Below are 112943 nucleotides of genomic sequence, written 5' to 3'. Positions count from 1 at the left end.
GGGAAACCTCGCCCGGAGAAAAGCATCAAACTCTTACGGTTCTCCGCGACGATGCTGCCCATGGGCTCGTCCGCTCCCGTGTCATCGAGGGGGTGTGTCACCTGAAGTATTACCCGCGCCCGGCTCCCAGCCATATGCCGGATGCCTCTCGTGGGATGCCTCACCTCAGCTTGCGCCCGTGACGCTCGGTTGACCTCAGTTACGGGCCGGCCGCCGGAGACGGCCGGACCCCATCGACGACAGTGGCTACTCCGCCGCGCCGGCCGCCTTCTCGGCCGCCTCCGCTGACACCGTGCCGGGCCGCTTGCGGGCCACCCAGCCATCGACATTGCGCTGCTGAGCACGTACGACACCCAGGCTGCCGGCCGGCACATCCCGGCTGACCGCACTGCCCGCGGCGACGTACGCGCCCGGACCGATCTCCACCGGCGCGATCAGCACGGAGTCACTGCCGACGAACGCCGCCTCACCGACCGTAGTGTGACTCTTGTTGACCCCGTCGTAGTTCGCGAAGATCGTGCCCGCGCCGACATTCGCCTTCGGCCCGATCGTGGCATCCCCCACGTACGACAGGTGCGGTACCTTGGCCCCCGCGCCCAGCTCGGCGTTCTTGGTCTCCACGAAACCCCCGACCTTCGCCTTACGGCCCAGACGGGTGCCGGGACGAAGATACGAGTACGGGCCGACGGTCGCCTCCGGGCCGATCTCCGCACCGATCGAGTGCGCCCGCAGCACGGTCGCACCCTCCTCGACAACGGTGTCGACCAGCGTGGTGTCCGGCCCGACCACGGCCCGCGCGGCCACCGACGTGGTGCCCAGCAGCTGGGAATTCTGGTCCACCACACTGTCCGGCTCGAGCGTCACCGTGACATCGATCCATGTGGTCGCCGGGTCCATGATCGCCACCCCGGACTTCAACCAGCCGGTGTTCACCCGATCGCGCAGCAGCGACCGCAGCCGGGCCAGCTCGGCCCGGTCGTTGCAGCCCAGCGTCTCGTGCGCGTCCCCGGCCAGGTGCACCCCGACCGCGTGCCCCCCGGTGGCGAGCAGCCCGAAGACGTCCGTGAGGTATTCCTCGCCCTGGTCGTTGTCGGTGGTCAGCTTCCCGAGCGCGGCCCGCAGCAGCACGGCGTCGAACACGTAGATCCCGGCGTTGATCTCCCGGACCGCCCGGATCTCGGCGGAGGCGTCCCGCTCCTCGACGATCCGCTCCAGGTTGCCGGCGGCGTCGCGCACGATGCGCCCCAGCCCGGTCGGGTCGGGCACCTCGGCGGCCAGCACCGTGGCACCCCGCTCCCCCGCCTCGTGCGCGGAGACGAGCGCCTCGACCGTCTCCGGGCGCAGCAGCGGCACATCGGCGTTCAGCACGACGACCGTGCCGACCGCCTCGGGAATCGCGTCCAGGGCGATCCGGACGGCGTGCCCGGTGCCGTTCTGCTGAGCCTGCAACACCGGCGTCGCGCCGGGCGAGATCTCGGAGAGATGCGCACGCACCTGATCGGCCTTGTGCCCCACGACCACGACGGTGCGCGAGGCCTGAGCGGCCTCGGCGGCATGCAGCACATGACCGAGCAGCGTGCGCCCGAGCAGCGGGTGCAACATCTTGGGGGTCGCGGACCGCATCCGCTTTCCTTCACCAGCGGCGAGAACGACGACGGTACGACTCGGGGCCTGGCTCACGCGGGACTCCATTGTTCGCAGTGTTGCGGTGCAGGATGCGGCGCCAACTCAGCCGCGGATGGAAGCTCCCTGGAGAGGATTCGAACCCCTATAAACCGCACCAAAAGCGGTGGTCCTGCCATTAGACGACCAGGGAGTGCAAAGCGGACATAGGTGCTTGAGCCATGTTCGCGCGTCACATAATAGCGTCTCCCCCGCCATCAGTCGCAGACCCAATGCCTCGCATCACGCCCTCGATCGTCCAGTAGAGCCGCCGACCAGCCGGTACTCCCACAGTCAGGCAGCCCCTGTAAGCATCCCCGACGTTGCGGCGGACGGTGGACGGATTGTGCGTCTTGAGAGTAGGACGCCGGAAAACCTCCACCGGCACTCCCACCACTTCGGCCCACCACCGGCACGCGGCCTCCACATCGGCCGACTCGTGAATGCTGACCCGGTAGGTGAGCTTCGCCCGGTCCTCACCCTGACCTTCCAGAAAACGAACGAAGAGCAGGATCAGCACCGGGTCGCTGTTGATGAACACAACTTTGAACTCAGTGGGGCGCCACGGCTCGGCCTTCGCACCCTCACACCAATAAGCCACCGCGCCCAGCAACTGAACTTCTCGATCGGACAGTGAGCCGACCCACGACGCCGCAACCTCGTTGGCCGCCGCATGATCCGCGTCACGCTTCTTTCGGTGAGGTGCCCAGCGCGCCTCATTGATACGGCGGCCATGCTCCCTGCGGCGCTCCCGGGCGCTCTCGGCGTCCCCGTCGAGAGGCAGGTGGCGAACCCAGGGGTAAGCAGTGGATTTGGACACGTCGAGGTCGGTGGCGATCTCAGGGACGGCAGAACCTGCCTGCCGCATCTCGATCGCCTTCGCCCGCAGGTCGTCCTTGGCGTTGGGGCGACGGGTCCATGCGGGCGCAGGTTCGCCCCAGAGCCAGGCCGCCATGGTGTTACGGCTGACTCCGAAGTGTTCTCCGAGCTGAGTCAAGGACATCCGGGTCTCCGCGCGCATGCGCCGTGCCTCGGCTGCGCGGGGATCCCCCTGAAGGGGCTTCTGCATGCAGGGATGTTACGTCTGACAACGTGTCACACGTCAACTCCTTGAGTGTGCCAGGAAGAAGTCCCAGATGACGGCGGTCGCGTTGAGGGATGTTGATGGCGGGTCGAGGTCGAGGCGGCGTTCGCCGGCAGGTGCTCGGCTGCTTCCGGGCCATTGGTGGCCGGCTCCGGCGATGGTGACGAGTTCGACGGTGCGGGCGTCCGGGCAGGGGGCGACCGCGGTGGTGACCTTGCCTCTGACGGTCCGGGTGGGGGCATCGCAGCGGTCGGTGACCCGCCACATTCTCATGAGGTCGGGGATGGCCGGGCCGTCGATGGTGGACGGTGAACGGCCGGGCCCACCCCCGTACGGGATGACCGCGTCCTTGATGCCGTGGATGTGGATGATCGACGTGGGGCGCGGGCTCGCACACTTGTCGACCATGGTGCCGGCGACCGGGGCGATGGCGCGGAAGATGCTGGTTTCGCAGGCCAGGCGATAGGCGAGTACGGCACCGTCGGAGATGCCGGTGGCGAACGTGTTGCTGGGGTCGGTGCCGGGGACGGCCTTCGCCAGCGCGGTGATGAAGCCGATGTCGTCGACGTCGTCGCGGGCGGCCACACCGCAGCAGGCCGGGCCGGCGTTCCAGGTGCCGCCGATGCCGTCGGGGTAGGCGACCACGAATCCGGACCGGTCGGCCTCGTGGTCCCAGCCGTAGGACTGCTGGGCCTGGCCTCCGGTGCCGGCCGGCCCGTGCAACATGATCACCAGCGGGGCGTTCTCGGCGGGGACGGTGACCGGGCGGTAGATCCGGTAGGTGCGTTCGGTGCCGTCGACGGTGAGGGTCGCGGTGGTGGTGCCGGCCGGTGGTGCGGGCGGGCGCACCGGGGCGCGGCCGGTGCAGCCCGCGAGCAGGAGGACGGCGGTCCCGAGCAGGAGCACGTGACGGTTCATGGTTCCACCGTCCACCGTGCCGGATGCGGGCGCCACATTGGGTCAGTGCTCGGCGCGGTCGCTTTCGACCTGGCCGTACAGAGCGGCGGTGAGGACCACGACGCCGAGGGCAGCGAGCACGATGACATTGACCATCGAGACGTTGACGACGTTCGCGTCGGTCTGGATCAGCGCCATGACCACCATCGCGGCGGCCATGAGGGTCCAGCCGAGGACAAGGTTGAGCCGGTGGTGCAGGTTGCCGCCGATCGCGGCGGCGGCGAGGACCGCCAGGCCGAGCAGCGCGGTCAGCCAGGCGCCGGCCGGGTTGAACCGTAGGCCCAGCGCCCAGTCGGCACCGCGGTGGAAGAACGGGTCACCCAGCGTCGTGGCGATACCGATGATCCCCGCGAGCGCCAGGTAGAACCCGGCGGCGCCGGCGAGGACACGGTACGGCTGGCGCAGGTGGTGATTGAGGGGGTAGTGCGCCATCAGGCGTTCTGAGCCTCGCGCGCCTGCCGCGGCGCGCCGGTCTCGGAGGCCGGGGCGACCTTGCTGTACAGCCCGACCGTGATGAGCACGGTGCCCACGATGTAGGTGACGATCACCGTGGCGATGTTGAAGTCGAGGAAGTTGGCGTCGGTGTGGCTGACCGCGAGGCCGTAGCTGCCGACGACCAGCAGACCCCAGCCGAAGTACTTGTCGACCTCGACGTCGGTGTTCTTGCCGACGACGGCGCCGAGCACCACGATCGCGCCGATCAGCAGCGAGACGATCGACCAGAACAGGTTGGTGTCCTGGCCGAGGACCCGGTCGCCACCGTTGCCGAACAGGCCGTCACCGGACGTGACGATCAGGCCGATCACACCGAAGACGACCAGGTACACCCCGCTCAGCGCGCCGAGGGCACGGTAGATAGGCCGCAGCGGGTGATTGACCGGGGTGTGCGCCATGGTGTGTCTCCAAGCTCGGTTTGTGTCGTTGAAGATTCTCGCGCATCCCGCGAACGGGCGCAGGAGCACCCCCGGATCAGGCGTCCCCGACCTGCTCGGCGAGCTCCAGCCAGGCTTCCTCGACCTGACCGCGTTCTTCCTGTACGGCCTTCAGCTCGGCGTCCAGCTCGACGATCCGCCCGTAGTCGCTGCCGTTCGCGGCCAGCTTCTCGTTGATCTTCACGACCCGGTCGTCGAGCTTGACGAGCTGGCGTTCCAGCCGGGTGAGGTCCTTCTTCGCGGTGCGCAGATCGGCCGCGGACAACGCGCTGGAGGGTTTGCTCCCCGCCGGAGCATTCTGCGTGCCGGTCGTCGACACCTGCGCGCCGCCGAAGATCGAGGCCGCTTTCGACAGGTATTCGTCGATGCCACCGGGCAGGTGCACCATCCGGCCGTCACCGAACATGCCGTACGCCGTGTCGGTCACCCGTTCGACCAGGTATCGGTCGTGGCTGGCGACCACCATCGTGCCGGGCCACGAGTCGAGCAGGTCCTCCAGCGATGCCAGCGTGTCGGTGTCGAGGTCGTTCGTCGGTTCGTCGAGCAGCAGCACGTTGGGCTCGGTGGCCAGCAGGCGCAGCAGCTGCAGGCGGCGGCGCTCGCCACCGGACAGGTCGCTGACCGGGGTCCAGATGCGCTTGTCGGTGAAGCCGAACACCTCGGCGAGCTGACCGGCGGAGAGCTCCCGGTCGCCGAGCTTGACCCGCCGGGCCACGTCCTCGACCGCCTCGAGCAGCCGCATGTGTCCCGGCAGCTCCTTGAGCTCCTGGGACAGGAACGCGGCCCGCACCGTCGAGCCGGTGACCAGGCGGCCGCCGTCCGGCTTGGTGATGCCGGCGAGCAGGCGCAGCAGGGTGGTCTTGCCGGCGCCGTTCGCACCGAGGATCGCGATCCGGTCACCCGGGCCGACCTGCCAGGTCGTGTTGCCGAGGATCGGCTTGGTGCCGGCCTTGAGCGTCACGTCCTCCAGGTCGTAGACCTGCTTGCCGAGCCGGGTGGTGGCCATCCGCTGCAGACTGATCTTGTCGCGCACCGGCGGCACGTCGGCGATGAGCTCGTTGGCCGCGTCGATCCGGAACTGCGGCTTCGAGGTACGGGCCGGGGGCCCCCGCCGCAGCCAGGCGATCTCCTTGCGGAGCAGGTTCTGCCGGCGGGCCTCGACGGTCGCGGCGACCCGCAGCCGCTCGGCCCGCGACAGCGTCCAGGCCGCGTAACCGCCCTCGTACATGTGGACCGTCTCGTCGACGACCTCCCAGGTGGAGGTGCAGACGGCGTCCAGGAACCAGCGGTCGTGCGTCACGACCACCAGGGATCCGCGCCGGCCCAGCAGGTAACGGGCGAGCCAGTCGACGCCGGCCACGTCCAGATGGTTGGTGGGCTCGTCGAGGATGAGCAGGTCGGACTCGCGCACCAGCAGCGCGGCGAGGGCGACCCGGCGGCGTTCGCCACCGGACATCGGCCCGACCGGCGTCTCGAGACCCAGGTGCCCCATGCCGAGGCCGTCCAGGATCTCGCGTACGCCGGAGTCACCGGCCCACTCGTGTTCGGCGCCCATGCCCTCGGCGAGCCAGGCGGTGCCCAGCACGACGTCACGCACGGTTGCCTCGCCGGCGAGCACGAGGTTCTGCGGGAGTGCGGCGACCCGCAGGTCCCGCCGGTGGGTGACCCGGCCGGAGTCGGGCTCCTCGAACTTGGCGAGCATGCGCAGCAGCGTCGACTTGCCGGCGCCGTTGAGGCCGACGATGCCGACCCGTGCATCGTCGTCGAGTCCTAGAGAAACGTCGGTGAGCAGCTGACCGGCAGCGCCGTATCCCTTGCCCACCCGGTCGAGATTAACGATATTGGCCACGATGGGACCAAGGGTAACCGGAGCCCGGGTCAGACGGCCCGGGCGCCCGGCATCGGCCCGCGTGCCGGGACGGCGACGCGGCACACACCGGCCGTGGACAGCTCGGCGGCGAGCTTCTCGGCATGGTTGCTGTCGGCGGCCAGGAAGACACAGGTCGGCCCCGATCCGGACACGATGCCGGCCAGCGCGCCCGCGTCGTACCCGGCCCGGAGCACGTCGGCCAGCGCCGGTCGCAGCGACAACGCGGCCGGTTGCAGGTCGTTGGCCAGGGCCGCGCCGAGCGCCTCGGGCCGGCGCTGCCGCAGGGCGGCCATCAGCTCACTGGGGCTCTCCAGCGGCTCCGGTGACCAGGTGCTCTCCCGCAGCCGGTCCAGCTCGCGGTAGACCGCCGGGGTGGACAGCCCGCCGTCGGCGATCGCGACCACCCAGTGCCACTGGGTCGGCCGGGCCAGGATCGGGCTCACCGCCTCGCCGTGCCCGGTGCCCAGCGCGGTGCCCCCCTGGAGCAGGAACGGCACGTCCGAACCGAGCTCGGCACCGATCTCGGCCAGCTCGTCCTTGCCGTATCCGGTGCCCCACAGCAGGTCGCAGGCGAGCAGCGTCGCGGCGGCGTCGGCGCTGCCCCCGGCCAGCCCACCGGCGAGCGGGATCGACTTGCGTAGGTGCAGCCGGGCATGGGCGGGCACCCGGGCCTTCTGCGCCAGCGCCCGCGCGGCCCGGATGATCAGGTTGCTGTCGTCCAGCGCCAGCTCCCCGGTGCCCTCACCCTCCATGGTCAGCGTGAGGGTGTCCCCGGGCCGGGCGGTCAGCTCATCGAACAGGCTGATCGCGTGGTAGACCGTGTTGAGCTCATGGAACCCGTCCGGCCGCAGCGGCCCGACCCCGAGATGAAGATTGATCTTGGCGGGTACCCGCACCTTGACCGGCCCGGAGAACCGGCGGGGCTTGTCGTCGTCCGGCCCCCACGCCTCGGTCACGGGGCGATGTCCCGGATCGGCAGCTTGATCTCGAACGGCGCGCTCAGCACCAGCTCGGCCCCGGCTTCCCCGGCCGCCTCGTAGCGCCCGTCCACCAGGTCGTACGCGAAGACCCGCAGCGGATCCTGCTCGATCCGCCAGAAATGCGGAATCCCGGCAGCGGCATACAAAGCAGGCTTCTCCAGCCGGTCGCGACGGCGGGTGCCGGGAGAGACGATCTCGACGGCGATGACCACCTGGGAGGGAAGGACATAATGATTGCCCGAGGCCACCGGCTGACGCAGCAGCAGAACGTCCGGCTCGAGGCTGTCCCGCATCCCCACCGCCACACCGACGGCCGTCACCGCGAGGAACGTGTCCGGCGCATGCTGCCGCAACCAGGCCCAGAGCAGATTGCCGATGTTCTGATGGCCGATCGTCGGCGAGGGGACCACGATCATGACTCCGTCGAGAAGTTCGACGCGCGGGGCGTCATCGGGCAGGTTGAGGACGTCCTCGAGGAAGTGGCCGGCCGTCCGCTGCCGCACCGGGTCCGGCGTCCACATGACGGGCGTGGTCGGTTCCGCGGTCATGAGTCCACCTCCTCGTGCTGCCTTCCGGATGCGCTGAGCCTACCGCCGTACCCCAGTTCGATGGCGGCCCCCGCGATGGCGGCGAACTGGGCGACGGACAGCGCCTCACCCCTCGCCTGAGGGCTGACCCCGGCCGCCACCAGGACCTTCTCGGCGTGGTCGGCGCCGCCGGCCCAGCCGGACAGCGCCGCGCGAAGTGTTTTGCGGCGTTGGGCGAACGCCGCGTCGATCACCTGGAAAACCGTCGCGCGGGGCACGCCGGCCAGCGGACCCGCCGCAGCCTCCGCCGGATCGCGGCGGGTGAAGGCCACCAGACCGGAGTCGACGTTGGGGACCGGCCAGAACACCGCGGGGGGTACGCGTCCAGCCGCCCGGGCGTCGCCGTACCAGGCGAGTTTGACCGACGGGACGCCGTACACCTTGGTCCCGGGGCCGGCGACGAGCCGGTCGGCGACCTCCTTCTGGACCATCACCAGGCCGCCGCGCAGCGTGGGCAGCACGCTGAGCAGGTGCAGCACCACCGGGACGGCCACGTTGTAGGGCAGGTTGGCGACGAGCATGGTCGGCGGCGGGGTGAACAGGCCCGCGCGCACCTTGAGCGCGTCGGCGGGGTGCACGGTGAGTTTCGTGGCGTCGGCGCGTTCCGCGACGGTGGCCGGCAGCGCGGCGGCCAGCACCGGATCGATCTCGACCGCGTGTACGTGCGCCGCGGCCCCGACCAGCCCGAGGGTGAGCGAGCCGAGCCCGGGTCCGACCTCGAGCACCACGTCGTCGGCGGTGAGCCCGGCGGCGGCCACGATGCGGCGCACGGTGTTGGGATCGTGCACGAAGTTCTGGCCGAGTTTCTTCGTCGGCGCCACCCCGAGCCGACCCGCGAGTTCCCGGATCTCCGCCGGGCCGAGCAGTCCGTCAGCCATGACGCCACAGCCTACGGCGCCCCGGGTGACGACCCGGAGGGCCACCCGGGCACGGGTACGCCGACAGCGGCGGTCGATCCGGGGTTGTACAACAGGGGCATGACGGAGCTGGTACAGCTGCGAGGCGTGGTCGAGGCGACTCCCGACGAGGTCGCGGCGGTGCTGCTGGACGCGCGGCCGGGTGGGCGTTCCCCGCTCGCCGCGACCGGGTCGGCCCGGCCCGCCGCGGGTGACGAGTTCACCGTCACCCGGGACGGCGGCACCCTCACGGTGTCCGTCGACCGCGCCCACCGCACCATCTCCCAGCAGGGCGAATGGTGGTATTGCGGGGTCACCAGCGTCGAGTCCGAACAGCGTGGCGCGCTGGTCGTGCACCGCATCCTCAACGTCGCCCCGGGGCACCGGTGGGCGGTCCGGTTCGTCTCGCGCGGGCCGGTGCTCGCCGCGCCGACGAGCTTCGCCAAGCTCCTCGGCGGGCTCGGCGAGCAGCTCGACTGCGCCGCGTACCCCCTCCCTTAGGACCAGGGGCCGAAGACCCGGTCGCCGTTGGCGGAGACCGCGGCGCAGAGGGTGTCGAGGTCCTGGCCGGTCGTCTCGGCAAGAGCCCGCATGGTGACCGGGATCAGGTACGACGCGTTGGGCCGGCCGCGGTACGGCACCGGTGTCAGGTACGGCGCGTCGGTCTCGACCAGCATCTGCGCCGGCGGTGTCACGGCGGCGGCCGCGCGCAGGTTGGCGGCGTTGGTGAACGTCACCGTGCCGGCGAAGCTGAGCAGGTAGCCCCGGCGCACGCATTCGGCCGCGAACTCCTCGTCGCCCGAGAAGCAGTGCAGCACCACGGTGTCCGGGGCGCCCTCCTCGTCGAGCACGCGCAGCACGTCCTGGTGGGCTTCCCGGTCGTGGATGATCAGCGGTTTCGCATACCGCTTGGCGATGGCGATGTGGGCGCGGAAGCTGTGCTCCTGCGCGGCCCGGCCCTCGTCACCGGTGCGGAACGTGTCCAGTCCGGTCTCGCCCAGCCCGCGGACCCGGGGCTCGGCGGCCAGCGCCTCGATCTCACGCAGGGCCTCGTCGAGCTCGCCGGCGGACAGTCGCGGGGCCTCGTTGGGGTGCAGGGCCACCGCGGCGAGGACGGCCGGGTGCCGGGCCGCCAGTTCCGCGCCCCACCGCGAGGACGCCAGGTCGACGCCGACCTGGACCAGCCGGTCGACGCCGGACGTGGCCGCCGCCGCGATGAGCGCCTCGACCGGATCCCCCGCCCCGGCGCCGGGGACGGCACCGGCTTCGAGGACGGTGATGTCGAGGTGGGTGTGGCTGTCGAAGACGGGTACGGCCAGGGGCTCCGGGGCTGGTGGGAACTCCCCTGACCGGCGAGCTGAGCGCTGTTTGCTGTTCATCGCGGACCAGCATCACACATCGCAGACATGAGTCACCTTCCGTTTACCCGGTGTCCATCTGCGACATCTACGTTGCACCGCGTGACCGTGACCGGTGAGGACGTGGCCATCGACCCTCTGGAGCCGCCGCTGATGGCTCCGCTGCGACGGGATCTCACCTGGACGCAGGTTCAGGAGATGAGCCAGTCGTTCGGGCATCATCAGGATGCGCTGCTGCAGAACATCCGCGCGACCGCGGCGGTCCGCCGGGGCACCCGAATGATCAAGGTGCTCTCCCCCGCGCAGCTCGCCGGTCATCTCGCCGGCTGGCTGCCGTACGGCTTCTGCTACCGCGCCTGCGACATCGCCCACCTGCGCACCCCGGCCGAGCTCGCGCTGCTGCGCACCGACGGGGTGGCCGACGACGGGGTCGTGTACGCGTTGCGCTGGCGGGCCACCGACCCGGTCGACTTCGAGATCCCGATGGGCGGGGTGCAGGGCGGGCTCACCGCGGTGCCGGCCCACTCCCGGATCGGCTCGATGGTGCTCGGCACCGGCTTCACGCCCAGCACCGACGATCTGATCCCGGAGTTCGTCACCGCCGGGTTCGCTGACCTGCCGGTACCCGCGAACGCCCAGCTCCTGGCGTACCCGGGGACCGGCGACGAAGTCGTGCTGTATTCGTACCAACCGGAGCAGCACGGCTGGCTGCGGCTCGCCGGCCCGCGCTGGCGGCACCTGCTCGAGGGCATTCCCGGGGTCAGCCCGGACCGCGAGTACGTGCCCTGCACGGATGCCGGCTCGGCCCGGCTGGTGGGCCGCATAGGCGAGCAGGAGTACCAGGCCGTCGCCGACCCGCCGGAGGAGTTCCGGGTGCGGGCGCTCACCCGTGCCGCCCGTTACGCCGTGCAGACCCTGGCCCGCCGGGCCGAGCAGGCCCGGTGGCGCGACGTGCCGGTCTGGGTGCTGCAGCGCGACGACACCTGGGCCCGGCTGCGGCTGCTGCGCCCGGACGCCGACGCCATCGCGGCGGTCGGCGCCCGGTGTTACGAACGCGGCGTGTACGAGGTCTGGGCCCCCGTCCGGGAGCTGGCCGACCATCACATCGCCGAGCAGCCGTACGACATCTGACCGGAAAAGCTGATGCCCCGGCTCGCAACCGCGGGCCGGGGCATCAGCAGGTGTTCGTGATCAGCTACGCGTGAGCTTCGACTTGACCGACGCCCACTTGCTCTGCTTGTCGGCCCAGTCGAACGCGAGCGCGTCGACGTAGATGGTGCTCTTCTTGAGCCCGTTGACCTTCACGGACCACTTGCCCTTCGAGGGCTTGACCGCGACCGGCTCGCAGTTGTTGTACTGCGCCTCGGTGTAGACCTGCTTCCACTTCTTCTGCGGGGTGTAGCAGTACACCTTGCTGCCCGCGATCCGGCTGACCCAGACGTAGACGACCGGCACGCCGGAGCCCTTGTCGGTGACCGTGCCGGACACGGTCTTCCAGGAGCTGATCCGGTTCGCGTTCTTCGGCTTGTTGACCTTGACGACCGGCTTCCAGGAGTCGGCCTTGACCTGGATCTTGCCGAGGAAGATCGCCGACGACGCGCCGTACTTGTTGTAGTACGTCGCCCGCAGGACGGTCGCGCCCTTGACCAGGCCGCCGTTCAGGCGGTGGTAGTAGATGAAGTTGTACGACTGGTTACGCGGCTTGATCTCTTCGACGTAGCCGTCGCCCATGTCGAACCGGATCCGGGTGGTGCCGGCCGGGACGCCGCTGAACGTGGCGGTGATCCGCTGGCCGAGCCACGCGCTGGAGCGGGAGAACTTCACCTTGGCCGGCGTGGTCACGGTGACGGCCGCGGTCTTCTTGGCGGTGTTGCCCGCCTTGTCCTTGACCGTGAACGTGATCGTGAACTTGCCGTTCCTGGTGTACTGCTTGTTAATCGCCTGGCCCGGCTTCAGCGTCGACGAGGAGCCGTCACCCCAGTTCACCACGCGCGCGATGTTCGCGGCGGAGCTCACGTTGTCGGTGACCGTCTTCTGCGTGAAGGTGACCCGCTGGCCGACCCACAGGGAGCCGGTGTTCAGCGCGAACGTGCCCGTGGGCGCGGTCTTGTCCGGCGCCGGCGCCGGCGTCGTCGTGGACGGCTCCGGAGAAGCCGGCGTCGACGGCTCGGGCGACGTCGAATCCGACGGCTCCGGGGAGGTCGGGTCCGACGGCTCGGGAGAGGCCGGGTCCGACGGCTCCGGGGAGGTCGGGTCCGACGGCTCGGGAGAAGCCGGGTCCGAGGCCTCCGGGGAGGTCGGCGCGGAGGGCTCCGGGGTCACCGGCGGCGGGGTGGTGGTGGGAGTGGGGCTCGGCTCGTCGTCCAGCAGCACGCTGGCGTCGGCGACCGACTCACGCCCGGAGTCGGTGGCGAAAGCGGCGGTGGGAGCGAGAGCCCCACCGGCCAGCAGCGCACCACTGACAGCGACGGCCAGCAGTGGCCGCTTAAGGCGTCGTACGTTCAAGGAAACTCCTCTGAGGGGGGTGACCCTGACGAAGGAGACATGACGACACGGCACGGCTGGTAACGATGGAACGCAGCCGTACCGATGAAACGCTAGCGTTTCCCCCGTGGTCGGCGCTGAACGTACCCGATCCGAGCTACGCCGATCAATCCGATTCACAGCCAAAATTGAGCAAGCCCGCCGGCGCCTTTCGGCACCAGCGGGCTGACGTGCACAAATGTCTCAGGAGCCGAGACGCTCCAGCTCCTCTTCGATGACCGACGGATCAAGTTTCTTGAAGACCGGCTTCGGTGCGGCCAGCGAAATGCCGGTTTTGATGGGTACGGACTCCCACGTCGCGCCCACGGTGTAGTCACCGGTGAGCACCGGGTAGGCCGGGCCGCCGTCGAGGTCCTCGACCTCCACGATGGACGGCATCGGGGCGTGCACCCCGGTGCCACCGAGCAGCTCGTGCACCTTTTGCGCGGAATGCGGCAGGAACGGCGTCAGCAATGTGTTGCAGTCGCTGATGACCTGCAACGCGACGTGCAGGATCGTGCCCATCCGGGGCTTGGACGCCTCGTCCTTGAGCTTCCACGGCGCCTGGTCGGAGAGGTACTTGTTGGCCTCGGCGACCACCCGCATCGCCTCACCGATCGCCGCCTTCTGCCGGTGCTTGCCGAGCAGGGCGCCCACGCTCGCGAAGCCCGCCCGCGCGGTGTCGAGCACGGCCCGGTCCTCGTCGGTCAGCTCGCCCGGCTCGGGGATCGCGCCGAAGTTCTTGGCCGCCATCGAGACGCACCGGTTGACCAGGTTGCCCCAGCCGGCCACCAGCTCGTCGTTGTTGCGCCGGACGAACTCGGCCCAGGTGAAGTCGGTGTCGTTGGACTCCGGCCCGGCCGCGGCGATGAAGTAGCGCAGGGCGTCGGCGTCGTAGCGCTCCAGGAAGTCGCGGACGTAGATGACGACCTTGCGCGACGAGGAGAACTTGCGGCCCTCCATGGTCAGATACTCGCTCGACACCACCTCGGTGGGCAGGTTGAGCGCGCCGAGCGAGCCCGGCTTGCCACCCTTGTCGCCCTCGCCGGAGTACCCGAGCAGCAGCCCCGGCCAGATCACCGAGTGAAAGACGATGTTGTCCTTGCCCATGAAGTAGTAACCGAGGGCGTCGCTGTCCTGCCACCACTTGCGCCAGGCGTCGGGCTCACCTGAGCGGCGGGCCCACTCGATCGACGCGGAGAGGTAACCGATGACCGCGTCGAACCAGACGTAGATGCGCTTGTCGTTGCGGTCGCGCCAGTCGTCGAGCGGGATCGGCACCCCCCACTCGAGGTCCCGGGTGATCGCCCGGGGCTGCAGGTCCTCCAGCAGGTTGCGGGAGAACTTGAGGACGTTGGGCCGCCAGTCGTCGCGGGTGTCGAGCCACTTGCCCAGCGCCTCGGCGAACGCCGGCAGGTCGAGGAAGAAGTGCTCGGTCTCGACGAACTCGGGGGTCTCCCCGTTGATCTTCGACCGCGGGTCGATCAGCTGCTCCGGGTCGAGCTGGTTGCCGCAGTTGTCGCACTGGTCGCCCCGCGCGCCGGTGTAACCGCAGATCGGGCAGGTGCCCTCGATGTAACGGTCGGGCAGGGTGCGGCCGGTCGACGGCGACTTCGCCCCGAGCGTGGTCTTGGCGATGATGTAGCCGTTCTCGTGCAGGCCCGTGAAGAGCTCCTGCACGACGGCGTAGTGATTGCGGGTGGTGGTGCGGGTGAACAGGTCGTAGGACAGGCCGAGCCCGTGCAGGTCCTCGACGATCACCCGGTTGTAGCGGTCGGCCAGCTCACGCGGCGTGACACCCTCGGCGTCGGCCTGGACCTGGATCGGCGTGCCGTGCTCGTCGGTGCCCGAGACCATGAGCACGTCGTGGCCGGACATCCGCATGAACCGGCTGAAAACGTCGGAGGGCACCCCGAAGCCGGAGACATGACCGATGTGGCGCGGGCCGTTGGCGTAGGGCCAGGCGACCGCGGCTAGAACGTGACTCATACGGCAAGCGTAGTGACCCGGCCCCCGAACCCGCGAACGGATAGCTGCCCGCCCTTTTTGCCCGACACGCCGGGTATCTCCCGGACTGATGATCAACCCCGTAGTCCAATGGGAGCCATGACCGGAGACGCGCCGCAGCCTGGGCAGACGCCGCGCAACCAGGGCAACCCCTGGACCAGGACCGAGGCCGTGACACCGGTTCTCGAACCGCCGGAACCCGCCCGGCACACCGGCGCGGCCGCGATCGCGCATCAGGCCGGCACGGCCGACGCGACCGCCGCGCTCACCGGCACGACCAGCCCGGCGCTGCCTCCGGCGCCGGAGTCCGTCGCCGAGACCTCGCGCGCCATCTTCGAGGCGCCACCCGGTCCGGACGCCACGGCCACGCCGCCGGCCCCGGTCCGGAAACGCCGCAAGCCCCGGCCGGTGGCCGACAAGAGCCCCGGCGCCGAGAACGCCCATGACACGGTGGACGACGAACGGTTCAACACCGAGGGCAGCACCATCGCGTACGCGGCCCGGGCCACCCCGGAACCCCCGGTGACCGACCCGGAGCACGAACCCACCATCGTCGACCTGCTGGCCGCGCTCCCCATGGAGGACCCGCGACCGGCCCGGGCCCCCGGCAAGCCCACCGGGCACCTGGAGGGCGAGGCCGTCGAAACGACGGGAGACGCGCGAACGGGTGCTGACGACGTACGGGCCGGTGCTGACGACGTACGGGAAGGCGGCCGTGACCGGCCGACGGTGGTCCTGCCGCGATTCCCCGGCCGGGGCCGGCTCAGCCGGGCGAAGGACGACCGGGCGCGCGCGGACCGGGCACTGCAGGACCGGGTCCGAGCTGAGCGCACCGCGGCCCTGCTGGAGACGTCACCGTTCTGGCGGACCGAGGAGGACAGGGCGCGGGACGCCGCGTGGCCCCCGCAGGCGACCCGGGACAAGCTGGCCGCGGGTCAGCCCCCCAGGCGGAAACCCCGCGACCCCAGGCGTCCAGTGAGCGGGCTCCTCGCACTGCTGACCCTCGCCCTCGTCGCCGCGTTCTTCTCCTGGGTCAGCGCGGAGCCGTTCTGGCTCGCGGTCGGGCACGGCCGCGACGGCACCGCCGTGGTCTCGCACTGCAGCGGATCCGGCGTCACCAAGCGGTGCCTCGGCACCTTCGCCGCCACCGACGGGTCGTACAGCGTCCAGGACGTCGCCCTGCTCGGCGTGGACGCCGAGCAACGGGCCACCGGATCCACCGCGAGCGCGCGGATGGTGAGCATGACCAGCCGGCAGGCGTACGTCGGGGACACCGGCCCGCTCGTGCACCTGCGCTGGGTCCTCGGCTTCGTGCTGGTGCTGCTCTGCGGCCTCGGCATCGCCGGGCTGACCGGGGCGGGCCGGCTGGAGACCATCAAGGCGCGGCGCGGCGCCCTGGCGGTCAGTGTGGCCGGCCCGCTGATCCTGCTCGCCGGCTTCCTGTTCGCCGCCTACTGAGTCGTGTGCACGAGCGCGTAGACATCACGTTTGCGCAGGCCGTACACGTCGGCGACGGCTTGGATCGCGTCCCGGCGGGTGGTGCCGGCGGCTTCCCGCCCGGCCACCTCCGCACGCAGTTCGTCGTCGGCCGGGCGCTCCGCGGGACCGGCCGGCGCGCCCGCCACCACCACGGTGATCTCGCCGCGCGGGCCGCTCTCGGCCGCCCACGCCGCCAGCTCACCGAGCGGACCCCGGCGGATCTCCTCGTACGTCTTGGTCAGCTCCCGGCACACCGCGGCCTCACGCCGGTCGCCGAACACGGTGACGAAGTCCTGCAACGCGCTGGTGATCCGATGCGGCGCCTCGAAGAACACCAGCGTGCGCGGCTCGGCGGCCAGCTCCCGCAGCCGGGAACGGCGGCCCGAGCCGGTCCGCGGCAGGAACCCCTCGAAACAGAACCGGTCGCTGGGCAGGCCGGACAACGCCAGCGCGGTCGTCACGGCGCTCGGGCCGGGCGCGGCACTCACCGGGAAACCGGCGTCGAGCGCGGCCCGGACCAGGCGGTAACCCGGATCGGAGACGCTCGGCATGCCACCGTCGGTGACCACGGCGACCACCGCGCCGCCCCGCAGGGCCTCGACCAGATCGGGGGTCCGCCGCTCCTCATTGCCCTCGAAGTACGACACGATCCGCCCGCTGATCGTGACGTCCAGGTCCTTCGCCAGCCGGTGCAGGCGCCGGGTGTCCTCGGCCGCGATGACGTCCGCGGCGGCGAGCACCTCCCGCAGCCGGGTGGAGGCGTCCCCGATGTTGCCCAGCGGCGCGCCGACCAGCACCACCCGGCCCGTACCGCTGTCCAGCGCTGCGTCAGTCACCCGCCGAGTCCATCACACGCCGCGTGGTTTCTCGCTACGGGCCGGGGCAGCCTACGATCGCCTGGTGACTTCGGCGACAGCTGAGACTGACACCCCGAGCCCGCTGCCCGCTGCCGAGCCCCCGGTCGCGGTGGTGCCCCCGGGGGTGCGTGGCGTGCCCGACGCCGTCCGGCGCCGGCTGGCCACGCTCGACAACTGGCTGAACCCGTACTCCTGGGTGGTCACGGGCGTGATCGTGGCGATGGCCGCGATCCTGCGGCTGGTCGGCATCACCCACCCCAAGGGCTACATCTTCGACGAGGTGTATTACCCGACCGACGCCTGGGACATGCTGACCCACGGCGTCGAGTGGGACGAGAAGAACAACGGCCCCGCGTACGTCGTGCACCCGCCGCTCGGCAAGTGGCTGATCGCGCTCGGTGAGAAGGCGTTCGGCAACAACGAGCTCGGCTGGCGCTTCCCGGCCGCGATCGCCGGCATCCTCATGATCCTGATCCTGATCCGGGTCGCCTACCGGATGTTCCACTCGATCGTGCTGGCCGGCGCGGCGGGCCTGCTGATGACGCTCGACGGCTTCCAGCTCGTGCTGTCGCGCACCTCGCTGCTCGACATCTTCCTCGGCCTGTTCATCCTGATGACGTTCGCCGCCCTGCTCCTCGACCGCGACCATTACCGGCGGCGCTGGCTGCGCGGGCTCGAGGGCGGTTACGACCCGGCGGTCGAGCACCAGCTCCCCCGGATCGTCCCGTGGTGGCTGCTCGCGGCGGGCGTGACGTTCGGCCTCGCCTGCGGTGTCAAATGGAGCGCGCTGTTCTTCGCCCCGTTCTTCGCCGCCCTCGTCATCGCCTGGCGGGTGCAGGCCCGCCGCTCCGCCGGGGTCCGCCGCCCGATCGTCAACGGCCTGCTCGGCGACCTCGGCTACCTGATCCTGAGCTTCGTGCTCAGCGTGCTGTTCTACCTCGCCACCTGGACCGGCTGGTTCGTCACCGACACCGGCTACTTCCGGCACTACCGCGAGGCCAACGGCATGGGCGAGCCCCCGATCCTCGGCGCCCTGCTCAACCTCATGCACTACCACCAACAGGCCTACACGTTCCACAGCGGCCTGACCGACCGGCACGTCTACCAGTCCTGGCCGTGGCAGTGGCTGCTGCTCGGCCGCCCGGTCGCGTTCTCCTGGAGCGGCAGCGGCAACTGCGGGGCCCCCAGCTGCGCCGCCGAGGTGCTGCTGCTCGGCACCCCGCTGCTCTGGTGGTCGTTCCTCCCGGCGCTCGCGGCCCTGGTCTGGTTCGGCATCGCCCGCCGCGACTGGCGCGCCCTGGCCATCGGCACCGGCGTGGTGGCCGGCCTGCTGCCCTGGTTCTACTTCGCCATCGCCGACGGCCGCACGATGTTCTCCTTCTACGTGCTCCCGGCCCTGCCGTTCCTCATCCTCGCCGTCGTGTACGCCCTGGGCGCGATCATGACGCCGCCAGGGGGCACGGCCGAGGGCGCGGCGAGAACGGACAGACAGCTGATCGGCACCATCGTCGCGGGCGTCTACCTGCTGCTGGTCGCCCTCTGCTTCGCCTACTTCTACCCGATCTTCGTGGGCCACCTGATGCCGTACGACGACTGGTCCGCCCGCATGTGGCTGGGCGGCCGCTGGATCTAGGTGGGACTGCAATTCCTAGGTTGAAGCGGGCCTGCTCGGCGGGCCTGCGGGGGCTCCTCGCGCCGCACGCTGGAGACACATCCAGCAGAGGAGACCCCCATGTCGTACCCCACCACCGGCCCGGCCACCTGGTTCGTCACCGGCACCTCCCGCGGCCTCGGCCTCGAGCTGGTCAGACAGCTCCTGGACCGGGGTGACAACGTCGCGGCGACCACCCGCTCGGCGCACCGCCTCGACGAGGCCCTGGGCACGGCCGACCGCTCCCGGCTACTGCCGCTGCAGCTCGATCTCACCGACGGCGACGCCGTCACGGCCGCGATCCGCACGGCCACCGAACGGTTCGGCGCCATCGACGTGGTCGTCAACAACGCCGGATACGGTTTCCTCGGCGCGGTCGAGGAGATCACCGACGCCGAGGCCCGGCAGATGTTCGACGTCCAGATCTTCGGCGTCTGGAACGTCCTGCGCGCGGTCCTGCCGGACCTCCGCGCCGCCGGCAGCGGTCACATCGTCAACATCTCGTCGATCCTCGGACTCACCGCGTTCCCCGGATGGGGCCTCTACAGCGCCGGAAAATACGCCCTCGAGGGCCTGTCGGAGTCACTCGCGACGGAGGTCGCCGGGCTCGGCATCAAGGTCACCATCATCGAACCCGGCTATACGCGTACGGACTTCCTGCGCACCAGCTCGCTCGGCCTCCCGGAGCGGGTGGCCGAGGGCTACGACGCGATCCGCGAGATGACCGAGGCCCACCTCGCGATGCCCGGCACCCAGCTCGGCGACCCGGTCAAGGTGGTGGCCGCGATCATCGAGGTCGCCGTCGGCGGCAAGGCACCGCTGCACCAGCTGCTCGGCTCGGATTCCTACGGCCTGGCGAAGGGCCGGGTGGCGGCCCTGACCGACGACATCGAGGCCGGCCGCGAACTGGCTCTCAGCACCGACATCTGACCCGGTGGACAGTGCCTGAATAGGCAACGCCCCGATCGCCTGCCACGGGGGAAGCGGGCGATAGGGGCGTGCAAAAAGCAGCTTAACGAGCGTCGTTGACGGACACAATGGGTGGACTTCCCAAATTGTCGCCGAATCTTGCTGCACAATGACTTCCTCCAGTGACGAGGCAGACACTCCCAGCCAGGGGCACGATCCAGGGAGGACGAAACGGACAATCTGCTACATTGGCTTCTTAAGCCACATATGTGTTCGTGAAAGCGACTCGGAAAAGCGTGGTCCGAAAGTCGCTGATACGACAGCAACTTTTTTTGAATAATTGCGTAACCTTCGCTGGGAAAATAATTCATCGCTGGTCAGGCGTATTTCCCACAATGCCGATCACACGTCGTTGATCAGGTCAAACGCTCACGCTCACCGTTTCGGTTGATTCAGCCTCCCCCTACGGTCGACCACCGATCAGGTGAAGCAAAATCATGATCTTAGTAGATCTTCTTAAGCTCGCCGCGTGACATTGCAGGAGCCCCAAAACCCGATTTCCGCCGCCGCCGACACCTCGGACACCGAGGTGATCGTCATCGCGCATCCCTCTCCGGTGTTCGTGGACTCGACCGGACGCCGGAGGCGCGTGCTGCAACGCGTCGCATACGGCTTCGGTGCCCTCTGCATGGCCTACGGGGGACTCATCAGCGTCAGCCTGGCCGGCGGCCCGGTCAACTCGAACGCGGTACTGCCACTGCCCGACCTCGCGAAGGGCGACGACGCCGATCCCGTCACGGCCCGCCCCAGCCCGATCCCACCGCCACCCGCGGCCAAGAGCACCACCCGGCCGCTGCTCGAGTCCTTCCCCAACCGAGGAGCCCCAGCGGTACGCCCGACGGTCACCACCCGGCAGCCGTCCCGCAGCGCGACCCCGGTCGTACGCCGCACCACGTCACCGACCCCCACCGCGAAGCCGACCACGACAACCCCGCTCCCCACCGCGACGACCACCCGCCCCCTGGAGTCGGCGACCACGAAGCCGGCAGCCTCCCCGACTCCCTCCACCCCGGTGAGCACAACCACGCCGCCCCCGCCCACGGTCGCCCCAGCACCCCCAAAAACCAGCACCGGAGGCTCCGGCGGAGGCTCGGGCGGAACCGACGACGGAACCACCGACGGCACCCCGGACGACAGCGACCCCAGCAGCGGCGGCACCGGAACCGGTGGTGAGGGCGGCGGCGGCATGACCCCGGACCCCACGACTTCCCCAGACCCCATCTCGTCCCCGGCCCACACCGCCGCCCCAACCCACACCGGCTCCCCAGCCCACACCACTGTTCCGACCCACACCGGCTCCCCGGCCCACACCGGCTCCCCGGCCCACACCGGCTCCCCGGCCCACACCGGCTCCCCGGCCCACACCACTGTTCCGGCCCACACCACCTCTCCGGCCGCGACGGCTTCTCCGGACCCCGCCACCTCGTCGCCGGACGAGAACGGATCCGGCAACGACGGATCCGGCAACGACGGCGACGGCGGCGACGGCGACGGCGACGGCCCTGGCAACGACGGCCCTGGCAACGACGACACCGCGCCAGCCACCTCCCCCAAGCCGGATAAATCGGAAATGCCGGAGAAGGAATGCGAGCCGACCAGCCCGACCAAGCCGACTAGCCCGACCAGCCCGACCAGCCCGACCAAGCCGGCCACCTCAAGCAAGCCGGCTGCTCAGCGCAAGCAGCCCGGGCCTGAGCCCGAGCCCAAGTCGGCGGTGGAGCCGGAGCCGGCCGTCGAGGGCCGGTCCTCGTCGGAAGCCGAACCGGATGCCAGTGCCGAGGTCGGCGGATGACAGCCCGGCGCAACCGCAACCGCAGCCGGTACCGCAGGCGGATCCTGCCTCAACCTCGGGTGATGCTCGGCGTGCTGCTCATCGCCGTCTTCGTCGGGGTGCTCGTGGCCCAGGCGTACGTGAATGCCGAGTTCACCGCCGACCACAAGGATTCCGAGGTCGGTGACCAGGCCGGCGTGCCGCTGTCGATCCGGCGGGGTGGGCCGATCATCAACACCACCGGGGGGCAGGAGAGTTCCAGCCGCCTGCCGGAGCGGACCATCGCCCTCACGTTCGACGACGGGCCGGACCCGGTGTGGACGCCGAAGGTGCTGGAGGTGCTGGCGGAGAACGACGCGCACGGCACGTTCTTCGTGGTCGGTTCCGAGGTGGCGCGGAACCCGGACCTGACGAAGCGGATCACCGATCACGGCAACGAGCTGGGCCTGCACACGTTCACCCACCCTAATCTGCAGCGGATCGCCCCGTGGCGGCGCAGCCTGGAGCTGTCGCAGACGCAGGTCGCCATCGCCCGGGCCGCGGACGTGCGGACCAATCTGGCCCGCTTCCCGTACTCGTCCAAGGCGGAGGCCATCGACGAGACGAACTGGAAGATCGTCAAAGCTGCCGGGCGGGACGGCTATCTGGTCGTGGTGAACGACCGGGACAGTGAGGACTGGCGGCGGCCGGGGGTCGGATCGATCATCCAGAACGCGACCCCGCCGGGCGACGAGGGCGCGGTGATCCTGTTCCATGATGCCGGTGGTGACCGGGCGCAGACCGTCGCCGCGTTGCGCCTGTTCATCCCGATGATGAAGGAGCGTGGTTACCGTTTCACCACGGTGACCGAGGGCATGAACCTCGCCATCGAGGAGCGCCAGCAGGACGCGGCGACGCTTCCGCTGCTGCCGGTCAACCCCCACGCGGAGGGTACGGACAGATGGCGCGGTTCCGCCCTGATCTGGACCGTGCACGTCGCTGACGGACTGGTGTGGCTGATCGCCGGACTGTTCGTGGTCGTCGGGGCGCTCACCATCGCTCGTACCGCGCTCATGCTCGTGCTCGCGACCCGGCACGCCCGGCACCGCCGCATGAAGGATTTCAGCTGGGGTCCGCCGGTGACCGAACCGGTGTCGGTGATCGTGCCCGCCTACAACGAGAAGGAGGGCATCGAGGCGGCGGTACGCTCGCTCGCCGGTGGCGACTATCCGGCCATCGAGGTGGTGGTCGTCGACGACGGTTCGACCGATGGCACCGCGGCGATCGTGGAACGGCTGGGCCTGCCCAACGTGCGGGTGGTGCGGGTGCCGAACGGCGGGAAGTCGAACGCGTTGAACACCGGTATCGCGCTGGCCCGCAGCGAGCTGATCGTGACCGTCGACGGCGACACGATCTTCGAGCCGGACTCGATCCGGATGCTGGTGCAGCCGTTCGCCGATCCGTCGGTCGGCGCGGTGGCCGGCAACGTGAAGGTCGGCAACCGGTCGAGCCTGGTGGCCAGCTGGCAGCACATCGAGTACGTGATCGGCTTCAACCTGGACCGGCGGTTGTACGAGGTGCTGAACTGCATGCCGACCGTGCCCGGGGCGATCGGGGCGTTCCGGCGGGCCGCCCTGGCCCGGGTCGGCGGGATCAGCGACGAGACGCTGGCCGAGGACACCGACGTGACGATGGCGATGTGCCGCGACGGCTGGCGGGTCGTGTACGAGGAGCGCGCCCGGGCCTGGACCGAGGCGCCCGCCACGATGGAGCAGCTGTACCGCCAGCGGTACCGGTGGAGTTACGGGACCATGCAGGCGATGTGGAAGCACCGCAAGGCGCTGACCGATTCGGGTCCGTCGGGGCGGTTCGGCCGGGTCGGGCTGCCGTTCCTGGCGCTGTTCGGGCTGGCGCTGCCGATGCTGGCCCCGGTCGTCGACATCATGCTGCTGTACGGCCTGGTCTTCTGGGAGCTCGGCGCGACGGCCACGGCCTGGTTGCTGATGCTGGCCCTGCAGCTGTTCACCGCCGCGGTCGCGTTCCGCTTCGACCGCGAGTCGATGGTCCCGCTGCTCCGGCTGCCGTTGCAACAGTTCGCGTACCGGCAGCTCATGTATCTGGTTCTGATCCAGTCGGTGGTGACCGCGATGACCGGGGGCCGGCTGCGCTGGCACAAGTTGCACCGGGCCGGGCTGTCCGGGGCGAACGCGGTGCCGTCGGCCGACCGTCCGCTGGTGCTGCCGAAGCAGGTCGCCCCGCAGGTGGACACGTGGCCGCCGAGCCGGGCCCAGGTGCCGGTCGCGGCGCATCCGGCGGCGGGGCGGGCCACCGCGCCTCCCCCGGCGCACGAGACCTGATCCGGCCGGCGGTCGTCGGATGACCGTCCGGCACCCGGGGAGACCACCCCGCCCGAACTGCAGCCGGGCGGGGTGGTCTCTCAGGCGAACGCGAGTTCCGGTTCGGCGAACGGGAACACGACGTGCAGCGAGGTGCCGTCCCCGGGCCGGTCGGACAGCGCGACGGTCGCGTGGTGGGCGTCCAGGACCCGTTTCGCCACGGCCAGGCCCCGGTCCGGTCCGGGCACCCCGGCCGGGTTGGCGATCGTGCCGTAGTACAGGTGCGGGAACAGGTCCGGGCGCATCCCGTCGGGCATGTCCATGTCGTCCAGGAAGACCGTCGGACCGGACTCGACCTCGGTGCCGACCCGGACCCGGCCGCCGTCCGGCGTGTACTTCACCGCCGCGAACAACAGGTGCATGATCACCTGCTCGAGTCGTACGGGATCGGCGATGATCGGCAGTGCCGGCCCGTCGGACCGGTTGAGGATCCAGATGTGTTTCGTGGCCGCGATGGGCCGCACCGCCTCGACCGCCCGCCGGGTCAACCGGGTCAGGTCGATCTGGCGCATGTGCAGGCTGTCGCCGCCGGTCCCGGCGTCGGACATCGACGTGAGGTGCCCGAGCAGGTCGGTGAAGCCGCGCACGTGGGCGGCGGTGGCCCGGCCGACGAGGTCGGCGAGCCCGGCGTCGTGGGTGCCCTTGTCCCCCAGCTCGGCGAGGTAGGACTGGATCAGCCGCAGGGGCGCACGCAGCTCGCCGCCGATGAGGCCGGCCAGGTCGTCCTTGCGGCGTTCCAGCTCCTGCAGCCGGGCGGTCGTGTTGGCCAGCGCGGTGGCGTACCGGCGCAGTTCGAGCTGGGACGTCACCTGCCGGGACAGCGCCCGCAACGCCTGCATCTGCTCGACGTCGAGATTGCGCGGTTCGGAGTCGACGACGCAGAGCGTGCCGAGCGCGAACCCGTCGGTGGTGATCAGCGGGGCGCCGGCGTAAAAGCGGATCCCGCCTTGTTCCTCGACCATCGGATGGCCGGCGAACCGGGGGTCGCGGGTCGCGTCCGGCACCACCATCAGATCCTTACCGAGGATCGCGTGAGCACAGAACGAGAGCTCCCGGGACGTCTCGGTCAGGTCGGTGCCGATCCGCGCCTTGAACCACTGCCGGTCGGTGTCGACCATCGTGACCAGGGACATGGGTACGCCGCACACGGCCGAGGCCAGGGCGACGATGTCATCGAAGTCCTTCTCCGGTTCGGAGTCGAGGATGTCGAGTTCGTACAGCGCGGCGAGCCGGTCTACTTCGTTGAAGGGCAGGGATGCGGGCATGGCGGTCACCTCCGAGGCTGCCTCAAGAGATACCACCCAAAAGTTGCGAGACTCACAAATCGGCGGGCCGCTGGCAGACCGCCTCGATGTTGTTCCCGTCCGCGTCGAACGCGTACGCGGCGTAGTAGTTCTCGTGCTTGCCGGGCCGCGGCCCGGGCCGGCCGTTGTCCACCCCACCGGAGTGCAGCGCGGCGGCGTGGAACGCGTCCACCGCGGCCCGGTCGGTCGCGGTGAACGCGACATGGACCCGGTGGGTGGGCTCCCGCACCGCGAGCCAGAAGAACGGGCGCCCGCTGTCGTCGCCGAAACCCACCAGTTCGGGCTCCTCGGCCACCACTTTGATGCCCAGCGGGCGCAACGCGTTCTCGTAGAAGTGCCGGCTCTCGTCCAGGTGATGCACCCCGAGGACGACATGATCGATCATCGGACTCCCCTTCCCGCTTGGCCTCTGACCGTATAGCGGGTCCGGAACCGCGCAATGATCTATGCGCCGAGCGGCGGTCAGTATGCGCCGAGCAGTGCCGCAGCGTGACTGACCTGCACGGTGTGGGTCACGCAGTCGGGCCCGTCGACCAGGTGCAGCAGGAAACCGGTGGGCTCGGCGACATACCCGGGTGGGGCGTCCGAGCCGAGCAGCAGACCGGACTGGCGCCAGGTGCTGGGCGCGACCGTCACGACCGTACCCCCGAAAGCCGCGGTGATCGGCCGGTGCACATGCCCGGCCATGATCCGGGTGACGTTGCGGTGCGCGGCCACGACCTCGCGCAACTCCTCGCCGTCGAGCAACCGCATCGCGTCGAGGAACGGTATGCCGACCGCCATCGGCGGATGGTGCAACCCGATGAGCGCGGGCACGTCCGGGCGCGCGGACAGGGCATGGTCCAGCCACGCCAGCTGCTCGCCACCGAGCCGCCCCGCGGGCGACCCGGGAATCAGCGAGTCCAGGGCGATGACGGTGAAACCCGGATAATCGACGGAATAGTACGGATCCCCGCCGAAAGCCTTCACCATGGCGTCCCGGTCGTCATGGTTGCCGGTGGTCAGGTGCAGGGGCAGCGGAAAGTCCCCGATCACCTCCTGGAGGGCGGCATACTCCTCCTCCAGGCCATGATCGGTGAGATCACCGGTGACCACGACACAGTCGGGTCGCGGATCGAGGGCCATGACCCGGGCGAGGGCGAGCTGGAGCCCGGCGGCGGGTCCTCCGCCCAACGGCCCGGTCGTCAGGTGCGAGTCGCTGAGCTGAGCGATGAAGGAGGTCATTCCGTCATGATCCGACTCCGGACCGGGGAATCAATCAAACGGTCGTAACCCCTACTGTCCTGATGTTGCCTCTCACTCGGCAAGGATCAGCTTGCGACGCTCGATGACCTGCTGAAGCTCGGAAACCAGCCGCCGCGGCGACAACGGTTTCGGCAGATACCCGTCAGCCCCGGAACTCAGCCCGGCGTTGATGTCATGCAGGTGCGCGTTCGCCGACACCATCAGTACGGCGGCGTTGCTCACCTCCGGGTTGCTGCGCACCAACTGGCACAGCTCCATCCCGTTGAGCGCCGGCATCCGTACATCGGTGACGATCCCGACCGGCCGCGCCACCTGCAGGATCCGGGCCGCGGTGTTGCCGTCCTTGGCCCCCACGGCGGTGTACCCGGCCCGCTCCAGCGCGTACGTCAGCATGTCCCGCAGGTCAGCGTCATCCTCGGCCACGAGGATCAGTTTCTCGTTCATGAGCGCGAACATCGGCCCGCTCCGCCGATCCCCCAGCAAGATCCCGGTTGCATCCCGGTAGCGGACCCGCCTTCACCCCCGCGGCCGCGCCGACGAGGCCCGGCGAGGCGGCGCCGGCCAACCCGGTTCGGCCCGAGCCGACGACCACGGCGTCAATCACGACGGCCGCCGGCCGGGTGCGGCGGTGCGTGCACGGTCCGGCCGCGGTACCAGCCGCCGGAGATCTCAGCGAACCGTAGGTCGAGCCCGAGGCCGTCACGGGCGGCCTGCAGGTGCAAGTGCGGCACGGTGCTGTTGCCGGAGTTGCCGACCGCGCCCAGGAACTGGCCGGCCAGGACCTCGTCGCCGGTCTCGACCGCCACGGTGGCGGGGCGCAGATGGGCCAGGGTGACGACCTCGGAGCCGGTGTCGATGCTGACGTGGTTGCCGTAGGGCGGCGCGAACCGGACGGTGCCGGGCTCCTGATCCTCGATGCCGTCCACCGCGGCCACCACTCGTCCGGCGCAGGGCGCGACAACCGGTTCGCCGTAGCCGGGATTGCCGCGGATCCCGACGATGTCGATGGCGCCGCGTTGTTCCGGAACCACGGCGTGATGGTTGCTCAGCCGGCCACCGCCCTGCACCACATACCACTGCCCGGAGACGGGGAAGACGGGCAACGGATCGGCGGTGGCCGCATGCCAGCGGTGCCGCCGGGTCAGGACGAGCGCGCCCACCGCGGCGATCAGCACAAGCACCCCGGTGACCAGGGCGACCGTGCCGCCGGTGGGTGCGAGCGAGCTCCAGCGCAGCGCCGAGGCGAGCCCGGCGGCGGCGAGCAGCTCGACCGGTCGGCGGATCCACCACGGCCGGGCGGCCAGTGCGCCGAAACCCTCGATCAGCACGACGACGCCGGCCAGCCCCAGCACGGCGCCCGCCCAGCCCTGGACGGTGCCGGCCGTCCAGCACACCACCACGGCCCAGGCCATGGGCAGGACGGGCGCGAGATGAGAGATCAGCACGGGCACGACCGGCGACCGGGGTCGGTACGGAGCGCCGGACACCCACAGACCGATGAGCCGGCCCTGCTCGTCCACCCGGCCCCAGGCCGGCACCTGCCCGGCCGGGCCGCCGATGGCCAGGCCGGCGGCGGTGTCGGTGACGCTCTCGATCCCGCCGACGTGTTCGCGGGTGGCGTCGATCACCGCGCCGAGCCGGTCGGCGCCGATCCGGTTCACCAGCTCGGGCGCCAGCCGCAGCCGGTCGGCCGGGGCGGCCCGCAGGAAGGTCTCCATCGCGCGCGCCACGGCGGTGCGGTCAGGCTGAGACACTCGTCTCCTCCTCGATGGCCATCGTCTCGACCGGCACGCTGTCCGCCCCGAGCATGATCAAGCCAAAGCAGACGAGACCCATGAAGACGATGATGCCAGCGTGCATGCCCTCGATCGCGGGGGTGTTGAGCTTGCGGAGCGAGGCCGCCCCGGCAAGGCCGGTCATTGGTCACGGCGACGACGAGGACAGACAGACTTAAGGCCCTGACCTGCATTTCTGCCGGTCAAGGCCTTAATTGGTGGAGCTGTGGGGATTTGAACCCCAGACCCCCTCGATGCGAACGAGGTGCGCTACCAGACTGCGCCACAGCCCCCCAGACCTGGAGGCCCAAGACCCGTAGGTCTCGACCCCGTAGGACCGCACAAAGGCTAACAGGTCCCCCGCGCGTCCCGCGAATCGCCCCTCCGTCAGCGGATCAAGCCGGGTGGGCGGAGCCCCGGCCGCCGGCTTCGTAGGCCCGGCCGCGCAGGCCGCCGCCGCGGCGGTAGGAGACCGAGGCCCCGTTGACCGCCGCCGGCAGGTCGTTGGGGTCGCGGTCCAGGCCCATCGCCGTACGGCGGACCGCCTCCTTCTGCGCGGCGAGCCGGCGCTGTGCCTCCCGGCGGGCAGCGGCGCGGCGGGCCTGGGCCCGGCGCACCTCCGCCTGGCGGGCCGCGAGCCAGGCGGCTTCCCGGGCCTCGAAGCGCAGCCGCTTGCGGTCGGCGATGGCCCGGTTGCGCAGGTGCACGAGGTACACGCCGAGCAGGCCACCGGTGACCGCGAAACTGACCCAGAAGCCGGGGCTGACCGCGAGCACCCCGACCAGCTCGATCACGTTCAGCAGGAGCAGGGCGGCGAACACCCGGCGGCGGCGGACCACGGCCGGGGTCTGCCGGCGTACGGGCGCCCGGCGCCGGGCCGGCCGGGAACCGACCACCCGCAGGCGGCGGACCGGCGGGGCGGAGACCGGGGCGTTTTCCGGGGTGGGGTCGGCGGTGGCACCCGCAGGATCACCCGTTAGGGTCCGCGACGTAACCACGTACTGACGACCGGGGTTGACAGGCTGACGTCCGGGCACAGTTCGTAGCCGACGGCGGCGCTGCAGCACCCGTGCCGTCGACGACGCCCGCTCCGCGGCCAGGCGCTCGGTGGCGTCGTACCGGCGGACGAGGGCCGGTGCGAGGGCGAGCAGACCGGCCGCGGCGAGGACGGCGAGGAGCACCGAGGTCGGCACCCTCACCCCTCCCGTCAGCCTTGGAGCGTGCCCGGGCAGTGGGCGCCCGGCACGAAAGTCGCAATCTCCCCGAGATTACGGGCGCGAGCTGCATATCTCGCCGCGCCGCGCCGGACGGTGACTAGCCGATGATCATTTTGTTGTGGTACGCACTCGCCGCCAGCGGGCCAGCAGCCCACCCTCGGCGGACACCTCTTCGCTGGTCATCGCGTATCCGAGGTGGTCTCGCCACGCTCCGTCGATGTGCATGTAACGCGGGTGGTACGCCTCTTCGCGGAAACCCAGTTTTTCCACGACCCGCCGACTGGGCATGTTCTCCGGCCGGATGTTGACCTCCACCCGGTGCAACCCACCCGGACCGAAAGCATGATCCACTGCCAGGGCCAGCGCCGTCGGCACCACACCCCGGCCGGCGACCCGGGAATCAACCCAGTACCCGGCGTACGCGGAACCGAACGCACGCCGCACGATGCTCCCCAGGTTGAGGTGCCCGACCAGCCGTTCCCGGCCGTCGTCGTGCCGCAGGCAGACGGCGAACGGCATGCTGTCGCCGCGGCGGGCGGCCCGTTTCATGTCCCGGTACACGTACAGGAACGAACTGGCCGAGTTCATCTCCGCCCACGGCCCCGGCGGCGCCGACTCCCACGGGCCGAGCCACGCCTGATTCGCGACGCGGACCTCGGACCAGGCCCGGGCGTCACTACGCCGATAGGGCCTGAGCAGGACGGCTCCGTCCGCCAGGACGGCAGGCCATCCGGGCGTGGAGCCCAGCATCATCGCCTCCGGTCGAGCAACAGGACATCAACGGTCGACCCGGCGGAAGCCGCGGTGACCCGCTCGCCGAGGACCAGCAGACCGTTGGCTTCGGCAAGGCCGGAAAGAGTGTACGGCCCACCGGCGAGCGGCTGCACTGTGTAGCCACCGCCACGGCGTTCAGCGACATGTGCGGGCCGGAACTCCCGCAGCCCGCCCGGTGACGAGACCGTCTCCAGCAGGTGGGCCTTCACGCCGGGCCGGAACACCGGTTCCGCGCCGGCGAGCAGCTGGATGACCGGCCGGGCCAGCACCTCGAACCCGATCAGCGCGGCACCCGGCTCCCCCGGCAGGCACACCACCGGGACCTCCTCGCCGCCGACGGTGCCGAACCCCAGGGTCGCACCCGGGCACAGCGCGACGTCGGTGAACTCGACAACGCCCCGCCCGTGGTCACGTCGCGAGAGCACCCGGCGCAGCATGTCACCGGGCCCGGTACCCGTACCCCCGGTGGTGATGATCAGATCGGCCCGCAGCGTCTGGTCCTCGAGCAACCCCCGCAGCCCTTCCGGGTCGTCGTCGCAGATCCCGATCCGGTACGCCAGCGCGCCCGCCTCGACGGCGGCCGCGGTCAGAGCATGCGAGTTGGCGTCCACGATCTGCCCGGGCTGGCTGGGCCGGCCCACGTCGACCAGCTCGTCGCCGGTCGCCACGACCACCACCCGCGGGCTGGGCCGGACCACGACGTGCCCGATGCCGGAAGCAGCGAAGACAGCGACCATCGCGGGCGTCACGTATGACCCGGCGGTGGCCAGCACCCGGCCGACGGGCAGTTCGTCGCCGGCCCGCCGAACCCCCGAGCCCCGTTTCGGGGCGTGCATGATCTCCACCGCGGCCATGCCCTGGTCGGTCCAGTGCACCGGGACGACGACGTCGGCACCGATCGGCAGCGGAGCCCCGGCGGCGACCGAGAAGCAGGTCCCGGGCGTCAGCCGCACCGGGCGCCAGCTCGCGGCGCCGAGGTCACCGACGACGTTGAGCCGGACCGGGCGCAACCCGGCCTCGAACGCCCCGAAGGACGGATGAGACCCGATCCGCCCGGCCGAGGCGAGATCCTCCCAGCGCGCCGCGTACCCGTCGATGGCCGACTGGTCGAACGCCGGGTACGGGTTCGGTGCGAGCACGTCGTGCGCGAGCACGTTGCCGTGCGCCTGGGTGAGGTCGAGGTCGAGCGGAGGCAGAGCCCGCAACCGGCGCAGCACGCTGCCCAGGTATTCGGCGAGAGGCATCAGCTCGTTGGCGGCCGCCTCGGCATCGGCCGTGGCGGTCATCCCCGGGCACCGCCGGCTTCCGTGTCCCGCTCAGCCGGCACCACGGCGCCCACCGGGCCGGCCGGCAGGAAACCGGCCCGCCCGGCCTGCGCTATGGCGCGTCTGTCGGAGCTCATCCCTGCGCACCGCCGGCGTTCTTGGCCTGCTTCGCCACGAACTCGCTCAGCCACTGACCGAACTCGGCGCCCAGGTCAGGCCGCTTCACCGCGATCTCCACGACCGCCTGCAGGTAGCCGAGGGGCATACCGGTGTCGTAGCGGTGCCCGCGGTAGACGATCCCGTGCACCGGCGTCCCGTCGGCGAGCAGCTGGGCCATCGCATCGGTCAGCTGGATCTCACCGCCGCTGCCCGGCTTGGTGTTGTTGATCGCCTCGAAGATCGTCGCCGGCAGGATGTACCGCCCGACCACGGCCAGGTTGCTGGGGGCCTCGGCCGCCGACGGCTTCTCGACCAGGCCGGTGACCTCGACGATGTCCTCGCCGAACTCGGACGGCTTGACCGACGCGATGCCGTACCGGCCGGTCTCCTCGGGAGCGACCTCGATGAACGCGAGCACGATGCCACCGGTGCGCGCCTGCAGCTCGAGCATCGCCGGCAGCAGCGGCTGCTCCTCGTCGACGAACTCGTCACCGAGCAGCACGGCGAACGCGTTGTCACCGATGTGCGAGGCGGCCACGCCGACGGCGTGGCCGAGGCCGAGGGGCTCACCCTGGCGGCAGGTGTAGATGTCGGCCAGCTCGCTGGTCCGGCGGACAGCCGCGAGCCGCGCCTTGTCGCCCTTCTCCTCCAGCCGGGCCTCGACATCGGGCCGCCGGTCGAAGTGGTCGACCATCGAGGTCTTGCCACGGCCGGTGACCAGCAGGACATCGGTGATGCCCGCTGCGGCCGCCTCCTCGACGATGTATTGCAGAACCGGACGGTCGACGACCGGCAACAGTTCTTTGGGTACGGCCTTCGTGGCGGGAAGGAATCGGGTGGCGAGCCCGGCGGCCGGAATGACGGCCTTAACGGCTCGACGGCCGGTCGCGTGCGCCTGCGTGGTCATCTGGGAGGGTCACCGCACCTTCGCTTGTTCATGCCCGGACATGCCGCGAGACTATCGGCCACGGGACTGCCGCGGAGGTTGCGGCCCACCGGACGCGCCCGTCACGGGTCCCGGATGATCGAAATTCCCCTCTTCCACCCCACCCGAAACTGACGGGTCGGTCACACTGACGGCCTGCTCAGACTGCCCGGAGCCCGCTTCCGCCCGGCCCGCCACGGGATCGACCGGTTTCGACGCGGTGCCGGCCAGGCCGACGGTGGGATTGATGAGCCCGGCCATGGGATCGACCGGACCGGCGCTGGGCAACGGGACGACCTCGGCGATCCGATAGGTGTCCCGCCCCCCGTTCTTCGCCGCGTAGAGCGCGTCGTCAGCGGCGTCGAGCACCTGCTGAGCGGTAGCCCCGTGTTCCGGGTACACGGCGATCCCGATCGAGACGCTGACCGAGACCCGGTCGACGAAGACCCCGGTGGCCGCCCCCACCCGCCGCGGATCGATAGGGACCGGACTCCCCCGGACCGCCGCACCCAGCCGCTCGGCCACCACGATCCCCCCGTACGCGTCGGTCTCCGGAAGAAGCACGACGAACTCCTCGCCGCCCTGCCGGAAAGCCACGTCGACCTCCCGCAGCCCGATCCGGATCCGCCGGGCGAACTCCTCCAGCACGGTGTCCCCGGCGGCATGCCCGTACGTGTCGTTCACGTCCTTGAAGTGATCCAGATCGAGCACCAGCACGGTGAGCATCCGGCCGAAACGGTTGGCCCGCTCCACCTCACGCCGCAGCGACTCCCGCAGGTACCGGTAGTTCCACAACCCGGTCAGCGGGTCGGTGAGCGACAACCGCTGCGCCTCCTCGTGGATCCGCACGTTGTGCACCGCGATACCGGCCTGCCCGGCGAAGGTCCGCAGGGTCAGCAGGTCGGAATCGTCGAACTCGTCAGCACCGAGCCGGTCGTACAGCGCGAGAACTCCCAGAATCGCGGGCCGCCCACCCTCTGCTGCCCGCCCACCCTCTGTTGCCCGCCCACCTGGCACGAGCGGATCGCCGACGGTCGCCGGGGCACAGATCGGCACCGCCACATACGTACGGCACGCCGGCTCGTCGACCGGTCCCCCGCTCAGCCCACAGAGCCCTCGGCGCGCTTCGCCCCCGGCGGCGATGGTCCCGAGGATCCCGCCGCCGACCGGAACCGACAACGACGGCAGGTCGCACTCCGGCACATCCCACCGGCCGGTCAGCCCCTCGGCACAACGCGCCACCAGACGCCCCGCGGCCGGCTCGGTGAGCAGGACGATCCCGGCCCTGGCCCCGGTGGCGGACAGTGCGGTCTGCAGGATGACCTGAAGGATCCGGTGCACGTCATGGGTGCTGGAGAGGGTGTCCCCCAGGATCGCGAGATGCCCCCGCAACTGATCCCGGCTGGCGGTCAGCGCCTGCACGTACGCCTGCAACTCCCGGGTCATCCGGTTGAAGGCCCCGGCGAGCTGCCCGATCTCGTCACCGCGCCCCACCGGCACCCGCACCCCGAGCTCCCCGTCGGCGACCTTGCCGGCCGCCCAGGCGAGCTCCTGCAGCGGCCGGGTGGTCGAGCGGGCAAGCCCACGAGCGGCCAGGATCGCCAGCCCGGCGACAGCCCCCACTCCCAGGGCGAGAGAAATGTAGAAGGCCGCAGGCTCCTTGGAGCGCACTTCGACGGTCAAAGGCAACGGTTGACCAGGCCCGACGGGAACCGTACGGGTGTAGGAGCCCCCCTCCGCCGCGGCGCCGACCCCGGGAATCTCCACCGCGGCTCCGCTGGTTTCCGCCAGCCGCCGGACAAGCGCCGCATCAACCCGCTCGACGGCCAGGACAGTGACATCCCCCTGCAGCGCACGCGCCACCACAGCGGTGCCCCCCGCACTCTGTTCCCCCTGGGTGAGTGCGACCGTGCCTACGCAGTCTCGCTCGCCCTCACGCAGGGGCGTTTCTTCTCCCGTCCCGAGAATGCGCACCTCGACGGCGAGCCCACGACTCACCATCTGGTCCGCGGCCGGACGTCGCTGGTCCGCGGGCAGCACCGCCACCGCGTCCGCGACCGCCTGGAGCTGGCGGCACATGGCGCCGATCGCCGTGCGAACCGTCGTTGCGGCATGATCGAGCCGCTCGACCGTCCGGTCCCGGCTCACCGTGGCCACGGTCATCCCGACGAAGAAGGATCCGAGCAGAACCGGGCCGAGCACGACCACGAGGAACGCGGTGGTGAGTCGGCCACGAAGAGTCACGCATCCTCCTGGAAGTGGCCTTCTTTGGAGCGATGCTGACATAGTGCGCACCGTTTGCCGGTTTCCCCAAGGGGGTGTCGCATGTCCGATTTCGCCCGTGATGCGGAAAAATCTCGATCCGCGAAGGTAGCGCTCCGCACACGCCTCCTCGCAGCGCGCAGATCAAAATCGCCCGAAATCCTGCACTCAGCCGCCCTGACCATCCGATCCACCCTTCTCGCCACGATTCGCACGTATTCACCGTCAGTGATCGCTGCTTATGTCCCCATCGGGCCGGAACCCGGTGGCCCCGACCTCCCCGAGTCACTACGCAGCGTTCACCCCCTCTTGCTCCCGGTCCTGCTCCCGGTTCTGCTCCCGGTTCTGCTCCCCGACGGGGACCTGGACTGGGTTCTCTACGAGGGCCCGTCCTCCCTGAACCCCGGCCCCCGCGGGCTTCTCGAACCCGTGGGACGACGCCTCGGCGTGTCCGCCATCGCGGAAGCCTCATTCATCGTCGTCCCCGCGCTGGCCGTCGACCGTCGAGGTGTCCGCATGGGCAGGGGCGGCGGATCCTACGACCGAGCCCTGGCCCGGACGTCCCCCTCGGCGTTCACGGTGGCCCTGCTCCACGACGGCGAACGGGTCGACGAGGTCCCCGCCGAACCGCACGACCGCCGCGTACGGGCGACGATCACCCCGTCGGAGGGCCTCAGTGAGGCACCCGACTGGACGAAATAAACTCCGATGACGGAGCATTGGCACTCCCAGACGACGAGTGCCAAGCCATCGAGTAACGACGCGGAGGACCAGTGCCCACCTACCAGTACGCCTGCACCGAGTGTGGAGAGCAGATCGAACGGGTGCAGTCTTTCTCGGACCCGGCTCTCACCGAGTGCCCCGCCTGCAACGGCAAGCTCCGCAAGGTCTTCAACTCGGTCGGTATCGTCTTCAAGGGCTCCGGCTTCTACCGCAACGACTCCCGCTCCGGCAACGTGAGCGCCGAGAAGGCGGCGAGCTCGACCCCGGAAACCAAGTCGTCCGACACGGCCTCGACGTCGTCGAGCTCATCGTCGTCGACACCTGCTTCCACCTCCGCTCCCTCGTCCTCGACGCCCTCGTCGACGTCGTCCTCATCCTCGGCGTCGTCCTCGACGACCTCGTCCTCCTGACATCCGGTCGGCGCCCTTGCCGGGTCGCCGGCCGAATCTCGTTCTCAGCACCGCCGGTCGATGCCCGACCATCGCCTCGACCGGCGTAGCTTCTCGGCGCCCGGACAGCTGACGCCCGCGCCTGCTCCAGTTCGAACCTGGTCGTCGCCCGGTGTCACCCGGCCGCGACGCCATTGCCTCGGATCGATCGGGCCGACCGGGCGATCCGTCATTTCTACCGCCCGGCGACCCGCGTCCCGGAGTTATCCACAATGCGCGGCTGTCCACAGGCCCCCGCACGACGAAGCGCGATTTTCCTTACCTTCGTCGCGTGCGATCGAATCAACGAACGTCATCGGAGCCCTCACTCGACCCGGTCCGCCGGCGTGGACCACGCCGCGGCACCCTTCTCCGGCTGTCCACGGTGGCAGTCCTGCTGACCCTGGCCGCGGCCTTGGCCTGGACCGGTCCGGCGCCGTGCGGCCTGCCTATGGACGTCCCCGGGCCGGGCGCTCGACCGCCCACGCAGAAGGCGGTCACGGATGCTCTCCCCGGCGACACGAGCGGGGCCGCCGGCACCGTCAGCACAGCTCACAGCACGAACCCGCCGGAACCGGTCGACCGGCCACCGGTCCGCGACAGTCCGCCACCGTTCGGCACAGCCCCGGGCAGTGCCGCCGACACGCTCCCGCCGCCACCGGGCACGGTCGGCGTACCCGTCCGGTTGTCGGAGCCCGCAGCGCTGCTCCTGCTACGCGTCCGTGATCGGGTCGACCTCTTCCGCCCGAGCGACAGCGGCCACCCGATCGCGTCAGCGGTGCTGGTCCTGGGCATCACGAACACCGACGATCCCCTGGTCGGCGGGCTGCTCCTGGCCCTGCCTCCGGACGCCGCGAGGACAGCGATCGAACAGAGCCCGGACGGCTACGCCGTGACGATCCGCCCGAGCGGGTGAGAGCACGCTGCGGCGGCATAGGGGGCTGGTGGTCCGCGGCGGATACAAAGCCGGCCAACCACGAAGGGTTGGCCGGAGTCACCGGATGAGGTCAGCCCCAGTGCGGAGGGCGGTCTTGGAGAAGGCGATCGTCGTTCGAGTCCTCGGTGCTGTTGTAGCCCCAGCCACGCTCGGTGTCGTCGCTGGTCTGGTCGGGGAGAACCGGGGTTTCGTCCGATTCGAAGTCGACGGTGCGCTCGGCGTCCGCGTCGCGGTCGGGTTCGTCAAGGATGTCCACGGTAAGAGGGTAGGCCGCGTCGGTGCGCGGTCGGTACCCGATGGATGTAGCGTCGATGAACGTGAGCGCCCCGAACGGATCTGACGACGACGCGTACTGGAAGCGACCGGATTCCGCTGCGGATGAGTTCGGGGCCGATCGTCCGGCGCCGAAGGCTGATCCGCAGCCCACATACGAGGGGCCGCCCCGCCCGGCGCCCGCCTCCCCGCACTGGCGGCCACCGGTGGTGTCCCACCCTCCGCCCCCACGCGCCATGCCCGCGCAGAACATGGACGTCCTGGACGAGTCCGAGGGCGCCGCCCGCACCATGACCTACGGGGTGGGCCTGGTGGCAGGCGCGATCGCGCTGGTCCTGATGTGCCTGCTCTGCGCCCGCGTCATCTTCTGACGATCCCGCCCAGCCCGTCAACGACAGGCGGACCGGCCTTGGACGAAGGCCGGCCCGTCCCGCTGGGCGAGCCACAAGACCTGCCCGCGCGTGATGATCACCGTCTCGGCCGCCACCCCACATGGCGGCCGAGACGGCAGGTTGTCAGGACGAGGTGCCCCAGACCGCCTGGGCTCCCGAGTCACCGGTCTTGAAGACGTAGTAGCCGGAGATTGCCGCCAGCGCCACCATGACCACGGCCAGTCCGACGTCCGCGAGCAGCGGCAGGCGATGGGTCGGGGTGCGGAGCGACAGGATCACCATGATCAGGGTCACGATGGCGAGTCCGAGCGTGAAGTAGAAGGTCAACGTGCCGAAACCCATGTGGTCGTCGATCTTCTCGAGCGGCGGGCCGCTCATGCCCTGCTGGACGAGGCGGTTACGCAGCTCGGTGCCCGAGGCCATCGCCACGTAGGTGGACGCCGGTGCCGCGATGGCCAGCAGGATCGCCGCCCACCCGATTTTTGATCGCCAGCGGGGCAGGACCGCGTAGGCGATCGCTGCCAGCGCCAGGAGTGGCACGAAGACGACGGCGGCGTGCAGCACCAGGATGTGCACTGGCAGGCCGTTTATCTGGTCGAACACGGTCAACCTCCTTGAACGTTAAAGGATTCGGGCGCCAGCCGGAACTGTCTGACGACGCAAACATCCCCTTGTTGCGGTTACGCGCGCGGAGCCGATCCGGTTCACCGGTACGGCGTTCGTTGGCCAAAGCGTGCCCCAACCGTCGATCGAGCGAGCCGGAACGGGACCCCGTGCCCGGCCTGCCTAAAGATTCACCACGTCGGCCAAGCCGTTGGAGCACCTTCGAGGGAGAAAGTGTCAGCCTTCGCCCAACCAGCCCATCCCGACAAAAATGACCGAAAGTAATCGAACCGGGACCCTCAAGCTCACGAAGAACGAGCATCCCGGAGAGTCCAGCAGGCGGTTGGGACGGCAGCCACGTGAAGGCAGGGGCCGGTCACGCTCAGCGCGTGGCACGCTGGAGAGATGAGCAGCTCAGGTGATGTCGGCCTTTTTGGGCCCGGTTCGGTCACATGGAAGGTTCATCGGGAGCCGATTGTCACGCTCGGAGGGCTGCGGTCGCTCTATCTGCAGGCGTTGCATCCGCGGGCGGTCGCCGGGGTCGCGCAGAATTCCGGGTACAAGGCAGATCCCTGGGGCCGGTTCATGCGGACCTCGGAATATGTCGGCACGATCTTGTACGGGACGACGGCCGAGGTCGAGCGGATCTCCGGCCGGATCCGGCGGATGCATTCGTTGATGCGGGCGACCGATCCGCGTACCGGGGAGGTGTTCCGGATCGACGAGCCGGACCTGCTCCGCTGGGTGCATGTGACGGAGGTGGAGTCGTTCCTCACCACGGCCCGTCGTGCCGGGCTGGAGCTCACCGACACCGAGGTGGACGACTACTACACCGAGCAGCTGCGGGCGGCCGAGGCGATCGGGCTCGATCCGGCCTCGGTGCCGGCCACCGCGGCGCAGATGGCCGACTATTACGCGGCGATGCAGCCTGAGCTCGGCCTGACCCGCGACGGTGCCGAGACCGCGCTGTTCCTGACCGTGCCGCCGGTGCCGGGTGACTGGGGCAGCCTGCCGTTCCGCCTCGGTCTGACCCTCGGTCCGGCCCGGCTGGCATACCTGGGGATCGCCGGGACGTCCATCGCGCTGCTGCCGGGCTGGGCCCGCAAGATGTACGGCGGCCTGGGCTGGCCCACCACGGACCGGTCAGCCGACCTGTCCGTACGCGGCATCCGTCTGCTCCTGAAGGCCGCCGCCGTCGCGCTCCCGCCGGAATACAGCGTCCCGCCGATGCGGCAGGCGGCCCTGGAGCGGGCCGGCCTAGCCTGACGCACGCTCCAGGTGCTCGACCGCCGCCCACGGGTCCTTGCCCGGCACGTCGGCACCGGCCGGGCAGGTGCGGCGGAAGTCGCACCATCCGCACAACGAGCTGGGGTTGGTCGGGAACTCGTCGTCCGGGTCGGCGCCCGCGGCCACGGCTTTCTCGGCCGCCATGATGTCGCGGGCGGTGTCCTCGGCGCGGGTGACCTGCCGGGCCAGGGATTCCTCGGTGTGTTCGTGGGTAGCGACGGTGCCGGTCGGCAGGTGGTGCAGCTCGACCTTGTGGCAAGGGCGCCGGAAGACGCGCTGGGCCGCGTACGCGTACAGGGCCAGCGCGTGGGAGCCGCGGGCGTCGTCGGCGTCGAGGCCGGTCCTGCCGGTCTTGTAGTCGACGATCACCGCCTCGCCGTCACGGGCGTCGATCCGGTCGGTGCGGCCGTTGAAGGCGAGCACCGCGGTCTTCGTCGCCACGGTGCGCTCGACGCCCAGCGGCTCCTCGAGCGGGTCGAGGCCCGCCACGTAGGTGTCGAGCCAGCTCAGCGCCTTGCGGTAGGCGACCCGCTCCAGCTCGACGTCGCGGTAGCCCTCACGAACCCAGGTCGCCTTGAGCAGGGTGGGCACGGACGCGGTGGCGCGGCGGTCGGCCGGCACGGCATACCAGTTCTTGAGCGCGGTGTGCACGCTCGCCCCGAGGGAGTTGTGCGCCCAGGGCGGGCCCTTCTGCGGGCTCGGGCGATCGATGTAGGTGTACCGGTAGCGCCGGGGACAGTCCATGTAGGCGCCGAGCTTGCTGGGCGTGCAGACGAAGAGACGTTCGGGCATGCCGTCGAAGCCCAACTGCTGGGGGACGGCGGCCGTTCGCGGGGAGGTCCTGGGCACGGGTTCAATCCTGCCAGGGCCCTACGACAGAAATGAGGACCAGGGGTCCGGCTCAGTGGGCCGCGGCGGCGTACAGCTCGACGAACGCGGCCGCCGCATCCGCGATGAGCTGGACCGCGATGGCCGCGAGCAGCAGGCCGGCGATGCGGGTCAGCACCTCGATGCCGGCCGGGCGCAGCAGCTTGACGATGACGCCGGAGAACCGCAGCACCAGCCAGACGGTGAACATGACCGCGACGATCCCCAGGGCGATCACCGAATAGTCCGAGATACCGTCCGCACGCTGCACGAACAACATGGTGGCCACGATCGCGCCGGGGCCGGCCAGCAGCGGCGTGCCGATCGGGACAAGCGCGACATTGCTGGTCAGGCCGCCCTGTTCCGAGGGCTCGTCGGTCTTGCCGGTGAGCAGCTGCAACGCGACCAGGACGAGCAGCAGGCCACCCGCACCCTGCAGGGCCGGCAGCTGGACGTGCAGGTAGTCGAGCAGCGTCTGGCCGGCCACCGCGAAGATCACGATGACGCCGAGCGCGAGCAGCACCGCCTGGGTGCCGGCGCGGGCCCGGTCACGGGTCGACATGGTGCCGGTCAGGGCCAGGAAGACAGGGACCATGCCCGGCGGATCGACGATCACCAGGAGGGTCACGAAGAATTCACCGAACAACTTCAGATCCACGTGATCAACTTAGGTGGCGCGCGGATCTGATGCCCTGAACTGCGAGGACCGTCACCCCAGGACGGGTGCTCCGGTCGCGGCGGCCACAATTTTCTCGTACGCGACGAGGTCGGTCGTGAAAGCGCCGAGCTGGACGGTCTTGTGCGTGCCGTGGAAGTCCGATGATCCCGTCGCGACAAGACCGAGGTCATCGGCGAGCGCCCGGACGTGCGCACGCTCCGCCGGGGAGTGGTCCTCGTGGTCGGCTTCGAGCCCGAAGAGCCCGGCCGCGGCGAGGTCGGCGATGAGCTTGTCCGGGACGACCCGGCCGCGGACGGTGGCGTTCGGGTGGGCGAAAACGGCCACCCCACCCGCGGCCCGCACCGAGGCGACCGCCGCGAAGACATCAAGATCCGATTTGGGTACGAAATACCGGGCGCCCAGCCACCGCGAAGCGAACGCCTCGCTGGTGGTGCGCACGAGCCCCGCCCTGATCAGGGCCTGGGCGATGTGCGGCCGCCCCACCGAACCGCCGGCGGCATAGCCGTGGACCTCGGGCCAGCTGATGTCGACGCCGTCCGCGCGCAGCAGCTCGACGATCTTCTCGGCCCGGTGCGCGCGATCGTGCTGGAGCCGGACGAGGTCGGCGGCCAGCTGAGGCTCCGTGGGATCGAACAGGTACGCGAGCAGGTGCAGGGAGATGGCCGGCTCGGCTCCGTGCCAGCGACAGGACAGCTCGGCACCGCGTACCAGAGCAAGGTTTTCGGGCCGTGCGGCAGCGGCCTCAGCCCAGCCGTTGGTGGTGTCGTGGTCCGTGATGGCCATCACGTCGAGACCCGCCGCGCCGCCCGCCCGGACCAGCTCGGACGGCGTCAGCGTGCCGTCGCTGGCCGTCGAGTGGCAGTGCAGGTCGATTCTGGTCACTCGAAAACGTTACCGGGTGCTCTCAAGCGTCGTCGCCCCCGTCGTCCTTGCCGAGCCGGGCCTCGACCGCCTGGGGTTCGTACATCTCCTCGACAACCCGCAGGTACAGCTCGTTGGGGTTGGGGAGATGCTTGACCTCGCGCAGTGCCTGGTCCTGGCCGGCGGATTCGAGGACGAACGTGCCGTAACTCAGCATGCGGCCGAGCGCGGACTGTTCGTACTTCATGTCGGTGACCCGCAGCAGCGGCATCATGGCGACCTTGCGGGTGACGATGCCGTTGACCACCATGACCCGCTTGTTGGTCAGGATGAAACGGTCGAAATACCAGTCGCCGACCTTCCACGCGACCCAGCCCATGACGCCGAGCCAGATGAGCACGGCGACGGTGACCATGCCGCCGATGTCCTGTTTGGTGAGGAATCCGGCAAGGTAGCCGAGCGCCAGCGTCGCCCCGATGCCGATCAGCAGCGGCGTGGACAGATGGATCCAGTGGCGCTTCCACTCCCCGCGGTAACGCTCGGTCGGGAACAGATAGCGCGAGACCAGTGTGGTCGGTTCGTCCTCGAGCGGCAGCACGCGGCGGGATCCACCCGGGACACCCGAGCCACCACCACCGAGGCCCTTGAGCTCGTCCTCGGTGAAGACCGGCTGCTCGAACTCCTCCGGCTCGCGATACGGCGGCTGTTCCCGCGTCTCGTAGTCGTCGGCATAACCGGCGCTCGGCGAGTATGCGGGACCGTCCGAATAGGCAGGACCACCAGCCGGAGCGGTGCCCCTCACGTACTCCGGACCGTCGTCCCTCACCACGGGATCGTTGTGGCCGAAATATTCGTCGTCGTCCTGAGGGCGACGCGCACCCTCAGCCTCAGATTGCCGCGGCTCACCAGGACCCATGCGCCGATGTTAAGCGACGAGGTTGGTGAAGAAGGTTCCGAAACCGCGGGCAATGTCCCCGATGGTGTCACCCAGCGACTCGAACACAGCTGCTGCCGAGTTGGGGTTGAACGCAATGAAGAAGATCAAGAATGCGATGCCAAGCCAGGTGAGTACCTTCTTGATCATGGCGGGCCTGCTCCTCCGTTGCGGGTACGGTCGACGCCGCGGCAACACTCACGGTATCAGCTTCACTGCGGTGTGTGAACGTAGTGTCCGAAAAGCTGACACTGCCCCCACCGGCCCCGGCACTCGACTTCAGGCCCGGCCCTGCAGGTACGGTGACGGCGCTCCGTACACAAGCTCCGGAACCACCCCGTCGCACAGATCGTGCAGAACGACGTGTTCGGCGAGGAAGTACCCGGCGCTTGCGGGCCACGCTACCGCATAGAGCCACATTCCTTTGGCTTCACTCACATAGGCGCTTCGGTCCTCCGGGGACTTGACACACCACAGTGGAGTCGGATGCCCGCCCGCCTTGATCTTGGCATGCGGGCCGGCATGCTGGTTGACGTCGCCCAGCGCCTCCGCGATCAGGTAACCGGGATCGATGCCGGGGATGCCGGCGAACCGGGTGCCGAGACCCACCCCGGGCTGCTCAGCGATGAGCACGAGGTCGGCGGGGCCGCCACCCAGCGGATCCGGGCCGCTGCACGACAGGGCGGTGGCGCGCACTCCCGAACGGTCGTCGCCCGCCCAGCCGACACCGGTGACCATCCACCCCGGCGGCAACGGCCAGGGGCACCAGAGAGGCACCCGTTCGGCGGACGGCACCGCCTGCCGGATGACGCTGTCGATGATCTCCGGACTTATGTGCTCGGCGACGTGGAACGGGTGCACCCCGCCACAGTTATCGCAACGCCAATCGCTGTGCATCAGGTCCGGCGGCCGGACCTGTGCGGCACAACGGGGGCAACCCACCGTGACAGACACCCCTTCACGGTGGGGGTCACCGGGGCGCGCGTCAAGCGAATCGGCAGAACACGGGCACTTCACGCTGATCGGACATGCTCGGCCGCATCGATCCAGGTCGGAACGCCGTCATTTTTCCGGGAGCAGACGCAATGAGCGGCGGGGCCCTCCCCGGCACCCGCCGCCCACGCTCTGTTGGGTGAGATTTTGCCTCACCCTGCGTAGGCATGTGAAGGGTTCTCGGAAGTGACCCGACTCACAGCAAACATTGTTACCTATTGCTGGCTCTCCGTTATCGAGCTGCGGCAGGCGGCGTTCACGGCGGCATATTGGACACTCACCATCTCGTGACATGCGAGGGCATCGCGCTTACATTCGGTTACGATGAGCCACTGACAGGTGCTGGGCGAGTCTCGAAAAGGTGCCGCAGGCCACGCATCATGAGGCCGATCAGCGGGAATCATCGAGACGAACCCGAGGTTTACATGCTCGTAAGCCAATTCCCGTGGACGGAGAGATCATGGCGACCGTTGCGCTGACCGCTGAGAATTTCGATGACGTGACCGGCAAGGACGGCATCGTTCTGGTCGACTTCTGGGCCAGCTGGTGCGGGCCGTGCGTGCGCTTCGCTCCCACGTACGAGCGCTCCTCGGAGAAGCACACCGAGATCACCTTCGGCAAGGTCGACACCGAGGCCGAGCAGGAGCTCGCCGCCAAGTTCGGCATCAGCTCGATCCCGACCATCATGGCCGTACGCGATGGTGTGCTCGTCTTCTCGCAGCCCGGCGCCCTCCCGGAGTCGGCACTCGAGTCGCTGATCGAGCAGGTCGAGAAGCTCGACATGGACGAGGTCAAGCAGAAGATCGCCGAGCAGTCCGAGGCGGAGCACGCCAACCACTGACCTTCAGCACCACTCGCGCCGCGAACCCAGCCGGGTCCGCGGCGCGATTTTTTTGCCCACACCCGTTCGTGAGATCAGGTGGACAGCGAGATCGAACATGTGTTCGAATCTTCGTCATGCGATGGTCTCACCTGTCGGCATCGCCCGACGACGCCTCGCTCCTGGACGCAGCGCCGGTGGCCTCACCCCTGCCGCTGGCGCTGCCCGGAGCGACCGTCCGCACGTTCGACACACCCGGCTTCGCCGGCATGACGTTCTACGAGATCCGGTCGAAATCGATCATCAACCGGGTCCCCGGCGCCTCCCGGGTCCCGTTCCAGTGGACGATCAACCCCTATCGAGGCTGCTCGCACGCCTGCTCCTACTGCCTCGGCGGCGACACCCCGATCCTGCTCGCCGACGGATCGACGCGACCCCTGTCGCAGCTCCAGGTCGGTGACGCGGTGCTCGGCACGGTCGGGGCCGGCCCCCTCCGGAGGTACGCGGCCACGACGGTCCTCGACCACTGGACCACGTCGAAGCCGGCGTTCCGGGTGACCCTGGCCGACGGCACCCGTCTCGTGGCCAGCGGCGACCATCGTTTCCTGACCGACCGGGGCTGGCGGCACGTCAGTCCCGCGGAGCCGCACCTGCCCGCCCTCGCGGTCGGAGACCGCATGTCCGGCGTCGGGCACTTCGCGGACCCGCCCAAGGAGTCACCGGACTACCGGGCCGGGTTCCTCTGCGGACTCATCCGCGGTGACGCCGGCGCGCCGCCCACCGCGACTCCCCGCGAGGGTGACGCCTGGATCCGGGCCGACGGTTACCTCGACGAGATCCCCATGCACGAGGCCCTGCGCTGGCCCGAGGTGCCCACCGGCGAGTGGCGGCGCGGGTTCCTGGCCGGCGCCTTCGGAGCCACCGGGACAGCCGACGGGCTCGCGGTGATCTTCACCAGTCGCGACCAGGGGTTCCTCGACCGGGTCACCGAGGCGCTGACCCACCTCGGCCTGCCCAGCCGGCGACCACCGCACCCCCAGCTCGGCGGCACCCACTGCGCCGAGGTCGGGCGGGACCTCTGGGCCGCACTGCGCTTCCGGCACCTCACCGGCATCCCCGGTGCCCCGCTCGACGCGTCCGGGGTCGAGGTCGGCAGCGACGCCCAGCTGACCGTGGCCGACATCGAGGAGCTCGGGCTGACGCTGCCGCTCTACGACATCACCACGGGCACCGGCGACTTCATCGCCGACGGGGTGGTGAGCCACAACTGCTTCGCCCGCAACACTCACACCTACCTCGACCTCGATGCCGGCCGCGACTTCGACTCCAAGGTCATCGTCAAGGTCAACGCCGGCGAGCTGGTCCGCCGCGAGCTCGCCGCACCCCGGTGGAAACGCGAACCGATCGCCATGGGCACCAACGTGGACGTCTACCAGCGCGCCGAGGGTCGTTACCGCCTGATGCCGGAGATCCTGACCGCGCTGCGTGACCACGCCAACCCGTTCTCCATCCTGACCAAGGGCACGCTCATCCTGCGCGACCTCGAGCTGCTCCGGCAGGCGGCGACGGTGACCGACGTCAGCCTCGCCTTCTCGATCGGCTTCGTGGACGAAACGGTGTGGCGCGAGGTCGAACCCGGCACCCCGAGCCCCCGCCGCCGGCTCGACGCGGTCCGCCGTCTCACCGACGCGGGCTTCGCGGTGAACGTCCTCATGGCCCCGATCCTGCCGGGCCTGACCGACACCGACGAGTCCATCGAGGAGACCGTCGCCGCGATCGCCGCCTCCGGAGCCGTCGCCGCGACCCCGATACCGCTGCACCTGCGCCCGGGCGCCCGCGAGTGGTATGCGGCCTGGCTGACCCGCGAACACCCGGCCCTGGCCCCGCGCTACCGCGACCTGTACCGCGGCGGCTCCTACCTCACCCAGCCGTTCCAGAACGAGATCGGCGCCCGCGTCCGCCTCGCCGCCCGCCGCCACGGCCTGCACCGCCCCACCCCCGGCGAGGCCCGCGGTGCCACGTACTCCAACGACGACGAGGACGCCACCAGCACCACGGCATCCGAGCAGCTCACACTGCTTTGAGGTTATCCACAGGCACCAGGAAACCAGCCCGCCCCATCGATAGAATCACCCCATGAGAACCGCACCACAGCTCCTCGCGGAATCCACCGTCATCGCAGTCGTCGGCGCCTCCCGCGACCCCGCCAAGCCCTCCCACACCGTCCCGCTCCAGATGCTCCGGCACGGCTGGCAAATCATCCCGGTCAACCCCTATGTCGACGAGATCTTCGGCATCAAGACCGTCCCCACCCTGGCCGACCTCCCCCACCCGGTCGACCTGGTCACCATCTTCCGCCCCTCCGCCGACGCCACCGAGGTCGTCCGCCAAGCAGCAGCGATCAAGGCCCCAGCGGTCTGGCTCCAGAGCGGCATCACCTCCCCCGAAGGCCGCCGCATAGCCACCGAGGCCGGCATGGACTACGTCGAGGACCGCTGCCTGGCCGTCGAACGAGCGGTCGCCAACCTCAGCAAACTCCCCTGACCCCCAGTCCTCACGAGCTCAGATACCCCCGGGCATCCGGCATCCGCATCCGTTCCGCTGCTCGCGTCGGCATCCGCTCCCCAGCTCGCGGCCAGGCCGAGGTGGGCGCGGTGGTGGCACCGAACGGGCCGCCATCCCCGTATCTGCGTCCCTTTGCGGACTGCCACCGCCACCGCTCGCCGACGTGTGGTCCGCGAGCTGCGGGGCATCGTGTCGAGCTTGGCCGAGGCGATGGGCAGCACGATCGGGGTCGAGGCCCTCGGTCATCTCGGTATCCGACCCGACCCGATTCCGTCGCGCTGGTCAGTCACCCCACCCAGGGCGTGGCTGCTCGCCCCTCTGTCCGGGTGCGGCGAGCTCTGCGGCGGGCAGAACGACCGTTCTTTCTGGACATCGCCGCGGACCCGAACGGCGCGGGCCGACCGCCCGTCCGCCCGAGCCAGCGAGACCGGCCAGCGGGGCCAGCCAGCAAGACCGGCCGACGGGACCGGCCGACGGGACCGGCCGACGGGACCGGCCGACGGGACCGGCCAGCAAGACCGGCCAGCAAGACCGGCCGGCGGGACCGAGCCAGCGGGACCAGTTCGCGTTTACGGACCCTTCGGGTACTGCGGCGACAGGTCCGGTGGACGGTGTGGCCGGGCTGACCTCTGGGAGGCAGCGCTCGGGCCTGACGGCGGCCGCTCTGGTGTGCGGGCCGGGCAACTCAAGACACCCGCGTGCGAGTTCTTCCGGGGGAATTGCGCGTTTCCGCTGAGCCCGGTGGTTCGGTGGGTGGGGTGTTCTGGGTGATGTGCGGATGGATGAGCTGTTCGGACACCCTGGTTCGGGTCATCCGGCCGTGGTTGCGGCTAGTACGGTGCCGGGTGAACTAGGAGGACCTGAGATGACTTACCCGCCGCCGGGTGGAACGCCGGATCCGTATCAGCCCCAGCAGCCGTATGGGGAGCAGCCTTCATATGACCCGACCTCGCCGTACTCGGCGGGGGGAGCGCCCTCCAGTGGCCAGCCGTACGGGCAGCCGCCGCCCTATGGTGCGCCGGCCAGTGGTGCTCCGGCCAGCGACCCGTACGGGCAGCCTCCGTACGGTGCGCCGTCCAGCGGGCAGCCCTACGCGCAGCCGGGCTACGGGCAGCCCGGTCCGGGACAGCCCGGGTACGGCCAGCCTGGGTACGGGCAACCGGGTTACGGTCAGCCCGGATACGGGCAACCGGGCTACGGTACGCCGTACTCGCCCTACCCCACGTCCCAGCCGACCAACACGATGGCGATTCTCGCGTTCGTGTTCGCGTTCATCTTCTCGCCGGTCGCGATCGTGCTGGGCCACATCGCCCGTAAGCAGATCCGGCAGACCGGTGAGGGCGGCGGCGGACTGGCCACGGCGGCGCTGTGGCTGGGCTACATCATCACCGTCGGGTATCTGCTGTTCTGCGGTCTGGCCGTGTTCGGGGCGATCCTCGACAGCAACACGTCCTCCACGTACTGACGCCTGGTCCCGCGGCAGGGAGGCGGCGTGCGACGCCCGGCGAACGAGACCGTTCGCCGGGCACCAGCACGGAGCCGGCGCCAGAGCCGAGCCGTCAGCGGAATTCTGCCTCGCGGACGCTGTTGCCGCCGTCGACTACCAGCATCTGGCCGGTGATGTACGAGGCCGCCGGGGAGCACAGGAACGCGATCGCCGCGGCGACCTCGTCGGGGGTGCCGGGGCGGCCGATGGGGGTGCCGAGACCCTGCTTGATCTCCGTCACCGTGGTGGACGCCGTGTAGATCGTGCCGGGGGCCACGCAGTTAACGTTGATGCCGTCCGCGACGAGTTCCATGGCCAGGGCCCGGGTCAGGCCGACCACGCCGGACTTGGCCGCCGCGTAGGCCGCCTCGGTGGGCAGGGCGTTGATCGGGCCGGCGGTCGCGGCGAGGTTGACGATGCGGCCCCAGCCTGACTCGGACATGCTCCCGACGAAGGCCCGGCTGCACAGGAAGGCCGTGCTCAGGTTGCGGTCGATCTCAGCCCGCCACTCGTCGTACGTGAGCTGGGCGACCGGGCGGAGGACCTCCGGGCTGGTCCGGCTGGCCAGGCCCGCGTTGTTGACCAGGACCTGGACGTCGCCGAGCTGGTCGGTGATCGCGTCCGCGAGCGCGCCCACCTCCGCCTCGTCGGTCAGGTCGGCGACGAAACCGGTCACACCGAGTTCGGTGGCGCGGTCGTGGATGCGGCGGGTCGTGGAGACGATCGCCACCCGGGCGCCGAGCGCGCGCAGGCGGCGTGCCGTCGCGTACCCGATGCCGTCCGGACTGCCCGCGCCGGTGACCAGCGCGACCTTTCCGTCCAGGCGCAACGTCACAATGGCTTCCTCCGGGTCCGGCGTGCCGGCTCCGGTGGTCGCGGCGAGTTCCGAGTGCACCGCCTCGGAGATGGCGGACTGCTCGGGCTGGGCGTCGTAGACCATGCGGCGATCCTGCCCGCTCGTTCGCACGGGGGCAAACATCAGTCCGATCGTGGCGGATTCGTCAGCCCTTTTCCGATCCGCCGGGAGCCGTCCGCCGCAATACCACGACGGGCAGGCCTCAGAGCCGTAACGGGGCTACGCGGCAGTGACATGGCCTTCTACTCTTGGCGGCACACGATCGCGCCGGATGGAGGCAGGACGTTGACCTACCCACCGCCGGACGACCCGCCGGTCCAGGCCTACCAACCACCGGTCTACCCGGTTCAGAACGGCTATCCGGTTCAGCCGCAGAATCCGTACGCGTCTCAGCAGCCCTACGACTACGGCTATGCGGGCAGTCCGTACGCCCATTCGCCGTACCCCGGGGTCCGCAGACCGACCGAAGGCCTGGCGATCGCCTCGCTCGTGGTCTCCTGCGTCTCGGTCCTCGGGTTGTGTGCCTGGTCGATCGGCGGTCTGCTCGGTGTCGTGGGCGCCGTGCTGGGTCATGTGGCCCGCCGGCGGATCCGGACCACCGGCGCGCAGGGCGAGGGCATGGCGCTGGCGGGCATCATCGTCGGCTGGATCATCGCGGGCCTCGGCCTGCTCGGCGCGATCTTCTTCGCCGTGGTCCTCTTCGCCGACGTCGGCAGCTCCAGCCGATACTGACCGCCGCCGGCCCAGGCCGCCTCGGGAAACCCAGCCGAGGTGGGCCCAGCCGAAGTGGGCCCAGCCGAAGTGGGCCCAGCCGCCGACTCGGATCGTCGCGGGAGACCCGGTCGAGGTGGCGCTCAGCCGCCGGGTGGGGGGACGGTGGGAATGCCGGTGCCGGGGAGCGGGTGCACCGGGCCTTCCTCGATGACGATCAGCGGTGCCCGGCGGCCGTACTGCCGGGGCAGGGCGTCGCGGGCCCGGTCGACGTCGGGGGTGCCGATCTCGACGCCCGCGCCGTCGTGCCGGGCCGAGATGGTCGCGATGAGGACCCCGCGGGCCTTCCAGGCGGCCAGGTCGGCCAGGACCCGGTCGTGCCAGCCGGTCAGCTCGGTCAGGCCGTACGGCGCGTCGCGGACGAAGACGCAGGTGTCCTGGGCGGCGTTGCGGATGAATTCGTCGAACGGGGCGGACGGGACGCGGAACACGACGGCACGGACCCGCTGCTGGTCGACCTCGATCCCCGCGTAGCTGGCCGGATGCTCGGTGCGACCGCCCTTGTCGATGCGCCCGATGGCCGCTTCCAGAGCCGTGGGGGTGACCGGCCACGTGCGGCCGCCGATGACCTCGGTCTCCGGGGTGCGCGAGAATTCGCAGCCCGCCGTGGTCCAGCCGCCGATGATCCCGGGCACCGTCACCTCGGGTTCCCCGCACGAACCGGTCACGAGCACCATCCCGAGCGCGAGGCAGCCCAGCCGGCACCGAGAAGGCAGGCATCGAAAGAAGCGCATCTCATGCCTCCTCTCTACCCTGCTCATCGAACGTTTGCCAACGTTCAACGAAGCGGCGGGTCAGACAGGCGCATCCGATCGGGTACGCGCGCCGGCGAGGATCACGACCGCGACACCGGCGACGAGTACGGCCAGTCCGGGCAATGCCGCCGCCCGGACGGTCTGGCCGAGCCACAGCCACGCCAGCAGAGCGGCGCCGGGCACCTCCAGCAGGATCAGGACGCTGACGGTGGTGGCCGGGACCCGTTCGAGCGCGTAGTTGAACATCGAGTGCCCGAGCAGCTGCGCCCCCACCACGATCGCCAGGATGGCCGCCCAGGTCTGCCCGTCGAACCCGGTCAGCGGCACACCGGCGACCAGGCAGACGATCAGGAGCAGGACCGCACAGGTGCCATAACAGACCCAGGTGTACGTGGTGGTGCTGATCCGCACGCGCGCCCGCTCCCCGAACGCCGTGTACACCGCCGCCGCCACCGCCCCGATCAGGGCCAGCGCGTCGGCCAGCACGGCCTGCGCGGAGACCCCGGCGTCGGCACCGGTCGCCCACGCCACCCCGGCCACCGCGAGCGCGATGCCGGCCCAGCCCAGCCGGGACGGGCCCGGGGCGGCCAGCGGATTGCGGAGCCGGATCATCGCGGCCAGCAGCCCCTGCCACACCGGCTGGGTCGCGACCAGCGCGGTCGCGGTGGCCACGGAGCCGAGCTGCACGGCCGGCATCCAGGTGGCGAAGTGCACGGCGAGCGCTACGCCGGCGAGGACGCAGAACAGGCCGCCCGTACCCGGCAGAGCCTTGACCTCGGCCCGCCGCGGCCCGGCGCTGATCGGGGTGAGCGCCGCGAACGCGAGCCCGTTGCGCCAGAACGCCACCGCGAGAGCCGGGGCCGCGGCGAACGCGATCAGCGGTGCTGACGAGGAGACCGCCAGGACGGCGACCACCAGGGCGGCCGTAGTGAGAGGTATGCGCACAGTTTGCCGACCTAAGTTGAGCGGAAAGTGAGGGTGTCGCTACGCTCGGGACGAATACTCATAGGTCAATGCCCCTGGAGGGTGATCCGCTGATGCCCGCGTACCAAGCGGTGCTGTTCGACTTCTTCGGCACGCTGACCCGTTCGGTCCAGCGCGGCCCGCAGCATGCCGACATCGCCCGAGCCCTCGGCTGTGACCCGGACGCGGTCCTCAACGTCCTCGACCGCACGTTCCAGGTCCGGGCCCGGGGCCAGCTCGGCTCGGCCGAGGCCACCCTACGATGGGTCACCGAGCAGGCCGGCGGCAGCCCACGCCAGGCCCAGCTGCGGGCCGCGGTGCCGGCCCGGGTCGACGCCCTGCGGGCCGACACCGAGCTGCGCCCGGACGCGGAGCCCGTGCTACGCGCCCTCAAGCACCGCGGGCTGCGGACGGCGCTGATCAGCGACTGCACCCACGAGCTCCCGGCCTTCCTGCCCAGCATGCCGATCGCCGACCTGCTCGACGTCAGCGTCTTCTCGGTCGAGGTGGGCCGCTGCAAACCGGATCCGATGATCTACCTCGAGGCCTGCTGGCGGCTCCGGGTGGCACCGGAGGACTGCCTCTACATCGGCGACGGCGGCAGCCGCGAACTGACCGGGGCGGCCGCGGTGGGCATGACCGCGGTCCGCCTCGACGCCCCCGACCTGGCCGACCACCTGGTCTTCAACCGCGACGACGACTTCGCCGGGCGCAGCATCCGCTCGCTCACCGCGGTCCTCGACCTCGTCGACCCGGCGCCCGCCCTGACGGGAACGGTCCGTGCTGACGGGAGCGGCCCGGGCTGACAGGATGGTCCGGTGACGACGGAGCTGGTGGCCGAGGCGATCAAGAAGGCAGGCATCGCGTGGGTCAGCGCCGACGGCGGGCCGGCCCAGGGATTGTGGGTCCTGCCGCTCGGCGGTGCGTTGATCGTGCTGTCCGGGCCCGGGGAACAGGCCGCTCCCGGGCTGGCCGGGGCCGCGACGGCCCAGGTCCGGCTGCGGGGCGACACCGGCGGGCTGATCCTGGCCCTGGACATGGCGGTGGAGCGGATCACCCCGGGCGGCGAGGTCTGGAGCGAGGTCGCGCCGCAGCTCGCGGCCAAGCGGCTCAACGCGTCCGGCACCGTCGAGGAGCAGGTGGCGCGCTGGGCGAGGACCGACTGCGCGGTGGTGCGGCTGACCCCGGCCGACACCGAGCCGGTGGCCGCGCCGCACCTGCCGGACGACGCCGGGGCGGCCCCGGTCCGCGAGACGCCGGCCCGGGTCGAGGTCCGCCGCCCCTTCCGCCTGCACCGGGTCCGCAAACGCCGCTGAAGCCGGGCGGCGGTCAGCCGATGAACGGCGGAACGGTGATCTCTCCCTTGGCGATCGGCACCACGTGACCCGCGACGGTGGCCGTGGTGGCGACGCCGGAGCGGGCGGTGACCGTGCAGGTCAGCACCGAGGGACGATGCATCTCGAGGCCCTGGTGGACGGTGTAGTCCGCGGTGCCGTCGGGTGGGAGCCAGCCGTTGGCGACCAGCCAGACGCCCAGCCCGAGCGCCGCCGAGCCGGTGGCCGGGTCCTCCGGGACGGCCAGGCCGGGACAGAAGACCCGGGCATATGCCGTACGCGTGCCCGGGTCCCAGGCGAAGACGTCGATCTGGTCGACGCCCGCGGCGGCGGAGCGGGCCGGATCCGCCCAGGCGCGGTCCAGGGCGCGGCGCTCGACCGGGAGGAACACGAACTCCAGGCCGCAGCCGGCCCTCGACGGGGTGGCGGTCAGCCCCGCGTAGTCATCGCCGGCCAGCCCGGTCACGTCCAGCAGGACGGCCGGGTCGAGGGGCTCACCGAGGGTCGGGGTGCCGCCGGTCAGGGTCGCCGATCCGGTCTCCGAGACCACGATCGGGAGCAGGCCGGCGCCGCATTCCTGGATGACCTTGCCGGCGGCGGCCAGCCCACGGCGTACCGAGGTCACCGCCGCGCCGACGCTGGGGTGACCGGCGAACGGCAGCTCGGACTCCGGGGTGAAGATCCGGGCCCGGTAGGTGGCCTGGATGTCGGACGGCGGCAGCACGAACACCGTCTCCGAGAGGTTGAACTCCCGCGCCAGCGCCTGCATCTGGTCCCCGGCCAGGGCCTCGGCCCCGAACACGACCGCCAGCGGGTTGCCCGCGAACGGCCGGTCGGTGAAGACATCCACGATCTCGTACGCCAGCGTCGACATGCCCCGACGCTAACCCAGGTCTCGTCACCCGGGCGGCACCGGCGGGGCAGGGCCTAGGCTTACTTCGTGACCATGGGGACGAGGGTTTATCTGGCGCGGCTCGCCGCGCTGCCCGTTTTCGACCCCAACGGCGACCGGGTGGGCCGGGTTCGCGACGGGGTTGTCAGGCTGCGCACCACGAACCGGCCGCCACAGGTGGTCGGGCTGGTCGCCGAGATGGCGTTACGCCGGCGGATCTTCCTGCCGATCGGGCGGGTGACCCAGATGGACGCCGAGGCGGTCGTGCTCGGCACCGGCATGCTCAACCTGCGCCGGTTCGAGAAGCGGCCCAACGAGCTGCTGGTGCTGGAGGACCTGCTGGACCGGCGGGTGACCGTCGAGCCGGAGGACGGGCAGGGGCCGGGCAAGGCCGCCATCGTCGTCGACCTGGGGATGGAGCTCAACCGCAACAACGAGTACCTGGTCACCCGGGTAGCCGTGCGGCAGCACACCGGCCGGCTGACCCGCCGGGGGCACACCTACCAGGTCGACTACGAGCGGGTGAAGGGCCTGGTCGGGCCGACCGACACCCAGGGCAACGCCAATCTGGTCGCGCTGCTGGAGCAGATGCGCCCGGCCGACATGGCGAACGCCCTGCAGGACCTGCCGGACGCGCGGCGCAACGAGGTGGCCGCGGCGCTGAGCGACCGTACGCTGGCCGACGTGCTCGAGGAGCTGCCCGAGCACGACCAGGTGGAGATCCTGATCCAGCTGGACCGCGAGCGTGCCGCGGACGTGCTGGAGCGAATGGACCCGGACGACGCCGCCGACCTGCTCGCCGAGCTGCCCAAGGCGGAACAGGCGATCCTGCTGGACCTCATGGAGCCCGAGGAGGCGGCGCCGATCCGGCAGCTGATGAGCTACACACCCGGGACGGCCGGCTCGGTCATGACCTCGGAACCGGTGATCCTCACCCCGGACACCACGGTGGCCGAGGCGCTGGCCCGGATCCGCGAGCCCGATCTCTCGCCGGTCGTCGCGGCGCAGGTTTTCGTGGCCCGGGCGCCTTCCGCGACACCGAGTGGGAAATACCTCGGCATGGTGCACTTCCAGCGACTGTTGCGTGAGCCGCCCGCCGCGATCCTCGGCGGGCTGCTCGAGACCGACCTCGACCCGTTGCGCCCGCAGACCGGGCTGACCGAGATCACCAGGCGGATGGCGACGTACGACATGGTGGCGATGCCGGTGGTGGACAGCTCCAACCGGCTGGTCGGGGCGGTGACGGTCGACGACGTGCTGGACCATTCGCTGCCGCGGGACTGGCGGGACCGTGATGTGGCCGGCGACGACGACGGGGAACCGGCCGAGATCCTCCCGGGGGCCGAGCGATGACCGAGCTGCGCAGGGAGCGCCTGGAACGGCTGGACCGCCTGGACCAGCCGGTGGAGCCGGGCCGGGTCCGGCTGCCCCGCTTCGACCCGGAGGCGTTCGGCCAGTGGTCGGAGAACATCGCCCGCTACATGGGTACGGCCAAGTTCATCGTGTACATGACGATCGTCATCGCGGCGTGGTTCCTGTGGAACACGCTGGTGCCGAAGGACCTGCGCTTCGACCCGTACACATTCACGTTCCTGACGTTGATCCTGTCCCTGCAGGCGTCGTACGCGGCGCCGCTGATCCTGCTCGCGCAGAACAGGCAGACCGACCGGGACCGGCTGGCGATGGACGAGGACCGGCGCCGGGCCGCGCTGCAGAAGGCCGACACGGAGTATCTGGCCCGGGAGATCGCCTCGTTGCGGATCGCCCTGGGCGAGGTCGCGACCCGCGATTTCCTGCGCTCCGAGCTGGCCCGGCTGGCCGACGAACTGGACGAAGCGGCCGCTCGCAGGCAGAAGCTGGACCGCAAGGAGTGGGAGGAGGACCACTCCTGACAGCGACGTAGTCTGTTAGGCATGTCCGCTCCCGCCACCACCATCGAGGACGCGATTCAGGCTGCCCTCGCCACGGTCGACGACCCCGAGATCCGCAAGCCGATCACCGAACTCGGGATGGTCAAGGGCTTCACCGTCACCGCCGGGAAGGTCACCGTCGAGCTGCTGCTCACCGTGGCCGGCTGCCCGCTGCGCGACAAGCTCACCACCGACATCACCGCCGCGCTGACCCGCATCCCGGGCATCGACGCGGTCGACATCGACTTCGGCGTGATGACCGAGGAGCAACGCAAGGCCCTGCAGGTCCAGCTGCGCGGCGGCGGCGAGAGCTCCGAGCCGGTCATCCCGTTCGCCCAGCCCGGTTCCAAGACCCGGGTGTACGCGGTGGCCAGCGGCAAGGGCGGCGTCGGCAAGTCCAGCGTCACGGTCAACCTGGCCGCCTCGCTGGCCAAGCGCGGCCTCTCCGTCGGCGTGGTCGACGCGGACATCTACGGCCACTCGGTGCCCCGCATGCTCGGCGTCGACGGCCGCCCCACCCGGGTCGAAGAAATGATCATGCCGCCGCAGTCGCATGGCGTGAAGGTCATCTCGATCGGCATGTTCACCTCGGGCAACGCGGCGGTCGTTTGGCGTGGCCCGATGCTGCACCGCGCGCTGCAGCAGTTCCTGGCCGACGTCTTCTGGGGCGACCTGGACGTGCTGCTGCTCGACCTCCCGCCGGGCACCGGCGACGTGGCCATCTCGCTGGCCCAGCTCCTGCCCAACGCCGAGATCCTGGTGGTCACCACGCCCCAGGCCGCGGCCGCCGAGGTGGCCGAGCGGGCCGGGGCGATCGCCCTGCAGACCCACCAGCGCCTGGTCGGCGTCGTGGAGAACATGAGCTGGCTCGAGATGCCCGACGGCTCCCGCATGGAGGTCTTCGGCTCGGGCGGCGGCCAGCAGGTCGCCGACTCGCTGACCAAGACGGTCGGCGCCTCGGTGCCCCTGCTGGGTCAGATCCCGCTCGACACCCGGGTCCGCGAGGCCGGCGACGCCGGGACACCGATCGTGCTCGCCGACCCGTCGGCCCCGGCCGCGCTCGCTCTCGACGCGGTCGCCGACCGGCTCGCCGTCCGCCGGGAGTCCCTGGTCGGCAAGCCGCTGGGCCTCATGGTCACCACCAAGCGCTGATCAGGTCGCATCCGCGTCGAAGGCCGCGATGGCCGGCTTCTCCGGTGCCGGGGCGGCCGGCCGGGCCTTCGGCGCGGTCGCCTCGCTCAGGTTGGTCTTGACGCTGCTGAGGTCGTTCTTGACCCCGTTCAGGTCGGTCTTGACGTCGTTGAACAGGCTCTGCAGCGGCTGACGCAGCGCGGCCTCGTCGTCCTCCGACAGCAGATGCTTGCGGATGAACGCCTTCGGGTGCAGATCCTGCAGCTGGATGTCGGTGCCCAGCTCGCGGCTCAGGTCCGTGGTGGCGTTCTGGGCCATGTTGCGCAGGCCACGCAGCATGCGCAGGCCGTCACCGATGACCTTGGGCAGCCGCTCGCCGAAGATCAACAGGGCGAGCATCAGCAGCGCCCCGATCTCCCACCAGTTCAGATTCTCGAACATGGCGGCTGCCTCCCCTGCCCGTACGGGCTTCTCAGTTCGCGTCGGCTGCCAAGGTTACTGACGCTGTCTGTGTGTTCGTGCCCCGGCGGTATTCCACCGAGATGGTCGAGCCCGGTGCGTACTTGCGGACGAGCGCGACCAGGTCGATGCCGTCCTCGAGCGGATGCCCGTCCAGCTTCGTCACCACGTCGCCGGACTTCAACCCCGCGACCGCGGCCGGACCGGCCGGCTCGACCGCGCGCAGCCGGGCACCGGAACCACCGCTGGAGCCCGTGGAGCCGTTCATGGAGACCTCGGCACCGATCACGGTACGCCGGGCCTTACCGGTGTCGATGATGTCCTCGGCGATCCGCCGGGCCTGGTTGAACGGGATGGCGAACGCGAGGCCGATGTTGCCCGCGCCCGCCTCGCTGCCACCGATCGACCGGATCACCGAGTTGACCCCGATGACCCGGCCCGCGGCGTCGACCAGCGGGCCGCCGGAGTTGCCCTGGTTGACCGCCGCGTCGGTCTGGATGGCCGCGTAGTAGCGGGTGGTGCCGCCGGCCTCGCCGGACTCCATCGTCCGGTCGAGGGCGCTGACGATGCCCTGTGTCACGGTGTTCACCAGGGCCAGCGGGGAACCGAAAGCGAGCACCGGATCACCGACCGCGATCGCGTCGGAGTCGCCGAACTGCATCGGTGTGAGGTTGGTCTTGGAGACTTTGATCACGGCGATATCGGACTCCGGGGCCCGTCCGACGAGCTTCGCGGGGGCCGAGGAACCGTCACTGAAAGACACCGACATGGTGTCGTCGGCCCCCTCGACGACGTGATCGTTGGTGATCACGTAACCCTGCGGGCTGACCACGAACCCGGAACCGATGGCTCCCGAGACCCGCACGGTGACCACGCTGGGCGCCACCTGGGCGGCCACGGCGGCGAACGAATCCGGGGCCCGCTGCGCCAGGCTGGGGGCCGCGAGCGGGGTGCCACCGAGCGGGCTACCGCCACCGGCACCGCTGCGGGTCGCGAACAGATAGCCCAGCGTGCCACCCAGAGCACCCGCCAGTAACGCCGTGACCAGGCAGATCGCCAGGATCGGAGCGTACGGGCGACGGGGCGCGTCCGGGTCCGTGACCGGCTCGGGAGCCGGGCCGGTGCTCGCCGGGGCGCTCGGCACGACCACCGCGGAGGGCGCGTACGGATCGCGCCACGGGTCGGACAGGGCATCGGACCACCAGGGCGAACCTTGCGACGCCGGGGGCGGCGCGGCCGGCGGCGTCTGGGGCTGGCGCCAGTTCCAGCCGTCGGTCACGTCGGGGCCTCCACTCGTCGTCAGCTCTCACCGGGGCTGCATCGGGTTTTCCGCCGCGGGCCGGATCAGCCTCCAGGATGACACGGATCGGTGGCGGTCATCCGCTCAGTGGGCGCCTCGACGGTCCGCCCGTCGCTTTCCGGGTGCCAAGTCCCGATGCGCGAAGGGTGAGCATCGCTCTACGCTCATACCCGATGTGCACCGGTTCTGGTCCGCGCGTCCCTTGAGCACGGAGGTCGTCATCGTCACCGCAGCCCGCCAGCTCGGCAACCCCACCACACAGTCGATCCAGTTCACCGAGGCGTACGCGGCCGAGGACGTCGTGCTCCAGACCGCCCGCAGCCTGGCCCAGGAGGTCGGCCTGACCGCCGTCACCCCCGGCGCGGGATCCGTGCTGAGCCTGCTGGCCGCCGCGGGCAGCGCCAAGGCCGTGGTCGAGATCGGCACCGGCACCGGCGTCAGCGGCGTCTGGCTGCTGCGCGGCATGCGCCCCGACGGTGTGCTCACCACGATCGATGTCGAGAACGAGCACCAGCGCATCGCCCGGCGGATCTTCCAGGAGGCGGGTTTCGTCCCGTCCCGGACCCGGATCATCACCGGTCGCGCGCTGGACGTGCTCCCCCGGCTCGCCGACGGCGTCTACGACCTGGTCTTCGTCGACGCGGACGCCACCGAGTTCGGGGCGTGCGCCGAGGCCGCGCTGCGCCTGCTGCGCCGCGGCGGGGTGCTGATCGTCAACGGCGCGCTCGCGGGCGGCCGGATCAGCGACCCGGCGGCCCGCGACGTCGACACCATCACGATCCGCGAGACGGTCAAGGCGGTCCGGGAGTCCGACGAGTGGATCCCCGCGCTCATCCCGGCCGGCTCCGGCCTGCTCGCGGCGGTCAAGCGCTGAGGTAACGGACCAGGGTCCGCACGCCCCAGCCGGTGGCGCCCTTGACCAGGTCCGACTCGTGCTTCTCGGCCCAGCTCGGCGCGGACATGTCCAGGTGGGCCCAGCTCTCGACCCGATCGCCCAGGAACTCGCCGAGGAACAGCGCCGCGACGACCGAGCCCGCGCCCATCGCCGGCGAGCTGTGCCGGTCGGCGATGTCGCTGTGCAGGTATTCGACGTAGTCCTCGGGCAGCGGCAGCCGCCACATCCGCTCGCCGGCCGCCGCACCGGCCTGCTCCAGGGCTTGCGCCAGCGCGTCGTCGTGGGTGTACAACGCCGCGGTGCGCTTGCCCAGGGCGACCGCGTTGGCCCCGGTGAGGGTGGCCAGGTCGATCACCACGTCGGGCTCCAGCCGGGCCACCGCGAACGCCAGGACGTCGGCGAGGACCAGCCGCCCCTCGGCGTCGGAGTTCGTGGTCTCGGTGGTCGTGCCGTCCCACTGGGTGATCACGTCACCGGGCCGGTAGGCCGAGCCGCTGACCATGTTCTCGGCGAGCGGCGTGAGCGCGGTGATGCGTACCGGAAGATTCAGGTCGGCCGCGGCCAGCGTGGCCGCGATGATCGCCGCCGCGCCGCCCATGTCCTTCTTCATCAGCGCCATGCCGGTCCGGCCCTTGATCGACAGGCCGCCGGTGTCGAACGTGATGCCTTTGCCGACCAGCACGATGTGCCGGGTGGCGCGCTCCGGCCGCCAGCTCAGCTCGACCAGCCGCGGCGGGCTCGCGGAGCCGCCACCGACGGCCAGGAGCCCGCCGAAGCCCTCCGCACGGAGTTGTTCCGGCTCGCGCACCAGCACGGACACGCCCGGGCGTGTCGCGGCCTCGGCGACGACCTGATCGGCGAACCAGACCGGGTTCTTCACCGAGGCGGGCATGTTGGTGAGGTCGCGGGCCAGCCAGGTCGCGGCGGCGGTCACCCGTGCGGCGGCGAGGCTCGCGTGGTACGTCCCGGGGGTGGAGGTCTGCAGCGTGACCTCGACGGACCGGGGGCCTTCGACGGCGTCGCGGAACCGGTAGGCCGCGAGCCAGACGCCCTCGGCGAGGCCGCGGACGGCGTCCGGCGCGACCCCGTCGGGCAGCAGGATGTTCAGGGGTTCGGTGACCGGCACGGCCCGCACCGCGGCGGCACCGGCGGAGCGCCAGCCGGCCTCGTCGGCGGCACCGACCCCGGCGATCACGATCCGCGCGGGGATCCGCAGCGGGCGCGGCAGGACCTGCACCGCACCGGCGCGACCCGGCTCGTCAGCGCCGCGGAACAGCTCCGCGGTCTCGTCGTCGCCGCCGGCCAGCACGCCGGAACTGTCAGCCGGGAGCACGTGCGTCCCAGCTCCTGGCGCTTCTACCAGGCGAATCGCGAACACTGGAGGATGACCTTTCCCAGAGCAATGGAAAGCCCGCCGGTGCGGCAGGTACCGTACCGGCGGGCCACGTGAAACGTCAGCCGGCGATCGCCTTCAACGCGTCACCCAGCGCGTTGGCCTCGTCCGGAGTCATCTCAACGACGAGACGGCCACCACCCTCCAGCGGGACGCGCATGACGATGCCGCGCCCTTCCTTGGTGACCTCCAGCGGACCATCGCCCGTCCGCGGCTTCATCGCCGCCATCTTGTCTCCCCTCAGACCTACATCAGGGTCGGTGGGTTACCCCACAGCCACTTGCACTTCGAACAGCACGCAACTTGTTACAGCTCGGTGTCAACGCCCCCGTGCTCAGCCCCACGGCGACGCCGGCACGTCGTTCCGTTGCGAGCCTCGCCCAAGGTCACGCGGCGTGGCCCACCGTGCCGATCAAACATTTTCCCTGATGAACACCGGCGAACCCAAACTCAGCCCGGGCTGATGTGACAGCGTCTAGCATATCCTCTTTCCGGCTGTCACAATGTGCGGTCATGCAGGCGCGGTCGGCACTCTTCGACCTCTACGGTGACCACCTCCGTCCCCGAGGGGGCCGCGCACCGGTCTCGGCGCTGGTAAAACTGCTGGCCCCATTGGGAATCGCGGCGCCGGCGGTGCGCACCGCGGTCTCCCGGATGGTCCGCCAGGGATGGCTGCACCCGCTGCGCCTGATGTCCGGACCCGGCTATCTTTTGACCCCGAAAGCCGCCCGCCAACTCGACGAAGCTTCGGCCCGGCTCCATCGCACCGGGCGCGTCAGCTGGGACGGACGATTCGACCTGATCACCCTCAGGCTCCCACTCTCCCGGCAAGACGGACAAAAGCTGACCTTCCTGGGGTACGGGATGCTGGGCGAGCACACCTGGGTAGCCGCCCGCCCCGGCGACGGGATCGACGCGGTGCTGACCGAGGCGGGCGTGCCCTTCGAACGCTTCAGTGCCGGTCACGCGGCCGGCTCGAAGGGCGCCGCCGACGTGGTCGCCCAGGCGTGGGATCTCCCCGCGATCGCGACGGCCTACGAGCGGTTCGTCGCCGAGCAGCGCCCGGCCGTGGCCATGATCAACGCGCGCAGCTCGGACGAGGAGGCGTACACCGCCCGCTTCCAGCTCGTGCACGCCTGGCGCTCGTTCCTGTTCCGCGATCCGCTGCTGCCGTCGTCGCTATTGCCACCGCGCTGGCCGGGCGTGACGGCCGCGACCTTCTTCGACAAGCAGTCGACCCGGCTGCGCCCTCAGGCCGACCGGTTCGTCGAGCGGTGCCTCGTGGCCGCGTCCCGCGGCGCGCGTGTGGGATTCTCGGAGTCATGACCGACTCGCTGCTCGTCGACCGCACCGACGCCGTCGTCACGCTGACCCTCAACCGCCCCGAAGCCATGAACGCCCTCGACGTGGACCTCAAGGAGGCACTGCGCGACACCCTGGCGCAGATCGAGAGCGACCGGTCGGTCCGGGCGGTGGTGCTGGCGGGCGCGGGAAAGGCCTTCTGCGTGGGCCAGGACCTCCGGGAGCACGAGAAGGTACTCGCGGGTGGATCGACCGAGCTGGACACCGTACGGGCGCACTACAACCCGATCGCGCAGCGCCTGGCGAGCCTGCCGAAGCCGGTCGTCGCCGCGGTCCGGGGCACCGCGGCCGGCGCCGGGGCCTCGCTGGCCCTGCTGGCCGACTTCCGGATCGGCGGCCCGCGGACCACGTTCCTGATGGCGTTCGCGAACGTCGCCCTGGCCGGGGACAGCGGCATCTCCTGGTCGCTGCCGCACATCGTCGGCCGGGCCCGCGCCCTGGAGCTGTTGCTGCTCGCCCAGCCGGTGCGCGCCCGCGAGTGCTTCGACTACGGGCTGCTGACCCAGCTCCTGGACGACGACGAGCAGGTCCTGCCGACCGCCCAGGAGTTCGCCGCCCGGCTCGCCGCCGGGCCGACGGTGGCCTACGCCGCGATCAAACGCGAACTCTCCATCGGTACGGCCGGATCACTCTCGGACGCGCTCGCGGCGGAAGCCCAGGCCCAGGCGATCTGTGGCGCGACGGCCGACCACCACAACGCGGTCGCGGCGTTCGTCGCCAAGCAGAAGCCGGTCTACGAAGGCCGCTGAGCCCGCGGACGTCACCCGGCGGTATGAGCCGTTCGGGATAGTTGAATTTACCGTCCTCGATGTTTGACTCTCCCCAACGGTTCACGCTGGGGAGGTCTGGATGGTCAGGTTGCGTAAGGTTCTGGGCGCGGTGGCGGCGGCACTCACGGTCGCCGCCATGGGCACCGTCTGGCAGGGGTCGCCCGCGGCGGCCGCGCCGGCGGGTCCCGACAAGGTCGTCGGCGGCACCACCGCCACGCTGGGCGAGTTCCCGTTCATGGTCCGGCTCTCGATGGGCTGCGGAGGCGCGCTGTACAGCCCGAACCTGGTGCTGACCGCCGCACACTGCGTCGGTGCCACCGGCACCAACACGTCGATCACGGCCACCTTGGGTGTGGTGGACCTGCAGTCCACCAGCAAGATCACCCGCAAGTCGAACTACGTCTACCGGGCCCCGGGCTACAACGGCTCGGGCCGGGACTGGGCGTTCATCCGCCTGGCCAGCCCGGTGACCGGTCTGGCCACCCTGCCGATCGCGTCGACGACGGCCAACGACACCGGCACGTTCACCATCGCCGGCTGGGGTGCGGCCACCGAGGGCGGCGCCCAGCAGCGCTACCTGCGCAAGGCCACGGTGCCGTTCGTCAGCGACACGACCTGCAACTCGTCCGCGATGTACGGCGGTGAGGTCATCGCCGCGCAGGAGATCTGCGCCGGTTACACCGCCGGTGGCGTGGACACCTGCCAGGGCGACTCCGGCGGCCCGATGTTCCGCCGCGACGCCGCCAACGCCTGGGTCCAGGTCGGCATCGTGAGCTGGGGCGACGGCTGTGCCCGCCCGAACAAGCCGGGTGTGTACACCCAGGTCAGCTACTTCGCCTCGACGATCGCCGCGGCGGCGACCAGCCTCGGCGGCTGACAGCTCCCCACGAGAACGGGCCCCGGGATCCCCGGGGCCCGTTTTTCAGTCTTCCTCGTCCTCTTCGGGATCGAGATTGGCTTCCTCGCCCAGCACGAACGCCTGCATCGCCAGCTCGTCACCGGACGGCGAGACGAACGTGGGCAGCTCGGCCGGGCCGAGCTCCAGCACGTACGACCAGAACTGGCGCACCGCCTCGGCCGGGGTCGCCGCCTCGATCGGCAGGTCCAGGCTGACCAGCCAGGTCTGCTTGTCGCCGTCGCCGCCCAGCTTCGCCGCCAGGGTGCGGAACAGCTCCGCGTCGACCTCCGCGACCGCGTCGTCGAACGTCAACCCGTCGGCCGGCACCGGGGCGTCGAACGACCGCCGGGTGTACGCCACGTCGACCTCGGGGATCCCGTGCGCCCCCCGCCGCGAGGCCTCCTGGGCCGCCACGATGCCGAGCCCCACCAGCAGCGGCGTGTCCTCGCCGGCGAGCAACAGCACCTCGTCGCCGGGCGCGGGTTTGACCCCGGCCAGCCCCGCCACCGTCAAGGTGTCGTGATGGAACAACCGCTCGGTCGCCCACCGATCCGCCGGGATGATCACCGCCCACTGAGCCATGCGCACTATGACATCACGGCCGCCGCGCCCGGCTCACGCCGGGAGGACGAAGCACCCGGCCACGTGGTCGTCGACCATGCCGGTGGCCTGCATGAGCGCGTAAGCCGTCGTGGGGCCCACGAACTTGAAACCGCGCTTCTTCAGATTCTTGGCCAGCGCCGTCGACTCCGGAGTGATCGCCGGGACATCCGCCCGGGTCGCCGGACGGGGCCGGGAAGCGGGCGCAAACGACCACAGAAGCTCGGAAAGGCCGACGGGTAGGTCCGCTGCCACCCTCGCGTTGTGGAGAGCCGCATCGACCTTCATACGGTTGCGGACGATGCCGGCGTCGGCCATCAGCCGGTCGGCGTCGGCCGCGCCGAACGCGGCGACCTTCGCGATCTCGAAACCGGCGAACGCCGCCCGGAACGCGGGACGCTTGCGCAGGATCGTGATCCACGACAGACCCGACTGGAACGCCTCGAGACACAACCGCTCGAACAACGCGTCGTCGCCCCGGACCGGACGACCCCACTCGTCGTCGTGATAGGCGCGGTAATCGGGCGAACCGCCACCCCAGAAGCAGCGGGCCCGGCCGTCGTCACCGACCACCAGGTCCGGGTCGGGGGTCACGGCAGCTTGCCCTCTTCGACCAGGCGGGCGAACTTCTTGAGCGCACCCTTGAGGCTCAGCTTCGAACCGGGCCACAACACCGGCCACGCCAGCTTGCCGGCCGCGCCACCGGGCAGGTGGAACCACTCGTGCATGACCACCTGGGTCCGGTCGCCGCCCATCGCGGTGCAGCGCATCGAGCCCGGGCCACGCAGGACCTTGCCACAGTGCATCACCCGGATCTCGTACGGCGCGTCCACCCGCACCACCCGGAACTCGTCGCGCAGCGCGGCCGGACCGAGCCCGGTGACCGCCTCGATCACGCTGCCCTCGCCGCCGTCGCCCTCGACCACCCGGACCCGGGTCAGCGGGATCCAGTCGCCCTGCCGCTCCCACGCCATGAACGCCGCGAACACCCGGGGCGCGGGCGCGTTGACGATCACGGTCGCGGTGACCTCACCGACACCGGGCTGAGCGGCATCCCCGACGCCGCCGGCCGGCCCGGGCTGATTCATCGACGTTCCACCGGCTCGCTGTCCCCGGCACCCTCGGCCGCGTCACCCTTCGCGGTCGCGTCCTTCTCCGGCGCCTCGGCCGGGACGGTCCCGGGTGCGCCCGGCACGGGCTCCGCAAACTTGTCATCCACCGGCTTGTCCTCCGCCGGCTCGTCCTCCGCCGGAGGAATCACCGGCAGGCCGGACGGACCGGACGTGGAAGACGAGTCGGGATCCGAGGCCGGAGCTGCCGCCGCGGTCACCGGAGCCGCCGCCGCGCTCGCCGAGGCGTCGGTCGCTGTTTTGGTCGCTGGTGCGGGAGCCGCGGCGGCCTCAGCCGGCGGGAGGTCGGCCGGGGAGAGCTCGGCCGGCGGGAGCTCAGCCGGCTGGACGACGGCCGGGGGTGCGACCGCTGCCTCGCGGGCCCGGCGCAGGACGTCCGCGTCGGCGGTGCGGCCCTCGCGCAGGGCGGCGACCTCGGCCTCCAGGACGCCGATCAGTTCGCCCTTGTAGCCGACGTCGTAGGCCGCCCGCTGCAGGGCCTGGTCCACCTGGGCCATCCGGTAGCCGCGGAACGCCGTGTCGAAGCGGGTGCGGAAGATGTCGTCCTCGCCGAGGGGACGGTCGCTGGGCAGCGGCAACGCCCTGCCGTCGGGCTCGACCGGCGTCAGGCCGGTGTCTCCTCCGCTCACCATCACGGTCACGCCGAAGACGATCGCCGCGACCACGAGTGCTACGACAACGAAGAGGAGAAGCTGACCCATGGGCACGATCGTGGCACGTGCCCTGCGACGTGGCGACCCCGCCACCCCGCCTCGGTGAAAACGCTCAGGTCACGTCCACGTCAGGATCTTCTTGCGCCAGGCGTACACGATGCCGAGCGCGAGGACGGCGACGAAGATGCCCATCTCGGCGATGGTCACCGCGCCGTATCCGGGACGGTCGAAGACGACGGCCCAGGGGAACAGGAAGACCGACTCCACCGCGAAAAGCACATAAAGGTACGCGTAAACGTAATACCGGATCTGCGCCTGCGCCCAGTCCCCGCCGACCGGGTCGATGCCGCTCTCGTACGCGATCCGTTTGCCCGCGGGCTCCGCCGGGTGGGCGGGCCTCAGCAGCTTGTTGGCGCCGAACGCGAGGACGAAGACGAGCGCCCCGGCCGCGATGACGAGGCCGAGCATGGCGTACGAACCGAGATACCCGTCCACGGCCGCAGCCTAGCGAACTCAAAGTGTGGAAGTCCCTTGGCTCAGGCGAGCACATCCTGGCTAATGTGGTTTCGGTCAGTGATCGGACGGTCGCTCCGGAGCGAGATGTAAGGAGTGCCGACGTAGGCTGGAACTGACGAATGCGGGTCGGCTCAGCGACTTTGCGCACCCGCCGACCTGCACCTTCAGGAGGTTGGAAACGTGACGGCTCCCGCAAAGCCCGTCGAGCGGCTCGATCGTGTTGTCATCAGGTTCGCCGGGGACTCCGGCGACGGCATGCAGTTGACCGGTGACCGGTTCACGTCGGAAACCGCGCAGCTGGGCAACGACATCTCCACCCTGCCCAACTTCCCGGCGGAGATCCGCGCCCCAGCGGGCACCCTGCCGGGCGTATCGAGTTTCCAGGTCCACTTCGCCGACTACGACATCCTCACGCCCGGCGACTCGCCCGATGTGCTGGTGGCGATGAACCCGGCCGCGCTCAAAGCCAACCTCGCCGACCTGCCACCCGGCGCCGGCATCATCGTCAACACCGACGAGTTCACCAAGCGCAACCTGGTCAAGGTCGGGTATGCGGTCAGCCCGATCGAGGACGGCTCGCTCGACGGGTGGGTGGTCCACCCGGTCGCACTGACCTCGATGACCGTCGCCGCACTGGCCGGCTCCGGGCTGTCGAAGAAGGACGCCGAACGGGCCAAGAACATGTTCGCGCTCGGCCTGCTCAGCTGGATGTATTCGCGGCCGTACGCGTCGACCCTGCGGTTCCTGGAACGCAAGTTCGCCAAGCGTCCCGACCTGGTCGCGGCCAACAAGACGGCGTTCACCGCGGGCTGGAACTTCGGCGAGACGACCGAGGACTTCGCGGTCCGGTACGAGGTCAAGCCGGCCAAGATGGCTCCGGGCACCTACCGCAACATCACCGGGAACGCCGCGCTCGCGCTGGGGCTCGTCGCCGCGGGGGTGCGCGCCAAGCTGCCGGTGTTCCTCGGCGCCTACCCGATCACCCCGGCCTCCGACATCCTGCACGAGCTGTCGAAACACAAGCGGTTCGGCGTCACGACGGTGCAGGCCGAGGACGAGATCGCCGCGATCGGGGCGGCGCTCGGCGCCTCGTACGGCGGGGCCCTGGGTGTCACCACCACCTCGGGTCCGGGGGTGGCGCTCAAGGGCGAGACGATCTCGCTGGCCATCGCCCTGGAGCTGCCGCTGGTGATCGTGGACGTGCAGCGGGCCGGACCGTCCACCGGCATGCCGACCAAGACCGAACAGGCCGACCTCAACATGGCGCTGTACGGACGGCACGGTGAGGCGCCGCTGGCGGTGATCGCGCCGAGATCGCCGTCGGATTGTTTCCACGCGGCGATCGAGGCGGCCCGGATCGCGTTGACATATCGCACTCCGGTGATCCTGCTGTCGGACAACTATGTGGCCAACGGTTCGGAGCCGTGGCTGCTGCCCGAGGTCGCCGATCTGCCTGATTTGCAGGTTTCTTTCGCCACTTCACCCAATGGTGAGGATGGCCGGTTCTTGCCTTATCTGCGGGACCCGGAAACCATGGCCCGGCCGTGGGCGATCCCGGGCACCGCGGGACTCGAGCACCGCATCGGCGGCCTGGAGAAGGCCGACAAGACCGGGGACATCTCGTACGACCCGGCCAACCACGAACACATGGTCCGGACCCGGGCGGCACGCATCGAGAACATCCCGGTCCCCGATGTCGAGATCGAGGATCCCGACGAGAACGCGCGTGTTCTGGTGCTCGGCTGGGGCTCCACCTACGGGCCGATCGGGGCCGCCTGCCGCGCGCTGCGTCAGCGGGGCCTGCCGATCGCCCAGGCACACCTGCGGCACCTCGCGCCGCTGCCGGCGAACCTGGGCGAGGTGCTGGCGGAATACGACAAGGTGGTCATCCCGGAGATGAACCTTGGTCAGCTCGCCCACGTCCTCCGGGCCCGGTACCTCGTCGACGCCATCCCGTTCAACCAGGTCAGCGGCCTGCCGTTCACCGCGGCGACGCTGGAGAACATGCTCGAGGACGTGGTCAAGAATGGTTAGCGCCAACATTCCCCTCACGCCGGTCAAGCTGACGACGAAGGACTTCAAGTCCGATCAGGAAGTGCGCTGGTGCCCGGGCTGCGGCGACTACGCGATCCTCGCCGCCGTGCAGAGCTTCATGCCGGAGCTGGGCATCGCCCGGGAGAACACCGTCTTCGTCTCCGGCATCGGGTGCTCGTCACGCTTCCCGTACTACATGAACACGTACGGGATGCACTCGATCCACGGTCGTGCCCCGGCGATCGCGACCGGGCTGTCCACCTCGCGCCCCGACCTGTCGGTGTGGGTCGTCACCGGGGACGGTGACGCGCTGTCGATCGGCGGCAACCACCTGATCCACGCGCTGCGCCGCAACGTCAACCTGAAGATCTTGCTCTTCAACAACCGGATCTACGGCCTGACCAAGGGGCAGTACAGCCCCACCTCGGAGCTCGGCAAGGTCACCAAGTCCACGCCGGTCGGCTCCGCGGACTCGCCGTTCAACCCGCTGTCGCTGGCCCTGGGGGCCGAGGCCACGTTCGTCGCCCGCACCATCGACTCCGACCGCAAGCATCTGCAGTCGGTGCTGCGGGCGGCCGCCGAGCACGAGGGTTCCGCGTTCGTGGAGATCTACCAGAACTGCAACATCTTCAACGACAACGCGTTCGAGGTGCTCAAGGACCCGGGCGAGCGCGACGAGCATCTCATCCGGCTCGAGCACGGGCAGCCGATCACGTTCGGGGCGGACCAGCGGTTCTCAGTCGTCCATCCCGAGGGCAGCTTCGGGTTGAGGGTGCAGGAGGGCGGCACCCCGATCGTGCACGACAGCACGGTCGACGATCCGGCGTACGCGTTCGCACTGAGCAGGCTGTCGGGTTCGGACCTCAGCACGACCCCGATCGGCATCTTCCGCGACGTGGCCCGGCCGTCCTACGACGAGCTGATCCAGAAGCAGCTGCTGGACGCGAAGGCCCAGGCCACCGGCACGCCCGACGAGATGCTCGGCGAGCTGCTGAGCGCCGGCGACACGTGGACGATCCTCTGATCGTCCCCATTCACGCAGGCCGAGGGCCTGGGAACCCCGTTCAGGCGCCGTCAGGGCGCCTGGGGTTTCCGGGCCCGACCTCGGCGGGAGCAGCGATCTGTACCCCCCACCGAGCTACGACATCGGTTCTCACATGCTGACGACGGCGCTGTTCTCCTCGTCGCGGATGTAGATCAGCATGTCGCCGGTCTCGATCGTCACGATCTGTTCACCGCCGAGCGGCACCACCTTGCCGCGACGGATCAGGGCGACCACAAGGGTCTGCAGCTCACGGGGGTTGCGGCCGACCTCGCTGCGTTCCGAGGAGCGCATCGCGAGCGCCATACCCTGACCCGGTGTGAGCAGATCCTCGACGACGTCGATCAGCGGCGGCGTGGTCGTGGTCAGACCGAGCAGCCGGCCCGCGGTCGACGAACTCACGATGACGTGGTGCGCGCCGCTCTGCTTGAGCAGCGCGGCGTTCTCCTGCTCACGCACCGCGGCGATGATCCGGACCTGGCCCGCGGTCAACTGCCGGACGGTCAGCGAGATGAGTACGGACGCCTCGTCGCTGTCGGTCGCGATGATCACCGACTTGGCGTTCTTGACGTCGGCCTCCAGCAGCACCGCCGACCGGGTCGCGTTGCCCTCGACCGCGACCAGGCCGTTCGCCGCGGCCTGCCGCAACGCCTCGTCCCGGCTCTCCACGATGATGATGCGCGACTTGTCGTAGCCGCTCTCGAGCAGGGCGCCGACCGCGGCCCGGCCCTTGGTGCCGTAGCCGCAGACGATGATGTGGTCCTTCAACTTTCGCCTCCACCGGTTCACCCGGAGGCTGTTCCGATACTGGTCGGTCAGCACCTCGAGAGTCGTGCCGACCAGGATGATCAGGAAGAGCACCCGCGCGGGGGTGATGAACAGGATGTTGACCAGGCGGGCGTGCGACGTCACCGGGGTGATGTCGCCGTAACCGGTGGTCGAGAGCGTCACGACCGCGTAATAGAAGCAGTCGAGCAGGGTCATGCCGTCTTCGTTGATGTCCCGGTAGCCGTCCCGGTCCACGTAGATCATCAAGACGGTGACAAGGACAAGAGCCATCGCGGCAATGACCCGGACGGCCAGTGCCCGTAACGGTCCCTGCCGGACCAGCGGTAATCGGATCACTGAACGTCCGCATGCACGATCACACCATAGCCGCCCGATCCCACAGCGCTTTTCATGACATCACGGATCGCGGCCACGATGAAATAGGCCGCCGGGTGTTGAGGCGTCGTCCAGGAAAACTTCATTGATGTGCTTGTATGCCGAAACCCGCGGATCGAACACTGACAGCTCGACTCGCTGGAGGTTTCGATGCACCGGTCACCCCGCCGCATTCTCGTCGTCACCATCACCGCACTGGCTCTGCTCGTCTCCCCCACCGCCGCCCGGGCCGCCACACCCACCAAGGCCGAGGTTCTGCTCAGCTGGACTCAGACGTCGGCGACCAGCAGCGCCGCCTGGAACGCGGCCCGGCTCGACCAGGGACAGTGGTCCGGCTACGGCTTCGACTGGTCCACGGACTACTGCTCGTCGAGCCCGGACGAACCGCTCGGCTTCGATTTCACGCTGTCCTGCTGGCATCACGACTTCGGCTACCGCAACTACAAGGACCAGGGCACCTTCGACGCCAACAAGTCCCGCCTCGACAGCATGTTTTACGCCGACCTGAAGCGAAAATGCGCGACGTACGCGAGCGCGATCCGGCCGGCCTGCAACTCGCTGGCGTGGACCTATTACCAGGCGGTCAGCATCTTCGGGTCGATCGAAGCGGTCAACCCGTCGGACGTGGACCGCGCCCGGGCTTTGTCACCCCAGCTCAGCTCATAGTCTGGGCGAACCGGGCGGACCCCTGCTCCAGGTCGGGGTGCTCGACCGCGAGCGCGGTGGCGACCGCACTGGCGAAACCGTTGTCGGCGCCTTCCGCGTAGGCCGCGTCGAACGCCGCATCGCCCAGTGTCCGCCGCAACGCCGCCTGCTGCGCGGCCCAGAAACTGCCGAACTGGGTCGCGCGGCGGGCGCCACGCACGGACTCGGCCCCACCGAACAGGACGGTCGCGGTCGCGGGATCATCCCCCAGGGCACAGCGAACCGCGATCGCGGCGACCGCATCGGCCGCCGCACCCCGGAAGCCGTGCCGCAGCCGGGACCGCAGCGCGACGACCAGGTGGTCGTGCGCGGCGACCAGGTCACCGCGCCGAAGGGCAACCATTCCCAGAAGCCAGTCGACGGTACGACGTCCGCGGTCCTCAGGACGCCCGGCCTCCAGCACCCGCGCCCCACCCAGCATCTCCGCGGCCTCGTCCAGAGCATCACGCCGCCAGAGCAACTCGGCCAGCGTGACGACGACCGGCAGCGCGGCCGAGGCCACCCCGGCCTGCTCCGCCTCGGCGATGACGTCCCGGCAGAGCCGCTCGGCGTCGTCGACCTGGCCCGCTTCGACCAGGTTCAGCCGATGCCCGGCCCGGGCCCTCACCAGCAGGGCCGGGTCGGCGGCCTGACGAGCGGCAACCTCGGCCCGCACCAGGAAACGCGCCCGCTCCTCCCTGTCGGAGGCGAGACCGGCATGAACGAGGTACGCGGAGGCCAGCTCGTGCGCAGTGGCACCTTCCACCAGCTCGGAATACGGCTGACCCGGCTCCCCCCGGGTCTCGTCGGCCGGACGGCTTTCCGCGCCGCGGCGGCTTTCCCCGGCGTCGGCTGGGCGGTTTTCTCCGGTCAGGCGGCCGTACAGGCGATAGAGCAGGGCGCGGCCGCTCCGGGTACCGCCGTGCTCACGCCACCATGGGTCGAGGGCGCCGGCGAGCCGGAGCCCGGCCCGGATGTCGCCCTCGGTCGCCGACCAGCGCAGCGCCTCTTCCCACTCCTTCACGTACGGCGACAGCTCACTCAGCGACACCGTGCGCGGCTGCCCGTCGGTGTCGACGGCGACGCCCTCCAGGACGTGCAGCGACCAGTCGACATGCCGCTCCCGCGCGACCCGCTCCTCCCCCGCGTCCGACAGCCGCCGGGCCGCATAGGAACGCACCTGGTCGGAGAGCCGGTACCGTGGCCCGTTGACCACGTCGACGAACGACCGGTCCGCCAGCTCGGACAACGCCCCGAACGCATCGGCACCGGACCATTCGACGGCCGAAAGCTCGACCGGGGTGGCGAACACGGCCAGCCGTCGAAGCAGAGCGGCGGCCGGGTCGGACAGCGCCCAGTACGACCAGTCCAGGTTCTGGGTCAGGCTGCCATGACGCTCGCGAGCAGCGGCGACGTCACCGCGCGCTGTCCCGCGACCGGCGTCGAGGGCTGCGATCGGGTCGTCCAGCCGGGCCGCGAGCTGGGCCGCCGAGAGCAACCGCAGCCGGTCGGCGGCCAACTCGATCGCCAGCGGGTGCCCGTCCAGCTTCGCCGCCACGTGCGCCAGGTCGTCCGGCTCCGCGTAGGCGCCGGGCCGCCCCCCACGCGCGGTCTCGACCCGGCTGGCCAACAGGGCATAGGCGTCGGCCGGCACCAGTGGCGGCAGCCGCCAGACGAGTTCGCCGGGAACCCCGAGCGGGGCCCGCGACGTAGCCAGCACGTCAAGCCCCGGGCAGGCCGCGAGCAACCGCCGGGCCACCTGCCGCGATTCCCTCAGTCGCAGGTCACAGGTATCAAGGACCACGAGCATCCGCCGATCCCGGCCCCGCTCGACAATCGACTCGATCAACGGCCGGGCGGGCTCGGACCGCACACCCATCGCCGCGGCCAGCGTCCGTTCGATGTCGCCATCAACAAGATCGACGACCCAGACGCCATCCGGGTACGCGGTCAGCGCCTCCCGGGCGGCGACCATCGCCACCCGCGACTTGCCGGATCCCCCGCTCCCCACCACGGTGACGATCCGATGCCGGCCGATGACCTCACGAAGCTCGGCGACCTCGGGCTGACGCCCCACGAACGGGGTGACCTCGGCGGGAATGTTGTGCACCGGAGCCCCGGGGGTGCGGGGCCGGGGGAACGACCGCTCAAGCCCGGGCGCCACGACCTGGAACAACCGCTCGGAGTCGTCGAACCCGCGAAGAACGTGCGGACCAAGATCCAGCAGATCAAGCGCGCGGAGCACATCCTCCCGCCGCGGCACGGCGTCGCTGTCCCCGGGCACAGGCTCCGCGGCCGCTTCCGTGCGTCGGGCCGACAGGAGGTCCGCCGACCACGTGGTCACGGCGAGGGCAGCGGGCTCGGAGCAGAGGATCTGGCCGCCGTGCGCCGCCGACGCCACCCGGGCGGCACGGTGTACCTCGGTGCTGGTGTACTCCCCGGCGCGCGGTGTGGCCCATCCCGTATGGATGCCCATCCGCACTCTCGGGGCCGCATCCGGACTCGGCCAGGGGTGCTCGGCGAGTGCACGTTGTGACGCTACGCATGCGGCGACCGCGTCGGCAGCATCGCGGAAGGCTACGAAAAAGGAGTCACCCTCCGTGAAAAGCTCCACGCCAAAGTGATTACGCAGAGCGGCTCTGACAACGTCTCGATGAGCATTGAGCACGCTGCCGTAGCCCTCGCCGAGCATCCGGGCCAACCGCGTCGAGCCCTCGATGTCGGTGAACACGAAGGTCACCAGCCCACTCGGCAGCTCGGTCCGTCCCGACACGGTAGGAACCTCCGCCCCCTTGGGAAGTCGCGCTTCATGGTGCCGTAGCGCGAACTTTGGACACATCGTAAGAACGGTCGGTAACCATCCACCCACCACGGCCGACCCCGGAAGGGCGACTCGTTGACGAGTCATCGACGCTCACGCACGGCACTACGAGTGACGTAACGACGCGGTTCATATTCGAGTCACGCGGCGGTCGGTCAATTCCGTCGAGCCGAACGTACGGCCCCGCACGGGTCGCTCAGGCGATCTTCTGTGCGACTCCGAAAGGTCACCGGACGATCACCAATAGAGATCGCTCACTGTGGACGGCCGCTGCGTGCCCCAGCCGTTCGCACAACAAGGCACCGGACGCCCGCGCAGACATGCCCCGGACCCGCCGTCGAGTCGACCGCCACCACCAGCACGTCGCGCCCCGACCTCCCGCCGATGGCCAGTCCCAGCCCAGCCCAGCCCGACCCAGCCCACCCCGACCCAGCCCAGCTCGGCCCAGCCCAGCCCAGCTCGACCCAGGCCAGCCCAGCCCAGGCTTGCCCGAACCAGTCCAGCCCAGCCCAGCCCAGCTCGGGTCGGTCCAGCCCAGCCCGACCCAGCCCGGCCCAGCCCAGCCCGGCCCAGCTCGGGTCGGCCCAGCTCGGGTCGGCCCAGCTCGGGTCGGCCCAGCTCGGGTCGGCCCAGCTCGGGTCGGCCCAGCCCAGGCTTGCCCTGCTCGGGTCGACATGGCCCGGCGCGGATCGGCGTGACCCGACCCGGGCCAGTGTGACCCAGTCTGGGCGGCGCGGATCGGCGTGGTCCGACCCGGCGCTCTCCTGCGTGGCCCGACCTGGCACGGCCCGGCGCGAACCGCGCATCGAAAGCGCGCTGCTCCGCGCGGCGGAGGACGACCCGTCTCGATCAGCAGACGGTCATGCGTCCTGTACGGCACCGGGGTGGTCAGCAGCCGCAGGCACCACCGCAGCAGCCACCGCCGCCGGCTCCCGAGGCCCGGGGCGGAGCCGTAGTGCCGCCACCGCTCATGACGGCGACAGTGGAGAGCAGCTTGACCGTGTCGGCATGTCCCTGCGGACATGGCGCCGGAGCGGCGGACTCTGCCATGGGGCGGTTGATTTCGAAGGTGTCGCCGCAGGCGCGGCACCGGAAGTCGTATCGCGGCATCCGCACAGGGTAGGGGCTCGACCCGATGATCCGCTGCAACGCAGTTGCGGGGTTGTTGACCACTGCCATCGAGCGGGATCCATAGTCTGCGGCCGAGCGCACGCCCGGTAGTCTCTTGCGAGTGGTTGACGGGCAGAAAAATCCTTCGCATCTTCCGGCGGCACCGCACCTCGGAGGCCCCCTCGGCAGCTCCGGCGCAGCGCCTGAAGAAGGCGCGGATCCTCGGCCCGGATCGGAGCCGGATCCCAGCGGCATGCCCGAACCCGACCCGCAGCCCGAACCCGACCCGCAGCCCGGAGCCGTGACCCCACCCGCCGCCGACCCCGCCGCCGCCGACCCCGGCCCGGCGAAGAACGGGTCCGGGAAGAACGGGCCCGCGGAGAAAAGGCCCGCGGAAAGCGAATCCAAGGAGAGCCGCACTCCCCAGGTCAAGAACGCCGCGAAGGCCGAAGCAGCGCCAACGGCCGCGGAGTCGAGGCCGGAGCCCGGCGCCAAAGTAGAGACCGGACCACAGCAGGAGACCGGGCCGGAGCAAGAGACCAGGCCACAGCAAGAGACCGGGCCGGGGCAAGAAGCCGGGTCCAAGAAAAAAGCCGGGTCCGAGCAAGAGGACGCGGCGAACCCGACCGCCGAGAGCAAAGCCGGCTCGGTGAAGGACAGCGACCCCGACGGCAAGAAGGCCGCGACACCCGCGTCCGAAAAGCCGGTGCCGAACAAGTACGACGATGGCATGGCCGCTCCTTCGGTCACCGCCCTCGCTCTCAACGCCCGGCGGCCGAAATCGCGGAGCTCCCGAGCGGACGGCCCGGCCTCCCAGGGCGGCGCGGGTCGCGTACTCCGTAAGGCCAGCCCGGTGCGGATCGCGCGGGGGACCGCCGCGTGGGCGAAACGTCCGACCGGCCGATTCGTGCTCCCCGCGGTGGTCGCCGTGCTGTTGCTGGGCGCTGCCGGGACCGCCGGCGCCTACCTGGTGCCCCAGGCCCTGGAAGCCGCACCGGAGCCGAGTGTCACCCCCGGCTTCGGCCAGGACGCTCAGGCACCGCCGGCATCGGCGTCGGCGGGACCGGGGCTCTCCGCTGGCCCGCTGCCCAGCCTGGTCTTGCCGAGCGTCCCGCCGGCACCGACCGCTACCGGTGGGGTTCCCACCACCGGTCCGACGGCGGGTGGGCCTGTCGCCGGCTCGGTCCCCACCACCGCGGTCGTCCCCGGTGCACGGCCGGCGGATGCTTTGGCCGCGTGGGCCCAGCAGGCCGGCACCCTGGCCGGCATCCCGGTCGTCGCGGCCCAGGCATACGGGTACGCGGAGGCGGTACTCCTGCGCACCCAGCCGAACTGCCACCTGACGTGGACCACCATCGCCGCCATCGGGGAGGTCGAGTCGGCGCACGGCAGCACCGGCCAGTCCGTCCTCAACGCGGACGGCAGCATCTCGCCGCCGATCCTCGGTCTGCCGCTCGACGGCAAGGGCGGCCGCCAGCTCATCAGGGACACCGATCAGGGTGTGCTCGACAAGGACACCACGTACGACCGGGCGATCGGACCGATGCAGTTCATCCCACAGACCTGGAACGAGATGGCTGTGGGTAACGCTGTGGACGCGGACAACAACGGCGTCTCGGATCCCAACGACATCGACGACGCGGCCCTCGCGGCGGGTGTCTACCTGTGCAAGGGCGGGCGGGATCTGTCCAGGCCGGACGCCTGGTGGGAGGCGATTCTGTCCTACAACGCGGTCCGCCCGTACGCCCAGAGCGTGTACGACCACGCGAACCGTTATGGCCAGCTGACCGGCGGCTGATCGGCGACCTACAGTGACGGGTCGCGTACATTTGACCGGCTGGCACTTCCCTGAAGGTCGAGATACCGGCAAGCTGTACGGGTGAGGGTGCGTGAATGGGATCCCAGGTCCGCGTCGGACCAGGAGATCCGATCGCTCGTGGAGACGCTGAACGGGGTGCTGGAAGTCGACCTCCCCGACGATCCACCATGGCTCGAGGTCCAGGTCAGGGAATATCTGGCGGAGACGATGCCGGGTGAGCGCCGGATCAGCTGGGTCGCCGAGGACGACCGGCTCCCCGAGGGCGAGAGCAAGGTGTTCGGGCATGTGACGCTGCTGCTGCTCGGCGACGCCGGTGTACTCGAAGTGCTCGTGCACCCCGGGCTGCGCCGCCGGGGCCTCGGTCAGCAGCTGGTCGCGGTCGCCGCACGACGTGCCTATCTCGAAGGTTTCTCCTCGATCAGCGTCGAGGCGATCGGCGGGACCTCGGCGATCGCTTTCTACGAGTCCCTGGGGTTCACGAAAGATTACGTCGAGACCCGCAGCGTGCTGAACCTGTCCAGCGTGGACTGGAGTTCGCTGAGCACCATGGCGGGCGGGATCAGTTCGGGTTACAAGGTGGAATATCACCCGGGTGGCCCGCCGCGCGCGTTGCTCGAGGCATACGCGCAGGCCAAGCTCGAGGCCCAGGACGGCGACGAGAACGATCCGGACAGCCGCCCGAGCTCGCCGGACCCGCAGAGACTGCAGGACAGCCTCGACACGCTGCACCGGCGGGGTCTGAAGCCTTACGTCGTGCTGGCCATCCACGAGGAGACCGGTGAGGTCGCCGGCCTGACCGAGCTGGTCGTTCCGGCCCAGCATCCGGAACGGGCCGATCAGTACGACACCATCGTCGTGCGCAAGCACCGCGGTTACGGCATCGACCGGGCGATCAAGGCCCGCATGCTGTTCGAGCTGCGGACCGCGGAACCCGACCTGCGTCAGGTCCAGACCTGGAACGCCCAGCACAACGAGTCGATGCTGAAGGTGAACGCGGAGCTGGGGTTCCAGTCCGACCGCGACTGGTACGAATACGCCGCCGACGTGGCGCAGCTGGTCCACCGGCTCGAACCGACGAACTGACGCCGGCGCCACGGGGCCGGCGGTTACTTGTTCCGGTTCGACTCTGAGCACCGGCCCAGGATGACCGAAACAGGGGTCCGCCCGCTGCGACCCTGTGGACAGCCGCACATTGTGGATAACCCGATTCGGGGCTCGGCGCCCGGATAGGTTCCATCGCATGACACACGACGTGATGGACACAGCCGGGCCGGCGGCTCAATCCCGCGGTCCCACCTCCGCCGCGGACACGAGGACGGATGACGGTGCGGCAGGCGAGGCGGGGGCGGTTTCGTCCGCCCGTACCGCTGCGATGCCACCGAGGATGAGTGCTCCTCCGACGAGTTGCAGCAGTGTCAGGCCCTCTCCCAGCAGGACCCATGCGAGGAGCGAGGCGAAGACCACCTCCAGCAGCCCGACGAAGGACGCGAGCCGCGAGCCGAGCAACCCCGAACCGGTGATCCCGGCGGCGTATGCGAGCGCCGTGCCGATCAGCCCGACGATGACACCGGGGCGAAGCATCGGATCAGTAGCGGGCGCGGAGCAGCTGGGCCGCTTCCGTGGCCCAGTAGGTGAGCATGATCTGGGCACCCGCGCGCTTGATCGACGTCAGGGTTTCCAGCATGACGCCCTCGCGGTCGATCCAGCCGTTGGCGGCCGCGGCCTCGACCATCGCGTACTCGCCGGAGACCTGGTAGGCGGCGACCGGGACGTCGACCCGTTCGCGGACCGCGGCGACGACGTCGAGGTAGGGCAGCGCCGGCTTGACCATGACCATGTCCGCACCCTCGGCCACGTCGAGGTCGACCTCGCGCAGGGCCTCGCGGATGTTACCGGGGCTCTGCTGGTAGGTGCGGCGGTCGCCCTGCAGGGTGGACTCGACGGCCTCGCGGAACGGGCCGTAGAAGGCGCCCGCGTACTTCACCGCGTAGGCGAGGACAGCGGTGTCCTGGTGACCGGCCGCGTCGAGGGCCCGGCGGATCACGCCGACCTGGCCGTCCATCATGCCCGAGGGGCCCACGACATGGGCGCCCGCCTCGGACTGTGCGACGCCCATCTTGGCGTACAGCTCCAGTGTGGCGTCGTTGTCGACCGAACCGTCGGCGGCGAGCACACCGCAGTGGCCGTGGGAGGTGAACTCGTCGAGGCAGAGATCGCTCATGACGACCGTGGCGTCGCCCACCTCGGCCACCACGTCGCGGATCGCCACGTTCAGGATGCCGTCCGGGTCGATGCCGCCCGAGCCGGTTTCGTCCTTGTTCTCGTTGCTCGGCACGCCGAACAGCATCAACCCGCCGACACCGGCCCGGACCGCCTCGTGGGCGGCCTTGCGCAGCGACTCGCGCGAGTGCTGGACCACGCCCGGCAGGGACGAGATCGGCCGGGGATCGGTGAGGCCCTCCTTGACGAAGAGCGGAAGCACCAGCTCGGCGGGCGAGACGCGGGTCTCCGCCACCAGGCGGCGGATGGCGGACGTGCGCCGGAGCCGGCGCGGGCGAATGTCGGGGTACGACATGCTCACTCCCTCAGCCAGGTCGGCCGCACGGGCCGGCGAAGCACCAGAACCGGCCCGCACAGGGCCGGCGGAACAGTAGAAACAGCAACACCGGCCAACAGGAGAGTGGCCGGTGTTGATCCCGGGCCGCCGGTGAGGGCGGCCCGGGTCAGCGGATCAGCGGAAGCGCAGGGCGGTGGGGCCCTGGACCTTGGAACCGCGGCGCTGCTTGGCCGGCATCGCCGCGAGCTTCTCGCGGAGCTCGACCGCGTAGCCGGCCAGAGCCTCGACGAGGTCGGGGACCGAGGCGTGCTGCGGCTGGACGTCGACGCGGAGGCCGAACTCGGTGGCTGTCTCCGCCGTCTTCGGGCCGATGACCGCTACGACCGTGCGGGCGTGCGGCTTGCCCGCGATGCCGACGAGGTTGCGGACCGTGGAGGACGACGTGAACAGGACCGCGTCGAAACCGCCCGACTTGATGGCGTCGCGGATGTCGGCCGGCGGCGGGGCGGCCCGGACGGTGCGGTAGGCCGTGACGTCGTCGACCTCCCAGCCTCGCTCGATGAGGCCCGCGGCCAGGGTTTCCGTGGCGATGTCGGCGCGGGGCAGCAGGACCCGGCCGACCGGGTCGAGGATCTCGTCGTGCGGGGAGAACTCCGCGAGCAGGCCCTCGCTGGACTGGTCGTCCGCGGGGATCAGCTCGGGCTGGATGCCGAACGCGCGGACCGCGTCGGCGGTGGCCTCACCGATGCAGGCGATCTTGACACCGCCGAAGTGGCGGGCGTCGAGGCCGTGCTCGGCGAACTTCTCCCAGACCGCGCGGACCGCGTTGACCGAGGTGAAGACCACCCAGGCGTAGCGGCCGTCGACGAGGCCCTTGACCGCCCGTTCCATCTGGGCGGGGGTGCGCGGGGGCTCCACGGCGATGGTGGGGACCTCGCACGGGATCGCACCGTAGGCGCGCAGGCGGGCACTCATCGCGCCGGCCTGCTCCTTGGTGCGGGGGACGAGGACCTTCCAGCCGTACAGCGGGCGGTTCTCCCACCAGCTGAGCTTGTCGCGCTCGGCCACGTCCGCGCCGACCGTGAGGACTACGCGGCCGGTGAAGCCGAGGGCAGCCGCCACGAAGCTGTCGACCGTCGAGGTGGTCGTGTACTGGGTCTCGCCGGTGCCGTCGCCGGTCACGCCGACCGGGGTGCCCGGCTCGACGCCGGAGGCGAGGAGGCCGTCGCGGACCGCGGCGAGGTCACCCGCGTCGACCGCCACCGCGAAGGAGCCCTTGAGGGCGGCCGCGGCGAGGGCGTCGAAGTCGAGGGAGGAGACGTCGTCGACGTCCGCGGTCGTGCGGACGGCCGGCAGCGGGACGCCCGCGTACGTGGCGACACCCTCCGCCTGGCCGAGGCCGGGGACGACCTCGAAGTGCACGGCGGTGCGGGCCACGGCCTGCACCTCGTGGACCACGGACTCGTGTCCGAAGGGGTCGCCGGCGACGAGGTGGACGGCGGACAGGCCCGACTTCGCAGCCGAGAGCAGCACCTTGGCCACGTCGCCGGGTGCGCCCTCGGCCGGGCTGAACTGGGTGTCGTCCTTGGCCTCCGCGCGGATCGCCGTGAGCAGCGATTCGGGGACGCCCCGGTCGTACACGACCTGGTCAGCTTCGGCGAGGGTGTCGTGGGCCCGGCGCGTCAGCAGCCCCGGGTCGCCGGGTCCGGCGCCGACGAACGCGATGCGTCCGGCGCGGTTGCGGGCGGTACGGGTGGTCATTCTGTGCTCCCCATCAGGGTGTCGGCGCCGGCCTCGAGGAGATCGGCGGCGAGCGCCTTGCCGATCTCCGCCGCGCCGGCGGGCGTACCGGTGCGCGACAGCCGGACAGCTCGGGCCCCATCCGGGCTGATCACCGCACCGCGCAGGTAGATCTCGTCGCCGTGCTCGCCTTCGGCGAGCTCGGCATGTGCCGCGACCGGGGCGGAGCATCCGGCCTCGAGCGTGGCGAGCATCGCCCGTTCCGCCGTAACGGTGGAACGGGACGGTGCATGGTCGAGTGCCCCCAGCAGCTCGACCAGGTCTGCGTCGCCGGACCGGCACTCGACCGCCAGCGCACCCTGGGCAGGGGCGGGCAGCATGAGCATCGGATCCAGCGTCTCCGTGATCTCGGCGGTCCTGCCGAGACGCACCAAGCCGGCCCGCGCCAGGACAACCGCGTCGAGGTCGGCCTCGGGGCCGAGAACCCTCGCGATACGGCTGTCGATATTGCCGCGGATCGGCGTGACCTGCAACTGTAGGCCCAAAGCGTGCAGTTGCGCGATTCGGCGCACCGCGCCCGTACCGATGACCGACCGGGGAGCGAGCTCCGCGAGGGTCTGGCCGTCCCGGGCGATCAACGCGTCGCGTGGATCTTCCCGCTGGGGCACTGCGGCGATGTGCAGACTGGGGTGCTGCGCGGTGGGCAGGTCTTTGTACGAGTGGACCGCGAAGTCGATCTCGTTGTTGATCAGGGCGTCGCGCAGCGCGGAGACGAACACGCCGACGCCGAGCGTGGCCACCGGGGCAGCCGAGCGGTCACCGGCGGTGACGATCCGGACCAGCTCGACCGGGACGCCGGTGCGGGCGGTCACGTCGTCGGCGACCATCTGGCTCTGGGCCAGGGCGAGTTTGCTGCCACGGGTGCCGAGGCGCAGCGGGGTGGTCACGCTTTCCCTCCGATCTGGGGCACGGCGTCGGCCTGGGTGGCGTGCGGGACGTCGAGGTCGAACAACTCCCGCAACAGGGCCGCATACTGGTCGCCGCCGGGCTCCGCCGCAAGTTGCCGGACCCGGACGGTCGGCGAGTGCAGCAGTTGCTGGACGACCCGGTGCAGGGTGCGGGCGACGTCGGAGCGTTGCTCGTCGGTGAACTCCGGCCGGCGCGACGAGAGCTTGCGCAGCTCGGCGGTGACGACGTCCTCGGCGCGGGTGCGCAGGGCGGCGACGGTGGGGGCGATCTCGGTCCCGCGCAGCCACCCGAGGAAGTGGTCCACCTCGGAAGACACGATCTGCTCGACCGCCGCGGTCTCGGCTGCGGCGGGCAGTGCGCGGCGGCTCGCGGCGAGCCCGTCGATGTCGATGACGGTCACGTTCGGCAGCTCGGCGACGCCCGGCGCGACGTCGCGCGGCATGGCCAGGTCGAGCACGACAAGCGGCCGGGAACGGCCGGCGAGGCGTTCCGCGGTGAGCACCGGCACGGTCGACGCTGTGGCGCAAACCACGAGGTCGGCGTCGGCCAGTGCCTCGTCGAGGGAGTCGAACGACACCGCCGTGGCGCCGTAGGCCTCGGCGAGGCGGGCGGCCCGGTCGGCGCCGCGGTTGGTGATCCGCAGGGGTCCGACGCCGGAGCGGGTGAGGGTCGCGACGGACAGCGCGCCCATGGCGCCGGCGCCGATCACGAGGCCCTTGCGCCCGGTCAGGTCGCCGCCGAACGCGTCGGCGGCGACGTCCAGGGCGGCGGTGACCACGCTCTGCCCGGCCCGGTCGATGCCGGTCTCGGAGTGGGCCCGCTTGCCGACCCGCAGCGTCTGCTGCATCAGCTCGTGCAGGAGGCGGCCGGCGGCGTCGGACTCGGTCGCCACGTGGTAGGCGTCACGCAGCTGGCCGAGGATCTGGGACTCGCCGACGACCATCGAGTCGAGCCCGGAGGAGACCCGGAACGAGTGCTGGACGGCCGCCTCGTCGTAGTGCACGTAGAGGTGGGCGGCGAGCTCGTTGGCCCCGATGCCGGATTCCTCGGCGAGCACGTTGCAGATGTCGCCGAGGCCGCCGTGGAAGCCGGTGACGGCCGCGTAGACCTCGACCCGGTTGCAGGTCGACAGGACCACGGCCTCGCCGACGTACGGCTGGGCGACGAGCTTGCGCAGGAGTGCGGGGATGTCCGGTGCGGCGATGGTGAGGCGTTCGAGGGTGCCGACCCCGGCGGTCTTGTACGACGCGCCGACGCTGAGCAGATTCACGACCCGACCGCCTCCTGGTTACCGTCCTCGCCGTGCACACGCCCGCCGGGAAGAGCGGTCAGCGAGGCTTTGCGGTGCTCGTGGAACGAAAGAATCTGCAGCTCGATGGCGAGGTCCACCTTGCGGACGTCGACACCGGGCGGCACCGACAACACGCAGGGGGCGAAGTTAAGGATGCTGGTGACCCCCGCGGCCACCAGATCGTCCGCGACGCCCTGAGCGGCGTTGGGCGGGGTCGAGATGACCCCGATGGTGATGCCCTCGTCGACGACCGCGCGGCGCAGCTCACCGACGTGCCGCACGGTCAGCCCGTTGATCGCCTTGCCGACCTGCTCGAGATCGGCGTCGAAGAGAGCGACTATGCGGAAGCCGCGGCTCGCGAAGCCCGCGTAGCCGGCCAGGGCGTGCCCGAGGTTGCCGACGCCGACGAGCGCGACGGCCCGGCGCTGGTCGAGGCCGAGGATGTACTCGATCTGGTCGATCAGCAGGGTGACGTCGTAGCCGACGCCACGGGTGCCGTACGACCCGAGGTGCGAGAGGTCTTTGCGGAGTTTGGCCGAGTTGACGCCCGCCGCGGCCGCGAGGCCTTCGCTGGAGATCGTGTCGGAACCGGCCTCGGCGAGGTTGTGCAGGGCGCGCAGGTATTCCGGCAGTCGCGCGATCGTCGCTTCGGGAAGGTCCGGGAAGGCGGGGTCAGCCCCGGCCGACCCAGCGCCGGCTTTGCCGGGCGTGTTTCCATGACGCTGCTGACTCATCTGACTCCGTGCCGACAAGGTTGTGAACCTGCGGTGAGCCCTCTGTGGCCTTGATTGACCGGCTGTGGTAGCGGGGCTCGTCGGAGTCACAGAGTAGGCGCTTGTGAAGGCGTGCACAAATCGCGATCTTGATAGCGGAACTGGACAAAGATCGACTACGCGTGCTACCCGCGCGCCGATCACCGTCCGAGTATTACCGCTTCCGGGTCATTGCCGCCAACAACGTCGCCATCCCGACGACGAGTATCACAGCGCCTTGGCGAGGGACACCGCTTCCACGAGACTGTCGGCCACCGGGATGCCCGAGGCCCGCAACCGGACCGGGTCGGTGAATCCGCCGGTGTACAACACGGCACCCGCGCCGACCGACGCCGCGGCATCAGCGTCGTCGATGGAGTCGCCGATCAGCACGCACTGGTCGCCGGGGATCCCCAGCTGCGCCAGGTGCCGCTCGAGATGGGCGGCCTTGAACCCGCCGTCGACCTCGGTGGGGCGCCCGTCGATGCGGGCGAAGACGCCGGACAGCCCCCGGGACGCGACCGCCGGGATCAGCTCGTCGTGGAACCACATGGACAGCAGCGACTGGGTGCCGGACCACGCCTTGATCGCGGCTTCCGCGTCGGCGACCAGCGGAATCGTGGTCAGCCCCAGCCGGTAGGCCTCGTGGAAGATCCGGTCGAGGCGCTCGAACTCCTCCTCGGAGATCGCCCGCTCGAGGATCTCGGCGTAGAACTCGGCGACCGGGCGCCGGAACCGCGATCGATGCTCGTCGGCGTCCACGAGCCGGCCACCGACCGCCGTGAACGTCTGATTGGTCGATGCGACGACGAGCGAGAGGTCGTCGAGCAGGGTGCCGTTCCAGTCCCAGACAAGATGATTGCGAGCCACCGCGAGAGATTACAGCCGCGGGGCACCCGGCGGCCGGGCAATATCGCGAAGAAGGCGTTCCTCCTCGACGCGCCAGTAGCCGTGCTCCTTGCCGTCGAGGATCACCACCGGCACCCGGTCGCCGTAGTCACGCTCCAACTCGACCGATCCGGCCACCTCGACCCGGGTCCAGTCCCCGGGCGCGATCCGGTCGAGCACCCCCTCGGCCACCTCGCAGAGATGGCAGCCGTCCCGGCTGATCAGAGTCAGACGAGTCACCGCAGTGCTCCCTTCCGTACCTTGCCGATGGCGGAGTGCGGCAGTTCGCCGACCAGTTCGATGCCTTTCGGCAACTTGAAGCGGGCCAGCCGCGATTCCAGGAAAACCTGCAGCTCAGCCAGGGTGGGGGCGGGATCGGCGGCGGGCACCACATACGCGTACGGCGCCTGTCCCGTCCGGTCGTCGGCGACCGCGATCACCGCCGCCTCGGCCACCCCGGGATGGGCGTCGAGAACGCGCTCCACCTCGGCCGGATAGACGTTGAAGCCGTTGACCAGGATCAGCTCGCCGATCCGGTCGACCAGCACGAGGTCGCCGCCCGCGTCCGCGTACGCGATGTCACCGGTGGCCCACCAACCGTCGGCGTCCGGGCCCTCGGCGCCGTCGGGCCAGTAACCGGAGAAGAGATTGTCGCCACGCACCACGATCTCGCCCGGGTCGGTGCCGGCCGAGCCGAGGTCGAACTCCAGGTCGTCGTCGTCCGGGCCGGGTGCCGCCGCCCCGTCCCGCCACAGGTCCACCCCGTTCGCCGAGCGCAGCAGCAGGGACACCCCGGGTAACGGACGGCCGATCGACCCCACCTTCGCGCGGTCGCTGACGGCGGTGGTGGTCAGCACCGGTGCCGCTTCGGTCAGGCCGTACCCGATCATGACGCTCTTGCCGGTCGCGGCGGTGAAGCGCGCCGCGACGGCCGGGTCCAACGGCGCCGCGCCGCACACCGCGGTGCGCACACCGCTCAGATCGATATCGGGCACGAGGGACCACGCCGCATACATGGACGGGACACCGATCACGGCTGTGACCTGGTGTTCAACGACAAGGGCGGCCGACGCCACCGGTTCGAAACGATCGACCAGCACCCCGCACGCGCCGTGGTGGGCCACCTCGCCGAGGCCGGTGTTGAGCCCGTAGGCGTGGAAGAACGGAATGGCGAGCAGCACCACGTCGTCGGCGCCGAGCACCGGTGGGTCGATGCGGGCCAGTTGCTCGTTGTTGGCGGTCAACGCACGGTGGGTCAACATGGCACCCTTCGGCCGCCCGCTCGTCCCCGACGTGTAGAGCAGGACCGCGAGGTCGGTGGCGGCCGGGCCGGGCGTCGCGAGCGGCGGTCCGCCTTCCGCGAGAGAAGCCGCCGGTACGGACGAGAGCCCGGTCGCACGTGCCGCGTCACCGGTCGACACGAGGCACGCCGCACCGCTGTCGGCCAGCGCGAAATCGAGCTCGTCGGACACGTACCCGGGATTGAGCGGCACCGACACCCGCCCGGCGCGGAGCGTGCCGTAGTGGGCGGCGACGAAGTCGACGGTGTTGCCCAGCACGATCGCCACCCGGTCACCGGGCTCGGTGCGCGCGGCAAGGAACCGGGCCGCGCGTTCGACCAGGTCGTCCACCTCGGCCCAGGTGAGCACCGTGTCACCGGCGACGAGGGCGGGACTGTCCGGGCGGCGGAGGGCGGCGGCGCGTACCGGATCGGGCGCCGGCCCGGAGGTGAGGTCTCCCACGAGGCCCGAGTCTGGCACACGGTGGATCAGACACAAGGGCGGGCGCAGAGTGTCCAGCATCGTGACATAAGCACCACCTGTGGCGTCTGAGCCACTTCATACCAATTTGGGGCGACGCACACACTGTGCGACTTGTTGTGTACAGATTCCGCAATACTTCGCGACTGTGTAACGGATTCCACTTCCGTGGGTGAGGTCGGCCTGCCAGTCAGGACCGCTTCACCCCTTTTTGTGAACCGGACTTTGTGAACTGGACCGCCTTTTTCGGTCACCCCTCAGCAACGGCCCGCCGGGTCAAGGAGGCGCAGTGAGTCATGTGTACGCCGGCGATCCGTTCAGCCGTGAGCTCTTCGCGGCGCAACCGAACGTCCCGGACGGTCTGAGCGCGCTCCGGGAAGGTGTCGCCAACGCCATCCGCGGCGACGGGCCCAAGCGGACCCGGAACCGGCCGCACATCAACGAGTCCCCCGGCCGGCATCTGCCCGGCACCGGGAACTCCAAGGGCGGGCGCATCGCCGCCCCCGGCCGGCCCGCGACACCGCAGCAACCCGGGCCGGAACGCCAGCCGGCCGCCCCCGTGGGCGAGCAGACCGTCGTCCTGCCGACCCAGAGCACCACCGGCCCGCCCAGCGAGTCGGAACCACCGAAATACCCGGCCCGGCCCGACCCGGGCGACGCGGCCGCCGAGGTATGGGCCCTGGTCGAGCGCGCCCAGGCCGGCGAGTCCGCCGCCTTCGGCCTGATCTACGACCGGTACGTCGACACCGTCTTCCGGTTCGTCTACTTCCGGGTCGGCAACCGCCAGCTCGCCGAGGACCTCACCTCCGACACGTTCCTGCGTGCGCTCAAGCGCATCGGCAGCTTCACGTGGCAGGGCCGCGACCTCGGCGCGTGGCTGGTCACCATCGCCCGGAACCTGGTCGCCGACCACTTCAAGTCGGGCCGGTACCGCCTCGAGGTGACCACCGGCGACGTCCTCGACGCCGACCGGGAGGATCGCGGACCCGAGGGCAGCCCGGAGGCCGCCGTCGTCGACCACATCACCAACGTCGCACTGCTCACCGCGGTCAAACAACTCAACCCCGAGCAGCAGGAGTGCATCGTGCTGCGCTTCCTGCAGGGCTTCTCGGTGGCCGAGACCGCACAGACGATGGGCAAGAACGAGGGTGCCATCAAGGCGCTGCAGTACCGGGCGGTCCGAGCACTCGCCCGGCTGCTGCCCGAAGGGTTCCAGTGGTGACGGCGATTCATCGGATGTCGATCTCCACCGCCCCGGAAAGCACTCCGGTGACCCTCCTCGCACCCGTAACCGCGCCGGACCCTCGAGCGTTTGTCCGGGTGCGACCCGTGGTGGACCGACGGTCCGCCAGTTCTGTCGCGCCCGCCGGCACCGTCGCCGCCGGGTCAGTCACGAGCGAAGGGAGGTGCACCCGGTGAAGTTCGACTTCCTCGATCGCCGGAGCGCCGAGCGCTTCGCGGAGCTTCTCGACGAGACCAGAGCGGATCGCCGCCACCACACCCGGGGCCAGGCTGACGAGCACCTCGCCGAACTGGTCGCCATCGGGCACAGCCTCTCCGCGGCACGACCCGGGGCCCAGGTGGACCCGGAGTTCCGGATGGGCCTGCGCGCCATGCTGGTCGCCACCGCCGAACGGGACGGGATCGGGGCGACCGCCTCGGCCCCCGGCACCGAACGGGAGGCCGGCGCGTCCGCCGGGCAACTGCTGGGCCGGACCGGCCGGCGGATCCGGGCCCGCGGCGCGATCGTCATCGGGGTCGCCGCCGGTGCGATGGCGGTCTCCGGCATCTCCGCCGCCAGCGAGAACGCCTCCCCGGGCGACGCCCTCTACCACGTCAAACTCTCCACCGAGCGGGCCCAGCTGGCCATGGCCGGCTCGGACATCACCCGGGGGCAACTGTCGCTGACCTTCGCCCGGAACCGCCTCGCCGAGGCCACCATGATGGACGGCGGCAACGCCAAGTTCGGTGGCGCGCTGGACGACATGGATGCCGACACCAGGCAGGGTGTCCGGCTGCTCATCTCGTCCGCGGTCACCCGCGCGGACCCCGCCGGCCTGAACCCGATCGACACGTTCGTCGACAGCCAGCTCGGGCTGCTGACCCCGGCCCTGGAACGACTCGACCAGGGCAACCGGGAACGGGCCCTGCGCTCGATGAGCCTGCTCGACACCGTCAGCGAGCGCGCGGACAGCATCCGCGACGGATTGGCCTGCGACGCCAACCTCGACAAGGACGGTCCGGACGCACTCGGGCCGCGCATGGAACCGTGCCGGACCGGCTCGGGGTCCAACTCGGAGCAGGGCGGCCGCCATCAGGGCGCGTCCTCGAACGGCGGCGACAAGCCCGACAGTGGCAAGAGCGACGACAGCCCCGAGACGGCGACAAAGACGCCGGCCACCGACGCCCCGACGGCCGAGCCGGACCCGACCGCCACCACCGATGACACCGACCGCACCGGACAGGGCTCGACGGTCACGTCGACGACGAGTCCCGCCGCGACCGTGTCGTCCACCCGGAAGAACGACGGCACCGCGCAGGACGTCGAGCCGTCCCAGGATCCGGAGCCGAACGCGGTGACCTCCGAGGACCCGGTGAACCCACCGGCCGACGAGGACAAAGGCCTGCTCGGCGGCCTGCTCGGCGACATCTTCGGCAAGGGCTGACCGAAACAGAACAGACATGGCGAGGGGCGGTGCCGACTTCAGGAGTCGGGGCCGCCCCTCAATGTCTATTGTACGGGTTCAGCGCCCGAACGGATCCGGCCGTTTTTCCAGCAGCGTGTGCAGCGTGGCCTGGATCGTCTCGCGAACCTGGTCGGCGAGGTTGTAGACCACCATCGGGTCGTCGGCGTACTCGGTGAGGTGCGCGGTCGGGATCGGCTCGCAGAACTCGATCAGCCACTTGCTCGGCAGCGGGACGAGCCCGAGCGGCCCGAGCAGCGGGAACGTCGGCGTCACCGGGAAGTACGGGATGCCGAGCAGCCGGGCCAGCGGCTTGAGATCCGCGAGGATCGGATAGATCTCCTCGGCCCCGACGATCGCGACCGGGACGATCGGGGTGCCCGTGCGCAGCGCCGCCGAGACGAACCCGCCCCGCCCGAACCGCTGCAGCTTGTAGCGCTCGGTGTAGCGCTTGCCGATGCCCTTGAAGCCCTCGGGGAAGACGCCGACCAGCTCACCGTCGCTCATCAGGCGCTCGGCGTCGGGGTTGCAGGCGACCGTCGCGCCAACCTTGCGGGCCAGCTCGGACAGGACCGGCATGCGGAAGACCAGGTCGGCGCCGAGCAGCCGCAGGTGCCGCTCGCCCGGGTGCTGGTCGCGCAGGGCCGTGGTCAGCATCAGCGCGTCCAGCGCGAGCGTGCCGGAGTGGTTGCCGACGATCAGCCCGCCGCCGGTGTCCGGGACGTTCCCGACACCGAACACCTCGGTGCGGAACCAGTCGCGGTAGAGCACGCGCAGCATGGGGTGGAACACGGAGTCGCTGAGCTCAGGGTCGAACCCGAACTCGTCGACCTGGTACGCCCCGGCGAGCCGGCGCCGCAGGAACGCGAGCCCGCCCGCGACCCGCCGGTCCCACACGTCGACCGGGCCGGGGTCGGCGACCGGCTCGGCAAGCGGCTCGGCGACCGGATCCACGGCCGGCGCCGCGGGTTCTTCCTCCGGCATCGGGATCGGCCGTCTGCCGTTCAACGGCTTGTACGCCTTGTCCGCCTTCGGCACCACGAAGTCGGCGTGCCCCGGCAGTGCCTTGTGGTATTCGTCCTGGCTCATGACCGGATGTCCTCACGCGAGCCCGCGGCGGAGCGGACCTGGCGGATGCCGTCGAGGATCGCGCGCTCGGCGGCGGCCAGCCGGTCGGCCGTCAGCGATGACCCGTTGTGGTGTCCCTTGACGAAGTCGTCGAACGCCGCCGCGGTCGAGCGCGGCGTGAAACCGAACTCCTTGACCAGCCGGGTCGTGTCCACCACTCGGCCGTGCACGAACAGGTCGACCTGGTCGAGGCCGATCTGGCCGATGCCGACCCCGCGCGCGACGGCGGCGAGCGAGGAGAGCGTGCCCTCGGGCAGGGGCATGGAGATCCGCCCGGCCCGGCGCACCGCCTGGGAGAGCGCGAGCACCCCGGCGCCGGCCACGTTGAACGTGCCCGGGTGGTCCTCGATCACCGAGCGGTGCAGGATCTCCAGCGCGTCGTCGACGTGCACGAACTGCAGCCGGGCGTCGCGACCGAGCACGGTCGGCACCATCGGCTGGGAGAAGTAGCGGGTCAGCGTCGTGTCGGCGGTGTCGCTGATGAACGGCGCGAACCGCAGCACGGTGGCATCCACATCGGGCCGCCGGCGCCGGAAACCGCGGACGTACCCCTCGATGTCGAGGATGTCGCGCGCGAAGGAGCCCCGCGGCACGGCCCGGGGCTCGGTGTCCTCGGTGAAGACGGCGGGGTCGCGGAACGACGCGCCGTAGGCGGCCGTGGACGAGCGCACGACGAGCTTGCGCAGCCGGCCGGCGTTCTGCGCGGCGGCGAGCAGCTGCATCGTGCCGATGACGTTCTGCTCTTTCATCGCCGCGCGGCCGCCGTGCTGCGGATCGGGCGCGCTGGTGACGGAGAGGTGCACCACCGCCTCGGCCTCGAGCTCGGCGATGACACCGGTGGCCGCACGCGCGTCGGCCCGGATCAGCTCGACCTCCGCCAGCAGGCCCGCGAGGGCCGGCGGCGGTTCGTGCGGATCCAGGCCGATGACGCGTTCGACCCGTGGGTCAGCGGCAAGCCGGGACGCCACCCGGGCGCCGAGGAAGCGGCTGACCCCGGTGACCACGACCACCCGCGGCGGGGCCGCGGATTCAGACGACACCACGGGCACGCCTCACATAAAGCTCGGGTCGAGGACGGGCTAGGCAAGTGCGCGGGCCGGGTGCGTGAACACCCGGCCGGGCATCACTTGCCCAGACGGCGACGCTGAACGCGGGTCTTACGCAGCAGCTTACGGTGCTTCTTCTTCGCCATACGCTTGCGGCGCTTCTTGACCACGGAGCCCATACGTCATGCCTCTCGAAACCATGTGGGGCCGGCGCTGGCACACGCGAGCATGCCGACCGGACTGACAGCGGTTTACCCCCCGGCCACGGCGTCATGCCCTAAAACTCGGGCCAGACGCACACGGGTACACGGGGGCGAACCGCTCCAGCGTAGCCGCCCTGCCTTCGCGGGACCAACACGGCCCCTGACGCGTGAAAACACGGCGGGCTCAGGCGGACTGCGAGAACGCTCCTCGCAGGTACGTGTGCACGGCGTGCTCGGGTACCCGGAACGAGCGGCCCACGCGTACGGCGCTGAGCTCACCGCCGTGCACCAGGCGGTATACGGTCATCTTGGAAACCCGCATGAGCGCGGCGACCTCGGCGACGGTCAGGAAGCGCACCTCAGCGAGGCGCTCCTCCGTTTGGACTGCTGGACCCGTCATCTCCTCGCACCGATCCTTTCGCAGGCGCCGCCGCCGCGGCCGGACTGGGCCTTGCACCGTGGCGGGTGGGCGCGCGTGTCATCAGTACGGTATCGAGACTTGTGTGACCGCCACGTCGCGTTCCGTGAAATCCGTTCACAAAGTCAAGCCGACACGCGGGTTACTTCTTGCTGGTGAGTGCTTTGCCGAAGAACGCGACGTTTGCCGGGCGTTCCGCGAGGCGGCGCATCAGGTAGCCGTACCACTGATCGCCGAACGGCACGTAGACCCGCACGGTGTGACCCGCGGCGGCCAGCCGGGCCTGCTCCTCGGGCCGGACGCCGTACAGCATCTGGAACTCGAACTCGTCGGAGCGCCGGTCGAACCAGCGTGCCCGGTCCTCCGCGATCGCGACGAGCCGCGGGTCGTGCGTCGCCACCATCGGATAGCCCTCGCCCGACATCAGGATGTTGAGGCAGCGGACGTACGCCTTGTCGACGTCGAGGGCCGACTGGTAGGCCACTGACTCGGGCTCCGCGTAGGCACCCTTGCAGAGCCGCACCCGCGACCCTGCGGTGGCGAGATCCCGGCAGTCGCCCTCGGTGCGCCGCAGGTAGGCCTGCAGCACCGCGCCCGTACCCGGGTAGTCCTTGCGCAGGTCGGCGAGGATCTCCAGGGTCGAGTCCGTGGTGGTGTGATCCTCCGCGTCGAGCGTCACGGTGGTGCCGGCCTCGGCCGCGGCGGCACAGATCGCACTCGCGTGGTCGAACGCCAGCCGGTCGTCGAGTTTCTGGCCCACGGCCGACAGCTTCAGGCTGACCTCGGCCGCCGGGGTGAGCCCGGCACCCTTGAGCCGGCCGAGCAGCGCGAGGTAGTGATCCCGGGTCGCGGTGGCCTGCTCCTCGGTCAGGGTGTCCTCACCGAGATGGTCCAGGCTGACCGCGAGACCGTCGTCGGCCAGCACCCGCGAGGCGCGCAGGGCGTCGTCGACGCCCTCCCCCGCGACGAACCGCTGGACGATCCCCTTGGTGACCGGCACGGACGAGACCAGCCGCTCCATCCGGGCAGACCCGGCGGCGGCGAGGAAGACGGATCGGAGCATGAGCCGAGCGTATATCGCGACCGTTTTCGTAGCGGACAGGTGAGGATACGGTTGGCGGGTGAACTTCGATGCGTACGCGCGGACAGCCGTCGAGCTGGTCAACGCCGAGCTGGACGACCTCGACGGGCTCAAGTCGCTGTTCGCCGGCGAGCAGGGCTGGATGGGCGACGAGGCCACCGACAAGGACCTGGCGGGTCTGCGCCGGGCCCAGCGCCGGTTGCGCGAGGTTTTCGAGTACGGCACCGGTGGCCGCGACGCCGAGGCGGTCAAGGAGCTCAACTCGCTGCTGGAGGCGTATCCGGTCCAGCCGCGCATCTCCGGGCACGACGCGGGCGACTGGCACATGCACGTGACCGGCCGCGGCGCGCTGGTCAGCGCGGAATACCTGGCCGGCGCCGTCTGGGGCCTGGCGGTGTGGCTCTGCGAGTACGGCAGCGCCCGCTTCGGCATCTGCGCCGACGAGCGGTGCGGCAACGTCTATCTGGACACGTCCTCGAACAACTGCCGCCGCTTCTGCTCCGAACGCTGCGCCACCCGCTCGCACGTGGCCGCCCACCGCGCCCGCAAGCGCGCCGCCACGACGCTCACGTCCGCTTAAGCCAGGGTGGTCGCCGCGGCGAGGTGCCGGCGGGCGAACTCCAGCGACTCACGCAGGTCGTGCTCGCGCACCTCGCGGCTGGTGACCTTGCGGGTGGAGACCTCCAGCGCCACCGAGCCGCGGAAGCCGCGCCCGGCCAGTGAGCCCAGCAGCTCGGCGCAGGGCTGATTGCCGCGGCCGGGCACGAGGTGCTCGTCGCGGCCCTCGCCGGTGCCGTCGCCCAGGTGCACGTGCTTGAGGCCGGACCCCATCCGGTCGGCCAGCTCCAGCGAATCGATGCGCGCGGCCGCACAGTGCGAAAGATCCAGCGTGTACGCGTCGAAGCCGACCTCCGTCGGGTCCCAGCCCGGGGTGTACGGCACGAAATTGCGCCCGGCCATGCGTACCGGGAACATGTTCTCGATCGCGAAGGTGGTGTCGGGGTGCCGCGCCTGGATCTTGGCGAGCCCCGGGACGAAGTTGCGGGCGTAGTCGCGCTGCCAGCTGAACGGCGGGTGCACCACGACCGTGGGGGCGCCCAACGTCTCGGCGAGCTCGGCCGCACGGCTGAGCCGCACCCAGGGATCCGGGCTCCACACCCGCTGGGTGACCAGCAGGCAGGGCGCGTGCACCGAGAGGACCGGCACGTCGTAGTGCTTGGACAGGCCCTGCAGGGCGCCGGCGTCCTGGCTGACCGCGTCGGTCCAGACCATCACCTCGACACCGTCGTAGCCGACCGTGGCCGCCATCTCGAACGCGGCCGAGGTCGGCTCGGGGAAGACCGAGGAACTGGACAGGATCACCGGGACATGCGCAGCCACACGTCCAAGGGTAGTCCGGGTAGTCACCACCACCACTATGCCGCCGGATTGAACAGACAATTGGGGCCTGCTGCGAGCTGACCTGCGAAAGACGCGCGTACGCTGTCGCAGGTGAGTCGCCGCACCCAGCTCCGTATCGTGATCGACGACGCGGCCGCCGCCCGCGCCCGCGAGGTCGCTCTCGACTTCCCTCGCGAGTGGATCGAGTTCACCGACCCCGCCGACGACCAGCATGTCGTCCGCGCCGACCTGACCTGGCTGCTGTCGCGCTGGACGTGCGTCTTCGGCTCGGCCTGCCACGGCATCATCGCCGGGCGCGCGCAGGACGGGTGCTGCTCGCACGGCGCGTTCTTCACCGACGCCGACGACGAGAACCGGGTCAAGGTCGCGGCCGCCAAGCTGTCACCCGAGACCTGGCAGCACCACCGGCGCGGGTTCAAGAACTACACCGAGGTCGACACGATCGACGGGGCCAAACCGGCCCGGCGTACGGCCACGCAGTCCGAGGACGGGCCGTGTGTGTTCCTCAACGACGCCGACTTCGCCGGTGGTGGCGGCTGCGCGCTGCACGCCCAGGCCCTGCGCGACGGCGTGCATCCGCTGACCTACAAGCCGGACGTGTGCTGGCAGCTGCCGGTGCGCCGGGAGCAGGACTGGACCAAGCGCCCGGACGGCACAAAATATCTGCTGTCCACGCTCACCGAGTTCGACCGGCGGGGCTGGGGCCCGGGCGGGCACGACCTCGACTGGTGGTGCACCTCGTCCCCGGACGCGCACGTGGGCACCGAGCCGATGTATGTGTCCTACGGTCCCGAGCTGAGCGCCCTGGTCGGCCCGGTGGCCTACCAGGAGCTGTCCCGGCTCTGCGACGCCCGGCTGGCCTCCGGCCTGGTCGCCGTGCACCCGGCCACGGCGGCCGCCCAGGCCGCCGCGGCCCGGACCGCGGCGGCACCCCAGCAGCCCGGGGGCAAAGAGCCGGCGACCCCGCCACGCTGAGGAGAAGCGGGCGGGGCCGGCACGCGTCGATCACGGCTCGAACTTGTAGCCCAGCCCTCGCACCGTCACGATGTAGCGCGGGGCCGACGGCTCCGGCTCGACCTTCGAGCGCAGCCGCTTGACGTGCACGTCGAGGGTCTTGGTGTCACCGACGTAGTCCGCGCCCCAGACCCGGTCGATGAGCTGACCGCGGGTCAGCACCCGGCCGGCGTTGCGCAGCAGCAGCTCGAGCAGCTCGAACTCCTTGAGCGGCAGCTGCACCCCGGCACCGTCCACGGTGACGACGTGGCGTTCCACGTCCATCCGGACCGGGCCGGCGGCCAGCGTCGGCGTGGTCACCTCGGCCGCCTCCGCGCCCTGGCGGCGCAGCACGGCCCGGATGCGGGCGACGAGCTCCCGCGGCGAGTAGGGCTTGGTCACATAGTCGTCCGCACCGATCTCGAGGCCGACGACCTTGTCGATCTCACTGTCCCGGGCGGTCACCATGATGATCGGCACGGCGGAACGTTGCCGCAGCTGCCGGCACACCTCGGTGCCGGACATCTCGGGCAGCATGAGGTCGAGCAGGACGATGTCGGCTCCGGTCCGGTCGAACTGGGTCAGCGCCGAGGTGCCGGTCGCCGCGACCGAGACCTCGAAGCCCTCCTTGCGGAGCATGTACGACAGGGCGTCGGAGAACGATTCCTCGTCCTCGACCACGAGCACGCGAGCCAATGGGGGTTCCTTTCCTACTCCGCCGGCCGTCAGGCCGAGGGGAGTCCGGCCGCGCCGGACTCGATCTCAATAGCCGCCGGTAACGGCAGCGGGGACTCCGGGGGTCGCGCCGGTAGGCGCAGGGTGAACGTCGAGCCACCACCGAGTGTGCTGGTGACCTCGACCCGGCCGCCGTGGTTGGTGGCGATGTGCTTGACGATGGCGAGGCCGAGGCCGGTGCCACCGGTGGAGCGGGACCGGGCCTGGTCGGCCCGGTAGAACCGTTCGAAGATCCGGTCGACGTCGTGCGGGGCGATGCCGATGCCCTGGTCGGTGACGTCGATCTCGATCCAGTCCTCGTCCTGGCGCATGGTGAGCGCGACCTGGGTGTCCTCGCCCGAGTAGGCGATCGCGTTCTCCACGAGGTTGGTGACGGCGGTGGCGACCTGGCTGTCGCTGCCGTACACCGTCGCGCCCTTGGGGCCGGCGTAGACGACCTCGATGTTCTTGGCCGACGAGGTGGTGCGGGTGCGGTCGATCACCTCGGCGATCACCCAGTCGAGCGCGACCGGCTCGGGGGCCGGCAGCGGCTCGGCGCCCTGCAGCCGGGTCAGCTCGAGCAGCTCGTTGACCAGCCGGCCCATCCGGGCGGACTCGTGGTGGATCCGGTCGGCGAAGCGCCGGGCGGCGACCAGGTCCTCGGACTGCGACTCGGCCGCGGACAGCTCGGTTGCGTCGAGCAGCGCCTCGGCGAGCAGTTGCAGCGCGCCGATCGGGGTCTTGAGCTCGTGGCTGACGTTGGCCACGAAGTCGCGGCGGACCCGGGCCAGCCGGTGCGACTCGGTGACGTCGGCGGCCTCGACCGCGACGTGCGTGGAGTTCAGGGCCACCGCGCGCAGGTGCAGGCCGAGCGGGGCGCTGGCGCTGCCGGCCCGGCCGCGGGGCAGGTCCAGCTCCACCTCGCGGCGTACGCCGGTGCGGCGCACCTGCCCGGCGAGGGTACGCAGGATGGGGTGGGCCGCGATCGTGCCGGGAGTGCCACCGGAGCGCAGCAGCCCCATGGCCCGTGCCGCCGGGTTGACCAGGATGGGCTCGTCCTCGCCGTCGAGCACGACCACGCCGACCCGCAGTGAGTCGAGACTCTTGCGGCCCAGGCCCTTGAGCCCGTGCTTACTGCTCGGGTCCTCCTCGGTGCTGATCTTCCGGCCCCCCTCGATCGTCGCGCTCGGCGCGTGGCCGGTCACCTCATCGGGTGAACCGGATCGGCGGAATCGGGACAGCAAGAGCCCCACGACCGCGCCTATGGCGAGTCCCAGAAGGAGGAGGCCTGTGCCGTACACCGTGTCCACGCAGCGATCGTAGGGTCATTGTTTACCTGGACCGTAAGGCCAACCGGACAAATCCGGCGCACTTCGAATAATGTTCACCACCCGGCCCGGCGTCGTTCACCGCCGTTCATGTCCGCGCCGCCGAGCCCTCCTACGTTTACCCCAGCAAGCCCTGCTCACGACGGTTGCCGGCCTTCGGGCGGGCAACCCACGACCCCGGGACGACAACATGCGCGAGGAGTTTCAGGCCGACCTCACCGAGGTCAGCCGCCTGCTGGTGACGATGGCGGAGTCGGTGCGCGCGGCTCTGCGCAAGGCCACCACCGCCCTGCTGACCGCCGACCGGGAGGCCGCCGAGTCGGTCATGGCCCGCGACGCCGAGGTGGACGAGCTGTACAGCCAGGTCGAGGCGAAGGTGGCGGACACCATCGCCCGCCAGGCCCCGGTCGCCTCCGACCTGCGGATGGTGATCACCGCCCTGCACATCTCGGCCGATCTGGAACGGATGGGCGACCTGGCCGAGCATGTCGCCAAGACGGCGCTGCGCCGGCACCCGTCGCCGGCGGTCCCGGCCGAACTGCGCCCGGTCTTCCTGCAGATGGGCGACGTCGCGGACCGGATGGCCGCCAAGATGGCCACGGTGCTGGCCAGCCCCGACGCCGGCCTGGCGGCGGAGCTGGAGAAGGACGACGACGCGATGGACGACCTCGAGCGTGACCTGTTCAAGATCATGCTCGCGGACGATTGGCCGTACGGCGCCGAGACCGCGATCGACGGCGCCCTGCTGGGCCGTTTCTACGAGCGGTACGCCGACCACGCGGTCAACTCCGGCGAGCAGATGATCTATCTGATCACCGGCGAGCCGGTCACCGCCCAGAACGACTGATCGGTGCCACCGGAGCCGGGCCGCTGACCGCGGCCCGGCTCCGGTACGTTCAGCGACCCTGGTTGGCGACCGCCGCCGCGGCTTCCTTCGCGGTCTCCGGGTCGAGGTAGGCCCCGCCGGCGGTGACCGGGCGCAGGGCGTCGTCCAGGTCGTAGCGCAGCGGGATGCCGGTCGGGACGTTCAGCTTGGCGATCGCCTCGTCCGAGACCTGGTCGAGGTGCTTGATGATGGCGCGCAGCGAGTTGCCGTGCGCCGCCACGAGCACCGTCTTACCGGCGATCAGGTCGGGCACGATCGCGTCGTACCAGTACGGCAGCGCGCGCAGCAGCACGTCCTTCAGGCACTCGGAGCGAGGCTTGAGCTCCGGCGGCAGGTCGGCGTACCGGGCGTCGGTGAACTGCGAGAACTCGCTGTCGTCCGCGATCGGCGGCGGCGGGACGTCGTACGAGCGGCGCCAGAGCATGAACTGCTCCTCGCCGTACTGCTCGAGGGTCTGCTTCTTGTCCTTGCCCTGCAGCGCGCCGTAGTGCCGCTCGTTGAGCCGCCAGTGCCGCTTGACCGGGATCCAGTGCCGGTCGGCCGCGTGCAGCGCGATCTCGCTGGTCCGGATCGCGCGGCGCAGCACGCTGGTGTGCACGACGTCGGGCAGCAGGCCGTGCTCCTTGAGCAGCTCGCCCCCGCGCCGGGCCTCGGTCTCCCCCTTGGCGTTCAGGTCGACGTCGACCCAGCCGGTGAAGAGGTTCTTCGCGTTCCACTCGCTCTCGCCGTGGCGCAGCAGCACAAGAGTCCCAGTCATGTGTTCCATCGTGCCCTAGTGGCCACCACCACGTGGAAACCGGGCTGCATCCGCCCGCGTTGATCACTAGGTTGTAAGTCCTGAGGGATTCTCGGGTACTTACATGGGGGTGCGGCGCGTGCGCGGGTGGTTGCGGGAAGCGGCGGGAGGACTGCCGCGGCAGTTCTGGTTCCTGTGGACCGGGACGCTGATCAACCGGCTCGGCTCGTTCGTCCTCATCTATCTCGCCCTCTATCTGACCCAGGACCTGCACTTCACGCCGAGCTCGGCCGGCCTGGTCATGGGCGCGTGGGGGGTCGGCGGCGGGATCGGCACGCTGACCGGCGGCGTGCTCACCGACCGCTGGGGCCGGCGCCCGACGATGCTCACCGCGCAGTTCGGCGCGGCCGGGTTGATGCTGGCGCTCGGCTTCGCCCAGGGGTTCTGGCAGCTGCTCGCCGGCACGTTCCTGCTCGGGCTGTTCTCCGAGGGGGTCCGGCCCGCGTTCCAGGCCATGATGATCGACGTCGTGCCGGACAAGGACCGGGTCCGCGCGTACTCACTGAACTACTGGGCGATCAACCTCGGCTTCGCGTTCTCCGCCGTGCTGGCCGGGTTCGCGGCGAAGGCCGACTTCCTGCTGCTGTTCGTCATCGACGCCGGCACCACGCTGCTCACCGCCGTGATGTTCCTGATCTTCCTGGCCGAGACGCGACCGGTCCGCGCGGCGGTGCGCCGGGTGCGCGGCGGCCCGGGCCTGGGCACCGTCTTCCGGGACCGGGTCTTCCTCGGCTTCCTGGCGCTCAACTTCCTCGTGGTCCTGGTGATCATGCAGCACATGTCCACGCTGCCGATCGCGATGAGCGACGACGGCCTGAGCACGGCCACGTTCGGCTGGGTCATCGCCGTCAACGGCCTCATGATCGTCGCCGGGCAGCTGTTCATCCCCAAGCTGATCGACGGGCACAACCGCTCCCGGGTGCTGGCGCTCGCCACCCTGATCACCGGCGCCGGCTTCGGCCTCACCGCGTTCGCCGGCAGTGCCGGGTTCTACGTGCTCACCGTGGTGATCTGGACGCTCGGCGAGATGCTGCAGAGCCCGTCCAACTCCGCGCTGGTCGCCGAGTTGTCACCGTCGCTGCTGCGCGGCCGCTACCAGGGCGTCAGCTCGCTGTCCTGGTCGGCCGGCGGCGCGCTGGCCCCGGTCGCCGGCGGCTTCGTCCAGCAGCACTTCGGCAGCGAGGTGCTGTGGCTGGCCTGCGCGGTGATCGGCGCCGTGGTCGCCGTCGGCCAGCTGGTCTCCGGGCCCGCCCGCGAACGCCGGGCCGCCGAACTGCGGGTCTCGGCCCCGATCGCACCCTCCCCCGTGTCGACGGAGACGCGGCACGAACAGGACGTCACGCCACCAGTTCGGCCGCGACCAGCTCGCTGAGGTCGACGCTGGGCAGCAGCCGGCCCTGGGCCTCGGTGCCGATCTTGACCAGCGGACCACGCTGCAGCAGCGCACCCGGATCCGCATGGTCCCCGGGCGTGCTCTCCTCCCACACCGAGTCCTCGATGGCATGCAGCGCGGGCACCACGAAACCGATCAGCTCCCCGCCCGGCGCGTCCACCAGCAGCACCCGGGACGTCACCGGGTCGGGGGCCACCGGCATCCCCAGCAACGCCGGCAGCGACAACAGCGGCACCGAGAGCCTGCGGTGGGTGAAGATCGCGAGCAACGGCCCACCGCCGTCGAGGGCGATCGCATGCTGCGGGTACGGCACGATCTCGGTGATCTGCCCCAGCGGGGTCGCGGCCTCCATCCCGACGCTGTAGGTCAGGAACTTCCGCACGCTCGGGACCACCCGGCGCCCGTCCGGCCCGGCCTTCACATCGGCGGCGTCCGTGGCCTTCACGGCCATCGACGGGGCCGTGGCGACCGGCTCCTTGCCCGGCAACGACACCCCGAGCCCGCCCAGCGCGTCCAGCTCCGCGTCCGCCCGCAGCGCGGACCCGTCGAGCACCAGGTGCTGGTCACCCGACTCGATCCGCAGCACCCCGGTGAGGAAGCCGTCCTTGCGCATCCCCAGCGGGGGCAGCGGCAGCACGTCCCCGACCGGCACCGAAGCGATATCGGCGATGTCCGAGACGGTCAGCACGACCAGGCCCCGGGGCAGGGCGATGACCAGCCCGCGCAGGTTCCCGTCGTCCGGCACGCTGCCCAGGCCCAGCAGCATCAGCGGGTCGACCGCGGGGACGGCCTTGTCGTGCAGGTGCACCACGCCCCGGCAGGTCGACCCGTCCAGCGGCGACGGATGCACGGTGAGCTGCGGGATGACCGAGTGCACGTGTCCCACGTCGATGCAGAGTCCGATCGGGCCGCAGCGCAGCAGCAGGACCGTACGCCGCGAACTGTCGGTGTTGATCTCCCCGAGCCCGGTGTCCATGGTGCGCCGGCCGGTGTCCCGGACGACCGGGACCCCCGGCAGCTGCGAGATGGCCTGCGCGTCCAGCAGCGACACGACCTCCCCGTCCTCCGGGCGTTCGAACGTGTGCGAGAACAGCGCCGGCCGGCCGCCCGCCACCGTGGTCTCCAGCAACGCCTCCCCGGGGATCCGGGTGACGCCCTCGATCTCCTCGGCGAGCAGGCCGAACATCTGGTCGCCGAGCGACACGATGACGATGACCCGGCCGGTCTCGTCGCTGGTGTCCTCGTACCCGGCCAGCCGGCAGAGGTTCAGCACCGGGATGACCATGTGCCGCAGGTTGACCGCGCCGAGCAGCCCCGGCGCGGTGACCGGCAGCGGGCTGAACGCCGGCGGCCGCATGATGACCTCGCGCAGCTCGTCCAGCGGCAGCGCGACCCGGACCTGGCCGGTGTGGAAGACGCCGTACAGCGCCTCGATACTGGTCATCGCGGGGCCGCACTGCCCTCCGGCGCCATCGCGGCGTCGGTGCCGATCAGGTCGTTGATGAGCTGGTTGACCGAGCGCGACGCGTCCTGCTGCAGCTGCGTCGAGTCGGCGATGCGTTTGATCGACTCGCTGGTCGAGGCGACGCTCTTGAGGATCTGGCCGAACGCGCTCTGGGCCCGGTGCGAGACCGTCGAGCCCTGACCGACCCGCTGCGCCGACTCGTGGATCAGGGTGGTGATCTCGCGGGCCGCCTCGGACGAGCGTTCGGCGAGTTTGCGCACCTCACCGGCGACCACGGAGAAGCCGACGCCGTGCTCGCCGGCCCGGGCCGCCTCGATGGACGCGTTGAACGCCAGCAGGTTGGTCTGGCTCGCGATCTCCCCGATGACGTTGACGATGGCCGCGATCTGGTCCGACGACTTCTCGATGAGATCGATCGCCTCGATGGACTTGCGCAGCTCCTCGTACCCCTCCTGGGCGTTGCTCTGGGTCTCGCCGGCCAGCGAGCTGGCCTGCTTCGCGCTGACCACGATCTCGTCGATAGACCCGGTGAGCGCATTGATCGACTGGCTCATCTCCCGGGTTTTTGAGGAGAGCAACTGCTCCAGCTGAACCTGGTCGGTGATGTCGTGGGCGTACTTGACGACCTTGAACGGTCTGCCCTGCATGTCGAAGATCGGGTTGTACGTGGCCTGGATCCAGACGTTGCGGCCGAACTTGCCGATGCGATGGAACCGGCCGGTCAGATACTCACCCTTGCGCAGGCGCAGCCAGAAGTCGCGGTATTCGGCCGAGGTCACGTACTCACCGGAGCAGAGCATGCTGTGATGCTGACCGACCAGCTCCCGCGACGAGTAGCCGACTGTGCGCTGAAAATTCTCGTTGGCGGTCAGGATCTGGCCCTCGAGGTCGAACTCGATGACCGCCTGGGCCCGGTTGATCGCGACGTCCTTGCCCTCGTACTCGGCGTTGCGCAGCTTCGCCGCGGTGATGTCGCTGGCGTACTTGACCACCTTGTACGGCCGGCCGTCCATATCGAGGATCGGGTTGTACGTCGCCTGCAGCCACACCTCGCGACCGCCCCGGGCGACCCTCTTGTACTCCCCCGAGTCGAACTCGCCGCGGCTCAGCTTCTCCCAGAACTGCGCGTACTCCGGGGAGGCCGCCTCCTCCTTGGTGACGAACATCCGGTGGTGCTGCCCGCGGACCTCATCGATCGGGTAACCGATCACGTCCAGGAAGTTGCGGTTCGCGTCGAGCACCCGGCCCTGCAGATCGAACTCCACGACCGCCTGGGCCCGGCCGATCGCCGACACCTTGCCCTCGTACTCGGCGTTGCGCAGTTTGCCCTCGGTGACGTCGGTGGCGTATTTGACGATCTTGAACGGCCGACCGTCGAGGTCGAAGATCGGGTTGTACGACGCGAGCAGCCACACCTCACGGCCGCCCTTGGCGACGCGCTTGAACTCGCCGGATTCGTACTCGCCACGGCCCAGGCGCTCCCAGAAGCGCTGGTACTCGATGCTGCGGGCGGCTTCCGGCTCCATGAAGATCCGGTGGTGCTGCCCACGCACCTCCTCGATCTTGTAGCCGACGGTGGCGAGGAAGTTCTCGTTGGCGTCGATGATCCGGCCGTCGAGGTCGAACTCCACGGTGGCCTGGGCCCGGCTGATCGCGGTGACCTTGCCGACGTACTCGGCGCTGATCAGCTTGGCCTCGGTGACCTCGGTGGCGTACTTGACCACCTTGAACGGACGCCCGTCCAGGTCGAAGATCGGGTTGTAGGAGGCCTGCAGCCACACCTCGCGCCCGCCCTTGGCCACCCGCTTGTACTCCCCGGCCTCGAACTCGCCGCGGGACAGCGCCTGCCAGAAGTTGCGGTACGCGGCACCGCGCGCCTCTTCCTCCTCGACGAACAGCCGGTGGTGCTGTCCGACCACCTCGTCGTGCGTGTAACCCATCGTGTTCAGGAAGTTCTGGTTGGCGTTGAGGATCAGCCCGGACAGGTCGAACTCGATGACCGCCTGCGACCGGCCGATGGCGTTGACCTTGCCCTCGTACTCGGCGTTCTTCAGCTTGGTCTCGGTGACGTCCAGGGCGTACTTGACGATCTTGTACGGCCGGCCGTCCAGGTTGAAGATCGGGTTGTAGGTGGCCCGGATCCACACCTCGCGCCCGCCCCGGCCGACCCGCTTGAACTCACCGCTCTCGACCTCGCCGTTGCGCAGCCGCTCCCAGAACGTCTGGTACTCCTGGCTCTCGGCATACCGCTCCTCGCAGAGCAGCCGGTGGTGCTGCCCGACCAGGTCGCCGAGGCCGTACCCGGTGAGCTCCAGGAAGTTCTCGTTCGCGGTCAGGATGAGGCCGTCGAGGTCGAACTCGATGACCGCCTGGGACCGGTCGATGGCCGCGTACTTGTGTTTGAGCTCGGTGACCTGCCGCCGATCCTCGGTGATGTCGTAACCGGTGACCAGCACGATCTGACCGTCGGTCGACTTCGCGCCGGGCGCCGGGGCGACCGGGCCGCAGTTGAGCCGCAGCCACTTGTGCCGGTCGGAGCTGTCGATGATCTCGATGACCTGCTCGAGGTAGTCACCGCCGCGGGCCGCGTCGAGCATCCGATCGATGGCGGACCCGGAGGTGTTCCAGATCTCACTCAGTCGCTTTCCCACCACATCGGCCTCGTCCCGGCCGACCAGATCGAAGAACCGCGCGTTCGCCCGGACCACGGCACTGGACCGGGCGTTCACTGTGGCGATGATGCGTTCGTGCATCAGCAGCGACAGTGAGGCCTGCTGCAACGCGACATCCGACTCGATCTGGGAAGCAGGCTGGGCCATAGGGGCTCCTGGGCGTCGTCGTTCGGGGGTTCATTCACCCGTTCGGCCGTACCCGTGATTTCCTGAGTCGCTCTTGAGCATTGCCGGTAATTGGCCTTTAGGGCGACTGCGGCCTCATCCGTGAGGACTGAGTTGCCGCCTGTGACCGTTCAGACAGATGGCAGACAGCCAACTGGCTTGTGACCCTTGACGCCCCCAACTAGCGTGGTCGATGGACGCCGGGCCGTTAGTTCGGGGAACGGGTCGACCCTTCAGGGTCTACCGCGGATCGGCGTCCGGGGACGGGTGGCATCAGCCGTTGGGGGACGGCGCGACCCGAGACCGGCGGTTAGTGCGGGCGACGCCTATGGGGATGGGTGTCGCCCGCCGCCGCCGGTGTTTATTTGTCCTCCCACATCCAGTTGTCCCGGACGTAAAGGTCCCGTAGTCCCATTCGGCGCATATTTACCAAAGATGTGTTCCGGGTGCCTTCGGTGGGCAATCCGGTCTCGCTGATGACCCACTCGCAGCCGGCTTCCCGGGCCGCCGCGCCCCGGGCGGCGAGCAACGCCGACTGCGCGCCCCGCCCACGATAGGCGGGCAGCGTCGCGCCGGTGTTCAGCGACGCGACGCTGCCGGCCACGAACAGATTGCCGGTCGCCACGATCCGGTCACCGTCCCAGGCCGCGTACGGGTGGAAGCCCGGATGCCGGACGGCCGCGACCAGCATCTCGGTGAGCTCACCGGCCGGCATCCCGAACGTCTCCAGGACCACCGTGGCCCACTCCCGCGCGTCGTCCCCGCCGACCCGGCCGACGCGCAGGTCGGTCGGGGCGGATCGGATGTCGGTGGCCCGCGCACCCAGCTTCACCCAGGACGATCCCAGGGTGAGGCCGTGCTCGGCGCGGATGTCGTCCCAGTCCGCCGGCAGCACCGATGGTGCGACCTGCAGCACCGCGCGACCGTTGCCGTGCACCCGGAAGTGTTCGGCCACCCGGGCGATGACGTCCGTGGTGACCGGTTCGGCGATCCCGAAACCGAGCGCCTTGTTCCAGTAACCCGCGCGGGTCGGGTCGGCGGCCATGGCGAGAGCCACACCACCGCCGATCCGGGCCGGGGCGGGGGCGAGCCCGGCCGGTGCACCGGCGAGGTACGCGTGCATGAACTCGGCCTCGACCTGCTCCGAGAGGGCGGTCAATCGATCGGTAGAGATGCTCTTCACCTCCACACGATGCGGGCGGCCGCCAAAAAATACCTCCGTCAGCTCTGCGGGTCGGCGAAGTGCGCGAACGCCTGCAGGTTGGCCAGCGACTCGCCGCGCTTGACCCGCCACTGCCACTCGCGCCGGATCGCCGAGCCGAAGCCGATCTCCAGCATCGAGTCGAACGACTCGTCGGCGTACGTCAGGACGGAACCGAACAGCCGGTCGAGCTCGTCCTCGTCCAGCCCTTTGAGGCTCACCCGGCCGGTCAGGTAGACGTCCCCGGCCCCGTCGACAGAGAACGCCACGGCGTACATCCGGGCGTTGCGGCGCAGCAGCCAGGCCCACAGCTCCTCGTGGTTCTCGTCCGGCCGGCGCATCACGAACGCCTCCAGGCGCAGCGCGTGCTCACCGACGATGAGGTTGAGCGCGGTCTTGAGCTTGTGCGTGCCCGGGATCGTCACCACCCAGGACGAGTCACCGGTCGCCTCGCAGGGCAGCTCACGCTCCGCGCAGACCCGCTCGATGAGGGCACCGACGCCGGTCACCACGAGTACGACCCGGCCAGCCGGGAGGCGATCAGTGCCCGGTGGTCGGACGCCGCCTCGCGGTACACCCGCAGCAGCCCCTCGGCGGTCCGGTCCCAGGAGAACCCGGCGGCGTGCCGGACCGCACCGGCGGACAGCACCCGGCACCGCTCCGGGTCGTCGAGCAGCCCGCCGAGGACCCGCGCCCAGTCGCCCGGGTCGTGCCCGTCGACCAGCACCCCACTGACCCCGTTGGTGACGGCGGTAACCAGGCCGCCGACCGCCGCGGCGACGACCGGCGTGCCACAGGCCTGGGCCTCGACCGCGACCAGGCCGAACGACTCGTTGTGCGAGGGGACCGCGACCAGGTCGGCGGCCCGGTACAGCGCGGCGAGGGCGTCGCCGGTCTGCGGGGGCAGGAAGCGCACCTTGTCCGAGACGCCGAGCGACGCGGCCAGCTCGATCAGCGAGGTGGGCCGGTCGAGACCGCTGCCGCTGGGGCCGCCGCAGATGACGACGGTGACGTCCGCGTGGCGCAGCGGCTCGGCGGCGAGTGCCCGGATCAGCACGTCCGGGCCCTTGAGCGGCTGGATGCGCCCGACGAACGCGACCAGCCGGCCGTGCTCCGGCAGACCGAGCCGGCGCCGGTCCGCGCGCCGGTCCCCGCCCGGCCGGAACCGGTCGAGGTCGACGCCGGGCTGCACCACGGCCAGCCGGCCGGGCTCGGCGTCGTAGCAGCTCACGAGGTCCTGCGCCTCGAAGCGGGTGTTCGCGACGAGCCGGTCCGACTCGGCGATGACCTGCTCCTCACCGATCACCCGGGCCTTGGGCTCCGGCCGGTCACCGGCCGCGATGAACCTGTTCTTGACCTTGGCGAGGGTGTGCGCGGTGTGCACGTGCGGCACCCCCCAGCGCTCCCGGGCCAGCCAGCCGACCTGGCCCGACATCCAGTAGTGCGAGTGGATGAGGTCGTAGTGGCCCGGCGGGTGAGCCGCCTCGGCTCGCAGCACGCCGCTGGTGAACGCGCACAGCTGGGACGGGAGCTCTTCCTTCGACAGCCCCTCGAACGGGCCGGCGGAGACGTGCCGCACGGTCACGCCGGGCACCATCTCGACGACCGGCGGCAGCTCGCTGGAGGTGGCCCTGGTGAAGATCTCCACCTCGACGCCGAGCCCGGCCAGTCGTTTGGAGACCTCGACGATGTACACGTTCATGCCGCCCGCGTCGCCGGTGCCCGGCTGTTCGAGCGGTGAGGTGTGTACCGACAGGGTGGCGATACGCCGGGGGGTGGGCCAGCCCACTGTGGGTCCTTTCGAAAAAACAGCCAAACAATACGTTCAACTATTACGCCGTTGTTCATCTTCCCTATCGGGAGGCGCTGAATCACATCACAGTGGCTTCGAGGTGACCCAACTCATGGGGCAGGATCGGGGCATGGTGCAGAAGAAGATCGCCGTCGTGACCGGCGCGTCCAGCGGTATCGGTGCGGCGACGGCCCGGCGGCTCGTCACCGAGGGTTACCACGTGGTCGCCGCGGCCCGTCGCCTCGACCGGCTGGAGACCTTCGTCAAGGAGGCCGGCGACGCCACCGCGGTGGCCTGTGACGTCACCTCGGACGAGTCGGTCGCCGAGCTGGCCGCCGTGGTCGCCAGGCTCGACGGCCCGCTCACCCTGCTGGTCAACAACGCCGGCGGCGCCCGCGGGATGGACCCGGTCGCCCAGGGACCGGTCGCCGACTGGCAGTGGATGTACGACGTCAACGTGCTCGGCACCCTGCGGGTCACCCAGGCCCTGCTGCCCGCCCTGGAGGCGAGCGGCGCCGGGAGCGTGGTGACGATCGGTTCGACCGCGGCGTTCACCGCGTACGAGGGCGGCGGCGGTTACGCGGCGGCCAAGCACGCGCAGACCGCGCTGGTCGGCACGCTGCGGCTGGAGCTGGCCGGCAAGCCGGTCCGGGTGATCGAGATCGACCCCGGCATGGTGCACACCGACGAGTTCTCGCTGAACCGCTTCGGTGACCAGGCCAAGGCCGACAAGGTGTACGCCGGCGTCAAGGAGCCGCTGGTCGCCGACGACATCGCGGACTGCGTCGCCTGGGTCGCCACCCGCCCGCAGCACGTCAACGTCGACCGGCTGGTGGTCCGCCCGATCGCCCAGGCCGCCCAGCACAAGGTCGTCCGCGAGTCGTGAAGGCCATCGGCGCGATCACCCGGGGCACGACGAACCCCAACCGACTGCGCCGTATCGACAACTACCTCGCCTACCGCTGCGGTGACCTGCTCACCGCGGCGCGACGCCCGCTGGTCGTCGACCTGGGCTACGGCGCGACCCCGATCACGGCCATCGAGCTGCGGGAGCGCCTGGCCACGACGGTCCGCGCGGACATCGAGGTGGTCGGGCTCGAGATCGATCCGGTACGGGTGGCAGCGGCTCGTCCGTACGCGAAGCCACCCGGTCTTGATTTCCGCCGGGGCGGTTTCGAACTGGCCGGCCTCGCCCCGGTCGTGGTCCGTGCGTTCAACGTGCTGCGGCAGTACTCCGAGGACGAGGTCGCCGCGGCCTGGCGCACGATGACCGCGACCGGCGCGGTGCTGATCGAGGGCACCTGCGACGAGCTGGGCCGGATCGCCACCTGGACGGTCGTCGAGGCCGGGGAGCCGCACACCCTCACGCTCTCGGCGCGGTTGTCCGGGCTGGACCATCCGGCCACGTTCGCCGAACGGCTGCCCAAGGCCCTGATCCACCACAACGTGCCCGGGCATCCGGTCCACGACCTGCTCGGCGAGCTCGGTGCGGCGTGGGAAGCGAGCGCGACCCCGTTCGGCCCGAGGCAACGGTGGCTGGCGACAGTGGACCGTTTCCGGTCGCACTGGCCGCTGCTCGACGGGCCGGCCCGCTGGCGCCGGGGCGAACTGACCGTGCCCTGGTCCTCGCTGCGATAGCGCGGACCAGGGCACGGTGTTCGGGCTTACTTGATCGTGACGGTGAACATCGGGTCGGCGGCGACCTTCCGGAACGCGGCCAGGCCGGTCGCGGTCGAGTTCACCGAGATGTCCCGGTCACCCTCGTCGTCGCTCGCGGTGTCGAAGTAGACGACCGCCTTGATCCCCGGGTGCGCCTTCAGCTCGGGGACCACCGTGTTGTACGCCGCGGACTTGTCCGTGACGCTCTTGGTGCGGTGGTACATGCCCCACTCGGCGACCATGATCGGCTTGCCCGGGTGGTTGGTGACCGCCCAGTCGTACCACCCGAGGCCGCCACCGGTCGGCTTGCGGTCGAGGAGGTCGCCCATGTCGCCGTAGTGGTAGTAGCCCTTCTCGACGCTCACGTACGAGTCCAGGCCGACCCAGTCCACCACGTCGTCGCCCGGGTACAGGTCCTTCCACCAGGACTTCGCCATCCACTTCTCGTTGCCCATGTAGGCCATCACGTTGATCGCGTCGGTGACGCCGTTGGCGCGCAGGCGCTTGATGACGTACCGGTACATGTTGGCGAAGTCCTTGGCCGTCATGCCCTTGTCAGCGGCTTCGATGACGTCGTTCTCCGGCTCGTGGTTCAGGACGAGGTAGAACTTCTGGTCGTAGTTCTTCTTCACGTAGTCCGACCACGCGTCGATCCGCTTGTTCTCTTCACCGGCGGCCACCTTGGCCCACGTGGACTGGTAGGCGATCTTCCAGTTGAGCAGCAGCACGCGGGGCTTCTCCGGGTCCCGGGTCATCGCGATCTCGGCCTTGGTCGGGAACTTCTCGTCACCCTTGTGGTACGCGTGGAAGATCGCCGCGGTCCGGCCGGTGAGCTTCTCCCAGTCCTTGAGCGCCTGGTCCCGCGGGGCGTCGGTGAAGCCACCGGCCGCCGCGCCCCAGAGCACGCCGCAGGTCGGCACCAGCTTCGCGTCCGTCACGCACTCGGTCTTCGTCGGCGGCGCGCTCGTGGGCGGTGTGGTCGTCGGCGGTGTGGTCGTCGGCGGGACCGTCGTGGGTGGCGCTGTGGTGGGCGTCGGGGCTGGGCTGGTCGGAGCTGGGCTGGTCGGGGCTGTGGTGGGGGTGTTCGAGGTCCGCACGGTCAGGCGCAGCTCCGGGCCTCCGGTGGCGGCGTTGCCGTACTCCGTCGAACGCAGCCGGGTGACCGCCGAGGTGGCCGACGACTTCAGCGCGAACGCGTAGGTGCCAGTGTTGTTGACCACCTTGGACAGGTCGAACGTCAGCGTGGTGTCGGTCGCCTTGGCCTTGATCGAGGCGACGGCCGCACCGAGCGCCGGGGCGTTGGCCGCGGTGAGCGTCTTCTCCGACCACGAGCTCGGCACCGCGTACAGCGTCAGCGTCGACTCCGCCGGCTTGCTCTCGACCGGCAGGCGCAGCTCGGCGCCGGTGACCGTGCCACCGGCCGGGACCTTCGGCGCGAACTTCACATAGGACAGCCGTGTCTCGCCGGCCTCCTTGCCGACGACGAGCTTGTCGGACTGGCCGAAGTTCGCGCCGGTCCGCGTGCTCGAGGTGTACGCGTCGTCGCTGCTGTGGACACTGATCGTCTCGTTCGTCGGGGCCGCGTTGGCCGTACCCGTCAGCGCGACGCTCGCACCGGCCACAACGACGCCGGTCACCGCGGCCCCGATCATCCCCCGCCTGGCAGTCATCTTTGTTTCCCCCCGGAAGTCAAAACCCTGTATGTCGATGAATCGCTGTCTGACATCAAGGTTCGACAGTGGCGGGTGCCGCACCGGCGCCCGTTGGGGAGCAGCCGGGGTGCCGGTGCCCGGGTGGCCGGGGAGGCGGCCGGCACCGGTGGGGATGAAGGACTTTCCGGCCGGAATTCACCCGGGCCGAACAGACAGAAGCGGGGGGGGGGGGGGGGGGGGGGGGGGGGGGGGGGGGGGGGGGGGGGCGCCCGGGGGGGGGGGGGGGCGCGCGGGGGCGGGGCGGAGCGGGGGGCG

The 112943-nt window shown here is 70.4% G+C and carries 112 protein-coding genes, 2 tRNA genes and 1 pseudogene (1 of these 115 only partly in view); 39 read left to right on the top strand and 76 right to left on the bottom strand.

The features are described 5' to 3' along the window. The 11 genes from ACIA6A_RS11555 to rsmA all read right to left on the bottom strand — a co-directional run. Positions 1–62, bottom strand: partial view of a ribose-phosphate diphosphokinase gene (locus tag ACIA6A_RS11555; RefSeq protein WP_396097422.1) — the 5' portion only. 919 nt of this gene lie to the left of the window's left edge; only the first 62 of its 981 coding nucleotides appear in the window; it begins with the start codon at positions 60–62; the stop codon falls past the left edge of the window. 184 nt (positions 63–246) lie between these two features. Continuing rightward, positions 247–1680, bottom strand: coding sequence for a bifunctional UDP-N-acetylglucosamine diphosphorylase/glucosamine-1-phosphate N-acetyltransferase GlmU (gene glmU, locus ACIA6A_RS11550; protein ID WP_396097421.1), 1434 nt, complete (start codon positions 1678–1680; stop codon positions 247–249). Positions 1681–1745: 65 nt separating this feature from the next. Beyond that, positions 1746–1816: transfer RNA gene (locus tag ACIA6A_RS11545), tRNA-Gln, on the bottom strand. Between the two features lie 39 nt (positions 1817–1855). Beyond that, positions 1856–2731: a helix-turn-helix domain-containing protein gene (locus ACIA6A_RS11540; RefSeq protein ID WP_396097420.1), complete on the bottom strand. Its 876-nt coding sequence runs from the start codon at positions 2729–2731 to the stop codon at positions 1856–1858. A 33-nt stretch (positions 2732–2764) separates the two neighbouring features. Further along, a complete protein-coding gene (locus tag ACIA6A_RS11535; RefSeq protein ID WP_396097419.1) occupies positions 2765–3664 on the bottom strand; it encodes an alpha/beta hydrolase family esterase in 900 nt (299 codons plus the stop codon). 42 nt (positions 3665–3706) lie between these two features. Further along, the gene (locus tag ACIA6A_RS11530) at positions 3707–4135 is read right to left on the bottom strand and encodes a DUF4383 domain-containing protein (RefSeq protein WP_396097418.1); all 429 of its coding nucleotides are present in this window, start codon (positions 4133–4135) and stop codon (positions 3707–3709) included. Continuing rightward, positions 4135–4596, bottom strand: a complete 462-nt coding sequence (locus ACIA6A_RS11525) for a DUF4383 domain-containing protein (RefSeq protein WP_396097417.1) — start codon at positions 4594–4596, stop codon at positions 4135–4137. Before ACIA6A_RS11525 ends, ACIA6A_RS11530 begins: the two co-directional genes overlap by 1 nt. Before the next feature lie 76 nt (positions 4597–4672). After that, entirely contained in the window at positions 4673–6484 is a 1812-nt protein-coding gene (locus tag ACIA6A_RS11520; RefSeq protein WP_396097416.1) for an ABC-F family ATP-binding cassette domain-containing protein, read from the bottom strand. 29 nt (positions 6485–6513) lie between these two features. Next, positions 6514–7461, bottom strand: coding sequence for a 4-(cytidine 5'-diphospho)-2-C-methyl-D-erythritol kinase (locus tag ACIA6A_RS11515; RefSeq protein ID WP_396097415.1), 948 nt, complete (start codon positions 7459–7461; stop codon positions 6514–6516). Continuing rightward, on the bottom strand, positions 7458–8033 hold the full coding sequence (locus ACIA6A_RS11510; protein ID WP_396097414.1) for a Uma2 family endonuclease: 576 nt from the start codon (positions 8031–8033) through the stop codon (positions 7458–7460). The genes ACIA6A_RS11515 and ACIA6A_RS11510 overlap by 4 nt, the downstream gene beginning before the upstream one ends. After that, entirely contained in the window at positions 8030–8950 is a 921-nt protein-coding gene (gene rsmA / locus ACIA6A_RS11505) for a 16S rRNA (adenine(1518)-N(6)/adenine(1519)-N(6))-dimethyltransferase RsmA (RefSeq protein WP_396097413.1), read from the bottom strand. Before rsmA ends, ACIA6A_RS11510 begins: the two co-directional genes overlap by 4 nt. Before the next feature lie 99 nt (positions 8951–9049). Here rsmA and ACIA6A_RS11500 point away from each other — a divergent pair, with 99 nt between their 5' ends. Beyond that, positions 9050–9469 carry a hypothetical protein gene (locus tag ACIA6A_RS11500; protein WP_396097412.1) on the top strand — a complete coding sequence of 140 codons (420 nt, stop codon included), beginning with the start codon at positions 9050–9052 and terminating at the stop codon, positions 9467–9469. On the opposite strand, the gene ACIA6A_RS11495 is transcribed toward ACIA6A_RS11500, so the two are convergent. Then, complete coding sequence (locus ACIA6A_RS11495; RefSeq protein ID WP_396097411.1) at positions 9466–10347, bottom strand: TatD family hydrolase; 882 nt, start codon at positions 10345–10347, stop codon at positions 9466–9468. The two genes, ACIA6A_RS11500 and ACIA6A_RS11495, sit on opposite strands and share 4 nt — an antisense overlap. An 81-nt stretch (positions 10348–10428) precedes the next feature. Here ACIA6A_RS11495 and ACIA6A_RS11490 point away from each other — a divergent pair, with 81 nt between their 5' ends. Continuing rightward, positions 10429–11457: a hypothetical protein gene (locus tag ACIA6A_RS11490; protein WP_396097410.1), complete on the top strand. Its 1029-nt coding sequence runs from the start codon at positions 10429–10431 to the stop codon at positions 11455–11457. A 60-nt stretch (positions 11458–11517) separates the two neighbouring features. Here ACIA6A_RS11490 and ACIA6A_RS11485 read toward each other — a convergent pair whose 3' ends face one another. Continuing rightward, positions 11518–12831, bottom strand: a complete 1314-nt coding sequence (locus tag ACIA6A_RS11485; protein ID WP_396097409.1) for a PKD domain-containing protein — start codon at positions 12829–12831, stop codon at positions 11518–11520. Between the two features lie 222 nt (positions 12832–13053). Further along, positions 13054–14838 (bottom strand): methionine--tRNA ligase, encoded by a 1785-nt coding sequence (gene metG / locus ACIA6A_RS11480; protein ID WP_396097408.1) that lies wholly within the window; start codon positions 14836–14838, stop codon positions 13054–13056. Between the two features lie 117 nt (positions 14839–14955). On the opposite strand from metG, the gene ACIA6A_RS11475 reads away from it, so the two are divergent. Further along, positions 14956–16314 carry a hypothetical protein gene (locus ACIA6A_RS11475; protein ID WP_396097407.1) on the top strand — a complete coding sequence of 453 codons (1359 nt, stop codon included), beginning with the start codon at positions 14956–14958 and terminating at the stop codon, positions 16312–16314. Here the strand turns inward: ACIA6A_RS11475 and rsmI are convergent. Continuing rightward, the gene (gene rsmI, locus ACIA6A_RS11470) at positions 16308–17171 is read right to left on the bottom strand and encodes a 16S rRNA (cytidine(1402)-2'-O)-methyltransferase (RefSeq protein WP_396097406.1); all 864 of its coding nucleotides are present in this window, start codon (positions 17169–17171) and stop codon (positions 16308–16310) included. The two genes, ACIA6A_RS11475 and rsmI, sit on opposite strands and share 7 nt — an antisense overlap. A gap of 61 nt (positions 17172–17232) precedes the next feature. On the opposite strand from rsmI, the gene ACIA6A_RS11465 reads away from it, so the two are divergent. The 4 genes from ACIA6A_RS11465 to ACIA6A_RS11450 all read left to right on the top strand — a co-directional run bounded on the left by ACIA6A_RS11465 (position 17233) and on the right by ACIA6A_RS11450 (position 23919). Further along, positions 17233–18825 (top strand): dolichyl-phosphate-mannose--protein mannosyltransferase, encoded by a 1593-nt coding sequence (locus ACIA6A_RS11465; RefSeq protein WP_396097646.1) that lies wholly within the window; start codon positions 17233–17235, stop codon positions 18823–18825. A 99-nt stretch (positions 18826–18924) separates the two neighbouring features. Beyond that, positions 18925–19773, top strand: coding sequence for an SDR family NAD(P)-dependent oxidoreductase (locus ACIA6A_RS11460; protein WP_396097405.1), 849 nt, complete (start codon positions 18925–18927; stop codon positions 19771–19773). Positions 19774–20281: 508 nt separating this feature from the next. Then, positions 20282–21604, top strand: a complete 1323-nt coding sequence (locus ACIA6A_RS11455) for a hypothetical protein (RefSeq protein ID WP_396097404.1) — start codon at positions 20282–20284, stop codon at positions 21602–21604. Further along, entirely contained in the window at positions 21601–23919 is a 2319-nt protein-coding gene (locus tag ACIA6A_RS11450; protein WP_396097403.1) for a bifunctional polysaccharide deacetylase/glycosyltransferase family 2 protein, read from the top strand. Before ACIA6A_RS11455 ends, ACIA6A_RS11450 begins: the two co-directional genes overlap by 4 nt. An 80-nt stretch (positions 23920–23999) precedes the next feature. Here the strand turns inward: ACIA6A_RS11450 and ACIA6A_RS11445 are convergent, their stop codons facing one another. The 12 genes from ACIA6A_RS11445 to ACIA6A_RS11390 form a co-directional block, all read right to left on the bottom strand. Next, on the bottom strand, positions 24000–25223 hold the full coding sequence (locus ACIA6A_RS11445; protein WP_396097402.1) for a GAF domain-containing protein: 1224 nt from the start codon (positions 25221–25223) through the stop codon (positions 24000–24002). A 52-nt stretch (positions 25224–25275) separates the two neighbouring features. Further along, a complete protein-coding gene (locus ACIA6A_RS11440; RefSeq protein ID WP_396097401.1) occupies positions 25276–25647 on the bottom strand; it encodes a VOC family protein in 372 nt (123 codons plus the stop codon). A 77-nt stretch (positions 25648–25724) separates the two neighbouring features. Beyond that, the gene (locus ACIA6A_RS11435) at positions 25725–26486 is read right to left on the bottom strand and encodes a phosphodiesterase (protein WP_396097400.1); all 762 of its coding nucleotides are present in this window, start codon (positions 26484–26486) and stop codon (positions 25725–25727) included. Between the two features lie 72 nt (positions 26487–26558). Next, complete coding sequence (locus ACIA6A_RS11430; RefSeq protein WP_396097399.1) at positions 26559–26951, bottom strand: response regulator transcription factor; 393 nt, start codon at positions 26949–26951, stop codon at positions 26559–26561. Positions 26952–27103: 152 nt separating this feature from the next. Further along, a complete protein-coding gene (locus ACIA6A_RS11425; protein WP_396097398.1) occupies positions 27104–28261 on the bottom strand; it encodes a M23 family metallopeptidase in 1158 nt (385 codons plus the stop codon). Next, positions 28248–28427, bottom strand: coding sequence for a hypothetical protein (locus tag ACIA6A_RS11420; protein WP_396097397.1), 180 nt, complete (start codon positions 28425–28427; stop codon positions 28248–28250). The genes ACIA6A_RS11425 and ACIA6A_RS11420 overlap by 14 nt, the downstream gene beginning before the upstream one ends. 71 nt (positions 28428–28498) lie before the next feature. Then, positions 28499–28575 (bottom strand) — tRNA-Ala (locus tag ACIA6A_RS11415). Between the two features lie 102 nt (positions 28576–28677). Next, positions 28678–29481: a hypothetical protein gene (locus tag ACIA6A_RS11410; RefSeq protein ID WP_396097396.1), complete on the bottom strand. Its 804-nt coding sequence runs from the start codon at positions 29479–29481 to the stop codon at positions 28678–28680. Positions 29482–29607: 126 nt separating this feature from the next. Beyond that, complete coding sequence (locus ACIA6A_RS11405; protein WP_396097395.1) at positions 29608–30252, bottom strand: GNAT family N-acetyltransferase; 645 nt, start codon at positions 30250–30252, stop codon at positions 29608–29610. Further along, positions 30249–31559: a gephyrin-like molybdotransferase Glp gene (gene glp / locus ACIA6A_RS11400; protein ID WP_396097394.1), complete on the bottom strand. Its 1311-nt coding sequence runs from the start codon at positions 31557–31559 to the stop codon at positions 30249–30251. Before glp ends, ACIA6A_RS11405 begins: the two co-directional genes overlap by 4 nt. Positions 31560–31671: 112 nt before the next feature. Beyond that, complete coding sequence (locus ACIA6A_RS11395) at positions 31672–32604, bottom strand: UTP--glucose-1-phosphate uridylyltransferase (protein WP_396097393.1); 933 nt, start codon at positions 32602–32604, stop codon at positions 31672–31674. 51 nt (positions 32605–32655) lie between these two features. Continuing rightward, positions 32656–34785, bottom strand: coding sequence for a diguanylate cyclase (locus ACIA6A_RS11390; protein WP_396097645.1), 2130 nt, complete (start codon positions 34783–34785; stop codon positions 32656–32658). A 162-nt stretch (positions 34786–34947) separates the two neighbouring features. Between ACIA6A_RS11390 and ACIA6A_RS11385 the strand changes: the two genes are divergently transcribed. The 3 genes from ACIA6A_RS11385 to ACIA6A_RS11375 all read left to right on the top strand — a co-directional run bounded on the left by ACIA6A_RS11385 (position 34948) and on the right by ACIA6A_RS11375 (position 36951). Beyond that, positions 34948–35586 (top strand): 5-formyltetrahydrofolate cyclo-ligase, encoded by a 639-nt coding sequence (locus ACIA6A_RS11385; protein ID WP_396097392.1) that lies wholly within the window; start codon positions 34948–34950, stop codon positions 35584–35586. 71 nt (positions 35587–35657) lie between these two features. Further along, entirely contained in the window at positions 35658–36017 is a 360-nt protein-coding gene (locus ACIA6A_RS11380) for an FmdB family zinc ribbon protein (RefSeq protein WP_396097391.1), read from the top strand. 403 nt (positions 36018–36420) lie between these two features. Continuing rightward, positions 36421–36951, top strand: coding sequence for a hypothetical protein (locus ACIA6A_RS11375; RefSeq protein ID WP_396097390.1), 531 nt, complete (start codon positions 36421–36423; stop codon positions 36949–36951). Positions 36952–37042: 91 nt separating this feature from the next. On the opposite strand, the gene ACIA6A_RS11370 is transcribed toward ACIA6A_RS11375, so the two are convergent. After that, positions 37043–37228 (bottom strand): hypothetical protein, encoded by a 186-nt coding sequence (locus tag ACIA6A_RS11370; protein ID WP_396097389.1) that lies wholly within the window; start codon positions 37226–37228, stop codon positions 37043–37045. 253 nt (positions 37229–37481) lie between these two features. Here ACIA6A_RS11370 and ACIA6A_RS11365 point away from each other — a divergent pair, with 253 nt between their 5' ends. Continuing rightward, positions 37482–37616, top strand: a complete 135-nt coding sequence (locus ACIA6A_RS11365; RefSeq protein ID WP_396097388.1) for a hypothetical protein — start codon at positions 37482–37484, stop codon at positions 37614–37616. Positions 37617–37760: 144 nt separating this feature from the next. On the opposite strand, the gene ACIA6A_RS11360 is transcribed toward ACIA6A_RS11365, so the two are convergent. Beyond that, on the bottom strand, positions 37761–38240 hold the full coding sequence (locus tag ACIA6A_RS11360; RefSeq protein ID WP_396097387.1) for a DUF2231 domain-containing protein: 480 nt from the start codon (positions 38238–38240) through the stop codon (positions 37761–37763). Positions 38241–38645: 405 nt separating this feature from the next. On the opposite strand from ACIA6A_RS11360, the gene ACIA6A_RS11355 reads away from it, so the two are divergent. Further along, complete coding sequence (locus ACIA6A_RS11355; protein ID WP_396097386.1) at positions 38646–39506, top strand: oxygenase MpaB family protein; 861 nt, start codon at positions 38646–38648, stop codon at positions 39504–39506. Here ACIA6A_RS11355 and ACIA6A_RS11350 read toward each other — a convergent pair. From ACIA6A_RS11350 to ACIA6A_RS11325, 6 genes are all read right to left on the bottom strand, one after another. Next, complete coding sequence (locus tag ACIA6A_RS11350) at positions 39498–40319, bottom strand: RecB family exonuclease (protein ID WP_396097644.1); 822 nt, start codon at positions 40317–40319, stop codon at positions 39498–39500. The genes ACIA6A_RS11355 and ACIA6A_RS11350 overlap by 9 nt on opposite strands. Before the next feature lie 109 nt (positions 40320–40428). Beyond that, a complete protein-coding gene (locus tag ACIA6A_RS11345; protein ID WP_396097385.1) occupies positions 40429–41052 on the bottom strand; it encodes a MarC family protein in 624 nt (207 codons plus the stop codon). 51 nt (positions 41053–41103) lie between these two features. Further along, positions 41104–41955, bottom strand: a complete 852-nt coding sequence (locus ACIA6A_RS11340; protein ID WP_396097384.1) for a PHP domain-containing protein — start codon at positions 41953–41955, stop codon at positions 41104–41106. 22 nt (positions 41956–41977) lie between these two features. Then, a complete protein-coding gene (locus ACIA6A_RS11335; RefSeq protein ID WP_396097383.1) occupies positions 41978–42850 on the bottom strand; it encodes a PH domain-containing protein in 873 nt (290 codons plus the stop codon). A 9-nt stretch (positions 42851–42859) separates the two neighbouring features. After that, entirely contained in the window at positions 42860–43018 is a 159-nt protein-coding gene (locus ACIA6A_RS11330; RefSeq protein ID WP_015625668.1) for a hypothetical protein, read from the bottom strand. Between the two features lie 129 nt (positions 43019–43147). Further along, a complete protein-coding gene (locus ACIA6A_RS11325) occupies positions 43148–43810 on the bottom strand; it encodes a DUF6758 family protein (protein WP_396097643.1) in 663 nt (220 codons plus the stop codon). 511 nt (positions 43811–44321) lie between these two features. Here ACIA6A_RS11325 and trxA point away from each other — a divergent pair. The 4 genes from trxA to ACIA6A_RS11305 all read left to right on the top strand — a co-directional run bounded on the left by trxA (position 44322) and on the right by ACIA6A_RS11305 (position 48711). Then, positions 44322–44702, top strand: coding sequence for a thioredoxin (trxA, locus tag ACIA6A_RS11320; protein WP_396097382.1), 381 nt, complete (start codon positions 44322–44324; stop codon positions 44700–44702). A gap of 116 nt (positions 44703–44818) precedes the next feature. Further along, positions 44819–46765 carry an intein-containing Rv2578c family radical SAM protein gene (locus ACIA6A_RS11315; protein ID WP_396097381.1) on the top strand — a complete coding sequence of 649 codons (1947 nt, stop codon included), beginning with the start codon at positions 44819–44821 and terminating at the stop codon, positions 46763–46765. Positions 46766–46817: 52 nt separating this feature from the next. Further along, complete coding sequence (locus ACIA6A_RS11310) at positions 46818–47225, top strand: CoA-binding protein (protein ID WP_396097380.1); 408 nt, start codon at positions 46818–46820, stop codon at positions 47223–47225. A gap of 886 nt (positions 47226–48111) precedes the next feature. Further along, the gene (locus ACIA6A_RS11305) at positions 48112–48711 is read left to right on the top strand and encodes a DUF4190 domain-containing protein (RefSeq protein WP_396097379.1); all 600 of its coding nucleotides are present in this window, start codon (positions 48112–48114) and stop codon (positions 48709–48711) included. A 94-nt stretch (positions 48712–48805) separates the two neighbouring features. On the opposite strand, the gene ACIA6A_RS11300 is transcribed toward ACIA6A_RS11305, so the two are convergent. Further along, complete coding sequence (locus tag ACIA6A_RS11300; protein ID WP_396097378.1) at positions 48806–49672, bottom strand: SDR family NAD(P)-dependent oxidoreductase; 867 nt, start codon at positions 49670–49672, stop codon at positions 48806–48808. A gap of 201 nt (positions 49673–49873) precedes the next feature. On the opposite strand from ACIA6A_RS11300, the gene ACIA6A_RS11295 reads away from it, so the two are divergent. Next, the gene (locus ACIA6A_RS11295) at positions 49874–50320 is read left to right on the top strand and encodes a DUF4190 domain-containing protein (protein ID WP_396097377.1); all 447 of its coding nucleotides are present in this window, start codon (positions 49874–49876) and stop codon (positions 50318–50320) included. Positions 50321–50442: 122 nt separating this feature from the next. Here ACIA6A_RS11295 and ACIA6A_RS11290 read toward each other — a convergent pair whose 3' ends face one another. Together ACIA6A_RS11290 and ACIA6A_RS11285 are read right to left on the bottom strand one after the other, a co-directional pair. Next, the gene (locus ACIA6A_RS11290; RefSeq protein ID WP_396097376.1) at positions 50443–51093 is read right to left on the bottom strand and encodes a hypothetical protein; all 651 of its coding nucleotides are present in this window, start codon (positions 51091–51093) and stop codon (positions 50443–50445) included. Between the two features lie 60 nt (positions 51094–51153). Further along, positions 51154–52059, bottom strand: a complete 906-nt coding sequence (locus ACIA6A_RS11285) for a DMT family transporter (protein WP_396097375.1) — start codon at positions 52057–52059, stop codon at positions 51154–51156. Between the two features lie 92 nt (positions 52060–52151). Between ACIA6A_RS11285 and ACIA6A_RS11280 the strand changes: the two genes are divergently transcribed. Both ACIA6A_RS11280 and ACIA6A_RS11275 read left to right on the top strand, forming a co-directional pair. Next, entirely contained in the window at positions 52152–52883 is a 732-nt protein-coding gene (locus tag ACIA6A_RS11280) for an HAD family hydrolase (protein ID WP_396097374.1), read from the top strand. Between the two features lie 12 nt (positions 52884–52895). Beyond that, positions 52896–53393: a hypothetical protein gene (locus tag ACIA6A_RS11275; RefSeq protein ID WP_396097373.1), complete on the top strand. Its 498-nt coding sequence runs from the start codon at positions 52896–52898 to the stop codon at positions 53391–53393. 13 nt (positions 53394–53406) lie between these two features. On the opposite strand, the gene ACIA6A_RS11270 is transcribed toward ACIA6A_RS11275, so the two are convergent. Next, positions 53407–54285, bottom strand: a complete 879-nt coding sequence (locus ACIA6A_RS11270) for a PhzF family phenazine biosynthesis protein (RefSeq protein ID WP_396097372.1) — start codon at positions 54283–54285, stop codon at positions 53407–53409. A gap of 66 nt (positions 54286–54351) precedes the next feature. On the opposite strand from ACIA6A_RS11270, the gene ACIA6A_RS11265 reads away from it, so the two are divergent. From ACIA6A_RS11265 to ACIA6A_RS11255, 3 genes are read left to right on the top strand one after another with little or no spacing between them, the layout of a single operon-like run. Continuing rightward, positions 54352–55656 carry a magnesium transporter MgtE N-terminal domain-containing protein gene (locus ACIA6A_RS11265; protein WP_396097371.1) on the top strand — a complete coding sequence of 435 codons (1305 nt, stop codon included), beginning with the start codon at positions 54352–54354 and terminating at the stop codon, positions 55654–55656. Beyond that, positions 55653–56195 (top strand): DUF1003 domain-containing protein, encoded by a 543-nt coding sequence (locus tag ACIA6A_RS11260; RefSeq protein ID WP_396097370.1) that lies wholly within the window; start codon positions 55653–55655, stop codon positions 56193–56195. The genes ACIA6A_RS11265 and ACIA6A_RS11260 overlap by 4 nt, the downstream gene beginning before the upstream one ends. 21 nt (positions 56196–56216) lie before the next feature. Next, on the top strand, positions 56217–57365 hold the full coding sequence (locus ACIA6A_RS11255; protein ID WP_396097369.1) for an Mrp/NBP35 family ATP-binding protein: 1149 nt from the start codon (positions 56217–56219) through the stop codon (positions 57363–57365). Here the strand turns inward: ACIA6A_RS11255 and ACIA6A_RS11250 are convergent, their stop codons facing one another. Further along, positions 57366–57785, bottom strand: a complete 420-nt coding sequence (locus ACIA6A_RS11250; protein ID WP_396097368.1) for a preprotein translocase subunit TatB — start codon at positions 57783–57785, stop codon at positions 57366–57368. It lies immediately after the preceding gene. Positions 57786–57816: 31 nt separating this feature from the next. Further along, entirely contained in the window at positions 57817–59082 is a 1266-nt protein-coding gene (locus ACIA6A_RS11245; RefSeq protein WP_396097367.1) for a S1C family serine protease, read from the bottom strand. Positions 59083–59368: 286 nt separating this feature from the next. Here ACIA6A_RS11245 and ACIA6A_RS11240 point away from each other — a divergent pair, with 286 nt between their 5' ends. Continuing rightward, positions 59369–59977 (top strand): O-methyltransferase, encoded by a 609-nt coding sequence (locus ACIA6A_RS11240; RefSeq protein WP_396097642.1) that lies wholly within the window; start codon positions 59369–59371, stop codon positions 59975–59977. Here ACIA6A_RS11240 and ACIA6A_RS11235 read toward each other — a convergent pair. Both ACIA6A_RS11235 and ACIA6A_RS11230 read right to left on the bottom strand, forming a co-directional pair. Then, on the bottom strand, positions 59967–61331 hold the full coding sequence (locus ACIA6A_RS11235) for a leucyl aminopeptidase family protein (protein ID WP_396097366.1): 1365 nt from the start codon (positions 61329–61331) through the stop codon (positions 59967–59969). The genes ACIA6A_RS11240 and ACIA6A_RS11235 overlap by 11 nt on opposite strands. A 121-nt stretch (positions 61332–61452) precedes the next feature. Further along, positions 61453–61620 (bottom strand): DUF3117 domain-containing protein, encoded by a 168-nt coding sequence (locus ACIA6A_RS11230; RefSeq protein ID WP_015625691.1) that lies wholly within the window; start codon positions 61618–61620, stop codon positions 61453–61455. Positions 61621–61904: 284 nt separating this feature from the next. Between ACIA6A_RS11230 and ACIA6A_RS11225 the strand changes: the two genes are divergently transcribed. From ACIA6A_RS11225 to ACIA6A_RS11215, 3 genes are all read left to right on the top strand, one after another. Further along, positions 61905–62717 carry a PaaX family transcriptional regulator C-terminal domain-containing protein gene (locus ACIA6A_RS11225; protein ID WP_396097365.1) on the top strand — a complete coding sequence of 271 codons (813 nt, stop codon included), beginning with the start codon at positions 61905–61907 and terminating at the stop codon, positions 62715–62717. Beyond that, on the top strand, positions 62714–63502 hold the full coding sequence (locus ACIA6A_RS11220; RefSeq protein ID WP_396097364.1) for an enoyl-CoA hydratase-related protein: 789 nt from the start codon (positions 62714–62716) through the stop codon (positions 63500–63502). The genes ACIA6A_RS11225 and ACIA6A_RS11220 overlap by 4 nt, the downstream gene beginning before the upstream one ends. 100 nt (positions 63503–63602) lie before the next feature. After that, the gene (locus tag ACIA6A_RS11215) at positions 63603–64400 is read left to right on the top strand and encodes a serine protease (protein ID WP_396097363.1); all 798 of its coding nucleotides are present in this window, start codon (positions 63603–63605) and stop codon (positions 64398–64400) included. 45 nt (positions 64401–64445) lie between these two features. Here the strand turns inward: ACIA6A_RS11215 and ACIA6A_RS11210 are convergent, their stop codons facing one another. The 5 genes from ACIA6A_RS11210 to ndhC form a co-directional block, all read right to left on the bottom strand. After that, a complete protein-coding gene (locus ACIA6A_RS11210) occupies positions 64446–65003 on the bottom strand; it encodes a hypothetical protein (RefSeq protein WP_396097362.1) in 558 nt (185 codons plus the stop codon). 33 nt (positions 65004–65036) lie between these two features. Then, positions 65037–65615 carry a DNA-3-methyladenine glycosylase I gene (locus tag ACIA6A_RS11205; RefSeq protein ID WP_396097361.1) on the bottom strand — a complete coding sequence of 193 codons (579 nt, stop codon included), beginning with the start codon at positions 65613–65615 and terminating at the stop codon, positions 65037–65039. Continuing rightward, positions 65612–66109: an SRPBCC family protein gene (locus tag ACIA6A_RS11200; RefSeq protein ID WP_396097360.1), complete on the bottom strand. Its 498-nt coding sequence runs from the start codon at positions 66107–66109 to the stop codon at positions 65612–65614. The genes ACIA6A_RS11205 and ACIA6A_RS11200 overlap by 4 nt, the downstream gene beginning before the upstream one ends. Next, positions 66106–66852: a DivIVA domain-containing protein gene (locus tag ACIA6A_RS11195; protein WP_396097359.1), complete on the bottom strand. Its 747-nt coding sequence runs from the start codon at positions 66850–66852 to the stop codon at positions 66106–66108. Before ACIA6A_RS11195 ends, ACIA6A_RS11200 begins: the two co-directional genes overlap by 4 nt. A 69-nt stretch (positions 66853–66921) precedes the next feature. Next, positions 66922–67299, bottom strand: coding sequence for an NADH-quinone oxidoreductase subunit A (ndhC, locus tag ACIA6A_RS11190; protein WP_396097358.1), 378 nt, complete (start codon positions 67297–67299; stop codon positions 66922–66924). Positions 67300–67575: 276 nt separating this feature from the next. On the opposite strand from ndhC, the gene ACIA6A_RS11185 reads away from it, so the two are divergent. Continuing rightward, on the top strand, positions 67576–69354 hold the full coding sequence (locus ACIA6A_RS11185) for a 2-oxoacid:acceptor oxidoreductase subunit alpha (protein WP_396097641.1): 1779 nt from the start codon (positions 67576–67578) through the stop codon (positions 69352–69354). Continuing rightward, entirely contained in the window at positions 69347–70378 is a 1032-nt protein-coding gene (locus ACIA6A_RS11180; RefSeq protein WP_396097357.1) for a 2-oxoacid:ferredoxin oxidoreductase subunit beta, read from the top strand. Before ACIA6A_RS11185 ends, ACIA6A_RS11180 begins: the two co-directional genes overlap by 8 nt. Positions 70379–70507: 129 nt before the next feature. Here ACIA6A_RS11180 and ACIA6A_RS11175 read toward each other — a convergent pair whose 3' ends face one another. Then, entirely contained in the window at positions 70508–71521 is a 1014-nt protein-coding gene (locus tag ACIA6A_RS11175) for a potassium channel family protein (protein WP_396097356.1), read from the bottom strand. Continuing rightward, on the bottom strand, positions 71518–71646 hold the full coding sequence (locus ACIA6A_RS11170; RefSeq protein WP_396097355.1) for a hypothetical protein: 129 nt from the start codon (positions 71644–71646) through the stop codon (positions 71518–71520). The genes ACIA6A_RS11175 and ACIA6A_RS11170 overlap by 4 nt, the downstream gene beginning before the upstream one ends. Before the next feature lie 64 nt (positions 71647–71710). Between ACIA6A_RS11170 and ACIA6A_RS11165 the strand changes: the two genes are divergently transcribed. Continuing rightward, the gene (locus ACIA6A_RS11165; protein WP_396097354.1) at positions 71711–72226 is read left to right on the top strand and encodes a phospholipase; all 516 of its coding nucleotides are present in this window, start codon (positions 71711–71713) and stop codon (positions 72224–72226) included. Here ACIA6A_RS11165 and ACIA6A_RS11160 read toward each other — a convergent pair. Then, entirely contained in the window at positions 72216–74975 is a 2760-nt protein-coding gene (locus ACIA6A_RS11160; protein WP_396097640.1) for an adenylate/guanylate cyclase domain-containing protein, read from the bottom strand. The two genes, ACIA6A_RS11165 and ACIA6A_RS11160, sit on opposite strands and share 11 nt — an antisense overlap. A gap of 978 nt (positions 74976–75953) precedes the next feature. Then, on the bottom strand, positions 75954–76175 hold the full coding sequence (locus ACIA6A_RS11155) for a zinc ribbon domain-containing protein (RefSeq protein ID WP_396097639.1): 222 nt from the start codon (positions 76173–76175) through the stop codon (positions 75954–75956). 253 nt (positions 76176–76428) lie between these two features. On the opposite strand from ACIA6A_RS11155, the gene ACIA6A_RS11150 reads away from it, so the two are divergent. Both ACIA6A_RS11150 and ACIA6A_RS11145 read left to right on the top strand, forming a co-directional pair. Further along, on the top strand, positions 76429–77973 hold the full coding sequence (locus ACIA6A_RS11150) for a murein transglycosylase (RefSeq protein ID WP_396097353.1): 1545 nt from the start codon (positions 76429–76431) through the stop codon (positions 77971–77973). Between the two features lie 81 nt (positions 77974–78054). Further along, positions 78055–79077, top strand: a complete 1023-nt coding sequence (locus ACIA6A_RS11145; RefSeq protein WP_396097352.1) for a GNAT family N-acetyltransferase — start codon at positions 78055–78057, stop codon at positions 79075–79077. 195 nt (positions 79078–79272) lie between these two features. Here the strand turns inward: ACIA6A_RS11145 and ACIA6A_RS11140 are convergent, their stop codons facing one another. The 9 genes from ACIA6A_RS11140 to ACIA6A_RS11100 form a co-directional block, all read right to left on the bottom strand. After that, positions 79273–79575, bottom strand: coding sequence for an EamA family transporter (locus tag ACIA6A_RS11140; protein WP_396097351.1), 303 nt, complete (start codon positions 79573–79575; stop codon positions 79273–79275). 4 nt (positions 79576–79579) lie between these two features. Continuing rightward, on the bottom strand, positions 79580–80569 hold the full coding sequence (gene hemB, locus ACIA6A_RS11135; RefSeq protein WP_396097350.1) for a porphobilinogen synthase: 990 nt from the start codon (positions 80567–80569) through the stop codon (positions 79580–79582). Positions 80570–80725: 156 nt separating this feature from the next. Beyond that, positions 80726–82312: a uroporphyrinogen-III synthase gene (locus ACIA6A_RS11130; protein ID WP_396097349.1), complete on the bottom strand. Its 1587-nt coding sequence runs from the start codon at positions 82310–82312 to the stop codon at positions 80726–80728. Then, entirely contained in the window at positions 82309–83238 is a 930-nt protein-coding gene (gene hemC / locus ACIA6A_RS11125) for a hydroxymethylbilane synthase (RefSeq protein ID WP_396097348.1), read from the bottom strand. Before hemC ends, ACIA6A_RS11130 begins: the two co-directional genes overlap by 4 nt. Further along, a complete protein-coding gene (locus ACIA6A_RS11120; RefSeq protein ID WP_396097347.1) occupies positions 83235–84530 on the bottom strand; it encodes a glutamyl-tRNA reductase in 1296 nt (431 codons plus the stop codon). The genes hemC and ACIA6A_RS11120 overlap by 4 nt, the downstream gene beginning before the upstream one ends. After that, on the bottom strand, positions 84527–85285 hold the full coding sequence (locus tag ACIA6A_RS11115) for a redox-sensing transcriptional repressor Rex (RefSeq protein WP_396097346.1): 759 nt from the start codon (positions 85283–85285) through the stop codon (positions 84527–84529). Before ACIA6A_RS11115 ends, ACIA6A_RS11120 begins: the two co-directional genes overlap by 4 nt. Positions 85286–85531: 246 nt before the next feature. Continuing rightward, positions 85532–86173: an HAD family hydrolase gene (locus tag ACIA6A_RS11110; protein ID WP_396097345.1), complete on the bottom strand. Its 642-nt coding sequence runs from the start codon at positions 86171–86173 to the stop codon at positions 85532–85534. Between the two features lie 9 nt (positions 86174–86182). Continuing rightward, entirely contained in the window at positions 86183–86431 is a 249-nt protein-coding gene (locus ACIA6A_RS11105) for a glutaredoxin family protein (RefSeq protein WP_396097344.1), read from the bottom strand. After that, positions 86428–87933: an AMP-binding protein gene (locus tag ACIA6A_RS11100; RefSeq protein ID WP_396097343.1), complete on the bottom strand. Its 1506-nt coding sequence runs from the start codon at positions 87931–87933 to the stop codon at positions 86428–86430. The genes ACIA6A_RS11105 and ACIA6A_RS11100 overlap by 4 nt, the downstream gene beginning before the upstream one ends. A gap of 307 nt (positions 87934–88240) precedes the next feature. Here ACIA6A_RS11100 and ACIA6A_RS11095 point away from each other — a divergent pair, with 307 nt between their 5' ends. Both ACIA6A_RS11095 and ACIA6A_RS11090 read left to right on the top strand, forming a co-directional pair. After that, complete coding sequence (locus ACIA6A_RS11095; protein ID WP_396097342.1) at positions 88241–89173, top strand: ECF subfamily RNA polymerase sigma factor, BldN family; 933 nt, start codon at positions 88241–88243, stop codon at positions 89171–89173. 193 nt (positions 89174–89366) lie between these two features. Then, positions 89367–90224: pseudogene (locus ACIA6A_RS11090) on the top strand (DUF5667 domain-containing protein); the annotation flags it as partial. 471 nt (positions 90225–90695) lie between these two features. On the opposite strand, the gene ACIA6A_RS11085 reads toward ACIA6A_RS11090, so the two are convergent. The 5 genes from ACIA6A_RS11085 to ACIA6A_RS11065 all read right to left on the bottom strand — a co-directional run bounded on the left by ACIA6A_RS11085 (position 90696) and on the right by ACIA6A_RS11065 (position 94493). Further along, complete coding sequence (locus ACIA6A_RS11085) at positions 90696–91724, bottom strand: lysophospholipid acyltransferase family protein (RefSeq protein ID WP_396097341.1); 1029 nt, start codon at positions 91722–91724, stop codon at positions 90696–90698. Then, complete coding sequence (locus ACIA6A_RS11080; protein ID WP_396097340.1) at positions 91721–92806, bottom strand: NAD-dependent epimerase/dehydratase family protein; 1086 nt, start codon at positions 92804–92806, stop codon at positions 91721–91723. The genes ACIA6A_RS11085 and ACIA6A_RS11080 overlap by 4 nt, the downstream gene beginning before the upstream one ends. Positions 92807–92886: 80 nt before the next feature. Continuing rightward, on the bottom strand, positions 92887–92988 hold the full coding sequence (locus tag ACIA6A_RS11075) for a 30S ribosomal protein bS22 (RefSeq protein ID WP_007465623.1): 102 nt from the start codon (positions 92986–92988) through the stop codon (positions 92887–92889). Between the two features lie 208 nt (positions 92989–93196). Continuing rightward, a complete protein-coding gene (locus ACIA6A_RS11070; protein WP_396097339.1) occupies positions 93197–93412 on the bottom strand; it encodes a helix-turn-helix domain-containing protein in 216 nt (71 codons plus the stop codon). Between the two features lie 160 nt (positions 93413–93572). Continuing rightward, positions 93573–94493: a proline dehydrogenase family protein gene (locus tag ACIA6A_RS11065; protein ID WP_396097338.1), complete on the bottom strand. Its 921-nt coding sequence runs from the start codon at positions 94491–94493 to the stop codon at positions 93573–93575. Between the two features lie 58 nt (positions 94494–94551). On the opposite strand from ACIA6A_RS11065, the gene ACIA6A_RS11060 reads away from it, so the two are divergent. After that, positions 94552–95091 carry a CGNR zinc finger domain-containing protein gene (locus ACIA6A_RS11060; RefSeq protein WP_396097337.1) on the top strand — a complete coding sequence of 180 codons (540 nt, stop codon included), beginning with the start codon at positions 94552–94554 and terminating at the stop codon, positions 95089–95091. On the opposite strand, the gene ACIA6A_RS11055 is transcribed toward ACIA6A_RS11060, so the two are convergent. After that, positions 95088–95891 (bottom strand): sugar phosphate isomerase/epimerase family protein, encoded by an 804-nt coding sequence (locus tag ACIA6A_RS11055; protein ID WP_396097336.1) that lies wholly within the window; start codon positions 95889–95891, stop codon positions 95088–95090. The two genes, ACIA6A_RS11060 and ACIA6A_RS11055, sit on opposite strands and share 4 nt — an antisense overlap. A gap of 135 nt (positions 95892–96026) precedes the next feature. On the opposite strand from ACIA6A_RS11055, the gene ACIA6A_RS11050 reads away from it, so the two are divergent. Further along, positions 96027–96887, top strand: a complete 861-nt coding sequence (locus tag ACIA6A_RS11050) for a hypothetical protein (protein WP_396097638.1) — start codon at positions 96027–96029, stop codon at positions 96885–96887. 30 nt (positions 96888–96917) lie between these two features. Here the strand turns inward: ACIA6A_RS11050 and ACIA6A_RS11045 are convergent, their stop codons facing one another. Next, positions 96918–97601 carry a response regulator transcription factor gene (locus tag ACIA6A_RS11045; RefSeq protein ID WP_189199254.1) on the bottom strand — a complete coding sequence of 228 codons (684 nt, stop codon included), beginning with the start codon at positions 97599–97601 and terminating at the stop codon, positions 96918–96920. A gap of 29 nt (positions 97602–97630) precedes the next feature. Continuing rightward, entirely contained in the window at positions 97631–98920 is a 1290-nt protein-coding gene (locus ACIA6A_RS11040) for a sensor histidine kinase (RefSeq protein WP_396097637.1), read from the bottom strand. Positions 98921–99137: 217 nt separating this feature from the next. On the opposite strand from ACIA6A_RS11040, the gene phoU reads away from it, so the two are divergent. Beyond that, a complete protein-coding gene (gene phoU, locus ACIA6A_RS11035; RefSeq protein WP_396097335.1) occupies positions 99138–99794 on the top strand; it encodes a phosphate signaling complex protein PhoU in 657 nt (218 codons plus the stop codon). Between the two features lie 49 nt (positions 99795–99843). Here the strand turns inward: phoU and ACIA6A_RS11030 are convergent, their stop codons facing one another. Continuing rightward, positions 99844–100590: a phosphoglyceromutase gene (locus ACIA6A_RS11030; RefSeq protein WP_396097334.1), complete on the bottom strand. Its 747-nt coding sequence runs from the start codon at positions 100588–100590 to the stop codon at positions 99844–99846. 109 nt (positions 100591–100699) lie between these two features. Between ACIA6A_RS11030 and ACIA6A_RS11025 the strand changes: the two genes are divergently transcribed. Then, positions 100700–102001 (top strand): MDR family MFS transporter, encoded by a 1302-nt coding sequence (locus ACIA6A_RS11025; protein WP_396097636.1) that lies wholly within the window; start codon positions 100700–100702, stop codon positions 101999–102001. Here the strand turns inward: ACIA6A_RS11025 and ACIA6A_RS11020 are convergent. From ACIA6A_RS11020 to mshA, 5 genes are all read right to left on the bottom strand, one after another. Beyond that, on the bottom strand, positions 101967–103466 hold the full coding sequence (locus tag ACIA6A_RS11020; RefSeq protein ID WP_396097333.1) for a chemotaxis protein CheW: 1500 nt from the start codon (positions 103464–103466) through the stop codon (positions 101967–101969). The two genes, ACIA6A_RS11025 and ACIA6A_RS11020, sit on opposite strands and share 35 nt — an antisense overlap. Further along, complete coding sequence (locus tag ACIA6A_RS11015; protein ID WP_396097332.1) at positions 103463–106306, bottom strand: PAS domain S-box protein; 2844 nt, start codon at positions 106304–106306, stop codon at positions 103463–103465. Before ACIA6A_RS11015 ends, ACIA6A_RS11020 begins: the two co-directional genes overlap by 4 nt. Positions 106307–106685: 379 nt before the next feature. Next, positions 106686–107507: a GNAT family N-acetyltransferase gene (locus ACIA6A_RS11010; RefSeq protein ID WP_396097331.1), complete on the bottom strand. Its 822-nt coding sequence runs from the start codon at positions 107505–107507 to the stop codon at positions 106686–106688. A gap of 38 nt (positions 107508–107545) precedes the next feature. After that, complete coding sequence (locus ACIA6A_RS11005) at positions 107546–108037, bottom strand: YbjN domain-containing protein (RefSeq protein ID WP_396097330.1); 492 nt, start codon at positions 108035–108037, stop codon at positions 107546–107548. Beyond that, a complete protein-coding gene (mshA, locus tag ACIA6A_RS11000; protein WP_396097329.1) occupies positions 108031–109314 on the bottom strand; it encodes a D-inositol-3-phosphate glycosyltransferase in 1284 nt (427 codons plus the stop codon). The genes ACIA6A_RS11005 and mshA overlap by 7 nt, the downstream gene beginning before the upstream one ends. 133 nt (positions 109315–109447) lie before the next feature. Between mshA and ACIA6A_RS10995 the strand changes: the two genes are divergently transcribed. Next, the gene (locus tag ACIA6A_RS10995; RefSeq protein ID WP_396097328.1) at positions 109448–110203 is read left to right on the top strand and encodes an SDR family NAD(P)-dependent oxidoreductase; all 756 of its coding nucleotides are present in this window, start codon (positions 109448–109450) and stop codon (positions 110201–110203) included. Next, the gene (locus ACIA6A_RS10990) at positions 110200–110955 is read left to right on the top strand and encodes a class I SAM-dependent methyltransferase (protein WP_396097327.1); all 756 of its coding nucleotides are present in this window, start codon (positions 110200–110202) and stop codon (positions 110953–110955) included. Before ACIA6A_RS10995 ends, ACIA6A_RS10990 begins: the two co-directional genes overlap by 4 nt. Before the next feature lie 26 nt (positions 110956–110981). Here ACIA6A_RS10990 and ACIA6A_RS10985 read toward each other — a convergent pair whose 3' ends face one another. Continuing rightward, entirely contained in the window at positions 110982–112646 is a 1665-nt protein-coding gene (locus ACIA6A_RS10985; RefSeq protein WP_396097326.1) for a DNRLRE domain-containing protein, read from the bottom strand. Between the last annotated feature and the right edge of the window lie 297 nt (positions 112647–112943).

The organism is Actinoplanes sp. NPDC051494, assembly GCF_044454705.1.
In the GTDB taxonomy this organism is placed as follows: domain Bacteria; phylum Actinomycetota; class Actinomycetes; order Mycobacteriales; family Micromonosporaceae; genus Actinoplanes.
The sequence above is the reverse complement of the archived record's forward strand: the minus strand, read 5'-3'. Positions and strand labels throughout refer to the sequence as shown.

What these genes read in the sequence shown, in the direction of transcription:
- ACIA6A_RS11540 (WP_396097420.1), bottom strand. Translation starts at nt 2,731, where the DNA reads ATGCAGAAGCCCCTTCAGGGGGATCCCCGCGCAGCCGAGGCACGGCGC.
- ACIA6A_RS11535 (WP_396097419.1), bottom strand. Translation starts at nt 3,664, where the DNA reads ATGAACCGTCACGTGCTCCTGCTCGGGACCGCCGTCCTCCTGCTCGCG.
- ACIA6A_RS11530 (WP_396097418.1), bottom strand. Translation starts at nt 4,135, where the DNA reads ATGGCGCACTACCCCCTCAATCACCACCTGCGCCAGCCGTACCGTGTC.
- ACIA6A_RS11525 (WP_396097417.1), bottom strand. Translation starts at nt 4,596, where the DNA reads ATGGCGCACACCCCGGTCAATCACCCGCTGCGGCCTATCTACCGTGCC.
- ACIA6A_RS11510 (WP_396097414.1), bottom strand. Translation starts at nt 8,033, where the DNA reads ATGACCGCGGAACCGACCACGCCCGTCATGTGGACGCCGGACCCGGTG.
- rsmA (WP_396097413.1), bottom strand. Translation starts at nt 8,950, where the DNA reads ATGGCTGACGGACTGCTCGGCCCGGCGGAGATCCGGGAACTCGCGGGT.
- ACIA6A_RS11500 (WP_396097412.1), top strand. Translation starts at nt 9,050, where the DNA reads ATGACGGAGCTGGTACAGCTGCGAGGCGTGGTCGAGGCGACTCCCGAC.
- ACIA6A_RS11495 (WP_396097411.1), bottom strand. Translation starts at nt 10,347, where the DNA reads ATGAACAGCAAACAGCGCTCAGCTCGCCGGTCAGGGGAGTTCCCACCA.
- metG (WP_396097408.1), bottom strand. Translation starts at nt 14,838, where the DNA reads ATGAGTCACGTTCTAGCCGCGGTCGCCTGGCCCTACGCCAACGGCCCG.
- ACIA6A_RS11475 (WP_396097407.1), top strand. Translation starts at nt 14,956, where the DNA reads ATGACCGGAGACGCGCCGCAGCCTGGGCAGACGCCGCGCAACCAGGGC.
- ACIA6A_RS11460 (WP_396097405.1), top strand. Translation starts at nt 18,925, where the DNA reads ATGTCGTACCCCACCACCGGCCCGGCCACCTGGTTCGTCACCGGCACC.
- ACIA6A_RS11450 (WP_396097403.1), top strand. Translation starts at nt 21,601, where the DNA reads ATGACAGCCCGGCGCAACCGCAACCGCAGCCGGTACCGCAGGCGGATC.
- ACIA6A_RS11445 (WP_396097402.1), bottom strand. Translation starts at nt 25,223, where the DNA reads ATGCCCGCATCCCTGCCCTTCAACGAAGTAGACCGGCTCGCCGCGCTG.
- ACIA6A_RS11440 (WP_396097401.1), bottom strand. Translation starts at nt 25,647, where the DNA reads ATGATCGATCATGTCGTCCTCGGGGTGCATCACCTGGACGAGAGCCGG.
- ACIA6A_RS11435 (WP_396097400.1), bottom strand. Translation starts at nt 26,486, where the DNA reads ATGACCTCCTTCATCGCTCAGCTCAGCGACTCGCACCTGACGACCGGG.
- ACIA6A_RS11430 (WP_396097399.1), bottom strand. Translation starts at nt 26,951, where the DNA reads ATGAACGAGAAACTGATCCTCGTGGCCGAGGATGACGCTGACCTGCGG.
- ACIA6A_RS11420 (WP_396097397.1), bottom strand. Translation starts at nt 28,427, where the DNA reads ATGACCGGCCTTGCCGGGGCGGCCTCGCTCCGCAAGCTCAACACCCCC.
- ACIA6A_RS11405 (WP_396097395.1), bottom strand. Translation starts at nt 30,252, where the DNA reads ATGATGCTGGGCTCCACGCCCGGATGGCCTGCCGTCCTGGCGGACGGA.
- glp (WP_396097394.1), bottom strand. Translation starts at nt 31,559, where the DNA reads ATGACCGCCACGGCCGATGCCGAGGCGGCCGCCAACGAGCTGATGCCT.
- ACIA6A_RS11395 (WP_396097393.1), bottom strand. Translation starts at nt 32,604, where the DNA reads ATGACCACGCAGGCGCACGCGACCGGCCGTCGAGCCGTTAAGGCCGTC.
- ACIA6A_RS11390 (WP_396097645.1), bottom strand. Translation starts at nt 34,785, where the DNA reads ATGACCGTGGCCACGGTGAGCCGGGACCGGACGGTCGAGCGGCTCGAT.
- ACIA6A_RS11385 (WP_396097392.1), top strand. Translation starts at nt 34,948, where the DNA reads ATGTCCGATTTCGCCCGTGATGCGGAAAAATCTCGATCCGCGAAGGTA.
- ACIA6A_RS11365 (WP_396097388.1), top strand. Translation starts at nt 37,482, where the DNA reads ATGCCCGCGCAGAACATGGACGTCCTGGACGAGTCCGAGGGCGCCGCC.
- ACIA6A_RS11355 (WP_396097386.1), top strand. Translation starts at nt 38,646, where the DNA reads ATGAGCAGCTCAGGTGATGTCGGCCTTTTTGGGCCCGGTTCGGTCACA.
- ACIA6A_RS11350 (WP_396097644.1), bottom strand. Translation starts at nt 40,319, where the DNA reads ATGCCCGAACGTCTCTTCGTCTGCACGCCCAGCAAGCTCGGCGCCTAC.
- ACIA6A_RS11335 (WP_396097383.1), bottom strand. Translation starts at nt 42,850, where the DNA reads ATGGGTCCTGGTGAGCCGCGGCAATCTGAGGCTGAGGGTGCGCGTCGC.
- ACIA6A_RS11330 (WP_015625668.1), bottom strand. Translation starts at nt 43,018, where the DNA reads ATGATCAAGAAGGTACTCACCTGGCTTGGCATCGCATTCTTGATCTTC.
- trxA (WP_396097382.1), top strand. Translation starts at nt 44,322, where the DNA reads ATGGCGACCGTTGCGCTGACCGCTGAGAATTTCGATGACGTGACCGGC.
- ACIA6A_RS11315 (WP_396097381.1), top strand. Translation starts at nt 44,819, where the DNA reads ATGCGATGGTCTCACCTGTCGGCATCGCCCGACGACGCCTCGCTCCTG.
- ACIA6A_RS11310 (WP_396097380.1), top strand. Translation starts at nt 46,818, where the DNA reads ATGAGAACCGCACCACAGCTCCTCGCGGAATCCACCGTCATCGCAGTC.
- ACIA6A_RS11305 (WP_396097379.1), top strand. Translation starts at nt 48,112, where the DNA reads ATGACTTACCCGCCGCCGGGTGGAACGCCGGATCCGTATCAGCCCCAG.
- ACIA6A_RS11300 (WP_396097378.1), bottom strand. Translation starts at nt 49,672, where the DNA reads ATGGTCTACGACGCCCAGCCCGAGCAGTCCGCCATCTCCGAGGCGGTG.
- ACIA6A_RS11290 (WP_396097376.1), bottom strand. Translation starts at nt 51,093, where the DNA reads ATGCGCTTCTTTCGATGCCTGCCTTCTCGGTGCCGGCTGGGCTGCCTC.
- ACIA6A_RS11280 (WP_396097374.1), top strand. Translation starts at nt 52,152, where the DNA reads ATGCCCGCGTACCAAGCGGTGCTGTTCGACTTCTTCGGCACGCTGACC.
- ACIA6A_RS11270 (WP_396097372.1), bottom strand. Translation starts at nt 54,285, where the DNA reads ATGTCGACGCTGGCGTACGAGATCGTGGATGTCTTCACCGACCGGCCG.
- ACIA6A_RS11260 (WP_396097370.1), top strand. Translation starts at nt 55,653, where the DNA reads ATGACCGAGCTGCGCAGGGAGCGCCTGGAACGGCTGGACCGCCTGGAC.
- ACIA6A_RS11255 (WP_396097369.1), top strand. Translation starts at nt 56,217, where the DNA reads ATGTCCGCTCCCGCCACCACCATCGAGGACGCGATTCAGGCTGCCCTC.
- ACIA6A_RS11250 (WP_396097368.1), bottom strand. Translation starts at nt 57,785, where the DNA reads ATGTTCGAGAATCTGAACTGGTGGGAGATCGGGGCGCTGCTGATGCTC.
- ACIA6A_RS11230 (WP_015625691.1), bottom strand. Translation starts at nt 61,620, where the DNA reads ATGGCGGCGATGAAGCCGCGGACGGGCGATGGTCCGCTGGAGGTCACC.
- ACIA6A_RS11225 (WP_396097365.1), top strand. Translation starts at nt 61,905, where the DNA reads ATGCAGGCGCGGTCGGCACTCTTCGACCTCTACGGTGACCACCTCCGT.
- ACIA6A_RS11220 (WP_396097364.1), top strand. Translation starts at nt 62,714, where the DNA reads ATGACCGACTCGCTGCTCGTCGACCGCACCGACGCCGTCGTCACGCTG.
- ACIA6A_RS11215 (WP_396097363.1), top strand. Translation starts at nt 63,603, where the DNA reads ATGGTCAGGTTGCGTAAGGTTCTGGGCGCGGTGGCGGCGGCACTCACG.
- ACIA6A_RS11210 (WP_396097362.1), bottom strand. Translation starts at nt 65,003, where the DNA reads ATGGCTCAGTGGGCGGTGATCATCCCGGCGGATCGGTGGGCGACCGAG.
- ACIA6A_RS11200 (WP_396097360.1), bottom strand. Translation starts at nt 66,109, where the DNA reads ATGAATCAGCCCGGGCCGGCCGGCGGCGTCGGGGATGCCGCTCAGCCC.
- ACIA6A_RS11195 (WP_396097359.1), bottom strand. Translation starts at nt 66,852, where the DNA reads ATGGGTCAGCTTCTCCTCTTCGTTGTCGTAGCACTCGTGGTCGCGGCG.
- ACIA6A_RS11185 (WP_396097641.1), top strand. Translation starts at nt 67,576, where the DNA reads ATGCAGTTGACCGGTGACCGGTTCACGTCGGAAACCGCGCAGCTGGGC.
- ACIA6A_RS11180 (WP_396097357.1), top strand. Translation starts at nt 69,347, where the DNA reads ATGGTTAGCGCCAACATTCCCCTCACGCCGGTCAAGCTGACGACGAAG.
- ACIA6A_RS11170 (WP_396097355.1), bottom strand. Translation starts at nt 71,646, where the DNA reads ATGAAGTTTTCCTGGACGACGCCTCAACACCCGGCGGCCTATTTCATC.
- ACIA6A_RS11165 (WP_396097354.1), top strand. Translation starts at nt 71,711, where the DNA reads ATGCACCGGTCACCCCGCCGCATTCTCGTCGTCACCATCACCGCACTG.
- ACIA6A_RS11155 (WP_396097639.1), bottom strand. Translation starts at nt 76,175, where the DNA reads ATGCCGCGATACGACTTCCGGTGCCGCGCCTGCGGCGACACCTTCGAA.
- ACIA6A_RS11150 (WP_396097353.1), top strand. Translation starts at nt 76,429, where the DNA reads ATGCCCGAACCCGACCCGCAGCCCGAACCCGACCCGCAGCCCGGAGCC.
- ACIA6A_RS11140 (WP_396097351.1), bottom strand. Translation starts at nt 79,575, where the DNA reads ATGCTTCGCCCCGGTGTCATCGTCGGGCTGATCGGCACGGCGCTCGCA.
- hemB (WP_396097350.1), bottom strand. Translation starts at nt 80,569, where the DNA reads ATGTCGTACCCCGACATTCGCCCGCGCCGGCTCCGGCGCACGTCCGCC.
- ACIA6A_RS11130 (WP_396097349.1), bottom strand. Translation starts at nt 82,312, where the DNA reads ATGACCACCCGTACCGCCCGCAACCGCGCCGGACGCATCGCGTTCGTC.
- ACIA6A_RS11115 (WP_396097346.1), bottom strand. Translation starts at nt 85,285, where the DNA reads ATGAGTCAGCAGCGTCATGGAAACACGCCCGGCAAAGCCGGCGCTGGG.
- ACIA6A_RS11085 (WP_396097341.1), bottom strand. Translation starts at nt 91,724, where the DNA reads ATGAGCCAGGACGAATACCACAAGGCACTGCCGGGGCACGCCGACTTC.
- ACIA6A_RS11075 (WP_007465623.1), bottom strand. Translation starts at nt 92,988, where the DNA reads ATGGGCTCCGTGGTCAAGAAGCGCCGCAAGCGTATGGCGAAGAAGAAG.
- ACIA6A_RS11070 (WP_396097339.1), bottom strand. Translation starts at nt 93,412, where the DNA reads ATGACGGGTCCAGCAGTCCAAACGGAGGAGCGCCTCGCTGAGGTGCGC.
- ACIA6A_RS11065 (WP_396097338.1), bottom strand. Translation starts at nt 94,493, where the DNA reads ATGCTCCGATCCGTCTTCCTCGCCGCCGCCGGGTCTGCCCGGATGGAG.
- phoU (WP_396097335.1), top strand. Translation starts at nt 99,138, where the DNA reads ATGCGCGAGGAGTTTCAGGCCGACCTCACCGAGGTCAGCCGCCTGCTG.
- ACIA6A_RS11030 (WP_396097334.1), bottom strand. Translation starts at nt 100,590, where the DNA reads ATGACTGGGACTCTTGTGCTGCTGCGCCACGGCGAGAGCGAGTGGAAC.
- ACIA6A_RS11020 (WP_396097333.1), bottom strand. Translation starts at nt 103,466, where the DNA reads ATGACCAGTATCGAGGCGCTGTACGGCGTCTTCCACACCGGCCAGGTC.
- ACIA6A_RS11015 (WP_396097332.1), bottom strand. Translation starts at nt 106,306, where the DNA reads ATGGCCCAGCCTGCTTCCCAGATCGAGTCGGATGTCGCGTTGCAGCAG.
- ACIA6A_RS10995 (WP_396097328.1), top strand. Translation starts at nt 109,448, where the DNA reads ATGGTGCAGAAGAAGATCGCCGTCGTGACCGGCGCGTCCAGCGGTATC.
- ACIA6A_RS10985 (WP_396097326.1), bottom strand. Translation starts at nt 112,646, where the DNA reads ATGACTGCCAGGCGGGGGATGATCGGGGCCGCGGTGACCGGCGTCGTT.